Here is a 115,343-nt window from a genome sequence, read left to right on the forward strand (position 1 = left end):
TACGCGACTTTGATGAAAATTTTGCGAAGCGCTACCAAGGATTACGCCATGATTCGGGCGATCCGATTGAATGGGGTAAAAAAGCCATTGCCCACTATGAAAAATTAGGTATAGATCCGCTAAGCAAAACATTGGTCTTTTCTGATAGCCTTGATTTGCAAAAAGCCCTTGAGCTTTATCGCTACTTCCATCAGCGAATTAATTTAGTTTTCGGTATTGGCACACGACTGACCTGCAATATTCCTAATGTCGTGCCGCTGAATATTGTGATTAAATTAGTTGAATGTAATGGAAAGCCCGTCGCGAAATTATCCGACAGTCCAGGCAAAACGATGTGTGAAGACGATGAATTCGTCAACCAACTCAGAAAAGCCTTTGACCTACCTAAAATGGAAAAAGCCAGCTAGTCCTCACCCCCTATTTTTAGCCTCTCCGCATAAGAATTTACATTTTTCTTATGCGGCGCTTTAAAAGCGCTTTTGCTTTCGCCCGCTTACTATTACTATAGCTTTTGAGCCCTATCTCTATCGTTTATATTCAAATAGAAAGGTTTGTAGCGATTTTTTACTTGTTTCCTACTAAATGGCAAGTAACATAGAGCTTTGGCCCCTGAAATATGGGATTTCGTTAATATATCCCTACTTTACTATTTTATTCGTTATACATTGATTGCTATACCTTAAATAAGAAATATCTAGCAATTCAATTTATTAAATGATTTTAATACGATTTGAGTTATATCCTAAATAATTCGAGTTGTAGGAAGGCGGCAAACAAATTGAGACCTAGGAGCATACATAAGTATGTGACTAGGTTCGATTTGCGAAGCCAACGCATCTACAGCTTGAAGTATGACGGATTGAGATAGTTAAAGTAGATATCGTTAAATTAAAAGAGAGTAAATTTTATGATAGTAGCGCCTGTAGTCGACGTACTGCAAGGCCGAGTGGCGGTAGGCTCAGAAGTCACCGTTCAAGGCTGGGTACGTACAAGGAGAGATTCAAATGCTGGTTTTTCTTTCCTCGCCGTTTATGACGGTTCTTGCTTTAACCCATTACAGGCTATCATCAATAATAATTTATCTAATTATAATGACGAAGTCCTTCATCTAACAACCGGTTGCTCAGTTGAAGTCACAGGCACCGTTAAAGAATCGCCAGGTCAAGGACAATCCTTTGAACTTGAAGCAACAGCCGTGAAAGTTGTCGGTTGGATTGATGATCCTGACACCTACCCTATGGCAGCAAAACGCCATAGCGTTGAGTTTTTACGCGAAGCGGCTCACTTGCGCCCACGTACTAACTTAATTGGTGCGGTTGCACGAGTTCGCCATACATTGGCACAAGCACTTCATCGCTTCTTTGATGAACAAGGTTATTTCTGGGTATCAACCCCATTAATCACCGCATCAGATACCGAAGGTGCCGGTGAAATGTTCCGTGTTTCCACACTGGACTACAACAACTTACCGCGCAATGACAAAGGCGAAGTTGATTTTAGCGAAGACTTTTTTGGTCGCGAAGCGTTCCTAACGGTTTCAGGTCAGCTTAATGGCGAAGCTTATGCTACTGCTATTAGCAAAATCTACACTTTCGGACCCACTTTCCGTGCTGAAAATTCAAATACTAGCCGTCACTTGGCTGAATTTTGGATGTTGGAACCTGAAGTGGCTTTTGCAAACCTAGACGATATTGCAGGCCTTGCAGAGCAAATGCTCAAATATGCTTTTAAAGCCGCATTAGATGAACGCCGTGACGACTTAGAGTTCTTTGCTCAGCGTGTTGATAAAGAAGTAATCAATCGCCTTGAAAGCTTTGTTAATTCAGATTTCGCACAAGTGGATTACACCGATGCGATAAAAATCCTCGAAAATTGTGGTCAGAAATTTGAAAACCCAGTTTATTGGGGTGTTGATATGTCATCTGAACATGAGCGTTATTTAGCAGAACAACACTTTAAAGCACCTGTTGTGGTTAAAAATTACCCAAAAGATATTAAAGCTTTCTATATGCGCCTCAACGAAGACGGTAAAACCGTTGCCGCAATGGACGTATTAGCACCGGGTATTGGTGAGATCATCGGTGGCTCACAACGTGAAGAACGTCTTGATATGCTAGATGCGCGTCTTGAAGAGATGGGTATGAATAAAGAAGATTACTGGTGGTATCGCGATCTGCGTCGTTACGGCACAGTGCCACATTCAGGATTCGGCTTAGGCTTCGAACGTTTAGTGGCGTATGTCACAGGTGTTGGCAACGTGCGTGAAGTTATTGCATTCCCACGTACCCCAAGAAATGCTTCATTCTAGTGTCACAAATTAGCTAAGTATTTTTTACTTTCTGTTTCTACTGAGTTAATTTGCTAAATATTGGGTCAATCATCAGATTGGCCCAATACTTTTTGTAGAAATCTTAATTATTATTCTGTTTTTATACCTCAGCATAAATTCTGTATAGTTGTTAACTCAATCACAAATTTTCTGTTATCGCCTTATAAGTGACCTGTTATTCAATCTTATAAGGAATAGCTAAGAATTATCTGCTTTTGCGATCCAATTACTGACTTCTTTTAGCACAAAACAGCATTCGAGTTTCCCTAAGTCGCTCAAAAAAAGCTCAATTCGCCTTGTGAAAAAGTTCACTTATTTTTGTAATATTTTTTAAACTGGTACGATGTGCGGTTATTATTTGATCTATTTTTTACATTTAGAAACACATTATTACCATTTGTTACAGAAACTTCGTTTTTGTAGCACTTTGAGGGTGGATTAATTTATTTAGCAATGGAACACTGGTCGCCGACATAGACGACACTAATCTCTCATAAATAGTTCCAAATAAATTTGAGAATTATTTTTGGCAGTGGCAGGTGTCCGAAAATAACACCAATGAGGGTAATAATAATGATGAAGCGCAATATTCTTGCAATAGTTATTCCAGCTCTGTTGTCTGCAGGCGCAGCAAACGCAGCTGAAGTTTATAACAAAGACGGCAACAAATTAGACGTTTACGGTAAAGTTGACGTTCGTCACTACTTCGCATCTGCTGATAAAAAAGACAGCAATGGTAATGCTAAATCAAGCCAAGACGGTGATGATTCACGTGTTCGTGTTGGTCTGAAAGGTGATACTCAAATCACTGATCAACTGACTGGTTTTGGTCGTTTCGAGTGGGAAACTAAAACTAACAAAACTGAAACTAACAACGAAAACAAAAACCGTTTAGCTTACGCTGGTTTGAAATTCGCTGATTTCGGTTCAATCGACTACGGCCGTAACTACGGCGTTAACTATGACACGAACGCATGGACCGACGTTATGCCTTTATGGGGCGGCGACACTATGGCTCAGTCTGACACATTCATGACTAGCCGTAACCGTAACCTATTAACTTACCGTAACAACAACGCGTTCGGTTATGTTGATGGCCTAAGCTTTGCTCTGCAATACCAAGGCAAAAATGGCGACAACAACAAATCTGGTGGCAAAAAAGTCAACGAAAACAACGGTGATGGCTACGGTCTATCAACTGCTTATGACTTAGGTTGGGGCGTAACACTGGGTGGTAGCTATGCTAGCTCTTCACGTACACCTGCTCAACAATCTGGTAAAATTAATGGTAGCCCAATAGTTAATAGTGCAACTGGCGACCGCGCTCAAGTATGGAACGTTGGTGGTAAATTCGACGCTAACAACGTTTACTTAGCGGCAATGTATGGTCAAGCACTGAACACGACTTACTTTGGTAAATTCGATACTATCGCTAACAAAACTGAAAACGTTGAGTTAGTAGCACAGTACCTGTTCGATTTCGGTCTGAAACCATCTTTAGGTTATAACCAATCTAAAGGTAAAAATGTTAATGGTGAAAACGGCGATATCGTTAAATACATCTCTGTAGGTTCTTACTACTACTTCAACAAAAACATGTCTGCAGTTGTTGATTACAAAATCAACCTGCTAAAAGACAACGACTTCAGCAAAGAATACGGTCTGATGACAGACAACGTAGTTGGCTTAGGTCTAGTTTACCAATTCTAATTATCAGTTAACTGATAATTTAGAAACAGTAAATATGTTTTTGAAAGCAGCACTTCGGTGCTGCTTTTTTATTGGTAATTATACACATAGCGTTCTCTCTCTATCTTGTAATTACGATGCCTATTATCGCCCACGACTTTGGCTCATCTAAGCTAAGCGCTAAACAATACATTCCCTCTAAAAATGCAATCAACACTCTCATCACCACACTCATTATCTTGCTTTAAAAACTAATAATTAGACAATATCACTGTATTACTGGCGATTACTGGTCGTATTGCAGGCAATATCTATCTAGTTCACAAGATCTCACCAATTATCGGTAAAACAGTTGGCAAATCCCCTCGCTCACGTTACCCTGAGAACTCGACATTTTCGGCTAAACCACCTTTCAGCTAACAACAGAGCTTTGGAATCGATAACATGTTTGAAAAAATCACTGCTGCCCCTGCGGACCCTATTCTCGGTCTTGCTGATAGTTTCCGTGCGGATCCTCGCGATAACAAAATTAACTTAGGTATTGGCGTCTACAAAGACGAATCAGGTAAAACACCTGTGCTTGATACTGTTAAAAAAGCAGAAAAATTTCTGCTTGATAACGAAAATACTAAAAACTATCTTGCTATCAGTGGAATGCCTGAATTTGGTCGAGTCACCCAAATATTACTATTTGGTGAAAACCATGAAATCGTCACCTCTAAACGTGCATGCACTGCACAAGCGCCGGGCGGTACAGGTGCATTACGTATCGCAGCTGATTTCATTGCAAAACAAACCAATGCAAAACGGGTTTGGATAAGCGGCCCAACTTGGCCTAACCATAACAATATTTTTGAAGCCGCTGGTTTAGAAGTTAAAACTTATAGCTATTACAGTGCCGCTAAACATGATATCGATTTTGAAGGTATGATAAGCAGCCTAGCAGACGCTACAGCGGGTGATGCAATTGTACTGCATGGTTGTTGCCATAACCCAACAGGTATCGACCCAACAGCCGAGCAGTGGTCTATTCTCGCAGACTTATGTGCAGAAAAAGGTTTACTGCCTATTTTTGACTTTGCTTACCAAGGCTTTGCCAAAGGCTTAGATGAAGATGCTGAAGGCCTGCGTATTTTCACCAAAAACAATCCAGAAATGATTGTCGCGAGCTCTTTCTCGAAAAACTTCGGCTTATACAACGAACGTGTGGGCGCTTGCACCATTATCGCCAAAGACAGCGATAACGCAGAGCGTGCATTTAGCCAAGCGAAAGCCGTTATTCGTGCTAACTACTCAAATCCACCCGCTCATGGCGCTGCTGTTGTCACAACCATTTTGTCTGATGAAAATTTAAAAGCAGAATGGATCCAAGAACTAACAGCAATGCGTGAACGTATTAAACGTATGCGCCAGCTGCTCGTAAAAACGTTGGAAGAGAAAGGCGCTAAACAAGACTTTAGCTTCATCATCAACCAAAACGGTATGTTCTCATTCAGTGGCTTAACCAAAGAGCAAGTAGAGCGTCTACGTAGCGAATTTGGTATTTATGCAGTGAGCTCTGGTCGTATTAACGTCGCAGGCTTAACACTTGAGAACATGGTTCCATTGTGTGATGCGATCGTTAAGGTGCTATAACGCCCTTTAAACGTTTATCGATGTTAATTGATGTAATCACTCAATGAATAACAAAAAACGCTTCTCAGCAATGTGAAGCGTTTTTTATTGCCATAAAAATAATATACATTCACCATTACTATTACTGACAATAGATAAAAACAATAATGCCTCAATCAGCAAATTGAGGCATTAAATCAAAATATCGAATAACTCACATTTACCAAACAGGCTGTTCATCCTGCAAAAACGGATTGGTCTGACGCTCATGTCCTAAATTAGACATTGGGCCGTGACCCGGAATGAATTGATAATCATCACCGAGCGGCAATACCTTGTTTTTAATCGAGGAAATTAGATCTTGATGGTTGCCGCGAGGAAAATCACTGCGTCCAACGCCGCCTTTAAATAAGACATCACCCATGGATATCAGTTTATCTGCGTGATTGACAAAAATAATGTGTCCTGGTGTATGCCCCGGACAGTGCAACACATCAAAGCTGATATCACCACAGGTTATCTTATCACCTTCTTCTAACCAATAATCTGGTGTGAAGTCTGGGCAATCGCCAATATAAAACATCGCATTTTGTTCGGCTAAGTTTTCAATCCAGAAAGCATCTTCTTTCTGTGGCCCATGAATGGGAACTGAGAAATGTTTTGAAAGTGTAGCTGAAGCACCGATGTGATCGGAATGACCGTGGGTTAATAGAATTTTAGTCAACTTCAATCCACGGCTTTCAATTGCAGAAATTAATTTTTCTGCCTCACCGCCCGGATCGACAATGACAGCTTCCATTGAATTTTCATCCCAAATAACATGGCAATTTTGCATAAAGGGTGTTACTGGGATAATAGTATATTTCATCAAGCAATTACTCCGTAATCTGTGTCACCTATGCACAGATTACCATGTTCTTGCCGGTCCTGTATCGATATGTACGAAATTGCTTCTTGGATAATAACCTACACCGCCAGCTTTCATTTTTAACGCTGCTTTACGGATGTTACTTAGCTGTAAACCTTCAATATGAAAATCCATTGCTTGACCACGGGTATGATAGCTTTTTTTCGCCACACCAGAGCCTTTTTTACGTAATGAATTATTGGTTTCCAATGAGCGATATCCAGAAATTAACTGAACCGGTTTATTAGTTCCCATCAACATCTGTAATAAATAAATTTGATCGAACAGCTTAGGGTCGATAGTTTTCACTTTATCGCAACGGTAATCACGAAACATGTGATTCAAACGCGCAAGCTCAGATTTGTTATAACTGCGGCCATTGAAAAATTCAGTTTTTAAAAATTCGCCAGTATTGAGATTTTCAAATCGTAGAATTCTTGGTCGTGGTGTCGTCATGGCAGCAAATACATGGCTAGGTAATAAGCTGAGGCCGATAGTAGCCGCACCAATACCCAACCACTTCCTGCGGTTTTGGTCAATTATATCCATAGGTGATAACTCGGGTCTTCGTTATTTAAAAAGAAACATCAGAACTGATTCAGTTTAGCAAATGATATTTAGCTTTAATGTATAATTATGTAAATTAATGCATAAAATAAACAAATTTTATGTCATTTACGCTAAAAGGTGAGTTTTATCACTAAAAATCATTCAATGATAATTTAGCTGCACGTCTCAACTTGTGAACTTAGCTTAAATAATAAAAAATATTGAGCAATGGAATTGATGTGAATAGTTATGAATCGCGATGAATATTCAGGGAAGTTACCTTCCCTGAATAAAAAGAAATGGATTAGCGCAGAATACTTTTTATAGCTGGCAAATATTTTTCCGTACCATCAATGCTCTTATCATATTGATAAATATCAGCACGATATTGCGCTTGTTGATCTTTATCCACCCAAGCCGTTTGATAATACAAATAGACCGGGATTCTATCCGGTATATTCACATAACGCGTTGAGCCTTCTTTTAACGCACCATCAATACGCTTTTGCTCCCAACCCGCATCACCAAGCAGAATTGTCGCTAATTCACTGGCTTTATTCACGCGCACACAACCTGAACTTATTGCCCTCGCATTACGATTAAATAAGCTGTGGTTTGGCGTATCATGTAAATAAATCGCATCCGAGCTTGGCATATTAAATTTATAGCGGCCTAAAGAGTTTGTTGGTCCCGGTGCTTGTCTGACTCGATATGGAAAATTCGCGGGTGTAATATTTTCCCAATCAATAGAGTAAGGGTCGATTTCAAATGAATCCTGTCCCCATCCTGAGTAGACCGTATAACCTCTGCGGCTAAAATAGCTAGGATCTTGCTTCCCTTTTGGCGCGATATCTTTACGTGCCATACTAGTTGGCACACTCCAAGGCGGGTTAATCACCACATTATTTAAAGCGCTGCTCATAATCGGTGTTTTACGATCCGCGCGTCCGACAATCACTTTAGAGTCTAAAATGACCTCATCGTTTAAATAAAAATCTAGCGAGTAGCCAGGAATATTGACTAAAATACCAGTGCCATTACTTGCTGGTATAATACGTAAGCGTTGAATATTTAATGCCATCAAGGCGGCTTTTTGTTTTGGTTTCATATTCAACCAAACTTTAGAGCCTTTACCCACCACACCATCAGCATCTAAGCCATATTGTAATTGAAATTTTTTTACGGCTTCAACAAGATCATTGCTATATAAACGAGCTGCTGCCGTCGCTTTGGCGATTTCCTCTGGCGAAGCCGACGCATCAACTTCTGTGGAAATAGCACTGCTATCGAGCAATCCATCACGATATAAGATTTCTCTCAAGGTAATAACATCATCACTTGATTGCCCAGGCTTTAATGATGTCGTGCTGGTAATTTCGAGCGCATCTTCAGTCATGGCGAGCTGTTTAAGCATTTCTTCGCGCATCGGCTGATACAGCGGATGATTAATTGCTTGGGACTTAACCCATGCTCCTAACCTATTTTCTGAAGCCGCATCGAGCCAAGGTTTCATTTGCGGTGCTGTTGGCGCTATTATTTTATATGGACGACTGGTATATAACCAATATTGGCCACTTGCCTCAACAGAAGATAGGTATTGTATATAGCCCATCATGGCATCAGATAAAATGACATCTCGGCCTAATTCACTTAATTGGCTATCTTCAAGTAACAACAACCACTCACTAAACTGAGGTTGCACCCCTGAAAGTGAAAGTTCAGCTAATTGTCGTTGAAATTGTTCGATAGCCGTTTCATCTTGCCACAACAACTTCATTTGCCGATCGGCATATATTTTAGCCAGTTGTGTGGTAAAAATAGGTCTAACATCAGCCGGTAATGACGATGTTATCTTTACCAAACTTTCTGCTGGTGTAACCGTGACCACTTGATTCAATTCAACAACTTGTGGCTGCTGCATTTCCGTCGTATTTAACTGCATATTTTCTTGTTCTGAAAATGCAGGAAATTGTAATGTCATCAGCCCACAGATTATCGAGACTTGCAGAGCTTTCACTCTTCTCTTTGCCATACATCCACCTTAAGTTACTACATGGATAACAATAGTTTTTATTATAGTTGCAAATTTATTGTATTTAATTTGAAAACGAATGTTATAGGAATAGACTAATTTTGTCTTTATTGAAAGACAAAATAGCATTAAGAATGGAAATAAATAAGAATTTAACTAATGAATAAGATCATTTTCAGTTTAAATCGACTAAAAATATCTGAATACTGAATATTGATGACTTTTATTATTTAATTTTCGGTATTTAATATAAAAATAGCTAAAGGCAATAAATACCTTTAGCTATTGATATTAAACAATTTTAATATTCTGAGTTGATAACAACTTCTTCACCAAACTGACCTGCTTTTGGCAATGGCTGGTAAGATGAGTTTGCCGCTCTTAACACACGAATTCCACGGATATTTAATTCTTTTGCTGCTGCGATATCTGCATCCGCATCACCATAATAAATAGTCAGCTTGTGATCACGCATCCAGCTGACTTTATTATTTTGTCCTGGTTCATCACCGGCAAAAATAACAGGTTGCATTTTATCTGCAGGGATAGCTAAACCTTCTTGTACGTATTTAGTCACAGTTTCGGTTTTAGTTTTTGTACGACCCGTAATGAAGTAAACAGTATCGCCTCTCGCTAGGTGCATTTTAACTAAATCTACACCTACTTGTTTAGGCATACTGAATTGATCCCACTCGTTATTCATTTTTTCCCAGAACTGAGGATTTTTCAGATAGCTATAATCATTTGGTGAAAATTCAATTTTTCCGCGATAAAAACCTGGACTTGAAAATAAAACAGTATCGTCGATATCAAATCCGACCGCCATTGGCGCTTTACCATCTAAACTTTTTTTAATTTGTTCAATTGAAACCCAATTTACTGGCTGCTGTTGCGCTAATTCAATAACAGTAACACCGGGACTAACCGTTGCTGGCATTGGGATCTTAGCTTGAGATGCAGCTGAAAAGCTGAACGCTAAAGCAATGGCGCTCAACGTTAGGGTAATTTTTTTCATCTTTAATCCTTGTTTAAGTTTATCCCGCCAATTAACCATTCTTTACTTTTATGGATAAACGAGTTGGTATCAATACAAACAAATACTGCATATCACTTATATTTATGAGGGTAATAAATAAATAGAGCAGCAAATACTGTGAAGTTAAATCACAAGTGCAATGATGATATGAGTTTTTATTACATTAAAATGAGACTAATATCTCATTAACGCTATCTATTATCGACTGGTATGATAATTATGTGACCCATGCAATTATTTTGTGCCACAAAACATTCATCGTCTTCATCGACATAATTTTTAAATAATAATAAAAAACCGACACGGTTTTACCCTATGTCGGTTAGTTTCAAACTGACGGCTGATATAAATGCGTCGTTATTGAGGCAATGCTGCCTGCGTAGTTGGTGTATCTTGACCAAATCCTTTCAGCCCAACCACATGCACATGTTCATTATTACCAAACACTTTACGCACTAACTTATACGTTGTGCCTTTTTCAGGACTGATATTTTCAGGCGCTGCAATAATTAACTGCATCTCTAGCCTATCGCACAATTCAAAGAGTGTGGCAATAGACTTCGCATCAAGACGTGCAGCTTCATCCAAGAAAAGCAAACGGCAAGGAATAATATCTTTAGCTCGTAATCTACGTGCTTCTTCTTCCCAGCTTTGTACAACCATGACCAATATTGACATACCGGTACCTATCGCTTCACCTGTTGATAAAGCACCACTTTCCGCTTTAAGCCAACCGTCTGAACCTCGATTAACTTCTACATCAAGCTCTAAATAATTACGATAATCCAACAACTCTTCACCAATGGTTTGCGGTAAACGCTGCCCCATATCAACTTGTGGATTTAAACGCTGATACAGCTTCGCCATCGCTTCCGAGAAGGTCAAACGTTGGCTAGTAAATAGATCTTGATGCGATTCGCTCTCCTCAGACAATACGCTAAGTAGTAAAGCATGGCTTTCACGTATATTAACGTTAAGTCTAACCCCTTTAACTTGACCAAAGGAGACTGCTTGTAATCCTTGGTTTAACATACGGATGCGGTTTTGTTCACGTTGAATAGTTTTACGAATAATATTCGCCACACTTTTCGAGCTAATCGCCAATTTTTGTTCACGAGCTGTTAACTCTTCGGTTAAACGTCCTAACTCAATCTCCATTTGCTCAATTGCATCAATGGGATCATCAGTACGAATAATATCTTGGCGAATACGTTCACGCAGATGCTGATAAACAGCAATAAAGAATTTAATTTTACGATCTGGGAATTTTGGATCTTCAGATAAACGTAAAACATCACGCAGATGTTCATTATCAGCGACAGCTAAACGCAGTGCACCCAACGCTTTATCCGACATAGAACGTAGACTGTCACCATCGGTATAGGCTAATTCGCGACGGTTTAAACGGCGTTCAACGCCATTATCTTTAACCAATCGCATTACTGCACACCAGCCCGCTTTAGCAGAAACAACTTGTTCACGTATTTGGAAGTAGTCTTTTTCTAACTTACGCAGTCGTTTTTGCAAATTGTCCATTTCAGCTTCACAAAGTGTGAGCTGTTTTTCTAACTGATTAATACGACTACGATTTGCCATTACTGACTGATGAAGTTCATCACGGCGAATACGCGCTCGTTCTTGTGCATCAGGATCGGCCTTAACACCAATCTCTTGCATCTCAACCTCAAGCTCTTTGAGCATTTCTTGCTTAGTATCAAAGGAGCTACGAAGAGAAGCAAAAACTTGATGATATTGCGCTGTCTGTGACTGATGTTGGCGTAACTGTTCCCTTGCACGACTACGTTCAGTTTCAGCTTGTTCCAAGCGTTGACGTAATTTTTCGTTCAGGTCAGCATTTTCATTAACCATACCCGTTGAGTCACTGTAACTAAAATGAGCTCTACGCTGTACAATTTCAACTAATGCAAAAGCTTGTTGTTTCGCATTTTGTTGGCTGTGTTTCGCCTGTTCGTAATCTTTACGCAATTGGTCATGTTGCTCAGGATCGCTCAGTAGCACTGTCACCATCGGCTCAAGTTTTGCCAACGCATTACCATATTTATTTAGGAAATGTGCAGCTTCCTCAGCTTCTGATAACTCTTCATTAATTTCTTCAACCCGATCAACTAAAGTCTCATCCATTAATAAACCCACAAGCGGTAACAAGCGGTTCAGGGTAGATAAGCTTTCTTTACCTTGGGTAAATTGCTGACGCTGTTGTTGAGTCTGCTCTTCGAATTGAGATAATGCGCGCTCAAGTTCATTACGTTTTTGATTTAACGTTTTAATTTCAGCTTCAGGGTCATCTTCAAATGCAACTGAAATATGCTGACCAATAAAACGGCTAAACGCTTGATGTGAACGCTGAATTTTCTGTACATCAAATGACAGCGTCGCATAACGCTCTGATAATCCATCACGCTCTAAAGTCAGCGACTCTAAATGGCTCTCACGCGCAGCGCGACCGAATAACGGTAATTCAGGATAGCGAGAATAGCGCCATTGGCGCTCGGAAGAGCGTACAAGTACTGCATTCTCAAATTCCTGTGCATCAAAAACACTATCGTCAAAACCTTGTGGGTCCCCTTCGATGAAATAAACATCATCAGGACAATCTTGTAATGTTTCCAGTTGGCTACGAACAAGGGCTAAGTCTTGAACCACAATACCGTGACGAGCAGGACCATAAAGTGCAGAGAAATAAGCCGCATCTTCAATCGTTATATCATCATATATTTCTGATAATAATACGCCGTTAAAACGTTCCGCTAATGCCAACATGCGGCTATCTTCCGCACCACTAGGTTGGCTAAGACGTTCAATTTGCTTTTCTAGCTCGCGTCGCTGCGCAGCAACTTCATCGCGTTCAACCGTAATTTCACGTTCCTGCTCAAGCAATTGCTGCATGTATTCAGTCACTTCACTACTGGTATTAAACGTCTCATTAGCTTGTTCATTGAGCTGTGTTAACGCTTCTTGCGCCATGATCCAAGCGGGCGCTTTAGCTGACAACTGTTGAATACGTAAACGAATTTGTTCAAGTTCTTGACGCATTTGCATACGTCTTTCACCACTTTCATTCACGCCAATACTTAGCTCTTCTTGTTGCGCTTCAAGCTCTGCCATCAACACATCTAGCTCATCAGGCTCGTAACTTTGCCCATGGCGCTTACAAAATTCACTCAGTAATCTTTCTGCATTTTGCTGACTATCCAAACGCTGACGCAACTCAGATAGTTGCATACGCAATGGCTGGACTCGTTCAGCTAGATGCGACTGTGATGACCAGTCACGTAATAACGTGCGTGCCTGTTGGTATGCGTCACTACGACTGACTTCGCCAACCATGGTTTTAACTAACTGATAAGCTTGTTCAAACTGGCTATGAGCGGCATCTGCCACACTCATCTTCTGTTCTAATGATAATAATATTTCGGTAGCTTGCTGCTCACGCGCTTCGAAAGTATCAAGCCATTCGTCGGCATTTTCTATTGTTAGCTCAGGTAACTGGCACAATTCACGAGCGCGCGTCAACGCTTGTAAAGCCTGTTGATATTGAATAGCGCGAGTTTGCTGAACATCCAGAGCTTGCTGATAATCCGCTAATTGATTTTTTAATTCATCGACTTCAACTTCAGCCGCTTCTGAACGCGCTTCATATTCTTCTTGGCTTTCTGTCGCGACAGCAACAACTTCAGTTTGTTCTTCTAGACGATAAGTTAGCTCTTCAATATCAGCTTGGTAGCGATCTATTTTTTCTTGTTGGCGTAATGCCGCCTGCACAAGACTCAAATGATCACTCGCCGCTTGGTAATCAGTTTCAAACACCAATGACGATTCATTTTGTTCGTTAAGCTCACGAGCCATATCGACGCTGCGAACTTGCTCAACTTTAAGCTGCTTGCGATTTGCATTTAATTCATTACGCGCAGCTAAGGCAGTATCTAAATGAATACGTCTTTCATTTGAATGACGCATATAATCAGCAGATACATAATCCGTCGCTTGGCTAATTAGATGTTTAAATAAGTCACGATCTGACTGTGTCACACGGATAGCTTCAAGGGTCAGACGGTTTTCACGTAATGCCGCTTCCATGTCTTGGAATGCTTTACGAACCCCGCTATTTTCAGGCAATAAATAATCACGTAATGAACGTGTAATCGCACTGGAAATACCCCCGTAGAGAGATGCTTCAATCAAACGGTAGTATTTACTACGGTCGCCAGCTGAACGTAAACGTTTTGGTAATACGCCGAGCTCAAATAATACTGAATGGTAATCAGTAATTGAGTTGAATTGCTTAAACTGTATACCTTCTTGCGCTTCAAGCCGTTCTTTTAACTCATTTAAAGGAATAACTTTAGCTTGACGACCATCAATAATTTCCGTCAAAATTTCAGTAGGCACTGTCGCAATTGGCACGCCTTGAACCATAAAAGGTTTGATATCAACTTTCTTATCACGACCCGCGACTTGTTGAAGGCGAACACCAACCATAACACGCTGATGTTTAGAGTTTAAAACATCTAAAATCGCGTAGCAGACCCCAGGACGTAACTTCCCGTGTAAGCCTTTGTCACGAGAACCAGAGGTGGCCCCAGCTTCCGTTGTATTACGAAAGTGTAATAAGGTTAAATCTGGGATCATGGCGGTAATAAAAGCGGCCATGGTAGTTGATTTACCCGCTCCGTTTCCGCCTGAAAGCGTGGTAACGAGTTCATCAAGGTCAAAGGTTCGAGCAAAAAAACCGTTCCAATTCACCAGCGTCAGTGAGCGAAATTTTCCGCGTTCAATCATTGTTGTCCATCCTCATCACTTTCTGCCGCTTCTTGATTTTCTTCAGGCTCATCTTCATCGCTATCTTGTAATGATAACTCCCCTTCAAGAGAGATAGCTTCGCCATCACGGATCATTCTTAATTGAGCATCTTGAGGGCTATCACCACTACGTACATCAGCGCCAAAACGAAATACAGACTCTGAAATGACGAATTTATTCGGATCATTTTGCAAGAAGTGCACCATACCCAAGCGGCGTAATCGATTTAACGAAGTTCTGAGTTTTTCTTGCAGTTTTTGTTTGTCTAAGTCAGAACCTGTCGAGCGCTGATTCACAAATTTCATTAATTTGCTTTCATCAGCAAGCGATAATAGCTCTTCGAACAATTCTTGAGAGGTAAAAATACCTTGATTGGTTAATCGTTCCGGACTGAGATAAAGATAACAAAGAATTTTACCCACCATCATATCCAGCTCAGAGAGTACCGAGCGTGGGATCAATGTCGTTGAACGGGGGCGCAAATAGAAAAAACCTTCTGGCGCACGAATCAATTCAACATTATAACGTGAGTAAAATTGTTCTAAATCTTCCTGAAAATCCATCAGAAATGCGTGATTATCAAGATCATCAATACTAATATGGCGACCCGAACGTAACTGACTGTCAAGCTCAGGGAAAATAGGATTAACGAGTGCTTGAGCCAGTTTAACTGGCATAAATTGTTCAATATTTGTCGATGACATGTGCCTGCACCTTGGCTCCGTGATCATTAATAGCACGCCATTTTGACGGTAATCCCGCCAAATCAGCCTCTGCGATACCTAGTTTTACAGCCTGATCGATAATAATACGCGCAACATCAAAATGGCGACTCTGCGGATATTGTTTCAAGTAATCTTCTAATACTTGCCCGACATCTAGCGGCTGTTTATCCGCTTTATAAAATGCCAGCTCAGCTTCCATTAACTCTGCAAGTCGATCATTTATTTCACTAAATTCTTCGAATTCAAGCTCTGGTGGTAATTCACCAGTGACCTCTTCATCATGCAACGCAAGCTCTTCATCACGCATATCAAATAGTCTATCTGCATTGGTATAAGTTAATGCCCACGGACTATCGAGGTACTGCTGTACCGATTGGCGTAATCGTTGAGAAAATATCCGATTTTTATCCATATCAATCGCTGTACGAATAAATTTATGCACATGGCGGTCATAACCAATCCATAAATCAATGGATTGCTGTCCCCAGCTAACAATTCGATCCAGTTTATTCTGCAAATCAAAAATTAGTCTATCAACCATATCAGAAAATTGAGGTGCGTTCAGATTCGCCTCTTGAATACGCATCAAGTTAGCTTGCAGTTTATCACCAGTGGCTTCCAGCGTATCTTGCAGCTCTCTTAATGTTCCTGATGTTTCAGACAATAATTGCTCACAATTGGCGATCGCCGCTTGCCAGTCTTGGCTCAATAATGCGGCAATATCTTCTTTCACTGAGCTTTGCTGCTCATCCATAATACGCTGGGATAAATCAATGCTGTCGAATATTTCTGCTACTGAATATTTTAATGGGGCAAAAACATAGCGATGCCAATAAAACTCATCGCCACCTTCCTCCGCTGCCTCTGCCGCACGAAGTAATTCACTCGCCACGATAGAAAGCTGCATTGACAGCCTTAATGTTGAAAATTCACGCTGGCGAATATAATAATCACTAATACCAATGCCTAAAGGCGTCAAACGATAAATGGCATTACCTTCAATGATATCACTGGCAAAGCGGTTAAATATCTTTTGACGCACCATATCATTGATGGCGTTATTTGCTCTGACAGAGAGTGACTCTGTTGTCTGTTCAAACCCTTTACAAACTTCACGAAAGGCATCAATTAGCTCCCCTTCGGTCATTTCACCATTAACTCTCTCACTGTTCAAAACAGCAACCGATAGCAAAAAAGCTAAGCGCTCTGCGGGAAGTGAAATCGAAAAATCATTTTTTCGTGCCCAAGACACCAGTTCAGGGACGGTCTGGGAAAACTCACTCATAAATCGTCCTTTTGTATTTGTTTTCGCGCCATGACATGAATATAGCGTCCCATGCTGATATAAGGTTCTTCACGACAATATTGCTGTTCTAGCGCCAGCAATGCTGGAAAATCTTTTTGTTGTAACTGTCTACTTTGCAAATAATCATGAAATACTCTTACGCCGCTTTTGCCTAAGATTTCCATATCACATGCCAAAAGCCATTCATCAACCTGTTGTGGGAAGAGTGGATTTTGTGGCGACAACGAACGCTTGCGTCTACGTTGGATGTGAGGGGTCGCGAGATGAAAATTGCCTAAAATCGCATTGCGCATCACTAAGCCATTTGCATTATAGAACATGACAGAAAATATGCCTTCAGGTCTGATTATATCTGCCAACTGCTCAATTGCATATTTTTGATCGCTAATCCATTCCAGTACTGCATGAAAAATAACGAGATCAACCGACTCCGTTAAATGTTGTGCAATATCCTGTACCGCACTGTTAACAAAGCGGATATTTTCACTAATTCCTTCTTCCTGCGCAAGCTCACTCGCCCTTTCTAGCATTTCTTCGGATAAATCGCAAAGTATGACTTGATGTCCCATCGCCGCAAGCTTGCGCGAAAAATGGCCTTCACCGCCTCCGGCATCAAGTATACGTAATGTTTGACCTTTAAAATGGCTTTCTAATAACTGGCTAAGATCTTGCCAAACGACCGCTTCACGTATTTTACCTTTTGTCGTTCCATAGATATTTTTTGCAAATTTATCGACAATATCATCAAAGTTGCGGTCTGCCATGTGCTATCTGGTTACCTATAATTCATTATTCAAAACATGTTTGTTGGTCAATCAGCCTAGCAACGCACCTGAAATTTATCAGTTTTTATTCTGTAATTCATGAATATGGCGTCGCTTATCATATAAAATGCAGGCAATGACTGAATCCTGAATTATAACAGATAATAGCTATATTTTTGCATAGTACTTTATTTTGCTCACTGAATTTCATTTTGGCATCATGACTTTCATTTTTATGCGCAAAATTTATTATTTCATCAAAGCTGGTTGAATTGAGCTCAATGAACAATAATGCGTTATAAACCTCTAAAATAGGCTTTGTTATGTTATTTCTGCTAAAAAAATATATTGGTGCATTATTGATGCCATTACCGCTCCTGCTGATTATCGGATTTATCGGTTTAATTCTATTGTGGTGTACCCGATGGCAAAAAAGTGGCAAAACACTGGTCAGTGCCAGTTTGCTCTTCATCTTACTGTTAGGCCTACAACCAGTATCGGATAATTTGCTCGCCCCCATTGAAGGCAAATATAACCAACGTTATGAATTAACTACCCCCAATCCACCAGAAAATGTGCATTATATCGTTGTTTTAGGTGGTGGATTTACCTATAACCCCGATTGGAGCCCAAGCTCTAATTTATTGAATAATAGCCTTCCTCGGGTAACCGAAGGTGTGAGACTTTATCTGAAATACCCTGGCAGCAAACTTATTTTTACTGGCGGAAAGGCCAATAATCCCATAAGCAGTGCAGAAGTCGCCGCACAAGTTGCTCAATCGTTAGGAGTTCCCGCTGAAGATACTATTGCACTCACTGAGCCCAAAGATACGCAAGAAGAAGCATTTGAAGTCGAAAAAATTATAGGTAAAGAGCCTTTTTTATTAGTGACATCGGCAAACCATCTGCCTCGGGCAATAACCATGTTTACGAGTAGAGGAATGCAACCATTACCAGCCCCCGCAAATCAACTGGTTATTACTAGTGCAATCAATCCATGGGAAAAATACATCCCATCTTCTTATTACTTTGGTCATAGTGAACGCGCTTGGTATGAGCTAATTGGCACAATATGGTGGCATTTAAAACCGGATAACACTCAAGTGTTAGAGCAACCGTTACTCACCCCTGAAAGTATTGATGCAGAATAATGCGTCATTACAACGCACAAAAAAAGGTGTAATCCATTGAATTTACACCTTTTATTTTTAGCTAGATTAGCCGTTCAATATCAGTCGCTATTGTGATGCAAATTGCTTTCTGACAATTTCAAGATCTTGCGGGGTATCGACACCAGCTCCAGGTGTTTTTTCGGCAACCGCAACATGAATTTTTTCGCCATACCATAGCACTCTAAGCTGCTCTAGCATTTCGATTTTTTCTAATGGGCTCGCTTCCCACGTAATATAACGACGAATAAAACCTGCACGATATGCATAAATACCAATATGTCGAAGAAAATAATCGCCAATGGTATTTTGACCAGTTGAAAAATTGTCTCTATCCCAAGGGATGGTGGCGCGTGAAAAATAAAGTGCATAGCCTTCATTATCAGTAACAACCTTAACTGCATTAGGATTAAAAGCTTCTTTAGCATCATGAATAGGCACAGCAAGTGTGCCCATATTAGCTTTGCTTCCTTGAAGATTACTAGCAACTTGGCTAATAATTTCAGGTGGGATTAAAGGTTCATCACCTTGAACATTAACAATGATTTCGTCATCTGAAAAACCGTAAAGGTCGATAACTTCCGCAAGTCTTTCTGTGCCAGATTGATGATCAGGATTTGTCATACAAGCTTCGCCACCCGCTTGGATTACCGCCGCGGCGACATCAGGATGATCAGTCGCCACAATAACTCGGCCTGCACCTGATTTAATCGCTTGCTCCATCACCCGCACAACCATAGGCTTGCCATGAATATCAGCGAGAGGCTTACCCGGTAATCGAGTTGATGCGAAACGCGCAGGAATAATTACAGTAAACATAATAGTTACTGTCCTTCATCTAAAGATACTTGGCGAGCTTCGGTTTCTAGTAATACGGGGATACCATCGCGAATTGGATACGCTAGATGGTCAAATTTGCAGATTAATTCGAGGTTGTCTTTGTTGTAACTTAATTTACCGTAACAAACTGGACAAGCGATGATTTCAAGTAAACGGTGATCCATGTTTTCTCCCAAATGGAATTAACTCACTTGGCGTCAGGATATCACATGCAGATATCACCGTTAACTTTAATCTTTCTAGATACAATCTCCTGCAAGAGATAAGAGGATAGTCAGCAGGAGAAAAAGCGCTTTTAATTATTTAATTAGTACGCAATAACGTCGGTTGCCATAATACCATTTGAATTGCGAGTTACTGAAAACTCGACGTTTTGGCCTTCAGCTAATGATTTCATTTTAGTGCTAGCAATTGATTTTCTTGTTACAAATACATCATCACCACCATGGAATGGTGAAATAAAACCGTAACCTTCTTTTGCATCAAACCATTTAACTCGACCCATATGTAATTGAAAATTCATATTAAAACTCCTTTTGTTCTAAGAACAATATTTCTTTTTATCGTTTTATTATTACTCTTTAGCGTTTTCCCATTATAAATTGCCGATCTATTAACACGTTTAAGAGTAATTAAACTTTTACCAATATATGCACTTAATAATTGTGCGTTATTTATTACGATCCCAATAGTGAATTTCAGACACCGCGCATCTACTGTGAATTTAACAGTGTATTTTGACATTTTGATGACAAAACTGATTAAAAATGTAGTTGTTGCGAGGATATGAAGACTAACTAAAGAACGGATCGTGAAATTTAAGCTAGTATAAAATCCAGTTATTAATGTATTGCATCCATATACATAATAAGTGGAGCTATATCACAGTGCGGCTATTATTACCATAATCAAACTTCATAGGCAAGTTTTTTTATCGTTTGAGATAATGTTTTTTATTTCACTTAGAATAGTTTTAGCACCAATTTCATCAAGCTGAGCTTGCACAGGTAAGTACCACCAGTTAGCTTGTGCAAAAGACTGGCATTTAACTGCATCTTTTTCTGTCATTAATAAACATTCATTTAAGTTAGTTAATGAGGCTAGCTGTTGTTGGTCATAAGGTTGATGATCAGAAAAAGCGTAGGTTTTTATTACGTTTAATCCTTTGCTTTGCAAAGAATTAAAAAATCGAGGAGGATGTCCAATACCCGCCATCGCAATAACCGATTGCAATTGATTAACTGGACATCTCTTGCCACTCACAAGATTAACAGCAATATCCCCTTCAAGAGACATTAAGACTTCATTACCTTTCGGGCTCCCGCCATTAACAATCTGTGCGTTAACACTTTTTAAGCGTCCTGCGCGTTCACGCATAGGACCTGCTGGTAGCCACCATCCATTTCCAAAACGGCGTTGACCATCAATAACCACAATTTCATAATCTCGTTTTAAAGCATAATGCTGTAATCCATCATCTGTGATAATCACATCTAACGAATTATTAGCTAATAAAGCTTTAATCGCATCACTACGTTTAGGTGCAACGGCCACCGGTGATTTGGTTCTGTGCCAAATTAGCACAGGCTCATCACCCGCCGATGCCGTGGTCGTTTGATCATCGAGTAATAATGGATAATGCTCAGATTTACCACCATAGCCCCTAGAAACAACCCCAACACGATAACCTTCTTTGGTTAATGATTCTACTAACCAAATCACAACAGGCGTCTTACCGTTACCACCCGCCGTTAAATTGCCAACGATAACGACAGGGATCGGCGCTTGCCAAGAACGAAATAATCCAGTTTTGTAACCAAGATGCCTTACTGCCGTTATCAATCCATACAATATGGATAACGGCAGTAATAAAATGTACAGCCAAGATCTACCGGACCAAATACGTTCAATCATTGCTTAAACTGTATACTATGTAATTGAGCATATGCGCCATCTTCAGCTAACAGCTTCGCATGATTCCCACGTTCAATAATATGTCCATCCTGAACGACTAGAATTTCATCCGCATTTTCAATTGTAGACAGTCGATGAGCGATAACCAATGAAGTACGATTTTTCTGTAATTCATCAAGAGCAGCTTGGATAGCACGTTCAGACTCGGTATCTAGTGCTGATGTTGCTTCATCAAGGATCAAAATAGGAGAATCACGTAAAAGCGCACGTGCAATAGCGATACGCTGGCGCTGCCCACCAGAAAGCATCACGCCATTTTCACCTATTATGGTATCTAAGCCTTTATCCAATTTATCGATGAAGTCCATTGCATAAGCCATTTTAGCTGCTTTTTCAATCTGTTCGCGGCTATAGCTACCATCTGTTGCATAAGCAATATTATTTGCAATGGTATCGTTAAATAAATATACATGTTGCGATACTAATGCGACTTGGCTACGTAATGATTCCAGCGTGTATTCACGAATATCATGACCATCAATGCGAATACTACCCTCATCAATGTCATAGAATCGAGTAATCAAATTTGCAATCGTTGATTTGCCAGAACCTGAACGACCGACTAAAGCAACTGATTTGCCTGCGGGTAAGGTAAATGAGATGTTATCTAACGCAGGATGATCTTTCGTTGCATAGGTAAAAGTGACATTTTCGAATTCAATATCACCTTTTACTTCTTTTAGCACTTTGGTGCCTTCATCTTTTTCTTGCTCGCTATCTAAAATAGCAAACAACGTCTGACAAGCAGCCATACCGCGTTGGAATTGTGCGTTAACATTTGTGAGTGATTTTAAAGGGCGCATCAAGGCAAACATTGATGAAAAAACAACAGCGATAGTCCCTGACGTTAATTGCTCACGAATTTCAGGAAAGCTGGCGGCATAAAGAACAAAAGCCAATGCAAAAGACGCAATCAATTGAACAATTGGGTCTGATATAGCAGAAGCGGTCACCATTTTCATATTTTGGCGACGCATATTATTACTGACTTTACCAAAACGTTCAGTTTCAACTTTTTGCCCACCAAAAATTAAAACTTCTTTGTGCCCTTTCAACATTTGTTCAGCACTAGCAGTTACATGTCCCATACCCGTTTGCATATTTTTACTAATTGAGCGAAAACGTTTAGAAACAATACGAATAGTGATTGAAACAACTGGTGCGATTACAATCAAAATAAGCGATAACTGCCAGCTATAATAGAACATCATCGCAAACAAACCGATGATATAAGCACTTTCACGGATAATCGTGATTAAAGCGCCTGATGACGATGAAGCAACCTGTTCAGAGTCATAGGTAATCCGAGACAATAAAGTCCCTGTTGATTGCTGATCAAAAAAACTAACTGGCATTCCCATCATATGACCAAAAAGTTTTCGGCGCATATTCATTACAACTTTGCCAGATACCCACGAGACACAATAGGTAGAAACGAAGCTAGACAAGCCACGAATAATAACCAACCCTAACACAGCTATAGGTAGCCATTTTAAAACGTCGTTATCAGCTTTATCAAAGCCTTCATCAAGTAAAGGTTTTAACAAGGAAATCATGAACGCATCGCCAGCGGCGTTGATGACAAGCGCTATCGCTGCAACGATTAAACCCGCTTTAAACGGCGCGATAATCGGCCATAAGCGACGAAATGTTTGTTTTGTAGAAAGATCTATATCATTCATGCTTTTATTACCAGACTTAATGTAAGCGCACTATTCTACTAGGGAAATAGCAGATCACCAAACCACAGATGGTACCACCGAGGATTAATTTCATTTCGATAGCGTAAAATATTTATTTTTTCTTTTTTAAACCATAGAGTTAACTGCCCTGTCTCAGACGTATTCAACCATTTAATATTATTCTGTTTATACCTAAAATGCACTTTATCAGCAGGTATTTTCCATGGGCTATACCGCGCAGAAGAGACTATCGCTGTCGATGGGCTAACAGTTCTTAAAAATAATGCCGTTGAAGAAGTACTACTTCCATGATGAGGTGCAAATAAAATATCTGAACGTAATTTATTTCGATACATTGCCACCATCATTTTTTCACCTTGTTTTTCTAAATCACCAGTGAGCAAAATTTTATGATAACCATCCGTCAATTGAATAACGCACGAATCATTATTATGTGAAATTTCAGATAACTTTTCAGGCCAAAGTACTTCAAAACTAAGTTTTCCCCATTGCCACTGTTGCCCTTTATAGCAAGGAAGATGCTTATGTTTAAATAAGTGATTACTCACAACAACCCGTTTATCTCTTACGAAGCGACTATTTTTATTTGAATGACTTTTGCGTCCAGAATTATTATAGCGTCCAAAGCTACTACGTACACTGAGCCATGGGTAATAATTAATGAGGTCAGTCACTCCTCCAGTATGATCTAAATGATTGTGGCTAAGAATCAGCCCCATTGGAGTAATGCTGTGATGTTTTAGAAAAGGAATAATTTGCCGTTTTGCATTACTCTCTCCCTGCCATCGATTCCCCGTATCATAGAGTAGCGCTAAATTGTTTTGCTCAATCACCACAGCTAAGCCATGACCTATATCCAATACAGTTAAGCTCCACTCACCTCTAGGTTCTATTTCTCGCATTCTATCCGTTAATACTAAAACAATTACACACCCCAATAAGCCAATATAATTTTTATACCAACTAAATAGGATGACTAAGGCAACTACCCAACATATTAGTAAAAAATAATAAGGAAACGTATTTAATTCAAACCAAAAACCACTTAAAAACCCCAATGGCTTCATACCAAAGCCAATAACTTCGTCAATAAAAACAAAGAGCCAATTTTGTACGTAAGTAACGGGTAGCAAAAAAATACAAAAAATAATAGGTACGACAATCCACGAGATAAGAGGAACAAACCAAAGATTGGCGAAAAAACTCATCACGTTGATGCCTTTAAACAAAATGACTTGTATGGGAATTAATAAAATGAGCAACCCAATCTGCAAATGAATTAACGGTAAAATTTTACTCATAATTTTTCGTTGATTCATGCTTGAAGATAGGGGAAATACAGTAAACCAATATAATATTGCCAGTACCGCAAAACTCGACAACCAAAAACTGTCTGAAAGGATAGATAATGGATCAAAAAATAAGATACAACCGATACTCCATATCGCCCATCGCCATGAAAAGCAGTAAAACGGTTGCTTACGAATATACACCCATAACAACAATGCCAGTAATGCTCGAGTTGCAGGAATAGCAAAATTAGACACCCAAGCGTAAAGAAAGGCAAAAATTAATCCCAGTATAATCGGTATGTTTTGACTCACTAACCTGACAGGAAACAAATACTGTAATAATCGAGCAAATAAATATCCTAAAAGATAGGACATACCGATATGCAAACCAGATATTGCAATCAGATGAGTAAGACCTGTATTTTGTAGCAGTACTGAATGCTCTGGAGACAATAAATTGCGCTCACCAAACATTAAAGCGTAAATAATACCTGAATATTTAAGTGGGCTTATTCCATCAACAAATTGGTTAATTACCTGCTGCCTGAAGGAACAATGCTCGTTTAATATTACACTTTTCTTATTTTTTAAAGTTCCGATAACACGCTGAGCCAATTGATAACGTTGTTGATTAAATCCCCCTTCATTTAATGATGAATGTAATGGGTTCAATTTTGCTTGTAGTTGCCATTTCTGTCCCGCACAAATTTTTATTTTAGAATGTCTCTTCCTTTTCCATGTCGCATACAGCGGTGGAAATACCGCTATTGAATTTATATAATCGATTCGGACTTTAAGTTTTTGTTCTATGTCATCCCTTAGTGGAATGCTAACAACGGTGATATCCAATTGGTGGTGCTGCTTAGAAAGTAAGTTTATTTTTTGTTTTAAATCGATACCGTGCCAACAGCCCCATAAAAAAATCATCATGACCAAAGTGATAAACTTACCGATTCTATTAATTTTACAAAAAAGCAGAAACAAAAACAGGATTGCAAAAATAACTAACGTACTATTTATATTGGGTAATTTTGGTAAAAAAAGAAGGGGTAACACACCGATAATTACTGCAATCGCAGCCTCTGTATATGAAAGGGAAATCGTTTTTTTATTCTGATATTCCCCCCCATTCATATTCTATGCCTCGTTAAGTTAATAAGATAAACGACAACATAAATTATACTTTTCTACATTTTTACTTATCTTAATTTGAAATACAAAGCCGTTCGCAAATATTGTGTTGGCTCGTATTACACCATAAATTAATTGCGAAGCGCTTCGCAAAACACTCAATATTTATAAAAATCCACTTGATATATACGGAGTTTGCGGAGTTTGCGGAGTTTGCGGAGTTTGCGGAGTTTGCGGAGTTTGCGGAGTTTGCGGAGTTTGCGGAGTTTGCGGAGTTTGCGGAGTTTGCGGAGTTTGCGGAGTTTGCGGAGTTTATCTAGTAATAAAAAACAGCGCCGTGTTAAACACAAGCGCTGTTTTGCTGTAATAATTAAGATTTATAGTCTGTTATTGACCATAAATATTTACACGGTCACGCAACTCTTTACCTGGCTTAAAGTGTGGAACATATTTGCCTTCCAACTCCACTTTATCTCCAGTTTTTGGATTACGACCAACACGTGGAGCACGGTAGTGAAGAGAAAAACTGCCGAATCCACGGACTTCAATACGCTCGCCATCAGCTAACGTATCCGCCATATGCTCAAGTATTTCTTTTACAGCTTCTTCGACGGTTTTCGCTGAAAGATGAGATTGCTGGCTAGCCAGTTTTTCAATTAACTCAGACTTGGTCATAGTACCTCCCTAAACTACCGTTACAAAGGGGTAATGAATTACCCCCACTTAATTATTCGCCTTTAGCTGCTTTGAAAGCTTCAGCCATAGCACTGTTGCTGAAAGTCGTTTCTTCTTGCTTGTTCACGGTAGCGATAGCATCTTTTTCATCAGCTTCGTCTTTCGCACGAACAGACAGGTTGATTACACGATTTTTACGATCAACGCCTGTGTATTTAGCTTCAACATCATCACCAACATTCAGAACCAATGTTGCATCTTCAACACGGTCACGTGAAGCTTCTGATGCACGCAGGTAACCTTCAACGCCAAGAGTCAGCTCTACAGTTGCACCTTTAGCATCAACTGCGATCACTTTACCATTAACGATTGCGCCTTTCTTGATTGATGCTAAGTAGTTATTGAATGGATCTTCAGCTAACTGTTTAACACCTAGAGAAATACGCTCACGCTCAGCGTCGACTTGCAGAACAACAGCTGCGATTTCGTCACCTTTTTTGTATTCACGAACTGCTTCTTCGCCTGTAACGTTCCAGGAGATGTCAGACAGGTGAACAAGGCCATCGATGCCGCCGTCCAGTCCGATGAAGATACCGAAGTCAGTGATAGACTTGATTTTACCTTCAACACGGTCGCCTTTGTTATGAGTTTCTGCAAATTGCTGCCATGGGTTAGATTTGCACTGTTTCAGGCCTAGAGAGATACGACGACGTTCTTCATCGATATCCAGAACCATAACTTCAACAACATCACCAACGTTAACAACTTTAGATGGGTGAATGTTTTTGTTAGTCCAATCCATTTCTGAAACGTGAACCAGACCTTCAACGCCTTCTTCAATTTCAACGAAGCAGCCGTAGTCAGTTAGGTTAGTAACGCGACCAGTCAGTTTAGTACCTTCTGGATAACGTTTAGCGATTGCGACCCAAGGATCTTCGCCCAGTTGTTTCAGACCCAGAGAAACACGAGTGCGCTCACGGTCAAATTTCAGAACTTTAACATTGATTTCATCACCAACGTTGACGATTTCGCTTGGGTGTTTAACACGTTTCCAAGCCATGTCAGTGATATGCAGCAAGCCATCAACACCGCCAAGATCAACGAATGCACCGTAGTCAGTAAGGTTCTTAACGATACCTTTAACTTCCATGCCTTCTTGCAGATTTTCTAGCAGTTGATCACGCTCAGCGCTGCTTTCTGATTCAATTACAGCACGACGAGAAACAACAACGTTGTTGCGTTTCTGATCTAACTTGATTACTTTGAATTCAAGCTCTTTGCCTTCAAGGTGAGTAGTATCACGAACAGGACGTACATCTACCAGTGAACCTGGTAAGAACGCACGAATACCGTTCAGTTCTACAGTGAAGCCACCTTTTACTTTACCGTTGATAACACCAATTACAGTTTCAGCTTCTTCGTAAGCTTTTTCCAACGTCAACCATGCTTCATGACGTTTAGCTTTCTCACGAGAAAGGATAGTTTCACCGAAACCATCTTCTACTGCATCCAGCGCTACATCGACTTCGTCGCCAACCTGGATTTCAAGCTCACCCTGAGCATTTTTGAATTGTTCTACTGGGATAGCAGATTCTGATTTAAGGCCTGCGTCTACCAGGACTACATCTTTATCAATAGCAACAACAGTACCACGGACAATAGAACCAGGACGTGTTTCAATATTCTGCAGGGATTCTTCAAATAGTTGGGCAAAAGATTCAGTCATATTAATGATCTTCAAGGGTTTCTTATTAACGTCCATCTAGCGTCCCGCCAAATGGGGTTGTTTCACATACCCCACAACATTCCTTGTCGTAAGGTGGATACCATACAAATAATATAATCAGTATGGTAGTAAGTGCGTATATTATCTAATTATAAGCTAAAATAAAGCCTATTATCACGATAATTGTAGAATATTTTTAGCATAGGTGCGTGCTTTTTCAATAACTTCCTCAATTGACATACTTGTGGAATCCAGCACTAATGCATCTTTCGCGGCGATAAGAGGCGCTACCGAGCGATTACGATCACGATAATCACGCTCTTCAATTTCGGTTAGAAGTCGTTCAAAGTTAACATCAAACCCCTTTTCCTGCAACTGCTTCATACGCCGATGAGCTCGTTCTTGTGCTGATGCGTCAAGAAAAATCTTAACGGGGGCATCAGGAAACACTACCGTTCCCATATCTCGACCATCGGCTATTAGCCCGGGCATTGTTCTAAATGCACGTTGGCGACGGAGCAATGCTTCTCTTACTCGAGGAAAAGTGGCGGTTTGCGAGGCGGTATTTCCGACAGTTTCTTGTCTAATTTGATTAGAAACATCTTCCCCTTCAAGAATCACTTTTAGCGTATTTTCTTCAGGTACAAAACGCACATCTAAATTTGCGGCCAAAGGTACTAATGCATCTTCTGATTGAATATCAACATGATGATGTAGAGCCGCTAGCGCTAATACGCGATAAATTGCACCAGAGTCTAAAAGTTGCCATCCAAATTCATTTGCTAACGCTTGGCAAAGAGTGCCTTTACCAGCTCCGCTTGGTCCATCAACGGTAATTACAGGGGCAATTGCCGCCATAAAAATCTCCTTTGTGCAAATAGTCTTCGCTACCCGCAATAAAAATCTGTGTAGGTATTATACCTACTCATCAATTTTGTGAAATAAGCAGGTGACAATCAATGAGGTAAAAATGCGTAAACCATGATGAATTAAGTAGCATTAAAATGAAGGAAAAGTGTAGATAAAATAGACGTAAAATTTAGTAGGCTGATATTAAACAAAATAATATCAGCCCTACAGAGCCGTTCAATGGCTCTTTAAAAACGAAAATATCTAACTTCTAATACTGGCTTAAGCTTAATAACGGCTCAAACTAGATAATTGCTCAAAATAGTCAGGAAACGTCTTCGCTGTACAACCTGGATCTAAGATAGTGACCGGAGTGTCAGATAAAGCAACTAACGAAAAGCACATTGCGATTCGGTGATCGTTATAAGTTTCAATCTGTGCATGATTTAATTTTTTTGGTGGAACAATACGAATGTAATCATGACCTTCATCAACTTCAGCACCAACTTTACGCAGTTCAGTTGCCATTGCATATAAACGGTCTGTTTCTTTAACGCGCCAGTTATAGATATTGCGAATAACTGTTTCCCCTTCTGCAAAAAGTGCCACGGTTCCTATTGTCATCGCTGCATCAGGAATCGCATTCATATCCATGTCGATGCCGTTAAGTGTACCGCGTTCACACTCAACATAATCATCACCCCAACGGATGATCGCTCCCATTTTTTCTAACACATTGGCGAACTTAGTATCACCTTGCAAACTATTACGACCAATACCCGTTACTCGCACCACACCACCTTTTATTGCCGCCGCCGCTAAGAAATAAGATGCTGAAGATGCATCACCTTCAACGAGGTATTCACCAGGTGATTGGTATTGTTGTTGCCCCTTAATTACAAACTGTTGATATTGTTTGTTTTCTACTTGTACACCAAAACTTTGCATTAAAGCTAAAGTAATATCAATGTAAGGCTTAGAAACTAAGTCTCCAATAATTGAAATTATCGTGTCTTGTCGTGCCAATGGGGCCGCCATCAATAAAGCGGTTAAAAACTGACTAGAAACTGAGCCATCAACCGAAATAGCGCCACCAACAAATCCCCCTTTCAAACGAATAGGTGGATAGTTTTCTTGCTCTAAATAATCAATTACTGCACCGCCTTCTCTTAATGCATCAACTAAGTGCCCAATTGGACGCTCTTTCATGCGCGGCTCACCAGTTAATACAATATTATTGTCACTTAAAGAAAGTGCGGCTGTGAGCGGACGCATTGCGGTACCCGCATTGCCAAGGAATATTTCTAATTCACCATGATTGGATAAACAGCCGTCTATACCTTCTACACTACAACGCGTTTTATCATCTGATAATTGGTATTTAATACCTAACTGACTTAATGCATTCAGCATATGGCGAATATCATCACTATCTAATAAGTTAGTAAGTACAGTCGTACCTTTTGCCATTGCCGCTAATAAAAGTGCGCGATTTGATACACTTTTAGACCCTGGCAAATTAATAATGCCGTTAACTGAAGATATAGGTTGTAATGTCAGGGATTGCATAAAAAGCAGTTTCTCCAATGTTATTTAATACTATTTTTATCACTATAAGAAAAATAAAACATAGCGGGTCAGGCATCCTATCCTGACCAAAACCATATTTAAATTAAATAGTTAATATTAGGCGTGGCGGCGTTCAAAATCAGCCATAAAATCAACAAGAGCTTGAACTCCCGCTAATGGCATTGCGTTATAAATAGAAGCGCGCATACCGCCAGCAACTTTATGCCCTTTCAGAGACAGTAAGCCAAGCTCTTTCGCTTCATCAATAAATTTCGCATCCAGACTAGGATCTTGCATTTGGAATGGCACATTCATCCAAGAACGATTTTCAACCGCAACACGATTAATATAGAACTCGCTGTTATCGATAGCGCTATAAAGCAATTGTGATTTTTCGTAATTGCGATTAGCCATTTCTTGCAAACCGCCTTGTTCTTTTAACCATTTGAAAACCATGCCAGATAAATACCAAGCAAAAGTCGGAGGGGTATTAAACATTGACTCATATTCTGCCAATACAGAATAATCAAACACCGACGGAGTCTGAACAGCAGCGTGTCCAAGTAAATCTTCACGAATAATAACGATGGTTAATCCCGCCGGACCAATATTTTTCTGTGCGCCTGCATAAATTACACCATAACGGCTAACATCAATTGGCTTAGATAGGATTGACGATGAATAGTCAGCAATCACTATTTTATCTTTAGGAAAATCAGGGTCTTCATGAAGCGACAAACCACCAATCGTTTCATTTGGACAATAATGAATGTAAGCCGCATCTTGACTTAATGGCCATTCGCTCATTGGTTTTAGACCAACAACACCGTCTTTTTCTTGTTCTATATGAATAATATTAGGTTTACAGTATTTTTGAGCTTCTTTTGCCGCAGACTCAGACCAATAGCCGCTAACGATATAGTCCGCTGTAGTTTTATCACCAAGTAAATTCATTGGAATGGTGGCGAAATGAGCTCGAGCACCACCGTGACAGAATAGAATTTTATAGTTGCTTGGAACGTTGAGTAAATCACGTAAATTTTGTTCTGCTTCTTTTGCAACTTCAATGAAATCTTTTCCGCGATGACTCACTTCCATTACTGAAACGCCTAAACCTTTCCAATTACAAAATTCTTGTTCAGCGCGACGCATGACTTCAACAGGTAGCATTGCTGGACCTGCACTGAAATTATAAACCTGACTCATTGACCTCACCCTATCTTCAATAATGTTAGTTAAACTCACTCAGATACTTAAAGTTGTATCATCCCACGCCTTTAGCTGCAACGGTTATTGTGAGCTAGCTTTAAAAATCTCGGAGGTTATTTTTTAGCAAAAAAGTAAACAGTTTTGTTAATGCCGTCACATTATCAACAGCCACAATATTATGAAGTGATTAACAATAAATAAGGGATAAAATCCCGATTATAGTGATTTATCTATAATCGGGATAAAAGAGGTAGGATGATACTTTAAACCAACAATCAGCGAATAACTTTACTCACAATTTCGATAGCTTCTTTTTCAATGAGACGAAGATGCTCCTCACCTCTGAAGCTTTCACAGTAAATTTTATAGGCCTCTTCAGTTCCAGAAGGTCTTGCCGCAAACCATCCGTAATCGGTCATAATTTTAAGACCGCCAATTGCAGCACCATTACCAGGAGCAGCAGTTAAACGTTGAGTAATTTTATCCCCCGCTAAAGTATCTGCGGCGACCATTTCAGGCGATAATTTACTTAATTTGGCTTTTTCTTCGTGAGAAGCTTTCGCTTGAATGCGATTATAAATAGGTGCACCAAACTTTTTAGCTAGCTTATTATAACGTTGCTGTGGATTTTCGCCGGTTACTGCGGTAATTTCAGCGGCCAGCAAACACATGATTATGCCGTCTTTATCCGTTGACCATGGCGTGCCATCAAACTTAAGAAATGAAGCGCCTGCGCTTTCTTCACCGCCAAACCCGAGTTTTCCACTAAACAAGCCATCAACAAACCATTTAAATCCAACAGGAACTTCAATTAACTCGCGGCCGATATCATTGACGACACGGTCAATCATTGCACTGGAAACTAATGTTTTACCCACCGCAACATCTTTCCCCCACTGAGGGCGATGTTGGAAAAGGTAATCAATTGCAACAGCAAGATAATGATTAGGATTCATTAAACCATCAGGCGTCACGATTCCATGGCGATCATAATCTGGGTCATTGGCGAATGCTAAATCGAACTTTTCTTTCATACCAAGCAGACCAGCCATTGCCCACTTAGATGAACAATCCATCCGAATCACACCATCATGATCAAGAGGCATAAAACGGAATGTTTGGTCTAATTGATCGTTTACAATCTCAATATCTAATTGATAATAATCTGCAATTTTCTTCCAATACTCAATACCAGAACCACCAAGAGGATCAACGCCAATCTTTAATCCTGATTTCTGAATAGCCTTCATATCGACCACTTCACCAAGTGATGACACATAAGGCATAATTAAATCTTGCTCAACAATATAACCACTAGTCATCGCATCTGTGAAATTCAGACGTTTTACACCCACAAGGTTGCTAGCGAGTAACTGATTTGCGTGTTTTTCAATGACAGAAGTTAAATCTGTATCGGCAGGTCCACCATTAGCGGGGTTATATTTAATCCCACCATCTTCAGGGGGATTATGCGATGGCGTAATAACGATTCCATCGGCAACATCTTGATTTAATTTGTTATAACTTAATATAGCATGGGAGATAGCGGGAGTTGGCGTAAATCCATTCGCCTCTTGAATAACAACTTTAACTTGATTTGCCGCTAAAACTTCAATCACAGTAATGAACGCTGCTTCAGACAATGCATGAGTATCTTTACCGACAAAGCAAGGTCCTGTAATACCTTGTTGTTTACGTAAATCTGCGATTCCTTGTGCAATAGCTAAGATGTGATTTTCATTAAAGTTTTTGCGTACAGAACTACCACGATGCCCTGATGTACCAAATTTTACCGCTTGAGAAAGGTTATCTGACTGTGGTTGTTGCGTATAATATTGAGCGGTCAATTGCGCAACATTTATCAAGTCATTTTGAAACGGAAGCTGCCCTGCACGTTCATGTATTGTCACTTGTACTCTCCCAAAGCACTGATGCTTCGTTATCAACACCAGTGATATCTCAATTTTTAGATGGTATTACTGACCTTTTCAATCACATTTGCAGGGAATTGCATTTCCTGCATGATGGCATCAACCATACTCCGTTTGCGATTGGTATTTGTGTTAGTAATCACCCAGTAAGGCGTACCTGGAATATGACGAGGTTTCGATTGCTTACCTGCCGCGAGCAAAGTTTGCTCATCACCTGCAAAATAAATACGTGTACGGCCATGCATAGATTCTGTCGCACTTGCAAAACAGTTGTTATCTAAGCCATATAACGTGGACAAAATTAACATAAAGCGGTCGATTGCTTTGCTTTTTTCTGCATAAGCATCCGACAATAAAAGTTCTCGAATAACCCTAACAGGATTTTGTGCAACCACTGGCGTACTAATGACCTGAGCGGCTTGCTGTTCTAGCGGCTCATGGTTTAATTTTTTTGCTTGTACTGGCTGCCCGGGTTTGAAATTTAACATACGGCGCAAAATATCCGATGCACTTTCACCGATATGCTGTGTATGACTCGCAATATAGCGGTAAAGTTCTTCATCAACGTCTATTGTTTTCATTTTTTCCCAGTACTTTTTTAACTAAAATTTGCGTAACGATTATAAGACAGATTTAAAAAAAACAAAACAATTAAAATTTCAACAACTTAAAGCAAACATTGTTTCAATCTTCAATGATAATTCAGTAAGTTATCATACCCAAACTCAGTTTAGTTTACCTTTGTTTGCTTTTACTCAAAACAATAAAATAGTAACATCCATTTTAGTTACCATAAAATTGACAAAGCAAGTAAACTAAATTTTGCAATTTGGTTTTGCTTTATTGATATGCCATGATAACGCACCTGCACTACTAATAAGTTGATAATTCAAATATGACTGAGCAACTAAATTACACCATTCACCGACCTGAAAATCCTATTTCGAATACACCAGTCATACTCATTCATGGGTTATTCGGCGATCTTAATAATTTAGGTATTTTAGGTCGAGATTTACAACATTACGTTGATACTATTCAAATTGATGTTCGTAATCATGGTGATTCCTTCCGCGCACCACAAATGGAATACCAAGAGATGGCGCAAGACGTCATTACACTCATTAAATCATTAGGTTATCAATCAGCCATCCTAATTGGTCATTCTATGGGTGGTAAAATTGCCATGGCGGCTACTGAAATTGCGCCTGATTTTATTGAAAAAATTGTTGTTATCGATATTGCTCCAGTGGCTTACCAAGTTCGCCGTCATGATGAAATATTCGCTGCACTCGAAGCTGTCATCCAAGGAAAAGCGAAAACGCGCCAAGAAGCGACGGTCATCATGCGCCACGATATAAAAGAAGATGGTGTTATCCAATTTTTACTAAAATCATTTCGCCAAGGTGAGTGGAAATTTAATCTACCTTCGTTGAAGGATAATTATGAAAAAATTATTGGTTGGAAAACTGTTCCTGCGTGGGATAAACCGGTTTTACTAATCCCGGGTGGACGTTCACCTTATGTACAAGCTGAATATAAAGAACAAATTGTCGCACAATTTCCAAAAGCAAAAGCTTGGATTGTGGCTGATGCAGGACATTGGGTTCATGCAGAAAAACCAGAACATGTATTAAGAGCCATTCACCGATTCTTAAATTTACCCGAATAAATTTATCTAATTTCGTAATATTAGATATTGAAGAGCCTAAATGACTTCTTCAATATCTAAATAAGTATCGTTAATGTCATTAGTCCCTATCAAAAAGTAATATAATAAGACTAACTTCAATACACATCTAATTATTATTTCTGTATTATCTCATTTATAAAAAAAACAATTAAATATTATCATTAAATATGAATACTTCGATGCTATTCACTAGAATATTTTAATTAAAAATCATGCTTTACTTAATTTAATCACTGAGCGATATATTTTAAATTGAAATACAAAAGGATTATTAATACAAAAAATGAAAAGTGATCACTCACAATCAACATTACATTTCATTAGCATTATAATAAAATTATCAAGCGAAATTGATCCTGATAATTTTAAAGAAACAATAGCTGAATCTAAAAACCACCATGAGGCCATTAATTTAATTAGAAGAAAATATAATGTTATTTGTAAATACAAGAATCAAAAAAAGAAAGATATAAAAAAAATTGATACCCCATCAATTATTTATGACACGAATGGTAATGCTCTATTACTTGCCAACTACAATCAAGACCAAGTTCTTATCCAAAAATTTGGAAATAATCCTCCTGAGATATGGAGTCTTAATGAGTTTAATCAGCAATGGAGCGGACGCTGGTTACAAGTGAATGTGAAACAAAGTAAATTCGATATCGTTTGGTTTCAAACTGAATTTATGAAATACAAAAAAATCATTGCAGGCGTATTAGTCTTTTCTTTTATTTTACAAATACTCGCGCTAGTTTCGCCCATTGTAATGCAAGTTATTATGGATAAGGTTTTGATTCACAATAGCTTAACAACCCTTGATGTTTTAATTTTCGGATTGATTATAGCGGCTTGCATTGAAGTCATATTAAAAGGACTAAGAGAATATATTTATCACCATACTGTTAATCGAATTGATATTACTTTAGGATTAAAACTAGTTAATCATTTACTACACTTACCTATTCCCTTTTTTAAAAACAGACAAATAGGCGCAATTGTTACTCGAGTAAAAGAATTAGAAACTATTCGAGAGTTTTTGACGAGTAGCTTTTTTACATTATGCGTTGATGTATTATTTTTATTTGTTTTCATTTACGTTATGAATTTACTGTCAACAACCCTTACGCTACTCTTTTTATGCTCAATTCCATGTTATCTATTAGTCGCTTGGTGGCTAACGCCTAAGATTGAAGCCGCAACTCAACAACAATTTGCCAATATTGCAATTAACACCTCTTTTCTTACCGAAAGTATTAATGGTATCGAAACAGCAAAAAGCTTGTCTATTGAACCCAATTTTACTCGACGTTGGGATAACCAAACTTCTGATATGAGCCAAACTAACTTTGTTTCAGGTCAAATAAGCTCACGCTCTGAACATATTGTTATGGTAATAGAAAAAGTGACCAGCGCTATTATTCTATGGGTTGGTGCATCTGAAGTTCTCGCCTTACAAATGACGATAGGCCAATTTATTGCTTTTTATATGATGGTCAATCATGCAAATCAACCTTTAGTGAAATTAGTCAAGTTATGGGGAGATTATATTCGCACTAAAGTTGCAATAGAAAAGCTTGCGCAAATTATTAATTTGCCTATAGAGCAAAACAATTCAACCAACAAAGATATTCTAAACGGAAACATTTATCTTAAAAATATTTCATTCCGCTACCAACCAAATACACCTTATATACTGAAAAATTTTAATTTAGCAATAAAAGAAGGCGAAACGTTAGGTATTGTCGGGACGTCCGGTTCGGGTAAAAGTACATTGGCTCGATTAATGTTACGGCTCTATACCCCTGAGTCCGGCGGTATTTATATTGATGGCTCACCCTTATCATCAATTAATCTTAAATCATTGAGAAAACAAGTCGGCATTGTCCTGCAAGAAAACTTTTTATTTAACCAAACTGTGTTCAAAAATATTGCCCAAACATTACCAAATGCCTCAATGGATGAAGTTGTTAATTCAGCCAAAATGGCAGGTGCTCATGATTTTATTTTAAAATTACCCATGGGCTATGACACGATATTATCCGAAGGTGGCTCTTCTTTATCCGGTGGGCAACGTCAAAGAATAGCCATTGCACGAACCTTATTAGCTAACCCTAAAATCATTATATTTGATGAGGCCACCAGTGCTCTAGATGATGAGTCCCAAGCTATTATTCAGGAAAATATGCAAATTATTGCTAAAGGTCGAACCATCATCACTATTGCTCATCGTTTATCGACCATTCGTAACCATCAGCGCATTATTGTTATGCAAAATGGTGAGATTATTGAACAAGGTAATCATCAACAATTAATTGAAAAAAATATGTTTTATAAGCACTTATGGACGCTACAACAATCTCTTAAGTCATAACATGGATGTAATTTATGAAAGATAAATCAGTAGAAAATCGTTATAACAGTTTTTTGCCCTCCCATTTGGCAATATTAAAAACACCACCGTCCTATTTATCAACTAGTATTGCGATTACAATAAGTATTGGAATACTCATTGCCATTATTTGGTCTTTCATTGGCAAATTAGATATTCAGGCAACAACTCAAGGCAAATTAATTGTTTCTGGTCGCACTCAGTTAATTCAAGCCTTCGAATTAAGTCGATTACAAAATATTCACGTCTCAGATGGTCAATTAGTTAAACAAGGTGATGCACTACTAACAGTTAAAGTATTAGGTGTCGATCAAGATATTCTCAGTTTAAATTATCAACGAAATTTCCAGACTAGCGAAAAAATAATTCATCATGCATTGCTCAATGAACAATCGGTTGACGCATCCCCACTTTTTTCTCAACTCTTACCTAGCGAACAAGATAGAGCCATACTCAGTTATCAAAGCCTGAAAAATGAATTCGACTCATTAATCAATGAAATAGATAATGAAATTAAATTAAATAGAGTTAATTATCGTACCAAGCAAGTTGAGTTAAAAGATATCGATGCGCTAATCACTAATATCAAAAAGAGACTCACTGCCCATCATGAATTGAATCAAAAACAAATTATTAGTCAGAAAGAGTTTCTAGAACAAGAGCGTGAACTTTTGATCACTAAAAAAGAAAAAACCACCAAAAAATCTGAGTTATCTATCTTGGATAGTCAGCACCATTCACTGAAAGATAAATTAGTTAGGATTAAAACGCAAAAATATCAAGAATGGGATGAAAAACACAAACAAGCTGAATTTAAGCATGTTTCTCTAGAGCAAGAACTATTCAAAAATCAAGAACGTAACCGACTTGAAATTATTCGCGCTCCTGTTGATGGTACTGTGCAGCAACTTGCTACTCATACGCTTGGCGCCGTATTGCAACCTGCACAACAATTAATGGTCATCGTCCCGAATAATGATGTTCAATTGGCAGAAGTTAAAATTTTAAATAAAGATATTGGCTTTATCCAAGAAGGCCAAAAAGCCATGATCAAAGTTGATGCTTTCCCTTATACCCGCTATGGCACGATAGAGGGAGAAGTTTTATCTATTTCAAGGGATAGCACCCATGATGAAACTTTAGGTTTAGTTTTTTTAGGACAAATTGGTCTAAATAAAAAAGATTTACTCGTAGACGGAAATAACCTTGAACTAACGCCAGGTTTATCAATTGTCGCTGAAATTAAAACCGAAAAACGACGGATTATTGATTATTTGCTCAGCCCGATTAATGAATATACTTCAAACGCAATGAGAGAAAAGTAATCAATGGAACAAATTAATAATAATGGGCTGGAAGCCCTTGTTTGGATTGCTAATCACTTTCAAAAGAATGTCACGGTTGATCAGCTAACCCATGCTATTGGTATGCAATCTTATTCACCAACTGATTGGGAACTAAAGCAATGTGCCCATACTCTTGGTTATGAAACTCAATCCGTTTTATTAACACAGCTCCAACTAGCAGATATCCCACTCCCCGCACTGATTTGTATTGATAGCACTTGGTTTATTTTAACGCACAATCAAGAACTGAATTTGGTTAATCCAAAAACCTTTGAAAGCGCACAATGGCAAAATACAGATATCACACCAGAAACTCAATTCAATGTTTTATTAATCAAAGAACAATTAGAAATTGAACAAAAAAGAGCATTTGGTTTTAGCTGGTTTATTCCTTCCATTTTTCGCCAACGTTTCAAATTAAAAAATGTTTTTATTCTTGCGGCTATCGTTCAACTGTTTGCTTTAATTAGTCCATTATTATTCCAAAATTTAATCGATAAAGTCCTTGTCGGACGTAGCTTAGCTAATTTACACATTTTAGCATTAGGCATCCTTGCTATTGCCATTGCGGAACCTGTTTATAGTTTTATTCGTAATAAAATATTTAGTCACTCAAGCACTCAAATTAGTGCTGAGCTCTCAGGTAAAATTTATCGGCATTTAATGGCATTACCACTGAATTATTTTAAATTAAGACCAACAGGAAAAATCATTGCCCGAATCAGAGAATTAGCACATATCCGTCAATTTTTGACGGGTTCAACATTGATGCTATTTGTTGATTTTATCTTTGTTATTTTATTTATTGCCGTTTTGTTCTCCTATAGTAGCGTCATGACATGGATGCTTGTCGGTTCAATGGGGATCTTTTTTGTCCTTTGGCTAATTCTTGGGCCTATTATTCGTCAACAAACCGAAAAAGCCTATCAGGCTGATGAAAACGGACTAACCTTTCTCACGGAGACAATTACTGGTATTGAAACCGTTAAAACAACAGCAACAGAAAAATATTTCTATCAGCGTTGGCAAAAACTGCTCAGTAAACAGTTGATGCAAAATTTTAAAGTTTCTATTCGTAGCGTTGTCGCGACGCAATTAATGACATTAGTGAGTAAAATAACCACTGCACTATTATTATGGGTTGGAGTAAAAGAAGTCTTAAACGGCGGAATAACGGCAGGAGAGTTAGTTGCTTTTAATATGTTAAGTGCACATGTCACTCAACCCGTACTAAGATTTGCTCAAATTTGGCAGGATTTTCAACATACAATTATTTCATTACGTCGTGTTGGCGATATTTTAGATAGCCCGATTGAAAATGAGCGCAAAGGAATTGCAAGCTCTGCAACTATTCAAGGCCAAATTGATTTTCAAAATATTCGCTTTCGTTATCAACCCGAAACGCCAGAGGTACTTAATAATCTATCTTTATCCATTAAAGCTGGAGAGTTTATTGGTATTACCGGCCCTTCTGGCTCAGGTAAAAGTACCTTAACCAAATTACTACAGAGACTTTATATTCCGCAACATGGGCAAGTAATTGTTGATGGTATGGATTTGGCTGTAGCCGATACAATTGCATTACGTAGACGAATGAGCGTGGTCTTACAAGAAAGTATGCTATTTGTAGGAACAATTGCAGAAAATATTCGATTAAGCCATCCGCAAGCAAATGACGAACAACTCATTCATGCCGCTAAATTAGCAGGGGCTTATGATTTTATTATGTCGTTGCCCGATAACTTTAATTATCACTTGTCAGAACGAGGACTAAATTTGTCAGGTGGCCAGCGTCAACGTATCGCTCTGGCTAGAGCCTTATTAACAGAACCTGATATTTTAATTCTTGATGAGGCAACCTCTGCTCTGGATTATGAATCAGAAGCCGCTATTATGGCAAATATGCCTTCGATCGCTAAAGGTAGAACAGTAATTAGCATTGCACACCGGCTCAATACAATTATGCATGCAGATAAAATTTGTGTCATTCATGATGGTGAAATCACCGAAATGGATACGCATGATAATTTGCTTAAACAAAATGGGTTATATGCAAGTTTGTGGCAACAACAAACTCAATAACAGTACAAAAAAGCATCACTAATATAGCAAGTGATGCTTTTTTATTAAAAGTGCCTTTTTTTTAATCTATCAAGTCCTTTGAGCATGTATGCAACTATGGCACTACAGAATCAGCTAGGGTATCATTGCGCGCTGAATTACTGGCACACCCCTCCTTTAGCAATAATAGATATGGCAAAAGAACAAACTGATCGCACTACACTGGATTTGTTCGCCGAGGAACGTAGGCCTGGGCGACCTAAAACTAGCCCGCTATCGCGGGATGAACAATTAAGAATCAACAAACGTAATCAACTTAAACGCGATAAAGTCAATGGATTACGCAGAGTTGAACTAAAACTAAATGAAGAAGCTGTCGCGGTATTGAATCAGTTAGCTGAAGAAAAAAATATAAGCCGTAGTGAATTAATTGAAGAAATATTGATGTCTCAACTAGAGCAAACCTCTGAGGCAACAAACAAATAATTTCATCTTGATGAATCACACAAATTTGACAGACTTATCAACGTTTTTTCGCCAAAATAGGGCGTAAAATTATACTTACTTTCGTTCTAATTTAGTTCTAGCAGGCGATAAATGTTAAAGCTGCTAGAAAAACAAGAGGTTAATCACTTTATGGCAGTCATCGGCATTTTCTTCGGAAGTGATACAGGTAACACAGAAAATATTGCCAAAATGATCCAAGAAAGATTAGGCAAGGACGTTGCAGAAATCCACGATATTGCTAAATGTAGCAAAGAAGACATCGAGGCTTTTGATATCCTACTTCTTGGTATCCCGACTTGGTATTACGGTGAAGCTCAATGTGATTGGGATGATTTTTTCCCAACGCTCGAAGAAATTAATTTTGAAGGCAAACTTGTCGCACTATTTGGTTGTGGTGACCAAGAAGATTATGCGGAATACTTCTGCGATGCGATGGGAACTATCCGCGATATTATCGAGCCAAGAGGCGCTGTTATCGTAGGTCATTGGCCGACTCAAGGTTATAACTTTGAAGTATCTAAAGGTATGGCTGATGATAACCATTTTATCGGCCTAGCAATTGATGAAGATCGCCAGCCAGAGCTGACTGATGAACGTGTTGATGCATGGGTAAAACAGATCTCTGAAGAAATGTCTCTTGCTGAAATTATTGGCTAATGCTCAATTAAGAGCTTAATCAGTAAGCTCTTAGAATATAATTATAATAATGAGACAATACATGGTTTCTATTTTTGTTTTCCATGCCTATAATTGTAAATCAGTTTAGAAGACAACTGGATTTATGTTAAAAATGTCTCATTATTGTTAAATTCATGATTCAAGATACAGGACAAACCCGCATGACAGACAACAATAAAGCATTGAAAAATGCTGGACTCAAAGTCACTCTTCCTAGATTAAAAATTCTGGAAGTACTTCAGGAGCCTGAGTGCCATCACGTCAGTGCGGAAGATCTCTATAAAAAGCTAATTGATATTGGTGAAGAGATCGGGTTGGCTACGGTATACCGTGTATTAAACCAATTTGATGATGCAGGTATTGTCACCCGTCATAATTTCGAGGGTGGAAAATCTGTATTCGAATTAACTCAGCAGCATCACCATGACCACTTAATCTGTTTGGATTGTGGAAAAGTGATTGAGTTTACTGATGAATCAATTGAAACTCGTCAGAGAAATATCGCTGCACGCCACGGAATTAAGCTATCTAACCATAGCTTGTACCTCTATGGCCACTGCACCGATGGTAATGACTGCCGTAGTAATGCTGATGCACATGAAGCAAAAGAATAACTTAGTACACTTATCGTGATGTCGATGACGTTACAGTAATGTTACGATTAAATCTTAAAATACCTGATAGCCTAATGTTATCAGGTATTTTTTTTATATAGTTCATCTAACTGCCATCATTATTTATCACAACAACGCTTAAATTTATTTATTTAGCGCCATAAAAAAACATCTAACGCACCTTTTAAGAATCTCATATATTTAATCTATCTCTAACAGTAAAAAACACTAATAGTTGACTTAAGTACTTAATTTATAACTTTTATTATCTGCTTTAATGTTAAACATAAAGCTAAGCTATAATGTGTTGCAATTCAGTTTAAATCCTTTATATTAATTGGCTAATTATCTTATCCTTACTAATACATAAGACACAGGATAATACGTTAAAGGCACTTTATTTTGTTTACTTCATATACACAAAATTAATACCAATAAAGTCTTACACGCAATACGCTAAATTAGAGTTAAATTATCTTAGCGTTATGAAATCCTACACTCAAAAAATTAAAATAAATACGCGTTTTAATTGTAACAATAGAATTAAGTTAACTTTCTGTAACCTAATTACCTTATGTTTTATTCAGTCGTTATAATAATTTGTAAGAGATTAAGTAATGAGAAAATCATATCTTTTTATTAATACTAGTTTTTTCTTCTGGTTTCTTACTTTGATAGCATGGATTTTTAGTCGCTCTACCCTGAGCCTATTTTCATTTGTATTATCAATTCTGTTCTTGGTCTTATACTTTAATCAGAAAAAGGTAAGTAACATGTTCACCAGAAAACAAAATAAATCAGCACCAGAAAATGCCATATCAACGACTCAACCAGAGATCATACCAATGAGAGAAGAACAAACTGGCGTGTCAACACCGACAGTAAGTGAAGAAAAAACCAATACTATAATTGCTAGAGACGTTGTATTTGAAGGCAATATTACGGCAAATGAACTCGTTCATATCTATGGTAAAGTGATTGGAAATATCACAGGAAAAGATAATACTGTTAAAGTAATGTTAAATGGTCAAGTCACCGGAAATATAACCAGCAAAGAACTCGTTGTTAATGGCAAAGTTGAAGGTGAATGCTTATCTGATTCAATTAGTATCGAGAACAATGGTGAGATTCACGGCGTTATCCAATATACCAGTTTGTCGATTAAAAAAGGTGGCATATTATCAGGGCAGGCAAAAGTAAAAAATGTAGCAATACAGGCAGAAAAAGTAACTGTACTAAAAGATAAAATTAAACAAGAAGTACCTGAAAAAAACATTGCATCATTATAACAAATGGCTCCTTTATCTATATCCATAATGAGCGTTATAAACATAATATTATAAATAAAAAACAAGATGACAAACATTCATCTTGTTTTTTTATGCTTAATTAACTATTAGTTAGCCCACAATTAATCGATATAAGTGCATTTTTTTATTATGCTCATTAAATTGATTATTAATATATATGCTAATCGTTTTTGTATCACTTATTTTGGTAAGTTACTGCCATAATTACTTTATGACAGTGACTCAAACCAAATAGGCTAATTTTAGAAAATAGTAAATGGCATCATAACCATAAACTTAATATCTTTTTCATCTTGGAAGATATTACCATATCCACCACCCCAGCTAGGAATATCGGTATGATTATCATACTTGGTAAAATGTAATTTAAATGAAGTGTCTTTTGCTCGTCCAGTTTGAACGGTATACAGTATATCAAAATTCCAAGCACTCTCTTTTAGGCGTACATCTTGTGCATACTGCGTGTTAGTACTAGGTTTCGCATCCCAGCCATAGATATATGAGGTTCCTACTTTCCAACCCGCTAAATCCCAATTTTTCAAATCATACATAACACCTGCATATAATGCCTTTTCATTATTCGCATTCCAATCTGAACGGCCATCCCACCAAATGTCCATGCGTCCATTTGAAGTCGCCCAACCTGGGGTCATACGTTGTAAGAAATACCCTTGATTTCCTTCTGCTTTAACGTAAGTTCCTTCCACTTTAAAGTCGAATTGCTCATAGGTATAACCTAAGGTCATCGCTTGTAACCAAGCTAATCCATCATAAACATCATTCACACCACCATCAGTGACCTTATCTTCAGAACCGTAGAACTGATAAGACATACGTAAATCTCGGTCAGCAATTGGAACCGCATAAGATGCTTTAGCAAAATACTGATCCATATAACCCTTAGCTTGACCATAAGAACCCTCAAGCACTAATGAGTTTTTGAAATCATATTTAAAGCCAATTGCATGTAAATAACTGATCCCTGTTTGTCCATCCGCCTCTCTAAAATTATACATTTCAGTATACCAAGGCGCTTTATAGCGGTCAGTCCACATATAAGATGCGCTGAGCTCACCATTTTGCTCAAAATCAAAAACAGCACCAACTTCTAGCCCTCGATATGTTCCAGGCATGTAACTCCAGTGGGATGCTAATAACGTTTGTCCTGTCGGTTGAATATAACCCCCTCTCCCCCAGAAAGGACCATATTTCATTTTGGCAGCCGCTTTATAAATACTGACACCACTTCTATCACCAGTATATTTTTCATCCCAACGCGATCTTGCATCACTAAAACCGATTTCATTTGGTGCTGCCGGACCACTATTTGATAGTTCGATTGCTGTGAACGCAGCGAGATCCAACCCAATTACATCTTGAAAATAGCCAGACGAAAAATCAAGATTGGCATTAAATGTTGAGTGCTTAAGGTTATCTGCATATTTATTATATTTATCACTGCTTGGATTTAAATCTTTACGCGAACGATCTCGCTGCCAATAATACAATCCACCTGTTAGCTTTGAATCATCAAGAAATTGTTCTGCGTACATTATAGGTTGGTAACCAATAGGAAGCATTGCTATCGCTATTTTTAAGACGAGCAACTTCCTGCCAGGATTGACAAATTTATTAACCATTCTGTATTTCCTCTAATATTTTTTTAGAATTATTGTTCGGCCAAAATACGACTTAATTTTCAATTTTAATCTAATTACTCACAATAACTGATGTCATTTGTGATGCTATTAGCCTATTTTTCGCGACACGAATTATCAACATCGATATTAGTTTTATTGCCAAAACATGATCGATGACACATTAATATTATTTAGCAATACAAATTGCCAGTAACAAAATCATGCCAAAACAAACCTTAATAAATTGAAATATAAGAATAATAAAGAGAAAACTAATAGAGAAAATACAGAATAAAACAATATTCAATCATCAGAAATAAAGCTTAAAAATTGCTATTTAGCCATCTTATTTGTTAAGTATTAGTATAATTGCTTAAATACTATCACCACATTGACCTAATTGAGTCAAAATCTATTAGTGCTACAAGTATATTTAGATATTTTTTTTTGTTTTTTTTGATAAAAAATAATAAGCAATAATAGATATTTGTTTAAAAAAAATCCGCAACAATATTGTTACGGATCTTCATATATAAAAAACCAGTTAGAAATTAGTACTTCTCAAATAAGGCTTGAATTTGTTTCGGATCTTTAGTTTGTGTTAGAGCTAATTGCAATAATACACGTGCTTTTTGTGGATTAAGTCTTTCTGATGCCACAAAACCATATAAATTATCATCCACTTCCGCATTACGCGTGGTATAACCTGTTGGTACACGGCTTGAGCGCACAACCACGACATCTTGTTTTGCCGCATTAGCTAAAGCTTCAAAAATAGTTTTATACATATTACCATTACCAACACCTGCACTCACAATACCTTCAACACCCTCTTCTCTCAGTGCTTTGATAGGCGCTGCGGATGCATTGGCATAATTATAAACAATACCAACCGCAGGGAGTTTTTCGAGTTTATTGACGTCAAATGCCGCTTTATCACTACGTGGTTGCGCTGCTTGATAAAAAGTCACTTTTCCATCATGAATAAAACCTTCTGCCCCTGCATTAACCGCATCAAATGCCTGCACTTGTGTTGTATTCATTTTAACCACATTTCGACCTTGAATGACTTTATCATTCATCACCATCAATACTCCACGATCTCCTGCGGACTTGTCAGATGCTAATACGACCGCATTGTAGAGATTTAAAGGCCCATCGGCACCCAACGCAGTAGAAGGACGCATTGCTCCAACCAATACAATCGGCTTTTTACAATTTGTCGTTAGATCCAAAAAGAATGCCGTTTCTTCTAAGGTATCTGTACCATGTGTAACAACAAAACCATCCGTTTTATCACAATCTTGATTAATTTTTTTAGCAAGTGTCAGCCACACTTGGTCATTCATATCCTGAGAGCCAATATTCACTAATTGCTCACCACTGAGATTGGCAATTTTTTTTGTTTCAGGAACCGCATTAATTAAAGCATCAATACCAACTTTACCCGCTTGATAGCTTGATGAAGTGGCAGAATCTCCACCGCCTGCAATAGTACCGCCCGTTGCAAGCACCATAATATTTGGCTGTGCTAATGCTGAAGCGGCAAACAGTGAAATCAGCGTAGCAAGTAGTGTTTTATTTCTGTGTTTCATCCTATTTTCCTTTAATTAAATAACCTGCTGTTATTATGTGGTTTTAGCGTACTGTTGTTGTGAGCTATATAATTATTTTAGGAAAAATATTTAGCTTTCAGATGATTTTTAATGAAATGAATAAAAAGCGTGAGCGCAGCGGTAAAAATCCGTATCATAGACCGCCTGAAACACTCTATTTACAAGTGACTGACAATGAGCCAAACATTTATACCCGGCAAAGATGCCGCTCTTGAAGATTCCATTGATGCATTTCAAACCAAATTAAAAAAATTGGGATTTGATATTGAAGAAGCGTCTTGGTTAAACCCTGTACCAAACGTTTGGTCAGTGCATATTCGCGATAAAGAGTGTCCTCTTTGTTTTACCAATGGCAAAGGTGCTAGCAAAAAAGCCGCATTAGCCTCTGCCCTTGGCGAATACTTTGAACGTTTATCAACAAACTACTTTTTTGCTGATTTTTATTTAGGTAAATCTATTGCAGAAGGTGACTTTGTTCATTATCCAAATGAAAAATGGTTCCCATTAACTGACGATGATAGCCTGCCAGAAGGTATCCTTGACCCACGTTTGCTTAAGTTTTATGACCCTGATAATATCCTAGCTGCGAGTCAGCTCATTGACCTACAATCAGGTAATGATGAACGTGGTATTTGTGCACTGCCGTTTACGCGTCAATCTGATAACACCACGGTTTATATCCCAATGAATATTATTGGGAACCTGTATGTGTCTAATGGCATGTCAGCAGGAAATACTGCTAATGAAGCCCGTGTACAAGGGCTATCTGAGGTTTTTGAACGTTTCGTGAAAAACCGAATCATTGCAGAAAGTATTAGTTTACCCGCGATCCCAGCAGATGTGATGGCTCGTTATCCAGGTATCGTCGAATCAATTGAGACCCTTGAAAAAGAAGGTTTCCCTATCTTTTGTTATGACGCATCACTCGGCGGGCAATTCCCTGTTATTTGTGTCGTCTTATTTAATCCACAAAATGGTAGCTGTTTCGCTTCTTTCGGTGCACACCCTGACTTTGGTGTCGCCCTTGAGCGTACCGTTACTGAGCTATTACAAGGCCGCGGGCTAAAAGATCTTGATGTCTTTAATGCACCAACATTTGATGATGAAGAAGTTGCTGAACATACTAATTTAGAAACTCACTTTATTGATTCAAGTGGTCTAATTAGCTGGGATCTATTTAAAGAAGATGCAGATTATGAATTTGCTGACTGGAGCTTTAAAGGAACTACCCAAGAAGAATTTGCAACACTAATTAGTATTTTCAATACATTAGATGCTGAAGTTTACATCGCAGATTATAACCATTTAGGTGTATACGCCTGTCGTATACTTGTCCCTAGCATGTCAGATATTTATCCAGTTGAAGATCTTCATTTAGCCAATAATGCGATGGGAGCTTATTTGCGCGATACCATTATGGCATTGCCTGAGAGCCAATGGAAAAAAGAGGATTATCTCGCACTGATTGAGCAATTAGATGATGACGGTCTAGATGATTTCACTCGTGTACGTGAGCTACTGGGCTTGGCTGTCGGTAAAGATAATGGCTGGAGTAATCTGCGCATTGGTGAATTAAAATCAATGCTAGCACTTGCTGGCGGAGATCTTGAGCAAGCACTCGCATGGGTAGAATGGACCCAAGACTTCAATAGCTCAGTATTAACAACGCAACGCGCTAATTACTATCGTTGTTTGCAGACGTTATTGCTGCTATCTCAAGAAGATGAGCGAAACCCTGCGCAATATTACCCTGCGTTCGTACGTATGTATGGTGAAGAAGCCGTCGATGCGGCATCTGCGGCAATTGCAGGTGAATCTTGCTTCTATGGGTTATGGGCTATTGATGATGAATTAAAAGCGTTACCAGCACATCAAGCTCTACTTGCAGCCTATGAAAAACTGCAAAAAGCAAAACGCAACAATGCATGATATTCCAAATTAGATGAAGGCCTTAGGGCCTTTATCTTTCTATAAGTTAAATTAATGATCAAAATCGCGACATTCACTGTAATTAATTAACATTTAAGTGCATATATTTACCTAACTGAACTCTTTTTATCCAGTTTTTAAAAAATATTTATAAATTTTAAACTTTATTTTTATGTTAAATATCATTGAGTTAACATGGTTTTTAACATTTATATCACTATTTTGGACGTTTTCTTGATGAAGTTTATGATCCATATCAAATTTCTCACTTATCCCGTTTGTTACTATAATTGCGTGCTATAATTAATCAACTTTGTAAGAGAGTGTTGGTATGAAAGCTGACAATCCTTTTAATTTATTACCACCTGCTATAATGGCCCAGGTCGCAGATGATTCTGGTGTTTATAAAACAAATAAACATCCTGCAATTACCTACTTGTCAGCATTTACTGCCGGTATGTTTATCTCTATCGCTTTTGTATTCTATATCACTGCAACAACAGGTGCAGCTGAGGCTCCCTTCGGTTTTACCAAACTGATTGGTGGGATTTGCTTCTCCCTTGGGTTAATGTTAGTTGTTGTGTGTGGTGCCGATCTCTTCACTTCTACTGTACTTACTATTGTTTCTAAAGCATCAGGCAAGATCACTTGGGGGCAAATGCTGCTAAACTGGTTTAATGTCTATATCGGTAACTTAATTGGCGCATTATTTTTTGTGGCACTGATTTGGTTTGCGGGTCAATACACAGCGGCTAATGGTCAATGGGGATTGAATGTACTACAAACAACTAGTCATAAACTCCATCACACTTTTGTTGAAGCTGTTGCTTTAGGAATTTTAGCAAACTTAATGGTTTGTTTAGCAGTTTGGATGAGCTATGCAGGTCGTAGTTTGACAGATAAACTGTTAGTTTTAATTATGCCAATCGCAATGTTTGTTGCTAGTGGATTTGAACACAGTATCGCTAACATGTTTATGATACCGCTTGGTATCATGATTAAAGAATTTGCTCCTGCTGAGTATTGGACTCAGATCAATATGTCTCCTGATCAGTTTTCACATCTTACGGTAGGAAACTTTATTACAGAAAATCTCATTCCAGTAACTATCGGAAATATTATTGGCGGCGCTTTATTAGTCGGCCTAGTTTATTGGTTAATGCATTTACGTAGTAGCCAAAAACATTAATCGCTACTAACACACAAAAGATTCATTAAGATCTCACAAAGATCCATTGTTAAAAGGTAAAAGTATCATGTCCGAGTTAAATGAAAAATTCGCTTTAGCATGGCAAGGTTTTAATCAAGGTGACTGGCAGAATAACGTGAACGTACGTGACTTCATCCAGAAAAACTACACTCCATATGAAGGTGATGAATCTTTCTTAGCAGGCTCTACCCCAGCAACAGATGCATTATGGGATAAAGTCATGGAAGGGATCAAAATCGAAAACCGTACTCACGCTCCGGTTGATTTTGATACAGATGTTGCTTCAACTATCACTTCCCATGATGCTGGTTATATCACAAAAGAATTAGAACAAATTGTTGGCCTTCAAACCGATGCACCTCTGAAACGTGGTCTTATCCCGTTCGGTGGTATCAAAATGGTTGACAGTTCATGTAAAGCTTACGATCGTACATTAGATCCAAGCCTGAAAAAAATCTTCACTGACTACCGTAAAACACATAACCAAGGTGTTTTCGATGTCTATACTCCAGACATTTTAAAATGTCGTAAATCAGGTGTCTTAACAGGCTTACCTGATGCATATGGCCGTGGCCGTATCATTGGTGACTACCGTCGCGTTGCGCTATACGGTATTGATTTCCTGATGAAAGACAAATTCAGTCAATTCACTTCGTTGCAAGCTAAATTAGAGCAAGGCGACGATTTGGAAATGACTATCCAATTGCGCGAAGAAATTGCTGAACAACATCGTGCATTGGGTCAAATGAAAGAGATGGCTGCTAAATATGGCTACGACATCTCAGCTCCTGCAACTAACGCACAAGAAGCTGTTCAGTGGACTTACTTCGGTTACTTAGCCGCAGTTAAATCACAAAATGGCGCAGCAATGTCATTTGGTCGTGTATCGACTTTCTTAGACACTTATATTCAACGTGACCTTGCAGCAGGCAAAATCACAGAAGAACAAGCTCAAGAATTGATTGACCATTTGGTCATGAAATTACGTATGGTACGTTTCTTACGTACTCCTGAGTATGATGAACTGTTCTCTGGTGACCCAATTTGGGCAACTGAATCATTAGGTGGTATGGGTCTTGATGGTCGTACTTTAGTGACCAAAAGTACCTTCCGCTTCCTGAACACACTGTATACCATGGGCCCATCTCCTGAGCCGAACATGACTATCCTGTGGTCAGAAAAACTGCCTATGAACTTTAAAAAATATGCAGCGAAAGTTTCTATCGATACTTCATCAGTTCAGTATGAAAACGATGACCTGATGCGTCCAGATTTCGACAATGATGACTATGCTATCGCATGTTGCGTAAGCCCAATGATTGTTGGTAAACAAATGCAGTTCTTCGGTGCTCGCGCTAACTTAGCGAAAACCATGCTGTATACCATCAATGGTGGTATTGACGAAAAACTGAAAATGCAAGTTGGTCCTAAGCATGCACCTATCTTAGATGCAGTCCTTGATTTCGATACTGTAATGGATCGCATGGACCACTTTATGGATTGGTTAGCCACTCAGTATGTCACTGCACTAAATATCATTCACTATATGCATGATAAATATAGCTATGAAGCATCTCTGATGGCACTACACGACCGTGATGTATATCGTACAATGGCATGTGGTATCGCTGGCCTATCTGTTGCAGCTGACTCATTGTCTGCAATTAAATATGCAAAAGTTAAACCTATCCGTGACGAAGACGGTATCGCTGTAGATTTCGAAATTGAAGGCGAATATCCACAGTTCGGTAACAATGACTCACGCGTTGATGATATTGCTTGTGACCTAGTTGAACGTTTCATGAAGAAAATTCAGAAACTACATACTTACCGTAATGCGGTACCAACTCAGTCAATCCTAACTATCACATCTAACGTTGTGTATGGTAAGAAAACAGGTAATACACCAGATGGACGTCGTGCTGGCGCACCATTTGGACCAGGTGCTAACCCAATGCATGGTCGTGACCAGAAAGGTGCTGTCGCATCACTGACATCTGTTGCTAAACTACCATTTGCTTACGCAAAAGACGGTATATCTTATACTTTCTCTATCGTACCAAATGCGTTAGGTAAAGATGATGATGTTCGTAAAACCAACTTAGCGGGTCTGATGGATGGTTATTTCCATCACGAATCATCTATCGAAGGCGGTCAGCATTTAAACGTCAACGTAATGAATCGTGAAATGCTGTTAGAAGCGATGGAAGATCCTGAAAAATACCCACAATTGACTATCCGTGTTTCTGGTTATGCAGTGCGTTTTAACTCACTAACTAAAGAACAACAGCAAGACGTTATTACTCGTACTTTCACAAGTTCAATGTAATAATTAGCTTAAGAAGTTAAAATAAATTAAAAGCCCCTGATTTTTGGGGCTTTTTTAGCTATACCGAAATAATTTAATTGTAGTTAGTGGTAAACAAGAATAGCTTGAAAAAACATACATCAGTATGTAAGCCAAGTAACTTAATTGAGCACAGCTAATCATCCAACAATTTAAATTATGACGGATATTTTGGAGTTCCTGCTATGTCGACAAAAAATATAATACCAACTGCTGACACTATCCCGACAACGAGTCTTTCAATAACAGCCCCTCCTGCGACGTTTGGCCGCATCCACTCTTTTGAGTCCTGCGGTACGGTCGATGGTCCTGGTATACGATTCATCGTTTTCTTTCAAGGGTGCTTAATGCGCTGTCTGTATTGCCATAATCGCGATACTTGGGACACTCATACCGGCCAAATTGTGACGGTTGAAGAACTGATGAAAGAAGCTGTCACCTATCGCCATTTTATGAATGCAACTGGCGGTGGTGTTACGGCATCTGGTGGTGAGGCTATTTTACAAGCAGAATTTGTTCGTGATTGGTTCCGCGCCTGCAAACAAGAAAATATTCATACTTGCTTAGATACCAATGGCTTTGTACGTCGTTACGATCCGGTTATCGATGAGCTGATGGATGTAACCGATTTAGTCATGCTTGACTTAAAGCAAATTAACGATGATATTCACCAAAAATTAGTCGGCGTATCGAACCATCGTACCCTTGAGTTTGCCCGCTATCTCACAAAACGTAATCAAAAAACTTGGGTGCGTTATGTGGTTGTGCCAGGCTGGAGCGATGATGACCATTCGGTGCATTTATTAGGTGAATTTACCAAAGATATGACTAATATCGAAAAATTTGAGTTATTGCCTTACCATGAGCTCGGCAAACATAAATGGGAAACCATGGGTGAAGAGTACAAGCTAGATGGCGTAAAACCTCCATCCAAAGAAGTCATGGAACGCGTAAAAAATATCCTTGAAAGTTATGGCCATAAGGTTATTTATTAAAATTATTTCTAGGCTCTGTATAGGGCCTAGAACACTTTTACACCCTGAAGATAAACAACACACTACTCACTAAATATATCGGCTGCAATAAAGAATCCGTTTGCATGACTGCCATTTCCCTCTTCCAATTCGGATAGCAATTAACCCATTACATCAAAAATAATACTAACAATGATAATTAATAGCTCTTTTAATGAGTTTTAATCTCATTGAATAAGAATTTATAACTTAAAGTTCCCCATTAATTACAACTAAACTTTATAAAATTCTGTGCTAACTTTATATAAACTATTAATATAGTTTATATAGGAAAATTTTAATCAATCATACCTTACCAGAATAGTCTGCTTTATAATGCTGCCGCATATCGACATACTAGTGTTGATGACTTTTAGTATTAATAGCATCGATTTTACACAGAATAATTTCTAAATTTCATTTAAAATTAATAATATTGCTTTCACACTACTACTTTTATACTACTAATAGGTTCCTTCTTTATCATGAATAATGACAATTTTAATGCAGGCAACTCCCCTGCACCAACAAATACGCCTTCCGTTGATACGTTGGTTTTTCTTAACCAACCACGTGCAGTTGATGCAGGTGAAGGTGTTAACTGGATCAGTCAATCCTGGTCTCTCGTTAAAGAAAAATTGGGAATGTGGGTCTTAATCAACATCGTATTATTTGCCCTTATCTTCATCGTATCCATGATCCCATTTTTAAATTTACTGATCACTTTCATTACCCCAATTTTTCTTGGTGGTATCATTGCGATTTGTGAAAATCAACGTAAAACAGGTCAAGCAGAAATTGGTTTACTATTTGCTGGGTTCCAACAAAAATTCGGTGCACTATTTGCTGTTGGTGCAATTAACTTCGCCGCTAATCTTGTTGGAATGATAATCGCCTTTATTATTGGTGGTTCTGCTATTTTTAGTCTCATGATGGAAGCTGATCAATACGGTGGCCCTTCAGATGCGGCTATTTTTGCCTCTTCTGGCACATTCGCTATTGCAGCTATCGTTATGGGTATTGCTGCATTAGTGGGTACGGCATTAACTTGGTTTGCACCTGCTCTGATCATGAACCACGAATTCAAAGTAGGCGAGGCAATTTCTGCAAGCTTACAGGCTGTTAAGAAAAATATCTTACCGGGTATCCTATTCTTTATCGTGCTGGCCATTTTGGTTATTATTTCTGTTATTCCTTTAGGCTTAGGTTTATTAATCTCTATGCCTATTATGTATGTGGCTTATTACAGCAGCTACCGCAGCTTATTCTTTGCGGAAACAGCAAAAATGAACACTCAAGCACCACAGAATAATTCTATTATTCAATAAGATAAAATTAATCTAAAGTACGAAATTAGATTAATAAAAGATACACCAAAGCGGGAATATTAAATTATTACCGCTTTTTCTTATCATACTTTCCCTCTCTTGATACACTAAACCTTGTTAACTAAACCAATAATATTCTTTCATTAGAAATGGAGTATTCATTGTTATGCGTTTTGATATGACTGACCTTCGTTTATTTTTAAATGTGATAGAAGCAGGGAGTATTACTGGCGGCGCTTCGTTATCTAATTTAACGTTACAATCAGCAAGTGAGCGTATCCGTGGAATGGAAAATGAGTTAGGTGTATTGCTGTTCACTCGTTCAACGAAAGGTATTTCATTGTCAAACGCAGGGTATTCATTATCTGAACATGCGCATGTTATCTTGCAAAAATTCGAACATATGCGCAGTGAATTAAGGCAATATAACCAAGGCTTACGAGGTCATATTAATATTTTATGCAATTCATCCGCCCAAATGGAATTTTTACCTAAACGAGTTGGCGCTTATTTACAACAACAGCCAAACATGTCAATTTCTGTTAAAGAAATGTCGAGTTCAGATATAGTGAGCACAATTAAAAATCGCCTTGCCAATTTAGGTATTGTGGCCGACTCTACTGACTTAAGAGGATTAGAAACTTACCCACTTTGTGACGATGAACTAATTGTTTTCGCTCATAAAAATAGCCAATGGGCACAATACAAAAATATCTCTTTTGCTGATATTGCTGAAGCCGAGTTTGTAGGCTTAACTGAAGGTATCACTTTACAGAAACATATCGATGCACATGCCCAACAACTCGGTAAGCGCCTAAGCTACAGAGTCAGAATGCCAACCATCGATGCTATTATGCAAATAGTCAGTAATGGTGTAGGTGTTGCCATTATTCCAAAATATGCCGCTAACCGGTTTTCCGATTCTCAAACAACTAAAGCTATCCCTCTCACGGATAATTGGGCACAACGTAAATTAGTCATCTGTGCCCGAAATTTCAACGAACTCCCCGAATACACCAATGAGTTTATTCAGTTTATTGCTAACTAAAAGTATTTTTTACTCTAATGTCATGTAACTACCTAATAAGATCAATCCAGCAAAAAAACATCGGCGAAACATAATTTCACTGATTCTACTTCGTAAATATTGTCCTATATACATTCCAATAATCGCAGGTATTAACGCGATAGCCGATAATAAATAATTGATACCACCAAGTTGTTGGCTCAATAAAAGCTGTATAGCCAATGCAATTGTAGAACCAGTAAATGCTAAACCAAGAGTCTGAATTAATTCATCTTTATTTAATTGAAGTGACTGTAAATAAGGAACAGCTGGGATCACAAAAACTCCCGTAGCGGTAGTTATTACACCAGTAAGATAACCAATAATAGGCGAAAGTTTTTTTTCAGAATGACGATTAATAACAGGTAACCTTTTTGCAGTAATTCCCCATATTCCATAAATAGACAACATGACTCCCAATGAGGGTAGTGTCCATGAAGAGTCTGACGTCAATGGTGGTAAAAAACTAAAAAAAGTCCCGATAAAAACGCCCACAATAAAAGGCCAAAATCGCTTGATTAACACCCCAAATTTAGGCCCAATGCAAAGTTGCCAGATATTAGTCACAAATGAAGGAATAATAAGTAAACTTGCTGCGATTATCGGTTCCATGGTTATACTCAGCAACCCCATGGCTATGGTTGGTAACCCTAAGCCAATCACCCCTTTAATGAACCCTGCTAATAAAAAAACACCGATTACTATTTCCATTATATTCTCTACAAGCTATTAATTTATCACGCAAGCGTAATCGTACTTATAATAAATACCTATATGGAAAATAGTTAGGAGGAGTCAGGAAAAAACTGAGAAGGATAACGTTTGTTGATAAATAAAAAACCGCCACTTAAAAAGTGACGGTTTGATTTGAAATATGGGTTATTAATACGTTGCTGATAAGCAAATAACGATATTAACCAATATATTCTAAGCCTTTCATATATGGACGTAATACTTCTGGTACTTCTATACGACCATCGGCTAATTGGTAGTTTTCAAGTACTGCGACTAGAGTACGACCAACAGCAAGTCCTGAACCATTCAGCGTATGAACCAGTTGAGGTTTCTTATCGTTTTTACCACGGAAACGAGCTTGCATACGACGCGCTTGGAAATCCCACATATTTGAACAAGATGAGATTTCGCGATACGTATCTTGTGCTGGCAACCAGACTTCAAGATCGTAAGTCTTACGTGAACCAAAGCCAATATCACCTGTGCACAAGAGCACTTTACGATAAGGCAAGTTCAGTAGTTGTAAAACTTTCTCTGCATGGCCAGTTAGCTCTTCCAATGCATCCATAGATTTTTCTGGATGAACAATTTGTACAAGCTCAACTTTATCAAACTGATGCATACGAATAAGACCGCGAGTATCGCGACCATATGAGCCAGCTTCAGAACGGAAACAAGGTGTATGTGCTGTCATTTTTAGAGGAAGTGATTCTTCATCCAAAATTTCATCACGAACCAAGTTAGTTACCGGAACTTCTGCCGTTGGGATCAATGCATAAGTGCTGCTATCCGCTTCTTCTTCAAGAGGCTTAGTATGGAAAAGATCTTCGCCAAATTTAGGTAATTGACCAGTACCATACAGAGTATCGTGATTAACAAGATACGGAACATAAAGTTCAAGATAACCATGTTGTTCTGTGTGCAAATCAAGCATAAACTGAGCCAGTGCACGGTGCATGCGAGCAATTTGCCCTTTCATCACCACAAAACGAGCACCAGTTAATTTAACCGCAGCCGCAAAATCTAAGCCACCCGATAATTCGCCTAAACTAACATGATCTTTAACTTTAAAGTCATACTTACGAGGTTCACCCCAACGTGCAACTTCAAGGTTCTCTGAGTCGTCTTTACCATCAGGAACTTGGTCATCAGGAATATTCGGAATACTTAATGTAATATCACGAATTTCTTGCTGCAGTTTGTCTAACTCCACCTTAGCGGAATCCAATCTCTCACCTAGCTGGTTAACTTCCTGACGTAATGGCTCAATATCTTCACCACGTGCCTTAGCTGCACCAATAGTTTTCGATCGAGAGTTACGGTCTGCTTGCAGTGTTTCAGTTTCAACTTGTAAAACTTTGCGGCGTTCTTCTAATTCACGCAGCTTTTCCACATCGAGGGTAAAACCCCTGCGAGCCAGTTTTTCAGCAACCGCGTCTAGCTCCGTACGCAGTAAATTGGGATCGAGCATGCTTATCCTGTGATCATTGTTAGTTATTGATAGTACTTAATAATATAGTGCCTTCTAGCACTATACGTAAAAGTAATGTGTTTTACATTATAACCTTACCGCATTGCCCACATTAGCGATAGCGTTTTGTGGCGCTAATTTGATCCTGTTGGGTTAACCAGTCTAGTTTTTCTGCGATTTTAGTTTCTAGCCCACGTTTGGTTGGATAATAATAACGCGTTGCTTTCATTGCTTCTGGAAAATAATTTTCTCCCGCGGCATAAGCATTTAATTCATCATGAGCATAGCGATACTCTTTTCCAGCTCCCAGCTCTTTTAATAGTTTTGTCGGAGCATTTCTTAAATGCTCCGGTACATCATAATCCGGCTGCATTTGCGCATCTTTAATCGCCGCTTTATAAGCGGTATAAACTGCATTGCTTTTCGGGGCACAAGCTAAATAAACGATAGCTTGAGCAATGGCTCGCTCGCCTTCCGCAGGGCCAACACGCGTAAAGCAATCCCAAGCAGAAATTGCCACTTGCATTGCTCTAGGATCTGCATTCCCCACATCTTCAGAGGCAATCGCCAACAAACGGCGAGCAACATATAATGGGTCACCGCCTGCGGTAATAATTCTTGCATACCAATATAATGCCGCATCAGGCGCTGAGCCTCTCACGGATTTATGCAAAGCCGAAATTAAATCATAATAACGGTCACCATTTTTATCGAAACGCGCCGTGCGCTCACCGCTAACTTCTTTGAGCAGATCAGCTGTGAGAATACGCTGACCATGGCTATCCGATTCTGCCATATCAGCCATCATTTCAAGTAAGTTAAGAGAACGTCGAGCATCCCCATTAACCAGCTGAGCAATCATTTTTCTTGTGCTATCCGGTAGAATAATATTTTGTCCACCAAAGCCTCGGGAAGCATCTCCCATGGCCTGTAAAAGCACTTCTTCAATATCGTTCTCATCCAATGACTTCAATAAATAAACTCTAGCACGTGATAAGAGGGCTGAATTTAATTCAAAGGAAGGATTTTCTGTGGTGGCACCAATAAACGTAATCGTACCATCTTCAATATGAGGCAAAAAAGCGTCTTGCTGGCTTTTATTAAAGCGATGGACTTCATCAACAAAGAGAATTGTTCTACGCCCTGCACTTCGATTTTGGCGTGCTTTTTCTATTGATTCTCGGATTTCTTTAATACCCGACGTTACCGCAGAAATACGTTCAATATCAGCTTGTGCATAGTGACCGATAATCTCGGCCAATGTCGTTTTACCTGTTCCCGGAGGTCCCCACAAGATCATTGAATGTAAGTGACCGGATTTTATTGCACGAGGTAAAGGTTTACCTTCGGCGAATAAATGTTTTTGTCCGATATATTGTTCAAGTGACTCTGGCCGCATACGCGCAGCCAAAGGTTGAAATTCGTTCTGTGAAAAATCGAGAGACAGGTTGCCCACTATTTCCTCTTACTACTATTTAGTTCCTGAGCGTTGGTCATCTAGCGTAACGCCTTTTGGCACTGTAAATTTAAATTTGCTTGGATCTACATGACCATTTTTTTGTTCTTTTAACTGATAAGCACTGGTTTGACCGTCTTGTTCAACAGCTGCAAATTTTTCGATAGTACCCTGAGGTGAAACGGTAATCGAAAAGCCTTTTAAGGTGCCATTGGTTTGCTTTGGTTTTAAATCAAACGTATTACCCCGCTGAATAATGGAATACTGCTTCCAATCTCTTGGGTCATTACGTGTAATTAATAAAAATGGCGTATCTTGCGTAGCATCAGATAAGTTGGTAACAGTCACTTGTTCAACAAATGGGTTATAAAACCAAAGATTTTTACCATCAGAGACTAAAACGCTTTCATCTGGTGATGTCATATTCCAATTAAATAGGTTTGGTCGCTCAAGCCATAGTTCACCCACACCTTCTTGGATAAGATCACCTTCAGGACTGGTGACTTTTTGTGAAAAGCTAGCTTGAAAACTATTGACCTTATTCAGTCGTTCCTGAAGGTCTTGACTCGCATCAGCCAGTACTTGGCCAATATTTAAACTAAAGGCTAATGCGCCTAATAACATCATTTTTTTCATCGAAAAAAGACCTTAAATTTATACCTCAAGAGGCGTTATATCTTTATACACCCCTTGAGTTAAACCAACAATTGAAGGGGTAAATTATTCACACTCAATAAAACGATTAATGCCCCATTGAAGGTCGAGACAATACTTCACGATTACCATTATGCCCCGGTTCGCTGACAATTTGCTGAGCTTCCATTTGCTCTACAATGCGCGCTGCGCGGTTATAACCAATACGGAATTGACGCTGAACACCAGAGATTGAAACTCTTTGTTTTTCAACTACAAATTCTACTGCTTGATCAAATAATGGGTCGAGTTCTTCTTCACCATTATCATAACCACTACCGCCTTCGCTATCATCGCTACAGGTTGTAATATTATCGATATATTGTGGCTTACCACGTGCTTTCCAATCGTTAACGACCGCATGGACTTCTTGGTCTCGCACAAATGCACCATGAACTCGCACAGGAATTGATGAGTTTGGTGGCAAATAGAGCATATCCCCCATCCCCAACAAAGATTCAGCGCCACTTTGGTCTAAAATAGTACGTGAATCAATTTTACTTGAAACCGTAAAAGCGATACGCGTTGGGATATTAGCCTTAATTAAACCAGTAATTATATCCACTGAAGGTCGCTGTGTTGCAAGGACAAGGTGAATACCCGCAGCACGTGCTTTTTGCGCTAATCTAGCGATCAGTTCTTCAACTTTCTTGCCCGCAGTCATCATCAGATCTGCAAATTCATCCACCATCACCACAATATATGGCTCTTTTTTCAGCATTGGATGTTCGATTTCCATGCTGTCACTTGGTTTCCAATGTGGATCCGGTATTGGGCGTCCCATATCCGCAGCAGCTTTAATTTTATCATTATAACCTGCAAGGTTACGTACCCCGAGCGCAGACATGAGTTTATAGCGACGTTCCATTTCATTGACACACCAACGCAATGCATTTGCTGCATCTTTCATATCGGTTACAACTTCTGTCAATAAATGTGGGATACCTTCATAAATAGAAAGCTCCAACATTTTTGGATCTATCATAATAAAACGAACATCTTCAGGTTTAGATTTATATAAGATACTGAGGATCATCGCATTGACCCCAACAGATTTACCCGAACCGGTTGTCCCTGCTACTAATAAGTGTGGCATTTTAGCCAAGTCAGCAACAACTGGCTCACCTTCAATATCTTTACCTAAGACAATAGTGAGTGGCGATGGGTCTTTTCTAAAGTCATCACAATCTAATACTTCACTTAAATAAACGGTTTGACGTTTTTCATTCGGTAATTCAAGGCCAACGTAAGGTTTACCCGGTATGACCTCAACCACCCTGACTGCGGTTGTTGACAATGAACGTGCGAGGTCTCTTGATAATGTCGAAATTCGAGCAGCTTTAACCCCAGGTGCCAAATCAAGTTCAAAGCGAGTAATAACAGGACCTGGAGAGAAACCTACGACCTCAGCCTTAACTCGATAATCGTTTAATCGTGCTTCAATCAATCTCGCAGTTTGTTCTAATTTGAACATATCCACCGGCTCTTCTTGCGCTGGCGGACGAGCTAATAAATCCAAAGAAGGCATCGGTGTTGTTGGTTTCGGTAATGGCTGGTCATTACGTACCAAGAATGGGTGAAATAAGCTATCTTGTCTTGGCTGCTGTGGCTGCTGTGGCTGCTGTGGCTGCTGTGGCTGCTGTGGCTGCTGTGGCTGCTGTGGCTGCTGTGGCTGCTGTGGCTGCTGTGGCTGCGCAAAAGTATGTGCCTGAGTTGACTGATTGCCAATCCCAAAATCAACATTATTTTGACTATTCACTTGAGGTTCATCTGCCATTACGGCACTAAACGACGGCATAAATAACGGATCGACGGGTTCATCGTTAACCAAATCTTCAACCGGTGAAAAACTATCAAGCACAGAGAATGATTTACTCAAATCGATTCTTGGCTCTATGTCGTGATCTTCATCTTCGAGTTGAGCAGAAAACACATTATTATCGATTGTGTTTGCATCTTTGATTGCCATTGTATCTATCAATGTTTCTGCGGCAGGAATTGTATGTGTCAATGTTTCTGCGGCAGGAATTGTATGTGTCAATGTTTCTGCGGCAGGAATTGTATGTGTCACGGTTGAAAACGCAGAAGATGAAGATGCCCAACGATGTTCAATCTCAGGTTGAGTAAACGGTGTTACTGATATTTCAGCAGCTGAAGTATCGATTGTAGGTTCATTTTGATTTACTGCGTCAGAGACCAGAGGTTGTGCTTCATAATCGGTTTCATTTATCTCACCATAGCGATCGCGTTGCTGCTGCAAAAATTGCGCTCGCAATAAATCTTCTGATTCACTCTCATCATTCAATGCTTGTGTGTCTTCGTCACTTGAAGACCATTGCTGATATATTTGCTCACGTTGTAAAGCCTCTTCTTGACGTCGTTGAAGTTCAGCGTCACGTTGCGACGGAATGTTTATCCCATATAGTTCACGTCGAGTTGGCAATCGCACTGGATTTGGGCGAGGCAATTCAGGCTCAGCGTTTTGCTTAATTTGCGCGTGACGGTCAAGGGCTGAAATAGAAATGCCTGCTGCGGCTAATGCAGCTGGATTCGCTAAGCGGTCTGTCACCGATTGCATGTTTATCTCTGGCACGACATCACTCACAACAGGCGCAGATGCAAAGGCAGAATATGATGCTAGCGAAGCAAAAGTATTTGAATTCGTTATCTCATTGGCAAAATGATTTTTTTCTGGTGTCGTTGTAGGCTCTGGCACCGCTATTGGATCAGTACTTGTTTGCGGTTGAAATTGATTATATGGCTGATTAAATTCATCAGCGGCTGCAAATAATGGCGGCTCAGTATTATCAATAGGCTGCTCGTCATGATTTGAGAACGATGAGTACCTATTTTCAGCTTGCTGCGGGCTTTGCTGTGACTGATATGATTGTGGCTGATGTGTTTGCGATTGAAATACCTGAGGTGAATAGTCATCAGGCACTTCAAACTGATAAGTATTATGTTCTTCCACCGCAGAGAACGAAGGGATTTGGCCTTGAGCCTCGTTTTCTTTTGAAGACACAATTTCATCAGCCGCGGAGCTAGGCTCAGCATTAACAATAGGTTCAAGCGTAACTTGTGATATTCCCTCTTCACTCACCAATTCAGCAACGGTCGGTGCCGAAAATAGTACGTCATCGTCATCGATAAGGCCCGCGTCATAATTAGCTTGCAGTTCAGCTTCTTGAGCACGTTGCAACGCATCTTCCGTAACTTCGACATTATAATCTTCTAAATCATCGCCTCGAGCACGATTCGTTATTAGCGTAATTGGCAGTAAAATGGCTGCACCTATTTTTTCGGCAATAGTCAGCCATGACCAACCAGTAAACAACGTAAAGCTAATCGACCATAAAAATAATAATGCTAATGTGGCACCTAAAGAATTAAACCATGGCTTTATTGCGGTACTAAATACGCTACCAATCACGCCTCCAGAGGCAAAATTAGGTAAATCATCAAAATTAAGAGCAGCAAGACCACAAGAAGATAAAATAAGTGCCAATCCGCCAATTAAGCGTAATGACAAAGAAAAAAAGTCAACATAACGACGCTGGCTTTCGTAATGAAAAATGGCCCAGCAACCAAGTAATAATAACGGTGGGATTGCGAAAGCAAGAATACCAAAGGCCGAAAATAGAATATCAGCACTCCAAGAACCAACACTGCCCCCTAAATTTTTTACGGGTGCATTCCATGTTGTCTGAGACCAACTCGGATCTGAGGGACTAAAACTCAGTAAAGCGACCATGAGAAAAATAGCGCTTAGGCAAATTGCAAGCAAAATGACCTCTAATAGCCGTCTTCCGCTACTGAGTTTTTTGAATTTAATGTATTTATCTTCTGTATATTCTTGGCTCATTATTATTTCTTTACTGACTGATGTTCTTTGCTTAATTATGGTTATTCTAGCATTAATCACCGTCATATGCGTGCTTTGCAGCAATTCAGGTAAATTAGCCCACCATAGATACGATTGGATTCAGTATTTCATCTTACGAATAATGATTCAATTTCTATTTAGCATCAAAACTCCTAAAAATTTATAGCTTTAAAATCAACAAATTGAAATCAATACTTACTATTTATTTAAAGAGAGATGTAAAAAAATGTCAGCAAAATTTAGTTTGATACCCAAATGCAGAATTTAAATACAAAATAATGGGGATTTAGAACGGAACAACGCTGAGTAAACTCAGCGTTGAAACTGCGGGTGACAACAAAGCTGATTGCTGTGCTGAAATGAGTCTATCAAAATCACTATTAGCGAGTTTTAATCACTAAACGGTTACTTTGTTTAACTTCTTCCATAACCACATAGGTACGAGTATCGTTTACGCCTGGCAGACGTAACAATGTTTCACCTAGTAGTTTACGATATGCTGACATATCGGGCACACGCGTTTTCAACAAGTAGTCAAAATCACCTGAAACAAGGTGACATTCTTGAATTTCTTCAAGTTTCTGAACCGCTGTATTGAATTGTTCAAAAACATCAGGTGCGCCACGATTCAGTGTAATTTCTACAAACACTAACAGTGAAGCATCTAAGTAGTGTGGATTCAGTAACGCAGTGTATCCAGAAATAAACCCTTGTCTTTCTAAACGACGCACACGTTCCAAACATGGAGTTGGAGATAGCCCTACGCGTTTAGATAATTCTACGTTAGAGATACGTCCGTCTTTTTGTAATTCGTTTAATATATTCCTGTCGATACGGTCAAGGTCTTTGCCAGGACGCTTTTTATTATCAATCATCTCTTTAATCTCTCTTTCTCTAATTGTTATTTTCTATATCTATAAAACAGCACCATCCGCGGCATACTTTTCAACGTAGGTATTCGTGTTCAGGCACAAATTTTATTCATAATGCTGAAACTCACGTGAATATAATTAGCGTTCACAATCATTACTTGGTATTCAAAATTTATCATTCGTAAGTAGTGTAAAGTTAATTTTCCAGCAAGGACAAAAAGGTGCTATTTCCATTGACCCACTAGATAATTAACTCTTACATAGATGTTTTCGCAAATGCGCAGCCGATTGTCAAAGAAAATGAATAAAAATCAGTACAAGATTTCGCTTTTTTATCTGGGAAAACGTTTCGCGGCAACAATTCAAGATAATTCCTAAAAATTCTGTTCCGTGATGCCCCCTACTTTTTGACACACTTTTTTACATTTATTCGGCATTACCTATCAGAGAAATAAGTGCTATGGAACTGACGAGGCATTTAAATCACTTTTGTTAATTATCCATTTCTCCTACAATCGCAGTTATGCTTTTTTTAGAATAAAAGAGGAATTCATGAGCACAACAACACATCGCAAGTTGATCATTTTAGGTTCAGGTCCCGCAGGCTATACGGCAGCCGTTTACGCCGCACGAGCGAATTTAAGCCCAGCGCTAATCACGGGAGTCGAAAAAGGCGGTCAATTGACCACCACAACCGAAGTTGAAAACTGGCCGGGTGACCCAGAAGGCCTAACAGGTCCGGGACTCATGGAGCGTATGCACGAACACGCGGCTAAATTCGAAACTGAAATTATTTCTGATCACATCAACAAAGTTGATTTTCAACAACGTCCGTTCCGCTTATTCGGTGATGAAAACGAATATACCTGTGACGCATTAATTATTGCGACAGGAGCATCGGCTCGTTACATCGGCTTACCTTCAGAAGAAGCGTTTAAAGGTCGAGGCGTTTCCGCTTGTGCAACTTGTGATGGTTTCTTTTACCGTAACCAAAAAGTCGCCGTTGTCGGTGGTGGTAACACTGCGGTCGAAGAAGCTTTATACCTTGCGAATATCGCATCAGAAGTTCACCTGATTCACCGCCGTGACAGCTTCCGTGCAGAGAAAATTTTGATTAGCCGTTTAATGGATAAAGTTCAAAACGGGAATATCGTCCTACACACTGACCGTACTCTTGATGAAGTTCTTGGAGACGATATGGGTGTAACTGGCGTGCGCTTACGCTGCACCAAAACCAATAAAACAGAAGATATTGATGTTATGGGTGCCTTTATTGCTATTGGTCATAGCCCAAACACGGGTATTTTTGATGGTCAACTTGATTTATCTAATGGCTATATCAATGTACAGTCAGGCACCCAAGGCAATGCGACTCAGACGTCCGTAGAGGGTATTTTCGCAGCAGGTGATGTCATGGATCATATTTATCGTCAGGCCATTACCTCGGCCGGTACAGGCTGTATGGCGGCACTTGATGCAGAACGTTACCTTGATGGACTTGCCGACAAAAAATAATCACTAATTTAATTTGTGTCATGAAATTGGCACATTTGATTTTAAAGCTTCAAACTCAATTGAGAAAATCTTGCTCAATTAGGTTGAAGCTTTTTTTATGCCTTACCTTAATAGAAATTTAGTCTCACAATATTCATATTGCCTATTATAAATATTGTGAACAGCCATTTTTAAGAGAAAGTTTATATAGTTCAGTCAACTAACATCCTATGCTTTTTCTAATAACAATTTTATATCAAACAAGGAAATTATATGGTTCAGCAGTTACAACGGGAATCTATCCGTATCTATTCCTATCTAATTGTTGCGATTCTTTCCATCGTACAAGGCATTGTTATTTATGCCTCAATGGATTACTCCATCCGCGTAACGAGTGAATTCGGCCCAGCTTTTGTCTATTTACCCATGATGTTGGCCATATATGTTCCATCAATAGTCAGTTATCTCATCACTAACGCAAAATCTGTTGCTTTTTATATCAATGTTTTTATTGCGATTGCGCTGACTTCATGGATAACCATATGGAATGCGCAAGGTATTGACAGTGCCTCTGACGCAACACCACTAGTCGCCTTTATCACCTTAACAATTTTATTTTTCTTTTTACTGCCATGGATGCAAATGCGTCAAATGACAGGTTCTTGGAAAATTGATTACAGCTGTTTGATGAGTTTTTACATTAAAAATACTTTTTTAGGTATTTTAGCGTCGTTTATTGGCGGGCTCCCTACTGCCATAATCAAACTCGCCAGTTTTCTATTTGGTATTGTGAACCTAAGCTATCTAAGCAATTTACTTGATGGTGAAATAATTTATTGGGTAGGATTCACACTCGGCTTTAATATTAGTTTGGTCTTTTTACGTTCAGTTTTAGACGTACAACTGAGCAATTTTGCCAGCTATATTGCGCGTTTTTTCTTACCCCTTTTAAATATCGTCACAATTGTTTTTTTAGTGGGCTTAGTGATTTCTATTGTTTCCGGAATGCCTTCGACAGGTCTTGGCTCTGGAACGATGCTTTGTTTTATTGCTCTTAATATTGTTTTTATTAACTTTGTTTATGGCGATGGGAGCAATCAATACAAATTCCCTGTAGGGCTAAATGGTTTTGTTTTAACCAGCATTCTTTTGTTAAATGTTTTTTCCGTACTTTCGCTATACGGCATTTTTACCCGTATAAACCAATACAGCTGGAGCGTTGATCGTCTCTACGCCTTTACTATCGCATTATTCTTAGCCCTCATAATACTGGCTTATAGCATTGCTATTATGCGTAAAAGGCAACAATGGATGCTGTCATTAGGTGCTATCAACAAGGTTGGACTCCTTGGCTTAATTACCATTATTTTAGCAATTAACAGCCCACTCGTTGATTTTAAAGCTATTACAGTCAACAGCCTTATTGCGGGTATTGAAAATGGAAAAATTAAAATTGATAGTTCCCTTGCTTATGATTTCAAAAACTTAGGTACCAAAGGAAAAGAAGCATTTAATCAACTGAATAAAAATCCTGAATATAAAAAATTATTTGATACAAACCCTTATTCAGAAGAAAAGCAAAAATCCTTACAAGAAGTATTAATCATAGCAAAAGGCAGCCCTGAGCTACCAACTAGTTGGTTTGAGATGGGAAATGATATTAGTAGCGCATGGTTTTGTACATCCTATTACAGCCCATATATGTGCCTTGGTTTCATGGCTGATGTAAATCAAGATAATAAAGACGATATTGTCATGTGCCAAGCATATCCGTCGGGCACCTCATTTGAATGTAATGTCTGGCAAGAAACGACGGATACATGGACGCTAGTGGATACGCAAACAAATTCGTTTGATAGTACGCAAGAACGTGATGAGGTATGGAATAAGCTCTTAGAAGGGCAATTCAAGCTAACCACAAAACCATGGCAACAGATCGGTGTTAAATAACAATTTTTAAACAGCTTTTTGAATTGTAAATTTAAATGGCTTAACTAAACGTTATCACTAACTATATGTTAAGCCATTTTGATAGCGTCTTTTCGATAACCACAACCTCTGCTCTCATTCCTGATTATGTTCTCACATTGAATTTATGTTTTGATAACGATAATAAGATACTAAGATCCTTAACTATCTTTACCCTATCATTAAATAAAGCCATTACTGGATTTTACCTTTATAAAACAAGTTAATAACAAACAATTGACGATTTAAATAACCTGCTTTTATTATGTAACATATCGTTAGGAAGCTGCTATGATATAAGAAAACTCTGTTAGGTTTAGCCCTACGAGCGCTGAATCTGGCAGTACTCAATTACTCTAAAATGACACCTGCAAACTAAATCATTATGGATAAATCAAGACAGATTGAATTGGTACGTTGGTTAAAGCAGCACAGCGTCCCTGCTAAACGTTGGTTACGTATTTCGATGCTCTTAGGCGTTGTGAGTGGCTTACTTATTATCGCTCAAGCTTGGATTTTAGCCGTTATATTACAAGCTTTGATTATGGTACATACCCCACGGGAACAACTATTAACGCCCTTTATTCTATTAATCACTGTTTTTGTTCTGCGTGCTATTCTCACTTATGTTCGAGAACGCGCCGGCTTTCGCTGTGGTCAAATTGTACGCCAAGAAATTCGCACCCTAGTGCTTGATAAACTGCAAGAACTTGGGCCTGTTTGGGTAAAAGGTAAGCCCGCAGGTAGCTGGGCAACCATTATTCTTGAGCAGATAGAAGATATGCAAGATTACTATTCTCGCTACCTTCCGCAGATGTATTTATCCGGGATCGTTCCCATTATGATCCTAATTGCTATTTTTCCTTTTAACTGGGCCGCCGCACTGATCCTATTTGTTACCGCGCCATTGATCCCTATCTTTATGGCATTAGTTGGTCTTGGTGCAGCAGATGCAAACCGCCGCAACTTTATTGCGCTTAGCCGCCTAAGTGGTAGCTTTCTGGATAGACTACGAGGGTTAGATACTTTACGTCTGTTTTTCCGTGAAAAAGCAGAAATCAAACAAATTCAGCAATCAACAGAAGACTTCCGTTCAAGAACCATGGAAGTCTTGCGCATGGCATTCTTGTCATCCGGTGTGCTTGAGTTTTTCGCTTCAATATCGATAGCCGTTGTCGCGGTTTATTTTGGTTTTTCCTATCTCGGTGAAATAAATTTTGGTAGCTATGGTCTGCCAGTTACTTTATTTGCAGGTTTTCTTGCCTTAATTTTATCTCCTGAATTTTTTCAACCCTTACGTGATCTTGGTACTTACTATCATGCGAAAGCACAAGCCGTTGGCGCCGCTGAAACGTTAGTCACTTTACTTAATAGTGAAGGAGAAGAAAGACCACCACAGGGAGATAAAATTTTAAATAATGAGCCCATTCAAATTGAGGCGAATCAACTCGAAATTTACTCTCATGATAGCGTTCTTCTTGCTGGGCCTTTAGACTTTAATATTAAACCTCAACAACGTATCGCTCTGGTTGGTCAAAGTGGCGCAGGTAAAAGCTCATTGCTTAACTTATTACTTGGCTTTTTACCGTATAAGGGCTCGATTACCGTTAACGGAATTGAATTAAATCAACTTTGCCCCGATAAATGGAGAGCATTGCTCGGTTGGGTTGGACAAAATCCTCATTTACCCGAACAAACCTTAATCGAAAATATTTGTTTAGGTAAACCTGATGCAACTGAATCAGAAGTTCAGCAGGCGATTGATAAGGCTTATGTTTCTGAATTTATCCCAATGTTACCTGATGGGCTAAATACGCGACTCGGTGACTATGCAGCAAGGCTTTCAGTCGGTCAGGCGCAACGTGTTGCAGTAGCTCGTGTATTACTGAAACCTTCACATTTATTGCTACTTGATGAGCCCGCAGCCAGCCTTGACGCTCACAGTGAACAACGTGTTATGCAAACACTGAATCAGCTATCAGCACATCAAACCACGATTTTAGTGACACATTTATTGGAAGAAACCGTCGATTACGACCAAATTTGGGTGATGGCTAATGGCCAAATCATTCAACGTGGTGATTACAAACAGCTAAGCCAATCTGAAGGTGTTTTTGCCCAATTACTTGCCCATCGTAGTGAGGAGCTTTGATAATGAGAGTTTTATTCCCCTTCTTAGCCCTCTACCGCCGCCATTGGTTTTTAATTACCTTAGGGATCATACTTGCGATCGTAACTCTGCTTGCCAGTATCGGACTCTTAACCCTTTCCGGCTGGTTTTTAGCGGGTACAGCAATCGCAGGGTTTCCAGGTCTCTACTATTTTAACTATATGCTTCCTGCTGCTGGAGTTCGAGGTGCTGCAATTTTTCGCACCGCGGGTCGTTATGGTGAGCGTTTAGTCAGTCATGATGCCACTTTCAAAGTATTGGCACATTTACGCGTTTTTGCATTTAGTAAGGTATTACCGCTTTCCCCGGGTGGTATCAGTCGTTTTCGCCAAGGCGAGCTACTTAATCGATTAGTGGCTGATGTTGAAACCTTAGATCACCTCTATTTACGCGTATTATCCCCCATTATTACTGCCTTTTTCGTTACCTTTGTCCTTATTTTTGGATTGAGTTATCTTGATCCTCGCCTTGCGTGGACTTTGGGTGGCGTGATGCTATTTTTATTATTCACGATGCCTTTTGTGTTTTATCTTGCAGGAAAGCCTATTGGCCGGGAATTAACAGAATTACGCGGTAATTATCGTGCTATTTTAACATCGGCCCTGCAAGGACAAGCCGAGTTAACCCTATTTGGTGCAACAGCACGCTTTCGTCAAAGTTTATCGAAAATTGAACATAAATGGCAAGCACGCCAACAGCAGCAAGCAAGCCTAACTGGATTATCACAAGCCATTATTTTGTTCGCATCAGGCTTAACTGCCACTGTATTGCTGTGGATGGCCGCTGAACATGTCGGCGGTAACACACAGCCCGGTGCGTTGATTGCCTTGTTTGTGTTTTGTGCCCTCGCCGCTTTTGAAGCGCTAGGCCCAGTTGCCGTTGCGTTCCAACATATGGGACAAGTTATTGCGTCCGCGACTAGAGTCTCGCAATTAATGAAAGCCAAGCCTGAAGTGACGTTCCCGACTAATGGTAAACAAATCACTCAACTTGAACGCCTTGTTATTGATAATATTTCGTTTACTTATCCACAGCAGCCTTTTGCGGTACTGAAAAACGTTTCGCTCTCATTAGAAAAAGGCCAACATCTCGCGCTACTAGGTAAAACCGGCTGTGGTAAATCCACTTTGCTGCAACTCATTACTCGTGCGTGGGATGTAGATAGTGGAACCATCACCTTGAATGACCAACCAATTAGCGAATTTAGTGAAGAAGCACTACGCTCGGTGATGTCGGTAGTTCCACAACGCGTCCATGTGTTTAGTGATACTTTGCGTAATAATTTATTGTTGGCCAATGAGCAAGCCTCTGATGCACAACTCAATGAAGTATTAACACAAGTTGGATTAGAGAATTTATTAGATAACACATTGAAATTAAATGCTTGGATGGGTGAAGGCGGACGCCAGCTCTCCGGTGGTGAACAGAGGCGCTTAGGCATTGCCCGCGCATTATTGCATAATACTCCACTGGTATTAATGGATGAGCCAACGGAAGGATTAGACGCAAATACTGAGCAACAAATTTTAGCATTGCTAAAAGAGAAATGTGCCGATAAAACGCTGATTGTCATCACGCATCGAATGCAAGGACTAGAACAAATGGACAGCATCTGCGTTATGGATAACGGTGAAATCGTTGAGCAAGGCAATCATCAACAGCTGCTTGAAATGCAAGGTCGTTATTATCAATTTCGCCAGCGTCATGTGCTTCAACAAGCGCACTGAGGCACATCATGTATCAGTTAGATGATGATTCATACCTGTTCCCTGCCGTGTCTGAAGCGATGCGGGAACCCAATGGATTATTAGCCATTGGTGGCGATCTTTCATCGAAAAGACTGCAAGCGGCTTATTATGATGGTATCTTTCCGTGGTTCAATCCAGAAGAGATGCCTTTATGGTGGTCTCCTGACCCAAGAGCTGTTCTAATGGTTGGCGATTTGCACATCAGTCGCTCGATGAAAAAAAGTTTAAAAAAGCAGACTTATCGAATTACCCTGAATCATGCTTTTAAAGAAGTGATTGAAGCCTGCGCTGTCCGTGAAGAAGGCACATGGATTGTACCTGAAGTACGCGCGGGTTATCTGGCTTTACACAAAGAAGGATTAGCACATTCGGTCGAGGCGTGGTACGGCGATAAACTAGTCGGAGGCCTGTATGGCGTAAGCATGGGCCACCTATTTTGTGGTGAATCAATGTTCAGTAGAATGAATGATGCATCCAAATTTGCTTTTATTACATTCTATTTTCATTTTTTGCGCTATAATGGGCAACTTTTTGATTGTCAGGTACTTAACCACCATACCGCCTCAATGGGTGCAAAAGAAATATCCCGTCGGGATTTTTTACATATTCTTTATCGGTGGCGAGACAAAGCAATTGACACTGACTGTTGGTTACCACAATCGTTAGTTACCGCAATCGATTGAAATACTGCCATTTTTCAAATAATGAATTTTGGTTTTACAATAATTTCATTACTTCACTACCAAAGAAAGATCGCCTTAAAATGCGACATTTCTTTACTTAGTGCGAGTTTTTGGGCATTATCTTGCCCGATAAAAACCACGGTTATTATACTTTAGAGGATTAGATGGCCAAAGAAGACAATATTGAAATGCAGGGCACAGTTTTAGATACCCTGCCAAACACAATGTTCCGTGTTGAACTAGAAAACGGTCACGTCGTGACTGCCCATATTTCTGGAAAAATGCGTAAAAACTATATCCGCATCCTGACAGGCGACAAGGTGACTGTAGAGTTAACACCATATGACCTGAGCAAAGGCCGTATCATTTTCCGTAGCCGTTAATTATTTATCGCCAAGCAAGGCCTGAAATTGCCACAGGTGGTGTGCAAAATGCACCACACACCTGTGGTCTATTCGTCAGAATACCGCGTCTTCCGGAAAGGCCTTGTTTACGCTACTGAAACTGAATGTCAGTGTGTTACTTTTTTCATCAAGCCCGATACTTACAGAGCCACCATTAGTTAACGAACCAAATAGTAATTCATTTGCTAACGGTTTCTTCAGGTTATCCTGAATAATGCGTGCCATAGGTCGGGCTCCCATCGCTTTGTCATAACCCTTCTCACATAACCACGCACGAGCACCTTTGCTAACTTCAATAGACACACCTTTATCATCTAACTGCGCTTGCAGCTCAACAATAAATTTATCAACTACTTGCGTAATCACATCCTGAGTCAATGTATTAAACCAGATAATGCCATCAAGGCGGTTACGGAATTCAGGTGAAAACGTTTTTTTGATTTCAGCCATAGCATCGGTACTGTTGTCTTGATCAGCAAAGCCAATAGCACGACGTTGCGTTTCTTGAACCCCTGCGTTAGTTGTCATCACAACAACCACATTACGGAAATCCGCTTTGCGCCCGTTGTTATCCGTCAATGTTCCGTGATCCATCACTTGTAATAAAATATTAAACACATCAGGATGCGCTTTTTCTATTTCATCCAGTAAAACAACTGAATGTGGATGCTTAATCACGGCATCAGTGAGTAGTCCACCTTGATCAAAGCCAACATAACCTGGAGGTGCACCAATTAAGCGGCTCACCGTATGACGTTCCATGTACTCAGACATATCAAAGCGCAATAATTTAATATCTAACGCTTTTGCTAACTGAACTGTAACCTCAGTTTTACCCACCCCAGTTGGCCCTGCAAAAAGAAATGAGCCGACAGGCTTATGTTCCAACCCTAAACCGGCACGATTCATTTTGATTGCTTCAGATAAAGCATCTATGGCTTTATCTTGCCCAAAAACGAGCATTTTCAAACGTGAATCTAAGGTCTTTAACTTATCTTTATCACTTGATGACACTGTTTTTTCAGGAATACGGGCAATACGCGCCACAATAGTCTCAATTTCAGGTACACCGATGGTTTTCTTGCGCTTGCTTGGCGCCACTAAACGTGTGCGAGCGCCTGCTTCATCGATAACATCAATCGCTTTATCAGGAAGATGCCTATCCGTAATATATTTAATGGAGAGATCCACTGCCGCTTGAATTGCTTTAGCGGTATAACGCACGTCATGGTGCGCTTCATATTTAGGTTTTAATCCAGTAATAATTCGAACTGTTTCTTCTGGGGTTGGCTCAACAATATCTATTTTTTGGAAGCGACGCGCTAATGCTCGGTCTTTTTCAAAAATATTACTAAACTCTTGATATGTGGTTGAACCAATAACACGAATACGTCCACCAGACAGCAGCGGTTTAATTAAGTTTGCTGCATCCACCTGACCGCCTGAAGCTGCACCTGCACCGATGATAGTGTGGATCTCATCAATGAATAAAATGCTTTTAGGATCTTTTTCTAGCATTTTTAGTAGCGCTTTGAAGCGTTTTTCAAAATCACCACGATATTTGGTACCCGCAAGTAATGAACCGATATCCAATGAATAAATTGTACAGTCTTTCATGACTTCTGGGACATCGTTTTGCTCAATGCGCCATGCAAGCCCTTCTGCTATTGCCGTTTTACCCACGCCAGACTCACCGACCAACAGCGGGTTATTTTTACGACGACGGCATAGAATCTGAATTGTTCGCTCTAATTCAGCCTGACGTCCCACCAGCGGGTCGATATTACCTTTCTTAGCCTGTTGGTTAAGATTAGACGTAAAGTTGTCCATATGGTCTTCTGAGACCATCTGTTCTTCATTTGGGGCACTGTTATTAGATAAGTCTTGATCTGACGCCTGAGACTCATCGCCTTTCACTGAACCATGAGAAATATAATTCACCACATCTAGCCGGCTCACATCGTGTTTACGCAGTAAGTAAGCAGCTTGAGATTCTTGTTCACTGAAAATAGCAACAAGCACGTTTGCCCCAGTCACTTCATTACGACCCGATGACTGAACATGAAAAACGGCTCTTTGCAGTACACGCTGAAAACTAAGTGTTGGCTGGGTATCGCGGTTATCATTTTCAGGTAACAGTGGCGTAGTTTGCGCGATGAAGTGTTCTAGTTCTTGCCTAAGTGCGACAAGATCAACCTTACAAGCTTCTAATGCTTCACGTGCAGAGACATTACTCAATAAAGCCAGCAATAGGTGCTCTACAGTCATAAATTCATGTCGACTGTCTTTCGCTTTAGTAAAAGCGACATTTAGACTAAGCTCTAGTTCTTGATTGAGCATAAGCGCCTCCCAAAATTGATATTAGCGGAATCAGACCTTTTCTATAGTGCAAAGCAAAGGGTATTCATGTTCGCGAGCAAATGTGTTCACTTGCGCCGCTTTCATTTCAGCAACCTCTGCGGTAAATACTCCACAAATTCCTTTTCCTTGAAAATGTACATCTAACATTATCTGTGTAGCGCGTTCTTCATCAAAAGAAAAGTATTTTTGTAACACTTCGACAACAAAATCCATCGGAGTGTAATCATCATTATTTAATAGAACCTTATACATTGATGGTGGTTGCAGCGTTTGCTTGACTTCATCTTTAAAAATGACGTCCGTTTTAAATGTTCCTAAAAAATCGCTCATTACTTTATTGCTCAGTCGTCTTACTCAGTGTTGAATTTCAATTTAAGCATAGTCTTTATTATCAATGATTTCTATCAAACAAATGATTTGTTCAATAAAGCCTAGGCGAATAGATTTAGCAGCTACTTTTTTTTGTTATAGCTAGTGTAGCATGCAAATGGAATCAACTCACACGCCAAATAATATATCATTTTATGACATATTACCTCGTATAACATTTGCCATTTAAGCTAATTTTACTCATTTTTAATTATTATCTACTTTCGTCACTTGACCTTAAAAGGCAATTTACGGCAGTATGATTTGCAATCAATAAGCATCTGTAATTATACTTAGTGACTGAGTGTATTTTATACATATCCGTAAAACAATCATTTGCAATTGAAAGGATAAAATATGGAAACAGGCATCGTTAAGTGGTTCAATAACGCTAAAGGTTTTGGTTTTATTTGTGCAGCTGAAGGTGGCGAAGATATTTTTGCTCATTATTCTTGTATCCAAATGGACGGTTACAGAACACTAAAAGCAGGTCAAAAAGTTAATTTTAGCGTTAATATTGGTCCAAAAGGTAATCACGCAAACCTTATTATTCCTATTGAAGACAATAATGAAAACAGTTTTGAAGAAAATAATTCTGAAACGAACTAATAACTTATGGTAATAAAGCACAGTTAATTATACCTATACTATTAATAAAGATTTTAATTAACTGTGACTATTATTTTATGATGGCGGGCTAAAATTTATTTATTGGAAGAAGAACAACCTGAAGCCTGAAAGTGAGTCATATTGCCATATAACGACGTCAACAACTTAAATTGTTCCACATCATAAAAGGTACATGCCCCTTCACCAAATTCTTTAGCAACTTCAATCATAAACTTTACCGTTGTAGCAATATCAACTTCATGGCTCGCACCCGTTGAGCATCCCGGTACTACAGTTTCTGAGCAGATAGCTACACCAACAACCGGTGCCGATGTTGAAACTGATGGCTGCATAATACTATTGATGTGATGAAGCCCATTACCGTATGGCGTTATATCCTGAATAGATAACGGAAAAGTGACGGCTTTTTGCCCACTACTCCATTCCATCAAACGGATCAGATCTTCTGAAACAGGCAATATATAGCCCTCTTTCACCGTTGGTGATAACGCATAGCCTTTATGATTAATGAGTCGATTACCTTTAGTGGTATCCACGGATAAAATTGCATCGGCTTCAACTATCGCTTCATTTATATTCATAGTCTCATCTTCAAGAGGTGAGTCCATAAAATCAACGGGAGAGTGAGGGCGAGTTGGCGCATTAGGGCAAATATGCGTGGTAATAATCACGTCACCCTTTAGCACATCACCTTTCTCATGCATTTTAGCTAATTTTAACGCGGTTGTAATCGCGGCGATTGCACCATCAGCATCAGAAACAACACCAATACGCGACGGCCTTGCGCCTATTCCACCTAAGCGGCCAATAATTCCCATCGTAGGTGCATTTTTGCCTTGAGATTTCCCTTGAGAACCGGGAATAACAATACGGATAAAATCACTTTGACCTTTGGCATCTTTAACCGTTGTTGAAGTAGCTTGGATCGCGGGGAATGACTGAAATAATGCAACAATGTCCTCTCCCTTGACATCAGCGCAATCGATTAGCTCGTATACGCAAAGGGTTTGCTTTAGACTCATTGTACTTCCTTTAATTCTAATTATTTTTTTAGATAAATGTTGGGCTACTCAGACTCTTGTATTGAATTCAAAAATTCATACCTAAATCCTTTCGCCCTGAATAAACCTTAATTCCAAAAAACTAAGGTTTACTTTTCCTGGTGAAGGCGTAATTCACGCACTTTGAAATTTAATTTTAATTATAGGTACTGCTAGAACAACAACGATATTGATAACAACGAATTGCATTACTGATGAAAACAACTACTTGATACTACGTTTTAACCAATAAGGGTCTCCTACCATGCAGCCTAAATAGGAGGCTTTATAGCAAAGATTAACCGCTAATTGGTTCATAATTTGTTGATCCATCTGTGATTCAGGTAAGCTCAAACAAAGGGCATATAGCGTATCCTGTGAAGGATCAAATACCGTACTGGAGACAGAAGCGACGCCAGCAACAGATTCATTGACTGAAAACTCCCAGCCACGCTCTTCAATTAAAGCCAATTGTGAGATTAACTTCGCTTGTGCATCTACCGGCTGCTGGCTGATAATTTCAGCTCTTTTATCGGCAGGTAGTCGTGATAATAATGCACGGCCTGTCGATGTTCCGATAATTGGTAACCGTGTGCCTGGCTGCGTAATGACTTGCAGCATACTATTACCAATACGTGCATGTACGACTCTGACTTTGTCGTCATCAAGCGCTGAAACATAACTGGTAAATCCACTATCTTTAGTCAACTCATCAAGTGCTTCTAATGTCATGTCAATAAGTGGATTCATGCCTCGAGCGCGATGTGCTAGCTCCATGATTAATAAGCCCGGTCGATAAATTGGGGCATTACTCTTCTTTTCTAACAAACCCAGCTCTGCCATTTGCTTTAACAAACGTGAAGCTGAACTTTTTGGCATACCCAATTCATTCACGAGTGTTGTAACTGTTAGCTCATTACCTGAACGCAGAAACAACTGATAGACATCAACTACACTCGATAAAATGCTCATAATTTAATGTCCTGAGCCAATAAGCCATAACTTTGCGGCTTTCTATCTCTAAGATAAGGCACGTTTAAACGAGTATGCGCTTGAGAACGAAAATCAATTTCACCAATCAATAGCGCTTCACCATCACGACTCGCCTCACAAAGCACTTGTCCTCTTGGCCCTAGAACTTTACTGCCGCCAAAAAGGTGTAAATCCCCTTCATGGCCCCAGCGATTAACGGCAAGCAAATGCGTGCCATTTTCTAAGGCACGACAGGCACTATTAATATCCCAGACATCGCTATCTTGAACACACCAAGCAGAAGGCGCTAATAAGAGTTCAGCCCCCTGCAAGGTTAGAATGCGGGCAACTTCAGGAAAACCCATGTCATAGCAAATCATGACACCAATTTTACCAATCGGCGTCTCAAATACTGGGAAGCTATTACCACCGCTAAACCACTGCTTTTCCATGCCAAAAGCATGAACTTTACGAAATACGCCACTTACCCCATCACAACCTGGATTCCATACACCAACTGAATTGTAAACTTCACCTAAATAGTCGCCACGCTCAACAAATCCACTCACAATAGTGATGTTTAAACGTGTCGCGAGGGTACTAAACAAAGTGTAAGTTTCGCTTCCAGCGCTATCACTGAGATCCCACAGTTTAGTTGACAGTAAATCACCGCGATAACCCGTAGTCGCAAGTTCAGGAAAACAAATAAGTTTTGCTCCCTGCTCTGCGGCTTGCTGACAAAATTCAACCATACGCTGTAAGTTACTCTGCTTGTTACCTAATTCAGAGTTAAACTGAGCAAGAGCAACTTTAACTGTATTATCTTTCATCGCTCTACCCTTCAGTATTCGTCACTTTACGAAAATGAACAGAATCTACACCCTTCATTTTGGCCTGCCAACGCATTGCTAACCAATAAACAATGGCACCCGTCAGTAATGAGTTCAATGCAGGTACGCCAAAGTCGGTATTAAACGGACCCAGTGCAGAAGTCACCCAACCGACGATGACAGCAAGTAACCACACAAACAACGTTATTGGGTTATAGGCTTCACAAGTTTGCGGTAAAATTCCTTGCTCTCGGGTTATATCTAGTTCTTTTCTATCGCGTTTTAATAGGTAATAATCAACCACCATAATGCCTGCAACAGGTGGGATCGCGATTCCTAAGTAAATTAGAAAACCGATAAAGTTATCTAAAATCCCTAACATTGAAGCAATGGTACCGAAAATACCGATAACCCATGTCAGATAGCGACGATCAAAACGTTTGTTAAAAATGGCATTTAAGAGTGTTGAAAAACCTAAAGATGATGAGTAAAGATTGATATCATTCATTTTTATTGTAGAAAAGATAACAATTGATGCGCCTAATAAGCCTGTTAGCGCCATCATTAAGTCAAAGACTTCACTCGTGCGTAGTGCCAGTGCCATTAAAACAGAAATCATGTTGACTAAAAGTTCACCAAAAAATGTGCCGATGAGCGTCATCCAAAACACATCTTTAGGCCCTTTCATAAAGCGGCTAATATCTGGTGTTGTAACAGCCGCTATGATAAACCCACCTGCAACCATCGTGATTGCGGCAGGCATAGTCATAAGTGGTCCGGCAGGTTCAGTGGCATTAATTAAAGTGCTAATGTCATGACCCGATAATAAATTATAGGTTGCCCAACCGAGTGCAAATAAAAATAGCGGCGTTGAAATATTGGCAGTAATAGATAAAAATTTGTATCCATATACTGTGATAATCGTCACCGCAATACCTGTAATAAGTGACCAAGTCCCTGGTGTTAGCACATTAGTCGCTTTATACATTCCGTCCGCAAAGAAGCCATTTTGCACGCCGAACCATCCCATTAAGGAGATTGCAATTGCACCTCCAATTAATGCTGAGCCCAACTTACCAAATCCAGACCACCTAGAAAGTAGACTGATTGACATTCCTTCGCGGCATGCAGCCGCCCCGAGTCCCCAGCTTACGACTTGTAAAATAACCGAGCCTAGCATGGTTGCCCAAAACGCCTGCCAAAAAGTTAATCCGTAACCGAGAGCTGCACCTAACATCACTTGTGAAACACAAGCTAGTGCGCCAATTCGTAGAATCAACACTTCATAAAATGGTCTACGAGCACTTTGTGGTACTCGAGCCAAAGAATAATCTTCACCTACTTTATTCGCCATATATTGCACCTGCTGTGTGGTTGTCTTTGCTTTATTTTAACTTGGCTAAGTATAAGTTCCATTATATGGAACTAGGTTTCATTTATTCTACATGCAAATAATATCCATGATCGATACCTAATCGCAAGTAGAATTTATCTTTTCAGATAACTTTTTTATTATGGGATATTTAAGTGACCGTGGAAATACGTAGTAACGAAAAAAATAAGATTAAAAATGAATAGGTTGAATTTCGTGCATTTGATTAGCGCAATTTTACAAAAAATGAAGAAGTTCAAAAATAGGACTATTCCTTAAGCCAAATATCATCAATAGTAATAGGGTTTACTCATAATACGCACAAATTGTGAGATTTCGATGACTGGATGAACTTGAGGGAAATGTTTTTTGAAAGAGGATTAATTAGCTAATTGTTAACCTTATATACATTAACAATTTGCGGAAATAAGAATATGTCAATTGAACTCAACTATCCCACAAAATTTCACCAAACAAATTTACTCCGTTTTGCTTGTAGTAACAAAAAAACAACAGAAAAATTCACAGATCAAATAATTAGCACTGGTAATATTAATCTTTCAATTGAAGGTATTTGTGTTGGTCTCTCACATACTTATATTGCTTATGAAAATAAAGGGCTGGGCTTAGAATTTATAAAGCATCTTAATAACGTTCTCAATCTTGCCAAGCTTGATATACCTAGTGATAACCCTATCATAAATTATAATAATATGGCTTATCGAGAATTAGCTTTTGAGGCGACTAAAAAATATTATTTAGATGCATTAAAACTACAGATAAATGAAACTAAAGCAATTTACTATCACCAGATGTGCGCTAATCTAAAAAAGAAAACACTTCCACCAAAACTTCCTAATGAAACAAACCAAGAGTACATAAATTACTGCTTAGACATCAATAGAAATGAAAAAAAGATGATTGAATATCATTATATTAATGCAGATATTGAAAGAGAGATAATTAATCAATTATATGAAAAAATAGAAAAAAACATTGACGTTAAAGCGCCTGAATTACGCAAAAGTTGCGCTACTATTTATGATAAAATTCGCCATAAAAAAAACTTAACTGCCGATGATACAAAACTGTTTCTTTTAGATGCTTATCACCATTGTGCTGCATTCCATGAGTTTAAGACCACATTATTTAATATCAATTCAGGGCTCACATATGACAATAACAAGCCTTATGATGCTTATGAAAACACAGTTCACAAATGGAAAAGCATCACAAAATTCAACCTAATAAATTCGATTAATATTGCAAAAAGACAAAATAAAGATTTTTTTGCCATTTATGGAACGCACAATCATGCAATGGCAATTACGGCGAAATATGACACTAAGCAAAAGAAGCATAAATTTAGCTTTTTCGAACCTAATAAAGGCATTATAGAAACTAATGATCTAAATAAGATAATCGAGGTCATTAATCGAATTCCAACGACCATTTCTAACAACATAATTAAATTCACGAATCTCACTGAACAAGAACAAGAAAAAATACAAATCATTGGTGAAGTACAATTATTCGAACAATCCACTCATAATAACAACAGATTAGACTTACACACCATCACACAAAAAAGTGAGCACTCGGCAACTAAAAAATTGCTCGCAAAAAATAAAATAACTATTTCCATGCGAAATAACGCAAAACTGACCTTTGAACATTACTATCCAGAAAATGATGAACTTACACTCAAACTTAAGATAGGTAGAAAGGTTTATAGGCTCTATTCAGAGCTTAATAACGTCAATATAACTATTGATTTAATCAATGCATCAATGAATGAATATCAAAAATATAAAAGTAACGATGTTTATATTGACTGGAGAGGTCAGATATTAAATCGACTCAAAACCACTTAAATCAACCTCCTCTGCATTGAATTGTTTAACGCAGAGGAGAGTATTGATTAGCCCATTATTCTCTAGCTAAAGCATCAATCGGATTCAATCTTGCCGCACTTCTCGCAGGTAAAAATCCAAAAATAATGCCAATAGCAGTAGAACACAGAAAAGCGCTTAATAAGGCAATTGGGTCAAAAGAGAATGTCCAGCCAGGTAAAGCCATCTGCGCGAGCAAGCTAATACCATAAGACAAACCGATCCCCATCAAACCACCCATCAAGCAAACTAAAACAGCTTCAATTAAAAATTGCTGCATTACATCACTTGTTCGAGCGCCTACCGCCATCCGTATACCAATTTCACGCGTTCTTTCTGTGACCGATACGAGCATGATATTCATCACACCAATACCACCGACTACCAGCGAAATAACGGCAACTAACGTAAGAAACAGCTGCATTGTTTGCGTGGTTTTTTCTGCAGTTTTTACAAAAGTATCAAGATTATAAGTAAAAATATCTTTCTTACCATGGCGTAATGTTAACAACCGCGTCAGTTGCTGCTCAACCATTTGCGCATCAAAACCATCTTTCACTCGCACCACAATGCTATCGTAATAAGGGCGATTTAAAATTTTACTGTTCACTGTGGTATCGGGCAACCAAATAGATAACGTTTTATTTGAGCCAAAAACTGATTTTTGCTCTTCCAATACCCCGATAACGGTTGCTGGCATATTACCAATTAATAACGTTTCCCCAATAACACGTTCTTGTTTAGGAAAAAATCGACGCTTAGTATTCGCATCAATAACCACAACTTGGGCCCGTCTATCAACCATATCCTGCGTAAAATTCATACCTTCAGTAAACTTAGCGGCATGAACACTAAAATAGTCTCGACCAATACCTGAAAGCTGAGCAGAAGCGTCTAAATTACCTTTTCGTAGTCTTGTTGAGCTATCTAGCGTACCAGAAACCGCATGAACATAGGGCTGTTGAGCAATCGCCGTAATATCCGACGCTTTAAGTGATTGCCGATTTTGTGCATCATCACTGCCAAAATCGGTACCGGGATAAATAGAGATAGTATTAGTACCAATAGATTTAATATCATTAAGTACCATGCCTTGGGCTGCATCACCGATAACCATGATAGAGACCACTGAGGCAATACCAATAATAATCCCTAACATCGTTAACAAAGTGCGCATTTTATTGACTACCATTGCGCGCCATGCCATCAAAAGCGCTTCATTAAAGCGCCCAAAAACTTGCCCAAAAGTAAGCTTTCTTACCGGTGGTTTTGGCAATGGCTCAACCACATGAGTTGATGCCATCCCTGAATCACTAATAATTTCACCATCTTTTATCTCCACAATCCGCTCGGCTTGTTGTGCCACTTTAGGATCATGGGTAACGATAATCACAGTATGTCCCTGAGCGCAGAGGTCTTTTAGGATTTTCATCACCTCCTCACCCGAGTGGCTATCTAACGCGCCCGTTGGTTCATCTGCCAATATCACTTGCCCACCGTTCATTAAGGCTCTGGCAATACTCACGCGTTGCTGTTGCCCGCCTGAAAGTTGGCTAGGTCGATAATGAATACGCTCCTCAAGCCCTAAGCGTGCTAATAATTGTTCTGCACGCTCACGCCGTTGCGCTTTTCCCGCACCTGCATAAACCGCGGGAATTTCAACATTCTGTTCGGCAGTTAGGTGGCTAAGTAAGTGATAACGTTGAAAAATAAATCCAAAGTATTCTCGACGAAGCTCTGCAAGGCTATCATTGTCTAAAACTGCCGTATTTTGTTCGGCAACATAGTACTCACCCGAAGAGGGTTTATCTAAACAACCAATAATATTCATTAAGGTTGATTTGCCCGAGCCAGATGCACCAATGATTGCAACCATTTCGCCCGCACTAATTTTTAGCGAAACATTTTTAAGTACGGTGACTTCGCTATCGCCTGCGGGATAACGGCGGGTAATAGCGTTTAGCTCAAGTAATGCAGACATAATTAATTCTCCGCACCACTACGCCCAACAACCACTTTTTCACCTTCGGTTAGCCCTTTGACCACTTCGACATACACATTATTACGATTACCAATTTCTACCTGCTTTTTCTCAGTTTTATCACCATTAAGCACTTCGACTTCATAAAGTTGCGCTGAAATCTCGTCACCTAACGCTGAAAGAGGCAATAAAAGAACGTTTTTATGTGAGTCCAGCTCAATAGTAACTTGGGCAGTCATTTGTAATTTTAATAAGTGCTGAGGATTCGGTACTTCGAAACGGGCATAGTAAAAAATTGCATCGTTAATTTTTTCAGGAGTTGGAAGAATATCTTTCAATTCGCCAGTAAATTTTTTATCCGGCGCACCGAGTACCGTAAAAGATGCGGGTTGCCCAGGCTCTAAATAAATCACATCGGCTTCAGAAACTTCCGCTTTCACTAACATCGTATTAAGATCAGCGAGTGTTAAAATCGTTGGTGCTTCTTGCGCTGCAATAACGGTTTGCCCTTGTAAGGTTTTAATAAAAGTGACAATACCATCCATTGGCGCCGTAATTTGGGTGTAATTTAGATTTGTTTTCGACGTATCTAATGTGGCTTGATTACGTTTAATTTGCGCTTGATAAGTCGCTACTTGGGCTTTTTTAACTTCAACATCGGTTTTAGCTTTATCTAAATCTTGTTTGGAAACCACCTGCAATTTAGCAAGGCTAAGTTGACGTTGGTAAGTCACTTGTGCCAGTTTTAATTCGGCTTGAACCAGTGCTAAATTAGCTTCTAATTCATGAATAGTTTCTTGCGCTTCAGTGACGTCGTTTTGCGCTTTTTTCGGATCGATTACCGCTAGCAAATCGCCTTTTTTAACCTGATCCCCTTCTTTAACGTATAGTGTTTGTAGCTGACCGCTGACTTGAGCCCCGACATCAACTTTACGCACGGCATCCAATTTGCCCGTTGCCAATACCTGTTTATCCAGATTACCTCGTGTTACATCAACAGTTTGAAAAACTTCTTTTTGATCATTGCTAAAAAAGAACCCCATTGCTCCGAGTACAATCAAAATAACCAATATATAAATTGGCCATTTTTTCCTTGCTTTCACCTTCATTAAAAAATTATTCCTATAACAAAAAGAGAGAGCGGCGCCCTCTCTTAAAAAAACGATGATATATCAGACAGTTTATCGATTAGTTAAACGTACTATTGATTAATAATTAGTCTTTATCTGAAAAGTTATAATTATCAACCATATGACTTGAATTCATCATACTCAAAATAATTCAAGTCACATGTAAGCGACAAGCGAAGCTATCCCGAATCACATACACAAGTATGTGATTCGGGTAGCTGAACGCACGTCAACAACCATGTGTTATCGATTACGTTCAATTCAACACACCATATAATTTGAAACAGTCATACTCAAAATAATTCAAGTCACATGTAGGCGACAAGCGAAGCTATCCCGATGAGCATACACAAGTATGTGATTCGGGTAGCTGAACGCACGTCAACAACCATGTGGCTTGAAGTATGAAGAGTATATGAAGAGCATAAGCTAATAAGCTTTACCCCGTGCCAACCAAGCCACCCTAGAAAACATACTTTTTAGCTGTAATGGAATCGAATCTGGTCCCAATTCTGCTGAGCGATTTACTGTTGCTAATGCCATATCTGGTTTTGATGTGCGAGATATCGCTTTGATAATCACACGCCGAGGTGAGACTTTGGCATTTTCAGGGATTTCAGCTATCTCATGATATAGGCTTTTAAACCCTTCACGATATAGGAAATGTTCCATATCGGGTGCCTGTAACATCGTCAGTCGGTCTCTGTCGGGATCATTCATTTGACTTGCATAGTGCATCGCTGTTGCTGCATATTTTCGACCTGCTTCATCACCGTCCGTGAGTACATGCCACTCAATTCCCATTTTATTTGCAAATTTTAATAACGGCTTCAAACCACTTTGTGCGAAAGCAATCACTTTGATACCTTCTGTTTCAAAATAGTAGTTACATTGCCTTGCAAATTCACTCATCAACCAAATTTCAGTTTCACCTTCAACTAATAACCAACAACGGGCAAAAAGTGATGATGGGCGATTGAAACGAACGTGAAATGATATTTTACGCAGATCTTCCGGACTCAAATCGTTTTCACTTAAACGATAAGCCGAGACTTTATTGGAATTACGTACCAGACGACAAAGATTCTCAACGGGAACTTGAGATAAAAGCTCACCTGAATTGGTTGTTGTTATTCTTTGTAGTGAGAACAGATTTAATAAGCCCCAAGCAATTGACAGCATAATCGGGTGTAATCGTGTTTCCGGATCTTCGATAATAATTAAAGGACGCGCGTACTTATCGAGTACGATATTTCCTTTTGCCTGTAATAACGAAGAAAACATCCCGAGTATTATCAATCGAATATTACGTTGGTTTGGTTTAGCAACGAGGCGGTTAATATTATCTAGCGCTTTCCAACCGCGCTTACGAGGTTCAATATTAATAAGTGTGTTATCAGGTTTAAACATGTGGGTGCTTTGACCTGAAAAATAATGACTCAGTAATTGTTGCATCGCATCAATACCATCACTGAGATCTTCATCACTCAAACGCTCAGGGTTATCCACCAGTGCGTGGGTTAACTCTTTTATTTGGTTGTTAACCACATCGCGTACTTCTTTTTGCCCTGTAACAATCGTTTCTGGATTCAAACTAGGTAAAAAACGTGCATCTCGTAAGCGGATCACCGGATATAAACGCACAATCTCTTTAATGTATTTGCCAACATTATCTAATGATAATTTATTGCCACCTGAATTTAGAAAACTACGCTCAATCGTGACGCTATTGTCATCTTTTAATTCAGCGCTAACACGGAAAAATATATGTTTTAAACCATCGCTATTATCAACCCAAACAGATGATAAATTTTTAAATCTAAAGGATTGGTGACGGCCTTGGTGTCTTTCACAAAATTTGAGTACAATTTGAAATGAGCGAAAACGCGTATCGTTTTCATCATTGCCCGTAGGTTGATGAAAATCATGTTGATTAAATTGATAATCTTTATGTTCAGGGGAAAGCAGAATATCAAGTGCATCAAGCAAACTTGATTTACCCCACGAGTTTTCACCAATAAGCACAGTATTGTTATTCAATACTAAAGAGAGTCGATTAATCCCTCTAAATCCATATATCTCTACTCGCTCCAGATACATATCCCTCTCCTTGCTATTTTAGTCTTCAATACAGCGTACTCATTAACCTTATCTATTACTATAAGCACACACACAAAATAAAAAATCTTCACAACACTATAGCGAACTAAGTTGAGCATATTTTTGTAGTGTTATAAAATGGTTAAACTTTATTTTTTAGTGTTTTTGTCCTATTTTATGTTAGCAAGCGGATAAAAAAACGTTTATAACAAAAAAATGCTTTAGCACCATACGTTAAATTATATCCGTCATTAAAGACTTGTGATCAATAACATTGAAGCCACAACCCCTTGTTAATAGGATAGATTATAAGGACGCGACCATGTACTCAGGATTACTCATTATTCTTCTACCGTTAACACTCGGTTACTTTATTTCTATTAAAAATAAAAAAATACTTCATGTTGTTCATCGTTCTCTTAACTCGATGGTGTATGTGATTTTATTTTTAATGGGAATTACCCTCGCATTACTTGAAAACTTAAGCGTTCATCTGATATCTATCTTACTTTATGCCATTACATTTTTTGGTTGTATTTTTTCACTTAATCTTATTGCTTTGTTGATACTAGATAAACTCGACCCGTGGAAAATACCGCAACACAAACAAGAAAAACCACCATCTCGTCTCAAGATGGTACTGGAATCCTTACAATTATGTGTTGTGTTACTGGTTGGTTTTTTAGTCGGTTTAACTGGTTTTAAATTTCTACATTACGCCGATAAAGGGAGCCAAATAGCCCTTATGCTCCTATTGTTACTTGTGGGTATTCAATTGCGTAATAGTGGTATGAGTATTAAACAAATTTTAATCAATCGTCGTGGCACAACTATCGCTCTCGTGATGGGTGTCAGCGCACTTGCTGGTGGTGTTATTGCAGCATTAATACTGGGAATTCCGATTAAAATGGGGCTCGCACTAGCTTCTGGTTTTGGTTGGTATTCATTAACGGGCATTGTACTGACGGATGCATACGGCCCAGTAATGGGAAGTGCGGCATTTTTTAATGACCTTGCTCGAGAACTCGCTGCAATTATGCTTATTCCACTTATTATTAACCGTTATCGGTCCACTGCCCTTGGTATTTGTGGGTCAACTTCGATGGATTTCACTCTGCCTGTATTACAGCGCAGTGGCGGTGTTTCAATCGTGCCTGCCGCTATCGTTCATGGCTTCGTTCTCAGTCTTATTACGCCAATTCTTATGGCATTCTTTACATAAGTAGAATTTCAGTCACAATAGCCGTTAATTTATATGAAACAGGAAATTAACATGGTTAACCAACAACGTGTTTTAGTGTTAGGCGCTAGCGGCTATATTGGGCAAAACCTTATCCCTAAATTGATTAATGAAGGGCATGAAGTGACTGCGGCTGCTAGGCGCATTGACTGGATGCTATCTCAAGGATGGCAAGATGCGCGTTGTGTCTATGTTGATTTACATGATCCTGAAACCCTTAAAGATGTGATGAATGAAATAGACATAGTCTACTTTCTTGTTCATAGCATGGCAGACCAAGCAAACCTGATTGAACGTGAACGCACCGCGGCACGTAATGTTCAGCAAGCACTCGATAGCTCAAATGTTAAGCAGGTTATTTACCTCAGTGCTTTGCAGCATGGACACAGCTATTCTCCTCATCTTATTGCCAGAAAACTGACTGGTGATATCCTAAGAGAAAGCAAAGTTCCAGTAACCGAAATTCGTACCTCTATTATTGTTGGCTCCGGCTCAGCGGCTTTCGAAATTATGCGGGATATGGTGTACAACCTAGCCATTTTGACACCACCACGCTGGGTGCGTTCCAAATCATCCCCTATCGCACTCGAAAACATTCTTCATTACTTAACTCAAATAGCTAAAGTTGAGCCAACAGACAGCAAAATTTATGACGCAGCTGGTCCTGAGTACATTAGCTATCAAGAACTCTTTAAACGTTTTATCAAAGTCAGTGGTAAACGCCGTTTGTTGATCCCGCTTCCTATCCCTGTCAGCATGATCTCAGTACATTTCATTAGCCTGATTACGTCGGTACCTCCTTCTATTGCGAAAGAACTTATTCAAGGACTACAGCACGATCTTCCCGCTGATGACAAAGCCTTGCGTGAACTCATCCCACAAAATTTAGTTTCTTTTGATGATGCGGTGAGAACCACATTAGCCGAAGAAGCAGCCGCGATTGATAACGCAGATTGGGGTTACGATCCTGAAGTTAAAAAACGCTGGCGTCCGGGCTATGGTTTTTATCCAAAACAAGCCGGAGCAACACTCGGCACAACAGCAACACCTGAATCTTTATGGCATGTCATACAACAAATTGGTGGAAAAGAAGGTTATTTTTACGCTAATGGACTGTGGAAGACCCGTGCGATTATGGATGACATGATGTTGAATAAAGTCAAATATGGCCGTCCTGACCGTGAAAACTTACAATTAGGTGATGAGGTTGATGGTTGGCGAGTGATCCACCTCGAGCCAAATAAGCAGTTAAGTCTCTTATTTGGTATGAAAGCCCCCGGATTAGGTCGTCTAACTTTTACAATTCATGATAGCGGAAGTCGACGCTCTATTGATGTCAGAGCATGGTGGCACCCTGCTGGATTCTGTGGCCTATTATATTGGTTTGCCATGATGCCAGCCCATTTATTTATTTTTAAAGGAATGGCTCAACGTATTAGTGAACTTGCCTACGAACGGGACAAACAACTTGCAGCGCAGCAACAAATAGAGAATTTAACCGCAAAGCAAGACTAATTTCAGCGTAAAAATTAAATTTTTATGCATAAAATATTGCATAAATATGCTTACAGGATTAATATCTCAACTAGTTTAAAAGGATATTATTGGTAAGCATGAGCATTCAATTAAAAAACATAAACTGTTTCTATGGTTCACATCAGGCACTCTTTGATATTAATCTTGAGTGCTCAGCAGGTGAAACCATGGTATTACTCGGACCCAGTGGCGCTGGTAAAAGCTCCTTGCTGCGCGTATTGAATTTATTAGAAATGCCACGTTCAGGTAACTTGAACATTGTGGGGCAACATTTCGACTTTACATCCGCGCCAGATGCAAAAGCTATCCGCGAACTACGTCAAAATGTCGGCATGGTTTTTCAGCAATACAACCTGTGGCCGCACCTAAGCGTAATGGATAACCTAATTGAAGCGCCATGTCGTGTATTGAAACTATCCAAACAAGAAGCACAAGCTAAAGCAAATAAATTGCTAGAGCGCCTACGTTTGACCCAATTTTCTGAGCGATTCCCACTTCATTTATCGGGCGGTCAACAACAACGTGTTGCGATTGCTAGAGCCTTGATGATGGAACCTCAAGTATTATTGTTTGATGAACCAACTGCGGCGCTTGACCCGGAAATTACAGCGCAAGTCGTTGATATTATACGTGAATTGTCTGCAACAGGTATTACACAGGTTATCGTCACTCATGAAGTGGAGATTGCCCGTAAAACCGCTAGCCGTGTGGTGTATATGGAAAACGGCCATATCGTTGAACAAGGGGATGCAAGCCATTTTACGGCACCTCAAACTCAAGCATTTGCAAACTATCTGTCTCACTAATAGATTTAGGATTAAGCGATGAAAAAAATTATATTAGCTGCGCTGCTAGGCGCTGTAACCCTATCTGCAACTGCTGCGGAAAAAGAAACTATCCGCTTTGCAACTGAAGCAACTTATGCACCTTTTGAAATGTTTAATGACAAAAATCAAATCGTTGGCTTTGATGTTGACCTTGCAAATGCCGTATGTGCAAAAATGAATGCCAACTGTACCTTCACACACCAAGCTTTTGATAGTTTGATCCCAAGCTTGAAATTCCGTCGTTTTGAAGCGTTAATGGCAGGTATCGATATTACACCAGAGCGTCAACAACAAGTTGATTTTACTGATACTTACTACCCTAACTCTGCGGAATTTATTGCCGTAAAAGAAAAGATCTCAACCGTTGATCAGCTTAAAGATAAGAAAATTGGTGTGCAAAATGGGACTACCCATCAAAAATACATCATGGAACAACACAAAGGCATGACGACAGTTCCTTATGATAACTACCAATCTGCAGTTTCTGACCTACAAAATGGTCGTATTGATGCTGTATTTGGTGATACTGCTGTTGCTGATGAATGGCTTAAAACAAAAGGCAATGAGAACTTAGCAGCTGTGGGCGATAAAGTAACAGATCCACAATACTTTGGTATTGGCTTAGGTATTGCCGTCCGTAAGGGCAACAAAGAGCTACTAGACAAAATGAATAAGGCATTAGCAGAAGTGAAAGCTGATGGCACTTATGACGTTATTTATAAAAAATGGTTTGAGCAATAATCGATAATTATTAATGAGCAACTTTCTATTTTTAACAAGCGCCGCCGGAATAACCGTCGGCCTTGCTGTTTCTGCCTTGGTACTTGGATTAATCCTAGCCATGCTATTTACTGCATGGGAATCTGTACGATTTAAGCCTGTTGCATTTTTAGGCACTTGTACAGTCACCTTGATCCGTGGTTTACCTGAATTATTAGTCGTGCTATTTGTGTATTTCGGTACCTTACAGCTAATCAACTTATTAGGCGATGGCATCGCGATTAACCTCGGCTTTTGGCAAACAACTCTGCAAGTTGATCCCAGTATTTTCTTTGCTGATAGTGGTAACTTCGACTATACCCCATTTGCTTGTGGCGTTATTGCTCTAGCCTTGCTATATGCGTCATATGCTTCACAAACGCTAAGGGGGGCTTTAAAAGCAGTTCCTTATGGTCAATGGGAAGCGGGGCTTGCACTTGGTCTCAATAAACGCACCATATTTTTCCGCTTTATTATGCCGCAAATGTGGCGTCATGCCCTTCCGGGACTTGGTAACCAATGGCTTGTATTGCTTAAAGATACCGCTTTAGTTTCACTGATTAGTGTTAACGATTTAATGTTACAAACCAAAACTATCGTTAATCGTACCAATGAACCTTTTACTTGGTATGCGATTGTTGGGCTTATTTATCTTGCAATTACTATTGTTAGCCAGTTAGTCCTAAAACGTATTGAACTGCGCACAACTCGTTTTGAGCGGAGTGAATCGAAATGATAGATTTGATTATTAAAATTCTACCGGGATTGCCGACGAGTTTATCACTAACATTTAGTGCGCTATTTGTCGCATTTTTATTGGCAATACTGTTCACATTAATTTTATCCCTTAAAACACCCGTTGTTTCCCAAGCTGTTAAAGTGTATATCACCTTATTTACGGGAACACCGTTACTGGTTCAATTCTTCTTAATTTATAATGGCCCAAGCCAATTTAAATCTTTGCAGAATTACCCAATGTTATGGGACTTTATTTCAACCCCTTGGGTTTGTGCGATGGTTGCACTTGCCTTAAACAGTGCGGCTTATTCCACATTACTGTTTCATGGTGCGGTTAAAGCTATCCCTTCAGGACAATGGCAATCTTGCCAAGCCCTAGGGATGAGTAAACTGCAAACAATGCGTATTATCCTACCTTATGCATTTAAGCGTTCGCTATCATCCTATTCAAATGAAGTGGTACTGATATTCAAGAGCACGTCATTAGCCAGTACGATTACCATGCTTGATATCATGGGCTACAGTAGCCAAGTATTTGGTCAAACGTGGGATGTCACCGCTTTTGTAGCCGCCGGTATTATTTATCTGGTGGTGAATGCACTCTTAACTATTGTAATGCGTATTATTGAACGCAAAGCCCTCGCCTTTGAACAGCGTAATTAGCCGCTAACATAGTGTATTAAATTAACAGAAAGCTTGGTGTAAAAACTGAGCTTTTTGTATTAATCGATTGATATACTAGCTTATTAAACATTATCATTGGTTTTTACAAGAATTACAAAACAACAGATATAATAATCTAGCTCATTACTTATAAATAACTATAGAGCTAATTTATGCCAATTATAGAATTTAATATCAAATTTGATCAAGAAAAGTTATGTCAATATATCACAAAAAAATCTTATTCCAATGTAGTTAAAAAATTAACTCAAGTAAATAACATATCATCTGCTTATGATGGAATTTGTCGTGGCTTATCTAATAGTTATTTACTTCATGAAAATAGTAATCAAGGTGATGCATTTATAAATGGAATTAATGATTCATTAATGAATATAAAAAAAACAAAAGGTAAGCTAAATACAATAGAAAGAAATAAACATAAGTCGCTTAAAGTATTTAGCAAGGCGCTATTAAACGAAACAATAGCCGATAGTTTAAATAGTCAAATAAATTATGATCGAGCTTTTAATTTAGCTAAGCTTTCACATTTCCCATCCTCTTTAGAATTCTCTGAAAATGATAAAAATAGCAATAACCTAAATTTCATTGAAACCATTCTTAATAAAAACAAAACACAAATAAATAAAAAATTTAATTATTTATCTCATGAAAATGAGATTATTGAACTTATAAAAATTTATTATAACATAGCTAAATTATCTGAAAGTAATTTAATGAAAAATACATACCCAGACTTAAGATTAAGTACTGAACTAAAAAACAAAATAATTAATGAACAAATATTAACTACCGATGAAACAAAAGAATTTTTAAAAAATGCCTTTATTTTCAACTCACAACTTACCATGCAAAAAATGACTGGAAAAAAACTTAATGCCGGTACAATTAACAATAAAAACTTCCCTATTAACCACTCTGAAAATATATTTAATTTTCCTTATGAAATAAATTTGAAGAAATTAAAAGAAAATATTGAAAATAAATTAACGATTAGCAACAGTTATTTAAGCTTAGTAGCAACAAAGACACATTGCATGGCAATTTCAGTAAGTTTCGACACCACTACAAAAAACTATATTTATAAATTTTTCGATCCAAATTATGGAATAAAAAAATATAAAGATAAGGATGATTTTTTTAATTCACTAGAAGAATTGTTAGAATACAGCACTAACAAAAATAGTAAAAATAGTAAAAATAGAAATGAATTTAACGAATTAATCATTGAATGTACTCCAATGGAAAAGACTAACAATAATAAATTAAAATCACCTGAAATAGACCAACAAGTTTTTCATAATTATTTAAAAAACGCCTTGATAAATAAAAAGATAAAATTATCAAAAACACATTCAATTATTTTAAAAAATCATGATAGTGATAAAAATAAAACAAGTGTTAATATTTTTAATAAAAATAAATCTACAAATATAGAAATACAAGAAAATAATACAGAAAAATTAATTAAATTAATCAGTGATAATTTATCTAAAATTAATTTTGATATAAATAAAACATGGGAGTTTGATGAGAAAAACCTATCTTTTAGAGAAAAAATCAGCCCAATAAATATATAGAATTTATCTACTGAACTTCTTTAATAACGTCAGCACTTCATAATGTGCCGTGTGTGGAAACATATCAAATAATTGTACTTTACATACCTGATAGCCCGTAAGATGTTCGAGATCTTGAGCCATCGTTTGTGGATTGCAGCTTGAATAAAGAATATATTCAGGCTGCATATGGGATAGATAATCACATAACGCTTTACCAATTCCTCGCCTTGGGGGATTAACTAAAACTAATTTCGGGATATCTTGACGATTCGTTGCAAAATTAGTCGAATCAAGTGCCTGAAATTCAACATGTTGTAAACCTAATTCAGCAGCTGATTGGCGCGCACAAGCAATGGCTGGCGCACTAATTTCAATCCCTGTTAATTTAGTTTCTTTGTCTGCACAATGCAGACCAAAACCGCCCACACCACAAAATAGATCCCATAAGCTGGTAATTTTTAATTCCCTAACCCACTCTCTTGCCGTTTGATAAAGCTTTGCAGCAACAACAGGATTGGTTTGGAAAAAACTTTGTGGGCGAATAAACAATGGAACTTGATTGAATTCTTCACGTAGAACATGTTGTTCGGTGAGCATAATTTCTTGCTCACCTTCCAGTATCGCCATATGAACAGGTTGAACATTAACGGTGATCACCGATAATTCAGGGAGTTGTTCCTGCAACCAAGGCAACGCATTTTTAAGTTGGGCTAATTTTTTTTCTGACCGTAAAACAAAACGCAACATAAATTGACCCGTATGCCAACTTTGCGTAAGAAGAAGATATTTTAATTCTCCACGCTTACGCTCAATATTATAGGGCGTCAAACCCGCACGAAGAATAAAAGACGTGAGCAATGAAAAAATAGCCGTGAATTCTTTCGGATACAAAGGGCAGTCAATTAGACTTACCGCTTTACCTTCTCGATTAACAATACCTAAAATTGGTTTTTCAACGCTACCACTCACCACCATTTTAGCTTTATTACGAAATCGTTCTTGTAAGCCTACAACTGGAGGTAGAAAAATAGATGGCCCGAGGTACGGCAGTAAATTCTGCAGATTATCTTGTTTTTGGGCAATTTGTTGTTCCGGCGATAACTCGAGCCATTGGCATGAACGACATTCTCTTGCCATGTATTTTTCACAGTACATATTTTTCACAATGTATAATATTAATGGTGCAAATTATTTGTAGGTGCAAAAATTTACAAGGTTTAGTTTTCAGCAAAATGGCAGCATTATAAACAAGCGGTCATAAACAAGCCGTATCAAAAATAACACAATCACACTTAGTGAATAATAACCGAAGGTTTATCGTCAAGATCAGGTTCTAAGCTTTCATTTTCCCCATTATCTTCTTCTTCAAATTCATCATGGTTTGAATACAACAGATTATTGCTGAAAATTTCAAAGACAATCGCAGCAATTTGATCTTCCGCTTGTTGTAAGAAATGACAAAATTGACGGTAAGTCATACCAGGCTCAAGAGAAAATGATTGGCTAACAACTAATTTTGGTAGGTTTTCGTTGTTAATTTCAAGAAAAACTTTAGCAGTCAGCGAACTTGCGTTAATTTGGCTAATATTAGCCACTAACGTGATGATAGCAGTAGGTTTTAATTCCGCTAAAGCTGATAAAATAAGAACATTATTTAAAATATCTAGCTTCGCATCAAATATACCTTCGATATTTTGCATGTGCGGTAAATGTAACGCAGAACACGAATCACACTCAAAATAAGACGTTTTGAGCTCGTCTAGCCATGCACGAAGCTGTGAGATGTCTGGGTAACAAATAGAATCCATGGGAAATAACCTTCTTCAACTCAAAGTAAAAACTGATGTAATATTTATCTGCTAACTATGATACCGCAAGTGCCAACAGAAAAGCGGATAATTTTCACACATCCCCCCTTTAAACGCTAGCAAAACGAGCACTACTTACCGTTTTCATCCTTTTTTTCATCATTTATCATTGTATTTTTCAAATGAGTCTTTGAAGATGACTGATTATCAATGCCAAGAAAGCTTAATCCATGCACAGCGCGCCAAATTATATTAATCATTGCCGGAATTAAACAACCAACACCAACCATAATCAAAGTCACAATAGCCCCTTGTTGCATCATCGGCTCAGGCAAAGTGATATAATCATTGGTCACCAATAAAACAATAATTAACAAAATAATCCCCACAGCCTCTAGCACAATAACGGGTTTTGGCATGTCAGCTAACGAGCGCATCATATTTTGGGGCTTCTTACTCATTTCCCCTCCTTTTTAGACTTTACAGGGCGTTTTTTTCAATAATCCTCAGTTTACTCTTGAATTATATGTAATCCCTATCGGTATGAAAGGAAAATTCGACTTTTATTTCTTAACTGATGTAGGCATAGTATTAGTCGTTACGATTAAAATCTGAGTCCAAAATACAAAGGAGATATTATGTACACTGTCATTTTTGGTCGCCCTGGCTGCCCATATTGTGTTCGTGCGAAAGAACTGGCTGAAAAACTCAAAAATGAGCGCGAAGATTTTGATTACCGCTATGTGGATATTCAAGCTGAAGGTATTTCTAAAGAAGACTTGTCTAAAAGCGTCGGTAAACCAGTAGAAACCGTTCCGCAAATTTTCATCGATGAAACACCTATCGGTGGCTACACAGATTTCGAAGCTTATGCAAAAGAACATCTCGATCTGTACAAATAATTATCACGACTAATCGCTTAATTTTCTACTCAACAAAAAAAGTCATACTCGCTATTTGATAGCTACGGTGACTTTTTTTGTTCTTTTTGTGCTATTTATCCTATTTCAATAACTAATTTCATTTTTATTTCACTTTGGTGAGAACTTTCCTTTTTAGATGGAGTCCTAATTTATGCCACTGCTTTTCTTTAATGTCCCCATATTGACGAGCCCGATAGCCAACTCTATGTTTAATGCTATCGGGTTTTTTATTTCTATTAATAAATTTCCCCTTCTACTCTCCTTGCAACGTAACTATTAACCTTCGTTTTCCCCCAAAATTACGATGTTCACACAAGTATATTCCTTGCCAAGTTCCCATGTTTAACTGGCCTTGAGTAATCGGGATTATCAAACTAGCCCCTAACAGACTACTTTTTAAGTGAGCAGGCATATCATCACTGCCTTCATAGTCGTGTTTGTAATAAGGTTCATTTTCAGGCACCGCTTGATTAAAAAAACACTCAAAATCTTGCCTAACGGTATGATCTGCATTTTCATTAATGGTTAACGATGCGGATGTGTGCTGAATAAAAATATGAAGAAGCCCAATGTTGACCGATTTGAGCTCAGATAGCTGAGCTAGAATTTCATCGGTTATCAAATGAAATCCTCTTTCTTTTGCACTTAATTGTATTGATTTTTGCCACCACACAGGCTTTTCCTTGTAAATTGAGGATATTGAATAAATATTAATTGAGTAGATCCTGAACAAAACATCAATGTATTGCCATTAATTGCTAATATTAGGATAAAGGTGCTTTACCTAGCATGTCAGAATCTTTAATCTTTCGCACCTATACTGTACATCACACCAATGTCTTACTATCTATTTATAGCCCGAGGTACTGAACCGTGCTAGAACAAATAAATCTGGATCTTTTTAATCTGATCAATGCCACACCAGAGGCAGCAAGCGGCACGATTGCCATCGCTACGGTTATCGCTAAACGCTTAATCCTCATATTCCCACTCTTTACTGCCGCCTGCTGGTTTTGGGGTGCCCAACAAAATATGACTCGCCAGCGGGCTTTTGCTTGTAAAGCCGCTTTTGCTATCGTCATTGGCTTGGTAGTTTCTTGGATTGCCGGCTTTATCGCTCCCCATGATCGTCCATTTGTCATGGGATTTGGCACTAACTTCTTAGCTCATGACTCAACCCCTTCTTTTCCGAGTAATCACGGTACCATTGTGTTTACTTTCGCTTTAGCCTTCTTATTTTGGCTAAGAACATGGGTCGGACTCGTCATGCTTATTCCTGCAATCGTAATTGCGTGGGCAAGGATCTACTTAGGTGTTCACTGGCCACTTGATATGGTTGGCGCGTTTATTCTAGCTATTATTGCATGCGGATTAGCTCAAATTGTTTGGTCAATTGGCGGCTATAAAATCCAAGCACCACTGACAAATCTCTACCGTCTAATATTTAGCGCATTAATACGTAAAGGTTGGTTCCAACCTTAATGATTAAATTGAAGGAACTGGTAGCTATTTGTTACCAGTACTTTCAATGTTTTTAATATTGCGCTAAATCAAACTTTTCTTTTCTTTTTATTCTTCATTTGAAAAAAAAATCAATTCATTAAATAAATTATTGAAACATTTTTTTAACAAATGTTTTGTTACTCTTTTTAATTATTTTTTTCGACGCGAAGAAAGTCATCTTTATTGTTATCCCAAGACGAGTAAATAATTAACATATACTAATGACAGCATAATGTACTGAACTAATTAATCACTCACTAAATCATTATTTAAACACTATTATTTTACTTTTAAATCAATATGTTAATTTTAATTTAAAATTAAATTTAATCGTTTTTGGTAAGTAAAAATAAGTATTTCCATATAAATAGATGATAATTTAAACACTATAACTAAAGTCATTAATATAAGAACATTTCTCAAACAGAATTTAATTCTATTAATAAACATCCAATTTCCTAACTACTAACTAAATATAAAAATGTCTTAAAAAAACACATAAGTTAAATTTTATTAACATTTTTATAAAATATAATGTAAGTCTGTAAACATGGGGTATATTTCTCTTTTGAGATAGTGATCACGGCATTTTATTCTGGTAAAATGTAGATTCACACCCTCAAAAACCAGATTTAAACTTTACTGATAAAATTACAAAACTGATTGAAAATGAATTTAGTTTCTTTTTCAGTTTTATTTTCAATCAGATTGTTATGTAGAAAAATCTACTTTTAATTTGGCGATTAATTGTTCGAACCAAAAGATTAAAACATTCTTGCGATGATACATCGTTAGACATAAAAACTATTTTTGACTTTTATTTTGGAGACTATAATGGATACAACTAAAGTTGGTTCCATCGATACAAAAGCTTCTGGAGATCCTCGCGCTTGGCGTAAAACGGATACTGTATGGATGCTTGGTTTATACGGTACAGCTATCGGTGCTGGTGTACTGTTCCTGCCTATCAATGCGGGTATGAGTGGATTAATCCCTGTTTTGGTTATGTTAGTTTTAGCTTTCCCAATGACTTTCTTTGCTCACCGTGGTTTAACCCGTTTTGTTCTTTCTGGCTCAAAACCAGACGGCGATATTACTGAAGTTGTTGAAGAGCACTTTGGCCGTACTGCTGGTAACTGGATTACCTTACTTTACTTCTTCGCTATTTATCCTATTTTGCTTGTTTATGGTGTATCAATTACCAATAACGTGCACAAATTCCTAACTGAATTATTAGGTGTTACCGCACCACCACGTTGGTTATTAGCATTAGTTTTAGTTGGTGGGATCATGGCTATCGTGTCCTTTGGCGAAAAATATATCGTTAAAGTCATGAGCATGTTAGTTTTCCCATTCATTGCTGTTTTAGTTGCCTTCTCTTTGTATATGATCCCATATTGGAATGGCGCGGTACTTGATACCCTGACATTTGAAGGTATTGCAGAAGCAGCTAAACATACGGGCGCCCAAAGTATTTGGATCACTATCTGGCTGACAATCCCTGTCATGGTATTCGCATTTAACCATTCACCAATTATCTCTGCATTCTCTGTAGCTAAACGTGAAGAATACGGTGATTACGCTGAACAAAAAAGCTCACGCATTCTTGCTTCTGCGCACATACTTATGGTGATGACAGTCATGTTCTTCGTCATCAGTTGCGTATTTACGTTATCTTCAGCGGACCTTGCACAAGCAAAAGCACAAAACATTAGTATTCTTGACTACTTGTCAGGCTACTTTGATCAACCATTCATTAAATTTGCCGCTGCGATTATTGCATTCATCGCTATCATTAAATCATTCCTTGGCCATTATTTAGGTGCTAGAGAAGGTTTTAATGGCTTAGTTGAACGCGCTTTTCGTGCAAAAGGTAAAACCATTGATATCCGTAAATTAAACCGCGGCACAGCAATCTTCATGCTCGTGACTACATGGATAGTGGCAACACTGAATCCTGGCGTACTTGATATCATCGAAAGCCTTGGTGGCCCTGTTATCGCAATCCTACTGTTCCTAATGCCGATGTATGCTATCCATAAAATACCTGCAATGCGTAAATATGCAGGCAAAATTAGTAATGTATTTATCGTCATCATGGGTTGTGTGGCTATCTCAGCTGCGATTTACAAACTGTTTTTCTAATTAAAGAATTTAGCAGTATTTGAACCAAACCTGCCGCCTACATCTTAAGCATCTAATAGCAATTAGATAATTGAAGTGTAGGCCGGCACGGCAGGCAGAGCTAATCTAAGCCACAAATATTCTCACATTTCTTATCTAGCTTTGCTAAGCCGCCCCTGTAACTCAAGTATCACGGGGATACTTAACTACAGATTCACAGCATAGGAATACGTACCATGATCAGCGTATTTGACATTTTCAAAATCGGTATCGGCCCTTCAAGCTCCCATACTGTTGGCCCAATGAAAGCGGGCAAACAATTTGTAGAAGATTTAATTCAACAAAACTTACTCACAAAAACTTCTCGTGTTGCTGTCGATGTTTATGGCTCTTTATCTTTAACAGGTCGAGGTCATGCCACGGATATGGCAATTATTATGGGCCTTGCTGGCAACCTACCTGACACCGTTGATATTGATGCCATACCTGCATTTATGCGTAATGTAGAACAAACCGGTAAACTTCAACTCGCCCAAGGGCAACATGAAGTTGATTTTCCAATTTCCGGCGGAATGAATTTTCATTCAACTAACTTACCATTACACGAAAACGCGATGACAATTACCGCGTTTAGTGGTGATAACGTTTTATATACAAAGAACTACTACTCTATAGGGGGTGGTTTTATTGTAGATGAAGATCACTTTGGTAAAACAGATGATAATGCCGTACAGGTTCCCTATCCCTACCAATATGCGGCTGACCTACAAAAACACTGTAAAGAAACGGGTTTATCACTATCAGCTCTTGTGATGCAAAATGAGCTCGCATTGCATAGTAAAGACGACATTCATCAATATTTATCTGCTGTTTGGGATGTAATGAAAGCAGGCATAGAGCGTGGCGTGACGACTGAAGGTTTACTACCCGGTCCTCTTCGTGTTCCTCGCCGCGCAGCTGCTTTGCGTCGCCAATTAGTAACTAGCGATAGCACTAACACCGACCCAATGGCTGTTATTGATTGGATCAACATGTACGCTCTCGCCGTCAATGAAGAAAATGCGGCAGGGGGGCGAGTTGTCACCGCGCCAACCAATGGCGCTTGCGGAATTGTTCCTGCCGTACTGGCTTACTACGACAAATTTATCCGTCCAGTAAATGAAAATTCATTGACGCGTTACTTTTTAGTCACTGGGGTGATTGGTTCACTATATAAAATGAATGCGTCAATTTCAGGTGCTGAAGTGGGCTGCCAAGGCGAAGTAGGTGTCGCTTGTTCAATGGCCGCTGCGGGTCTTGCAGAATTGATGGGGGGAAGCCCTGAACAAGTTTGTATTGCCGCAGAAATTGGTATGGAACATAACCTAGGTTTAACTTGTGACCCTGTTGGCGGGCAAGTACAAGTGCCTTGTATTGAACGCAATGCAATTGCAGCGGTTAAAGCGGTGAATGCAGCACGTATGGCGATACGTCGTGTCAGCGACCCGCGTGTTTGCCTCGATAAAGTTATCGAAACCATGTATGAAACAGGTAAAGATATTAATGCTAAATATCGTGAAACATCACAAGGTGGCTTAGCTATCAAGTTAGCATTCTGCGAGTAATAAGATATTCAGTTATCTAACAATAAAATGCCTATAACAATTTGAATTCATTTCAATATTATAGGCATTTTTTATTCGCTTTACTGAGCTAAAACTCAAAATCAGTCATTACCCAAAAATAGCACTCCACCAGCCACTAATGGTTTTCATCACAAAATCCCACATACGACCGAAGAAACCGGCTTCTTCAACGGCTTCTTTAGCCACTAAAGGATGCTGCTCAACAATTTCATCATTTAAAATAAAATTAATTGTTCCCACCGCTTGGTTTTTAGCCAATGGCGCCTCTAAAGAATCATTGTTAAGTTTGATATCAACTTTAAGGTTTTGTAACTGCCCTTTAGGAATAGTGATGGACACATCACTTTCAACACCAAGTTCCACTTCAGATTTATCACCAAACCAAACTCTTTGTGTTTTTAGTGTGGCGTCAGCTTTAATTGGTGTGACCGTTTCAAAGAAGCGAAAACCCCATGTCAGTAACTTTTCACTTTCGGAAAAACGAACTCGGTCACTCGGTGCGCCAAGTACAACGGAAATCAAACGCATCGGTCCATCCGTCGCCGAAGCCACTAAATTGTGACCAGCCCCACTAGTATGGCCTGTTTTTACACCATCAACATTTAAGTTTTGGTTCCATAACAAACGGTTACGATTTGGTTGCTTAATTTTATTAAAGGTAAACTCTTTTTCTTTATGCAGGATATATTCGTCTGGCACATCACGGATCATCGCTTGGGTTAGCAACGCCATATCACGCGCAGTACTGTATTGTCCTTCAGAATCAAGGCCATGTACTGTTTTAAAGTGTGTGTTTTTTAATCCTATTTGCTGAACATATTGATTCATCAAACTCACAAATGAATCTTGGCTACCTGCAACATAATCTGCCAGTGCAATACTCGCGTCATTACCCGACTGAATAACAATACCTTTGTTCAAATCAAGTACTGAAACACGGTCTTTTGGCTTAAGAAACATCAAAGAGGAACCTTTTAGCACAGGATTACCCGTCGCCCATGCATCTTCCCCTACTGTTACCATATCTTGAGGTGTGATTTTCCCAGCTTTAACCGCCTGACCAATGACGTAACTAGTCATTATCTTCGTCAAACTTGCCGGATCTAAACGTTGATCAGGATTACTAGACGCTAAAATTTTACCGCTATTGTAGTCCATCAATACAAACGCTTTTACATCAACTTGTGGAGCAACCGGAGCCTGAGCCGCATATACACTGCCACTCACAGCAACTAAAAGACCAAACCCAACCCTCGCATAACGGGTTTTAAGGGACAATATTTCTCTACTCATCGGTTATTCCTTTACGAATTTTAATCAGTTAAACACTATTGCTGGAAATCACTAAACGATAAAAACTTCGCTGCGATAAAATAAGCTTACTAAATCAAATTATTCCAACAATTATAAATTTCTTTCTAATAGTAAAGCTTTCCGCATTCTCTGACCATCAGCAACAAATAAAGATTGTTCCTATAATGGAATTTCATCTATCTTAGGTAAGGTAAATGACAAAATAAAATTAAGGGAGAATGACATGTTAACTGTATGGGGTCGCACTAACTCTTCAAACGTCAAAAAAGTACTTTGGTGTTTAGAAGAGCTAAATATTGCTTATAATCAAAAAGATGTAGGTGGCCCATTTGGCGGGCTAGAGACACCTGAATATAAAAAAATGAATCCAAACAGCACTATTCCGACTCTACAGGATGATGGCTTTACGCTGTGGGAATCCAATGCAATTTTACGTTATCTTACGGAAAAGTTTGATCGCGCTCACTTATTGTTGTCTCAGGATATACAAGAAAAAGCAGCAGCTGATCAGTGGATGGATTGGGCTGGTGTGAATTTATTTGATCATATCAAACAGATGATGAATAAAATTGTGCGCGTCCCAGAGGCAGATAGAGACCCTGAGCAAGCAAAAATCATTCATGCAAACATTAATCGATTATTACAAATAGCAGATGATGCGTTAGCTACTCAACCTTATTTCAGCGGCCAAAAATTTGGTATTGCGGATATTGCTATCGCGCCACTGTTTTATCCGTGGCACGAAATTGTCACTGAGCGTCCTGCCTTCAACAATTTGGAACGTTGGTATCAGCAGTTGACCACTCGCCCACTATTCCAAAAAATTGTCATGGTACCGATTAAGTAATTAATTATAGCGTCATATTCATCGTGCTTGGGTTTTGATATTGATACTCAAAACCCAGTTCCTCGCAAATTCGATGACCATTAATAACCTTACCTTCTGGCTCATTATCTTCCATAATAAATTCAGGTGATTCTAATCCAAGTGACTGAGCTGCTTGGGAATAAAAATCAGACCGACTTGGATGAACTGGCGCACAAAGATTATAAATATGTCCACCTGTCGGCTGCTGAAGCAACAACAAAATTGCCGCAATCACATCATCTTGATGAACGATATTCACAGGTTGGTTTGCGCCTTTTAACCCTTTTTTACCCGCTAAAAAACGCCCTGCATGACGATTTTCCCCCACAAGCCCCGCTAAACGCAAAATATCAACAGAAATATGAGGTAAATCATGCAGCCATTGCTCCACACCTGCTAATGCCTTTGCCGACTCAGTTTCGCCTTCAAGTGGTGTATCTTCATCAATTAGCCCTTGTACATCTCCATAAACGGAAGTCGATGAGGTAAAAATAATACGGGGCACATGAAACGCAATTGCACTATCAACAAGCTGTTCTATTGCCTCAATATAGGTTGCAGTATTCACCTTAGAAGGGGGCAATAAAATAACAACAGCATCACTTTGTGCCATCAATTGTTCTAAATCTTCAGTATCACATTCTAAGTTAGGCGTTAATTTTAAAGCATAACAATCAACACCGACAGCACGCGCCGCATCAACCCCATCTGAGGTTGTTTTGGTTCCTGAAACGCAAACACCTTGTGCTAATAATGCATTTGCCAAAGGTAAACCTAACCAACCTAAACCAATTATCGTTACTTTTTTCATTTAGTTGCCCCTAAATCGGCTAATAATGACACTACGTTTATTTACTAGGTTAGCTGAAAATCATTAAACTTCCGAACCTATTTTCTATGAGATTAATCACTATAAAAGTACTTTATATAACTATTATTGGTTATTTTAAAAAAAAGAGTTGCATTCATAGGCTAAAATCGGATAGGTTGAATACCAATGAGCATTTAACTCGACTGAATTTTTAAGCAGTTAACTAATTATATAACGGAAGCTATTATGACTCGTATTTCACGCAACCACCATCATCACCATCATCCTGATTAGTCTTTTAGGCGATGTGTGCTGGAAGACGATCAACGACTCTTCCGGTGGCTGAAATGCGAAAATAGAAAACCCTCGGAAGATAATCTTCCGAGGGTTTTTTTATTATTAATCAAAAAGATATTTAAGGGATTTAGGGTGTAATTATGTTGGATAAAACACGTTTAAGAATTGCAATTCAAAAATCAGGCCGTCTTAGTGAAGAATCAAGAGAGTTATTGTCACGCTGCGGGATCAAAATTAATTTACAACAACAACGTTTGATTGCTTATGCAGAAAATATGCCTATTGATTTACTACGTGTTCGTGATGATGATATCCCAGGCTTAGTCATGGATGGTGTTGTTGACCTCGGTATTATCGGTGAAAACGTACTTGAAGAAGAATTACTCAACCGCCGTGCACAGGGTGATAACCCACAGTATAAAACATTACGCCGTCTTGATTTTGGCGCTTGCCGCTTATCATTAGCCGCTCCATTAGATTTCAACTATACCGGAGCTGAATGTTTAAACGGTTCTCGCGTAGCTACCTCTTATCCACACCTGTTAAAACGTTACTTTGACGGAAAAGGAATTCAATTTAAATCTTGCCTACTCAACGGCTCAGTGGAAGTTGCACCTCGTGCAGGCCTTTCAGATGCTATCTGTGACCTTGTTTCCACAGGGGCGACTCTTGAAGCAAACGGTTTAAAAGAAGTTGAAGTGATTTATCGTTCAAAAGCCTGCTTAATCCAGCGTGATGGTGAAATGTCAGCAGATAAACAACAGCTTATCGACCGCATGATGACACGTATTCAAGGTGTTATCCAAGCACGTGAATCTAAATACATTATGTTGCACGCGCCAAGTGAAACACTCGATGACATCATTGCTTTACTACCTGGCGCTGAACGCCCAACTATTTTGCCGCTGGCGGGTGACAAAAATCGTGTTGCTATGCACATGGTTAGCTCGGAAACTTTGTTCTGGGAAACAATGGAAAAACTCAAATCATTAGGGGCAAGCTCGATTCTTGTGTTACCAATTGAAAAGATGATGGAGTAAACACGCCATGGAACTGGGATTCAATCAACCAATCCGCTGGTCAACTTGCAGCGAAAAACAGCAAAGCACCCTACTAATGCGCCCAGCTATTGCAGCATCAAGCAACATCAGTGCGGCAGTTAGCCAGATAATTGACCAAGTACGCAAAGAGGGTGATATCGCCCTACAAGAACTTAGCCGACGCTTTGATAAAACAGATATTTCGACTGTTCGTGTGACGCAAGAAGCCGTTGACGAAGCCCAAACACGCCTTGGTGATGAAATTAAAGTCGCTATGAAAACGGCAATCAATAATATTCGCCGTTTTCATGAAGCGCAAATACCGTCCCCAATTACGGTTGAAACGCAACCAGGAGTCGTTTGCCAACAAGTCACTCGTCCTATTGATTCTGTTGGATTATACATTCCCGGTGGTTCTGCCCCCTTATTATCTACCGTTATGATGCTTGGTACACCCGCCAATATTGCAGGATGCCGTAAAATTATTCTTTGCTCGCCGCCACCAATTGCCGATGAAATTTTATATGCTGCAAAATTGTGTGGCATCACCGAAATTTTCCAAGTGGGTGGCGCGCAGGCCATTGCTGCAATGGCGTTCGGAACCCAAAGCATTCCAGCCGTGGATAAAATTTTCGGTCCAGGAAATGCTTATGTGACTGAAGCAAAACGCCAAGTTAGCCAAAGCCATGACGGCGCTGCCATTGATATGCCAGCAGGTCCTTCAGAGGTCTTAGTTATCGCAGATAGCCAAGCGAATCCAGCCTTTACCGCATCGGATTTATTATCACAAGCGGAACATGGCCCTGATTCACAAGTGATATTACTTACCGATGATGAAAATTTCGCGCAACGTGTTATCGACGAAACAGAAAAACAATTAGCTCAGCTTTCTCGCGCTGCGATTGCCAGAGAAGCTCTTAGCGCTAGTCGAGTGATTATTGCGGATTCAATTGAGCAATGTGTTGAAATCAGCAATCGTTATGGTCCTGAACATTTGATATTACAAACACGTAATGCTGATGACTTAGTCGATTCTATCACTAATGCAGGGTCAGTTTTCGTGGGTGATTGGTCGCCTGAATCCGCCGGAGATTATGCGTCAGGCACAAACCACGTACTGCCAACTTATGGTTATACCTCAACCTACTCAAGCCTTGGATTGGCTGATTTCATGAAGCGAATGACAGTACAAAAACTTTCAGCTCAAGGATTATTAGGGTTAGCAACAACGATAGAAACATTAGCACAAGCGGAGCAACTCACGGCTCACAAAAATGCCGTTACCTTACGAGTCACCGAACTAAAAAAACAAAATAAGGAATAAGTGATGAGCCAAAATTTTAATGCCGCCAGCCTTGCTCGCGAAAATGTCAAAGTCATGACGCCATACATGTCGGCCCGCCGTCTTGGGGGAAATGGTGATGTGTGGCTCAATGCTAACGAATATCCAACCGCGCCTGATTTTCAATTTAATGAGCGTAATCTGAACCGCTATCCAGAATGCCAACCTGCTGCGGTGATCCAGAACTATGCGGCTTACACCGGTTTAACCCCAGAGCAAGTTTTGGTCTGCCGTGGAGCCGATGAATCTATCGAATTACTCATTCGTGCATTTTGCGAGCCGGGTAAAGATGCCATGATGTATTGCCCTCCGACCTACGGCATGTACAGCGTAAGTGCAGAAACATTTGGCGTTGAGCAAAAGAAAATAATGGCGCTGCCCGATTGGTCTTTAAATGTGGATGCCATCCGTGAAAATTTACCCAATACTAAATTAATTTATATTTGTAGCCCAAATAACCCGACGGGCAATATCATCGATAATAAAGCGCTACTCGAAGTATTAGAAATGACAGCAGGACGCGCTTTAGTGGTCGTTGATGAGGCTTATATCGAATTTTGTCCTCAATACAGTGTGACTAGCTGGTTAGCTAATTATCCAAATTTAGTGATTTTAAGAACTTTATCAAAAGCATTTGCCTTAGCAGGCTTACGCTGTGGCTTCACCTTAGCCGCTCCAGAAGTAATCGAGATCTTACTCAAAGTGATAGCCCCGTACCCATTATCAACGCCTGTAGCGATGATAGCAGCGAAAGCTTTAGATAGTGATGGTATCAATACCATGAAAAGTCGCGTAGCCATTATCTCACAAAATCGAATCGCGCTATCTGAAGCCCTACGCGATTTACCAGTCGTTGAAAAAGTCTATCCAAGCGAAACCAACTATATTCTGGTGCGCTTTATCGATGGCGCGAAAGTGTTTAAAGCGCTTTGGGATAAAGGCATTATTTTACGCGATCAAAGTAAACAGCCAGGGCTAGTTAATTGCCTGCGTATTACTATCGGGACAGAGACAGAAAATGTCCGTGTTATTGAAGCTATTGAAGCACTTTGTTAATTAGGAATAACTCATGAACCAGAAAATTCTTTTTATCGACCGTGATGGGACATTAATTACTGAGCCACCTACCGATTTTCAAGTCGATAGCCTCAGTAAACTGGCCTTTGAAAAAGCAGTTATTCCAAGTTTACTCGCGCTACAAAAAGCCAATTACCGCTTGGTGATGATCACCAATCAAGACGGACTAGGAACTGAAAGTTTTCCAACTGCTGACTTCGAGCCGCCTCATAACTTAATGATGCAGGTTTTTGAATCACAAGGTATTCAATTTGATGAAGTGCTGATTTGCCCACATAAACCTGCGGATAATTGCGCGTGTCGCAAACCTAAACTGCAACTTGTTGAGAAGTATTTAGCCGAAGCCATTTTAGATACCGAAAATAGTTATGTGATTGGCGATCGCGAAACAGATATTCAACTTGCTAAAAATATGGGGATCAAAGGGCTACGTTATAATGCAACTGAACTTGATTGGACAGCCATCGCGAATCAGCTGACTAAACCTAACCGCTATGCACGCGTTGAGCGTACCACGAAAGAAACCAATATCGTGGTTGAAGTATGGTTAGATCAAGAAGGTGGCAGCGAAATCAGTACTGGCGTTGGCTTCTTTGACCACATGCTAGATCAAATCGCTACCCACGGCGGTTTTCGCTTAAATGTTAAGGTTAATGGTGACTTATTTATCGATGACCACCACAGTGTAGAAGATACGGGCCTTGCTTTAGGTGAAGCATTAAGAGTAGCGCTTGGTGATAAACGTGGTATCGCTCGCTTTGGTTTTGTCTTACCTATGGATGAATGCCAAGCACGCTGCGCATTAGACATTTCAGGTCGCCCACACCTCGAATATAAAGCCGAATTTAAATATCAACGTGTGGGTGATTTAAGCACTGAAATGATTGAACATTTCTTTAGTTCACTCTCTTATGCGATGGGCTGCACCTTACACTTGAAAACCAAGGGTAAAAACGATCACCACAAAGCAGAAAGCCTATTCAAAGTGTTTGGCCGTACCTTACGCCAAGCTATCCGTGTTGAAGGGAATACCTTACCAAGCTCTAAAGGGGTGCTTTAATGAACGTGGTCATCCTTGATACGGGTTGTGCCAATTTAGCCTCTGTCGCTTATGCGGTAAAACGCTTAGGCTACAATCCTATTGTCAGCCGTGATACCAACACGATTTTACAAGCCGATAAAGTCTTTTTACCGGGCGTTGGCACCGCAAGTGCCGCAATGGAAAAACTCGTCGAACGTGAATTAATTCCATTAATCAGGGCACTCACTCAACCGGTTTTAGGCATTTGCTTAGGGATGCAATTAATGGGTAGTGTCAGTGAAGAAGGAAAAACGGAGATCCCGTTACTCGGTTTAATTGATAGCCCAGTACAAAAAATGGATGCCAATGGCTTACCCGTCCCCCATAGCGGCTGGAACCAAGTAAAAGCATTAGCAGGTCATCCTTTGTTTAAAGGCATCAATGACGATGCGTATTTTTATTTTGTACACAGTTATTCGATGCCTATTTCAACGAATACTATTGCGCAAACCTTATATGGCAACCCGTTTAGCAGTGCTGTAAATCAAGATAATTTCTATGGTGTGCAATTTCACCCAGAACGTTCAGGTGCCGCTGGCTCACGCTTGATTCAAAACTTTTTGGAGATGTAATTTTCATGATCATACCTGCATTAGATTTAATTGATGGCACTGTCGTTCGATTGCATCAGGGGGATTACGCCAAACAAACCGATTATGGCACTGACCCACTGCCTCGCTTGCAGCAATATGAAAAAGAAGGCGCAAAACTACTGCATTTGGTTGATTTAACTGGTGCTAAAGATCCGCAAAAACGCCAAATTTCATTATTAAAGAAATTATTAGCCGGTGTTTCCGTACCTGTGCAAGTCGGCGGCGGTATTCGTACTGAAGATGACGTAAAAGCATTACTAAACGCAGGAGCAACACGTGTCGTCATTGGTTCGACCGCAGTAACTCAACCCGAACTGGTCAAAACATGGTTTGAACGTTATGGCGGGGAAGCTATCGTTTTGGCGCTGGATGTCCGCATAAATGATAAGGGCATAAAAGAAATTGCGATTAGCGGCTGGCAGGAAAACTCAAATTTAACCCTTGAAGACGCCATTGAAATATATCGTCCTTATGGATTAAAACATGTCCTGTGTACCGATATTTCTAAAGATGGCACCTTAAGTGGTTCTAACGTGGATTTATACCAAGAAATTAGCCAAAAGTTTCCAGATATCCAAATTCAAGCTTCAGGTGGTATTGGTAATTTAGCTGATATCGCAGCAATCCCTCCATCGGGTGCAGCAGGCGTGATTGTTGGACGAGCCTTACTTGAAGGTAAATTTACTGTTGCGGAGGCAATCGAATGTTGGCAAAACGCATAATTCCTTGTTTGGATGTCCGCGATGGACAAGTCGTCAAAGGTGTTCAGTTTCGCAATCACGAAATCATAGGTGATATCGTTCCCCTTGCCCAGCGTTATGCAAAGGAAGGTGCGGATGAACTAGTATTTTATGATATTACAGCATCCTCTGATGGCCGAGTCGTTGATAAAAGCTGGGTCGCTAAAGTGTCAGAAGTGATTGATATTCCATTCTGTGTTGCAGGTGGTATTAAAAGTGTTGAAGATGCCGCACAAATTCTCTCCTTTGGTGCGGATAAAATTTCTATCAACTCTCCTGCGCTTTCTGACCCCACATTGATCACTCGCTTAGCCGATCGCTTTGGCGTGCAGTGCATTGTTGTCGGTATCGACACCTGGTTTGATGAAGCCACTAACGAATACCTCGTTTACCAATTCACTGGTGATGAAAAACGCACAGCACAGACCCGTTGGAAAACGTTAGATTGGGTAAAAGAAGCACAACAACGTGGCGCGGGTGAAATTGTTTTAAATATGATGAACCAAGACGGTGTACGCCAAGGTTATGATCTGGTACAACTGAAAAAAGTTCGTGAAGTTTGCCAAGTACCATTAATCGCCTCTGGGGGCGCAGGGGAAAAAGTGCATTTCCTTGATGCCTTTACCAATGCAGGTGTCGATGGCGCTTTAGCCGCTTCCGTTTTCCACAAACAGATCATCAATATCGGTGACTTAAAACAATACCTAGCCGAAAATGGAGTTCAAATTAGAGTATGTTAACTACAGAACAATGCAGCCAACTAGCTTGGCAAAAAGTCAATGAATTGATGCCTGTTGTCGTACAACACGCAACATCTGGTGATGTATTGATGTTGGGCTATATGACCCGTGAAGCGCTACAAGTCACCTTAGACAGTCGCAAAGTGACATTTTTTTCCAGAAGCAAGCAGCGCTTATGGACAAAAGGTGAAACCTCGAATAATTTCCTCAATTTAGTCGATATTGTCGCCGATTGTGACAGCGACACATTGCTAGCGTTGGCGCTACCCGATGGTCCTACTTGTCACAATGGAACCCAAAGCTGCTTCGCTCCAGCGCAAAGTGACTGGGGATTTCTCTTTGAGCTTGAAAATATACTCAAAGAGCGTAAAACGGCTGATCCTGAGAGCTCTTACACTGCCCGTCTTTACGCTAGTGGAACTAAACGTATCGCCCAAAAAGTCGGTGAAGAAGGTGTGGAAACCGCATTGGCTGCTACCGTTAATGACCGCGCAGAGTTAACTAATGAAGCCGCAGATTTGATGTATCACTTAATGGTTTTATTACAAGATCAAGATCTTGATTTAAGCGCAATTATTAAACGCTTAAAAGAGCGCCATCAATAATCACTCGGCTGCCTAATATTGGTAGCCTAAGCTTATTGACTCAGTGGGATGACGCTAATGTTTCCCACTTTGAGTTTTATTTTGACTATTTCAATGAACGTATACACCAATCTACCGCATTCATTTATTTTGCAAATACCTGCTAATTCATTGTCATTATTTTTATCTTCTACTTTTTAATTTTCAAGTCTCACTTACTCAACCTTTGCCATCACTTTCTATCAAGTTGTATATCAAATTGAAATTGGTATCATTCCAATTATAGGATGTCGATTTCAAAGGAAATAGTCGTGTCAGAAAATTCAATTTTTATGCAATTAACTCAGTTACTCGATAAAAATAGTGCTCGATATCGTGTGATGGAACACCCGACGGCAGGCAAATCAGAAGAAGTGGCTAAAATTCGTGGTACACAACTAGGACAAGGTGCAAAAGGATTGGTTTGTCATGTAAAAGGTAATGGCATACGTCAGCACGTTCTAGCCGTTTTACCCGCAGATAAGCAGGCGGACCTAAGTAAGATCGCGATAGCAATCGGTGGAACAAGAGCGTCATTAGCCAGCCCCAAAGAAGTGGATGAGTTAACACAATGTGTTTTCGGCGCAATACCGCCGTTTAGCTTCCACCCTTCTTTGTTACTTATTGCAGACCCGCATTTATTT

At 39.1% G+C, this 115,343-nt stretch carries 91 protein-coding genes, 2 pseudogenes and 1 other annotated feature (2 of these 94 cut by a window edge); of the genes and pseudogenes, 48 read left to right on the plus strand and 45 right to left on the minus strand.

Annotated elements, in window-relative coordinates:
• The 4 genes from pncB to AAZR93_RS12910 form a co-directional block, all read left to right on the plus strand.
• Positions 1 to 407 carry the end of a nicotinate phosphoribosyltransferase gene (pncB, locus tag AAZR93_RS12895; protein ID WP_434720029.1) on the plus strand. The gene continues 808 nt to the left of window position 1, outside the view, so the window shows 407 of its 1,215 coding nt (coding positions 809-1,215); its start codon lies off the left edge, out of view; the stop codon is at positions 405 to 407.
• A 500-nt stretch (positions 408 to 907) separates the two neighbouring features.
• Positions 908 to 2,308 (plus strand): asparagine--tRNA ligase, encoded by a 1,401-nt coding sequence (asnS, locus tag AAZR93_RS12900; protein ID WP_434720030.1) that lies wholly within the window; start codon positions 908 to 910, stop codon positions 2,306 to 2,308.
• A gap of 594 nt (positions 2,309 to 2,902) precedes the next feature.
• The gene (locus tag AAZR93_RS12905) at positions 2,903 to 4,039 is read left to right on the plus strand and encodes a porin (RefSeq protein ID WP_434720031.1); all 1,137 of its coding nucleotides are present in this window, start codon (positions 2,903 to 2,905) and stop codon (positions 4,037 to 4,039) included.
• Positions 4,040 to 4,462: 423 nt separating this feature from the next.
• Entirely contained in the window at positions 4,463 to 5,653 is a 1,191-nt protein-coding gene (locus AAZR93_RS12910; protein WP_434720032.1) for an amino acid aminotransferase, read from the plus strand.
• Positions 5,654 to 5,852: 199 nt separating this feature from the next.
• On the opposite strand, the gene AAZR93_RS12915 is transcribed toward AAZR93_RS12910, so the two are convergent.
• The 8 genes from AAZR93_RS12915 to cmoM form a co-directional block, all read right to left on the minus strand.
• Positions 5,853 to 6,500, minus strand: coding sequence for an MBL fold metallo-hydrolase (locus AAZR93_RS12915; protein ID WP_294107314.1), 648 nt, complete (start codon positions 6,498 to 6,500; stop codon positions 5,853 to 5,855).
• Between the two features lie 39 nt (positions 6,501 to 6,539).
• Complete coding sequence (locus AAZR93_RS12920) at positions 6,540 to 7,088, minus strand: YcbK family protein (RefSeq protein WP_294107315.1); 549 nt, start codon at positions 7,086 to 7,088, stop codon at positions 6,540 to 6,542.
• A gap of 304 nt (positions 7,089 to 7,392) precedes the next feature.
• Entirely contained in the window at positions 7,393 to 9,120 is a 1,728-nt protein-coding gene (gene ldtD, locus AAZR93_RS12925; RefSeq protein ID WP_434720033.1) for a L,D-transpeptidase, read from the minus strand.
• Positions 9,121 to 9,421: 301 nt separating this feature from the next.
• Complete coding sequence (aphA, locus tag AAZR93_RS12930) at positions 9,422 to 10,135, minus strand: acid phosphatase AphA (protein WP_294107317.1); 714 nt, start codon at positions 10,133 to 10,135, stop codon at positions 9,422 to 9,424.
• A 378-nt stretch (positions 10,136 to 10,513) separates the two neighbouring features.
• The gene (gene mukB, locus AAZR93_RS12935; protein WP_434720034.1) at positions 10,514 to 14,956 is read right to left on the minus strand and encodes a chromosome partition protein MukB; all 4,443 of its coding nucleotides are present in this window, start codon (positions 14,954 to 14,956) and stop codon (positions 10,514 to 10,516) included.
• The gene (gene mukE, locus AAZR93_RS12940) at positions 14,953 to 15,681 is read right to left on the minus strand and encodes a chromosome partition protein MukE (protein WP_336430811.1); all 729 of its coding nucleotides are present in this window, start codon (positions 15,679 to 15,681) and stop codon (positions 14,953 to 14,955) included. The genes mukB and mukE overlap by 4 nt, the downstream gene beginning before the upstream one ends.
• Positions 15,662 to 16,987 (minus strand): chromosome partition protein MukF, encoded by a 1,326-nt coding sequence (mukF, locus tag AAZR93_RS12945; protein WP_336430812.1) that lies wholly within the window; start codon positions 16,985 to 16,987, stop codon positions 15,662 to 15,664. The genes mukE and mukF overlap by 20 nt, the downstream gene beginning before the upstream one ends.
• The gene (gene cmoM / locus AAZR93_RS12950) at positions 16,984 to 17,772 is read right to left on the minus strand and encodes a tRNA uridine 5-oxyacetic acid(34) methyltransferase CmoM (protein ID WP_434720035.1); all 789 of its coding nucleotides are present in this window, start codon (positions 17,770 to 17,772) and stop codon (positions 16,984 to 16,986) included. Before cmoM ends, mukF begins: the two co-directional genes overlap by 4 nt.
• Positions 17,773 to 18,095: 323 nt before the next feature.
• On the opposite strand from cmoM, the gene elyC reads away from it, so the two are divergent.
• The gene (gene elyC, locus AAZR93_RS12955; protein ID WP_434720036.1) at positions 18,096 to 18,923 is read left to right on the plus strand and encodes an envelope biogenesis factor ElyC; all 828 of its coding nucleotides are present in this window, start codon (positions 18,096 to 18,098) and stop codon (positions 18,921 to 18,923) included.
• Positions 18,924 to 19,010: 87 nt separating this feature from the next.
• Here elyC and kdsB read toward each other — a convergent pair whose 3' ends face one another.
• The 13 genes from kdsB to seqA form a co-directional block, all read right to left on the minus strand.
• Complete coding sequence (kdsB, locus tag AAZR93_RS12960; protein WP_294107322.1) at positions 19,011 to 19,760, minus strand: 3-deoxy-manno-octulosonate cytidylyltransferase; 750 nt, start codon at positions 19,758 to 19,760, stop codon at positions 19,011 to 19,013.
• Between the two features lie 5 nt (positions 19,761 to 19,765).
• On the minus strand, positions 19,766 to 19,945 hold the full coding sequence (locus AAZR93_RS12965) for a Trm112 family protein (RefSeq protein WP_294107323.1): 180 nt from the start codon (positions 19,943 to 19,945) through the stop codon (positions 19,766 to 19,768).
• A gap of 143 nt (positions 19,946 to 20,088) precedes the next feature.
• On the minus strand, positions 20,089 to 20,304 hold the full coding sequence (locus AAZR93_RS12970) for a cold-shock protein (RefSeq protein ID WP_434720037.1): 216 nt from the start codon (positions 20,302 to 20,304) through the stop codon (positions 20,089 to 20,091).
• A 392-nt stretch (positions 20,305 to 20,696) separates the two neighbouring features.
• A complete protein-coding gene (gene lpxK / locus AAZR93_RS12975) occupies positions 20,697 to 21,695 on the minus strand; it encodes a tetraacyldisaccharide 4'-kinase (protein WP_434720038.1) in 999 nt (332 codons plus the stop codon).
• Complete coding sequence (msbA, locus tag AAZR93_RS12980) at positions 21,692 to 23,437, minus strand: lipid A ABC transporter ATP-binding protein/permease MsbA (RefSeq protein WP_336430815.1); 1,746 nt, start codon at positions 23,435 to 23,437, stop codon at positions 21,692 to 21,694. Before msbA ends, lpxK begins: the two co-directional genes overlap by 4 nt.
• 38 nt (positions 23,438 to 23,475) lie before the next feature.
• Positions 23,476 to 25,884, minus strand: coding sequence for a DNA internalization-related competence protein ComEC/Rec2 (locus AAZR93_RS12985; RefSeq protein WP_434720039.1), 2,409 nt, complete (start codon positions 25,882 to 25,884; stop codon positions 23,476 to 23,478).
• A 384-nt stretch (positions 25,885 to 26,268) separates the two neighbouring features.
• Positions 26,269 to 26,556 (minus strand): integration host factor subunit beta, encoded by a 288-nt coding sequence (ihfB, locus tag AAZR93_RS12990; RefSeq protein ID WP_294100205.1) that lies wholly within the window; start codon positions 26,554 to 26,556, stop codon positions 26,269 to 26,271.
• Between the two features lie 52 nt (positions 26,557 to 26,608).
• The gene (gene rpsA, locus AAZR93_RS12995; RefSeq protein WP_294101314.1) at positions 26,609 to 28,282 is read right to left on the minus strand and encodes a 30S ribosomal protein S1; all 1,674 of its coding nucleotides are present in this window, start codon (positions 28,280 to 28,282) and stop codon (positions 26,609 to 26,611) included.
• Positions 28,283 to 28,456: 174 nt separating this feature from the next.
• A complete protein-coding gene (gene cmk, locus AAZR93_RS13000) occupies positions 28,457 to 29,140 on the minus strand; it encodes a (d)CMP kinase (RefSeq protein WP_336428478.1) in 684 nt (227 codons plus the stop codon).
• A 279-nt stretch (positions 29,141 to 29,419) separates the two neighbouring features.
• Complete coding sequence (gene aroA / locus AAZR93_RS13005) at positions 29,420 to 30,700, minus strand: 3-phosphoshikimate 1-carboxyvinyltransferase (protein ID WP_434720040.1); 1,281 nt, start codon at positions 30,698 to 30,700, stop codon at positions 29,420 to 29,422.
• 117 nt (positions 30,701 to 30,817) lie between these two features.
• The gene (gene serC / locus AAZR93_RS13010; protein ID WP_294100209.1) at positions 30,818 to 31,906 is read right to left on the minus strand and encodes a 3-phosphoserine/phosphohydroxythreonine transaminase; all 1,089 of its coding nucleotides are present in this window, start codon (positions 31,904 to 31,906) and stop codon (positions 30,818 to 30,820) included.
• A 278-nt stretch (positions 31,907 to 32,184) separates the two neighbouring features.
• Positions 32,185 to 33,819 carry a phosphoglucomutase (alpha-D-glucose-1,6-bisphosphate-dependent) gene (pgm, locus tag AAZR93_RS13015; protein WP_336428481.1) on the minus strand — a complete coding sequence of 545 codons (1,635 nt, stop codon included), beginning with the start codon at positions 33,817 to 33,819 and terminating at the stop codon, positions 32,185 to 32,187.
• 56 nt (positions 33,820 to 33,875) lie between these two features.
• On the minus strand, positions 33,876 to 34,421 hold the full coding sequence (seqA, locus tag AAZR93_RS13020) for a replication initiation negative regulator SeqA (protein WP_294100211.1): 546 nt from the start codon (positions 34,419 to 34,421) through the stop codon (positions 33,876 to 33,878).
• Positions 34,422 to 34,735: 314 nt separating this feature from the next.
• Between seqA and ybfF the strand changes: the two genes are divergently transcribed.
• The 8 genes from ybfF (at position 34,736) to AAZR93_RS13060 (ending at position 44,420) form a co-directional block, all read left to right on the plus strand.
• Positions 34,736 to 35,512 carry an esterase gene (gene ybfF / locus AAZR93_RS13025; protein ID WP_434720041.1) on the plus strand — a complete coding sequence of 259 codons (777 nt, stop codon included), beginning with the start codon at positions 34,736 to 34,738 and terminating at the stop codon, positions 35,510 to 35,512.
• Positions 35,513 to 35,816: 304 nt separating this feature from the next.
• Positions 35,817 to 37,907, plus strand: coding sequence for a peptidase domain-containing ABC transporter (locus AAZR93_RS13030; RefSeq protein ID WP_434720042.1), 2,091 nt, complete (start codon positions 35,817 to 35,819; stop codon positions 37,905 to 37,907).
• Positions 37,908 to 37,921: 14 nt separating this feature from the next.
• Entirely contained in the window at positions 37,922 to 39,250 is a 1,329-nt protein-coding gene (locus AAZR93_RS13035; protein WP_294100216.1) for an HlyD family type I secretion periplasmic adaptor subunit, read from the plus strand.
• A 3-nt stretch (positions 39,251 to 39,253) separates the two neighbouring features.
• The gene (locus AAZR93_RS13040) at positions 39,254 to 41,353 is read left to right on the plus strand and encodes a type I secretion system permease/ATPase (protein WP_434720043.1); all 2,100 of its coding nucleotides are present in this window, start codon (positions 39,254 to 39,256) and stop codon (positions 41,351 to 41,353) included.
• A 171-nt stretch (positions 41,354 to 41,524) separates the two neighbouring features.
• Entirely contained in the window at positions 41,525 to 41,818 is a 294-nt protein-coding gene (gene ybfE / locus AAZR93_RS13045) for a LexA regulated protein (RefSeq protein ID WP_294101318.1), read from the plus strand.
• 150 nt (positions 41,819 to 41,968) lie between these two features.
• Positions 41,969 to 42,496, plus strand: coding sequence for a flavodoxin FldA (fldA, locus tag AAZR93_RS13050; RefSeq protein WP_294101320.1), 528 nt, complete (start codon positions 41,969 to 41,971; stop codon positions 42,494 to 42,496).
• A gap of 182 nt (positions 42,497 to 42,678) precedes the next feature.
• Positions 42,679 to 43,131 carry a ferric iron uptake transcriptional regulator gene (fur, locus tag AAZR93_RS13055; protein WP_294100219.1) on the plus strand — a complete coding sequence of 151 codons (453 nt, stop codon included), beginning with the start codon at positions 42,679 to 42,681 and terminating at the stop codon, positions 43,129 to 43,131.
• A gap of 773 nt (positions 43,132 to 43,904) precedes the next feature.
• Positions 43,905 to 44,420, plus strand: a complete 516-nt coding sequence (locus AAZR93_RS13060; protein WP_434720044.1) for a bactofilin family protein — start codon at positions 43,905 to 43,907, stop codon at positions 44,418 to 44,420.
• A gap of 263 nt (positions 44,421 to 44,683) precedes the next feature.
• Here the strand turns inward: AAZR93_RS13060 and chiP are convergent, their stop codons facing one another.
• Together chiP and ansB are read right to left on the minus strand one after the other, a co-directional pair.
• Positions 44,684 to 46,081, minus strand: a complete 1,398-nt coding sequence (chiP, locus tag AAZR93_RS13065; protein WP_434720045.1) for a chitoporin ChiP — start codon at positions 46,079 to 46,081, stop codon at positions 44,684 to 44,686.
• A 551-nt stretch (positions 46,082 to 46,632) separates the two neighbouring features.
• Positions 46,633 to 47,676 carry an L-asparaginase 2 gene (gene ansB, locus AAZR93_RS13070; protein WP_294100222.1) on the minus strand — a complete coding sequence of 348 codons (1,044 nt, stop codon included), beginning with the start codon at positions 47,674 to 47,676 and terminating at the stop codon, positions 46,633 to 46,635.
• 195 nt (positions 47,677 to 47,871) lie between these two features.
• On the opposite strand from ansB, the gene ycaO reads away from it, so the two are divergent.
• From ycaO to AAZR93_RS13100, 6 genes are all read left to right on the plus strand, one after another.
• Positions 47,872 to 49,626, plus strand: a complete 1,755-nt coding sequence (ycaO, locus tag AAZR93_RS13075; RefSeq protein WP_434720046.1) for a 30S ribosomal protein S12 methylthiotransferase accessory factor YcaO — start codon at positions 47,872 to 47,874, stop codon at positions 49,624 to 49,626.
• Between the two features lie 331 nt (positions 49,627 to 49,957).
• Positions 49,958 to 50,815, plus strand: a complete 858-nt coding sequence (gene focA / locus AAZR93_RS13080) for a formate transporter FocA (RefSeq protein ID WP_294100226.1) — start codon at positions 49,958 to 49,960, stop codon at positions 50,813 to 50,815.
• Between the two features lie 67 nt (positions 50,816 to 50,882).
• Positions 50,883 to 53,165: a formate C-acetyltransferase gene (pflB, locus tag AAZR93_RS13085; RefSeq protein WP_434720047.1), complete on the plus strand. Its 2,283-nt coding sequence runs from the start codon at positions 50,883 to 50,885 to the stop codon at positions 53,163 to 53,165.
• A 203-nt stretch (positions 53,166 to 53,368) separates the two neighbouring features.
• Positions 53,369 to 54,178 (plus strand): pyruvate formate lyase 1-activating protein, encoded by an 810-nt coding sequence (gene pflA, locus AAZR93_RS13090; protein WP_294100231.1) that lies wholly within the window; start codon positions 53,369 to 53,371, stop codon positions 54,176 to 54,178.
• Between the two features lie 503 nt (positions 54,179 to 54,681).
• Positions 54,682 to 55,524 (plus strand): BPSS1780 family membrane protein, encoded by an 843-nt coding sequence (locus AAZR93_RS13095; RefSeq protein WP_434720048.1) that lies wholly within the window; start codon positions 54,682 to 54,684, stop codon positions 55,522 to 55,524.
• Positions 55,525 to 55,690: 166 nt separating this feature from the next.
• A complete protein-coding gene (locus AAZR93_RS13100) occupies positions 55,691 to 56,572 on the plus strand; it encodes a LysR substrate-binding domain-containing protein (protein ID WP_434720049.1) in 882 nt (293 codons plus the stop codon).
• 9 nt (positions 56,573 to 56,581) lie between these two features.
• Here AAZR93_RS13100 and AAZR93_RS13105 read toward each other — a convergent pair whose 3' ends face one another.
• The 7 genes and pseudogenes from AAZR93_RS13105 to lrp form a co-directional block, all read right to left on the minus strand.
• Positions 56,582 to 57,301, minus strand: coding sequence for a sulfite exporter TauE/SafE family protein (locus AAZR93_RS13105; RefSeq protein WP_294100235.1), 720 nt, complete (start codon positions 57,299 to 57,301; stop codon positions 56,582 to 56,584).
• 202 nt (positions 57,302 to 57,503) lie between these two features.
• On the minus strand, positions 57,504 to 58,796 hold the full coding sequence (gene serS, locus AAZR93_RS13110; protein ID WP_294100236.1) for a serine--tRNA ligase: 1,293 nt from the start codon (positions 58,794 to 58,796) through the stop codon (positions 57,504 to 57,506).
• Between the two features lie 112 nt (positions 58,797 to 58,908).
• Positions 58,909 to 60,252: a replication-associated recombination protein A gene (locus AAZR93_RS13115; RefSeq protein WP_434720050.1), complete on the minus strand. Its 1,344-nt coding sequence runs from the start codon at positions 60,250 to 60,252 to the stop codon at positions 58,909 to 58,911.
• A 15-nt stretch (positions 60,253 to 60,267) separates the two neighbouring features.
• Positions 60,268 to 60,888: an outer membrane lipoprotein chaperone LolA gene (gene lolA, locus AAZR93_RS13120; RefSeq protein WP_434720051.1), complete on the minus strand. Its 621-nt coding sequence runs from the start codon at positions 60,886 to 60,888 to the stop codon at positions 60,268 to 60,270.
• A 106-nt stretch (positions 60,889 to 60,994) separates the two neighbouring features.
• A pseudogene (locus AAZR93_RS13125) lies at positions 60,995 to 62,641 on the minus strand (DNA translocase FtsK); the annotation flags it as partial.
• A gap of 89 nt (positions 62,642 to 62,730) precedes the next feature.
• Positions 62,731 to 64,807, minus strand: a pseudogene (locus tag AAZR93_RS13130) (DNA translocase FtsK 4TM domain-containing protein); the annotation flags it as partial.
• 401 nt (positions 64,808 to 65,208) lie between these two features.
• Positions 65,209 to 65,703: a leucine-responsive transcriptional regulator Lrp gene (lrp, locus tag AAZR93_RS13135; RefSeq protein WP_004918089.1), complete on the minus strand. Its 495-nt coding sequence runs from the start codon at positions 65,701 to 65,703 to the stop codon at positions 65,209 to 65,211.
• Positions 65,704 to 66,252: 549 nt separating this feature from the next.
• On the opposite strand from lrp, the gene trxB reads away from it, so the two are divergent.
• From trxB to infA, 6 genes are all read left to right on the plus strand, one after another.
• Positions 66,253 to 67,215 carry a thioredoxin-disulfide reductase gene (gene trxB / locus AAZR93_RS13140; RefSeq protein WP_434720052.1) on the plus strand — a complete coding sequence of 321 codons (963 nt, stop codon included), beginning with the start codon at positions 66,253 to 66,255 and terminating at the stop codon, positions 67,213 to 67,215.
• A 252-nt stretch (positions 67,216 to 67,467) separates the two neighbouring features.
• Entirely contained in the window at positions 67,468 to 69,144 is a 1,677-nt protein-coding gene (locus tag AAZR93_RS13145) for a DUF7057 domain-containing protein (protein ID WP_434720053.1), read from the plus strand.
• A 403-nt stretch (positions 69,145 to 69,547) separates the two neighbouring features.
• The gene (gene cydD / locus AAZR93_RS13150) at positions 69,548 to 71,314 is read left to right on the plus strand and encodes a heme ABC transporter permease/ATP-binding protein CydD (protein ID WP_434720054.1); all 1,767 of its coding nucleotides are present in this window, start codon (positions 69,548 to 69,550) and stop codon (positions 71,312 to 71,314) included.
• A 2-nt stretch (positions 71,315 to 71,316) separates the two neighbouring features.
• Entirely contained in the window at positions 71,317 to 73,059 is a 1,743-nt protein-coding gene (gene cydC, locus AAZR93_RS13155) for a heme ABC transporter ATP-binding protein/permease CydC (protein ID WP_434720055.1), read from the plus strand.
• An 8-nt stretch (positions 73,060 to 73,067) separates the two neighbouring features.
• Positions 73,068 to 73,763, plus strand: a complete 696-nt coding sequence (gene aat / locus AAZR93_RS13160) for a leucyl/phenylalanyl-tRNA--protein transferase (RefSeq protein WP_434720056.1) — start codon at positions 73,068 to 73,070, stop codon at positions 73,761 to 73,763.
• A gap of 164 nt (positions 73,764 to 73,927) precedes the next feature.
• Positions 73,928 to 74,146, plus strand: a complete 219-nt coding sequence (infA, locus tag AAZR93_RS13165) for a translation initiation factor IF-1 (protein ID WP_004244560.1) — start codon at positions 73,928 to 73,930, stop codon at positions 74,144 to 74,146.
• A gap of 75 nt (positions 74,147 to 74,221) precedes the next feature.
• Here the strand turns inward: infA and clpA are convergent, their stop codons facing one another.
• The gene (gene clpA, locus AAZR93_RS13170) at positions 74,222 to 76,507 is read right to left on the minus strand and encodes an ATP-dependent Clp protease ATP-binding subunit ClpA (RefSeq protein WP_336428506.1); all 2,286 of its coding nucleotides are present in this window, start codon (positions 76,505 to 76,507) and stop codon (positions 74,222 to 74,224) included.
• 30 nt (positions 76,508 to 76,537) lie between these two features.
• The gene (clpS, locus tag AAZR93_RS13175) at positions 76,538 to 76,858 is read right to left on the minus strand and encodes an ATP-dependent Clp protease adapter ClpS (protein ID WP_336428508.1); all 321 of its coding nucleotides are present in this window, start codon (positions 76,856 to 76,858) and stop codon (positions 76,538 to 76,540) included.
• A 396-nt stretch (positions 76,859 to 77,254) separates the two neighbouring features.
• Here clpS and cspD point away from each other — a divergent pair, with 396 nt between their 5' ends.
• Complete coding sequence (gene cspD / locus AAZR93_RS13180) at positions 77,255 to 77,506, plus strand: cold shock domain-containing protein CspD (RefSeq protein WP_434720057.1); 252 nt, start codon at positions 77,255 to 77,257, stop codon at positions 77,504 to 77,506.
• 95 nt (positions 77,507 to 77,601) lie between these two features.
• Here the strand turns inward: cspD and AAZR93_RS13185 are convergent, their stop codons facing one another.
• The 4 genes from AAZR93_RS13185 to AAZR93_RS13200 form a co-directional block, all read right to left on the minus strand.
• Positions 77,602 to 78,549: a DUF1177 domain-containing protein gene (locus AAZR93_RS13185; RefSeq protein WP_434720058.1), complete on the minus strand. Its 948-nt coding sequence runs from the start codon at positions 78,547 to 78,549 to the stop codon at positions 77,602 to 77,604.
• 243 nt (positions 78,550 to 78,792) lie between these two features.
• Complete coding sequence (locus tag AAZR93_RS13190) at positions 78,793 to 79,539, minus strand: IclR family transcriptional regulator (RefSeq protein ID WP_294101147.1); 747 nt, start codon at positions 79,537 to 79,539, stop codon at positions 78,793 to 78,795.
• A complete protein-coding gene (locus AAZR93_RS13195; protein ID WP_434720059.1) occupies positions 79,536 to 80,369 on the minus strand; it encodes a nitrilase-related carbon-nitrogen hydrolase in 834 nt (277 codons plus the stop codon). Before AAZR93_RS13195 ends, AAZR93_RS13190 begins: the two co-directional genes overlap by 4 nt.
• A 4-nt stretch (positions 80,370 to 80,373) precedes the next feature.
• Positions 80,374 to 81,723, minus strand: a complete 1,350-nt coding sequence (locus tag AAZR93_RS13200; protein WP_294101153.1) for a purine-cytosine permease family protein — start codon at positions 81,721 to 81,723, stop codon at positions 80,374 to 80,376.
• Between the two features lie 452 nt (positions 81,724 to 82,175).
• On the opposite strand from AAZR93_RS13200, the gene AAZR93_RS13205 reads away from it, so the two are divergent.
• Entirely contained in the window at positions 82,176 to 83,615 is a 1,440-nt protein-coding gene (locus AAZR93_RS13205) for a hypothetical protein (RefSeq protein WP_434720060.1), read from the plus strand.
• Between the two features lie 55 nt (positions 83,616 to 83,670).
• On the opposite strand, the gene macB is transcribed toward AAZR93_RS13205, so the two are convergent.
• The 3 genes from macB to AAZR93_RS13220 form a co-directional block, all read right to left on the minus strand.
• Positions 83,671 to 85,614 carry a macrolide ABC transporter ATP-binding protein/permease MacB gene (gene macB / locus AAZR93_RS13210; RefSeq protein WP_434720061.1) on the minus strand — a complete coding sequence of 648 codons (1,944 nt, stop codon included), beginning with the start codon at positions 85,612 to 85,614 and terminating at the stop codon, positions 83,671 to 83,673.
• Between the two features lie 2 nt (positions 85,615 to 85,616).
• A complete protein-coding gene (gene macA / locus AAZR93_RS13215) occupies positions 85,617 to 86,723 on the minus strand; it encodes a macrolide transporter subunit MacA (RefSeq protein ID WP_294101162.1) in 1,107 nt (368 codons plus the stop codon).
• Between the two features lie 450 nt (positions 86,724 to 87,173).
• Positions 87,174 to 88,844, minus strand: coding sequence for a DUF2813 domain-containing protein (locus AAZR93_RS13220; RefSeq protein WP_294101164.1), 1,671 nt, complete (start codon positions 88,842 to 88,844; stop codon positions 87,174 to 87,176).
• Between the two features lie 322 nt (positions 88,845 to 89,166).
• On the opposite strand from AAZR93_RS13220, the gene AAZR93_RS13225 reads away from it, so the two are divergent.
• From AAZR93_RS13225 to AAZR93_RS13255, 7 genes are all read left to right on the plus strand, one after another.
• Positions 89,167 to 90,066, plus strand: a complete 900-nt coding sequence (locus AAZR93_RS13225) for a lysine exporter LysO family protein (RefSeq protein ID WP_294101173.1) — start codon at positions 89,167 to 89,169, stop codon at positions 90,064 to 90,066.
• 51 nt (positions 90,067 to 90,117) lie between these two features.
• Complete coding sequence (locus AAZR93_RS13230; RefSeq protein ID WP_434720062.1) at positions 90,118 to 91,599, plus strand: DUF2867 domain-containing protein; 1,482 nt, start codon at positions 90,118 to 90,120, stop codon at positions 91,597 to 91,599.
• Between the two features lie 98 nt (positions 91,600 to 91,697).
• A complete protein-coding gene (gene artP / locus AAZR93_RS13235) occupies positions 91,698 to 92,426 on the plus strand; it encodes an arginine ABC transporter ATP-binding protein ArtP (RefSeq protein ID WP_294101175.1) in 729 nt (242 codons plus the stop codon).
• A gap of 18 nt (positions 92,427 to 92,444) precedes the next feature.
• Positions 92,445 to 93,188 carry an arginine ABC transporter substrate-binding protein gene (artJ, locus tag AAZR93_RS13240; RefSeq protein WP_294101177.1) on the plus strand — a complete coding sequence of 248 codons (744 nt, stop codon included), beginning with the start codon at positions 92,445 to 92,447 and terminating at the stop codon, positions 93,186 to 93,188.
• Positions 93,189 to 93,201: 13 nt separating this feature from the next.
• Complete coding sequence (gene artQ, locus AAZR93_RS13245; protein ID WP_336428523.1) at positions 93,202 to 93,942, plus strand: arginine ABC transporter permease ArtQ; 741 nt, start codon at positions 93,202 to 93,204, stop codon at positions 93,940 to 93,942.
• Positions 93,939 to 94,607 carry an arginine ABC transporter permease ArtM gene (gene artM / locus AAZR93_RS13250; RefSeq protein WP_294101182.1) on the plus strand — a complete coding sequence of 223 codons (669 nt, stop codon included), beginning with the start codon at positions 93,939 to 93,941 and terminating at the stop codon, positions 94,605 to 94,607. Before artQ ends, artM begins: the two co-directional genes overlap by 4 nt.
• 173 nt (positions 94,608 to 94,780) lie before the next feature.
• Complete coding sequence (locus AAZR93_RS13255) at positions 94,781 to 96,208, plus strand: hypothetical protein (RefSeq protein ID WP_434720063.1); 1,428 nt, start codon at positions 94,781 to 94,783, stop codon at positions 96,206 to 96,208.
• Between the two features lie 3 nt (positions 96,209 to 96,211).
• Here AAZR93_RS13255 and rlmC read toward each other — a convergent pair whose 3' ends face one another.
• The 3 genes from rlmC to AAZR93_RS13270 form a co-directional block, all read right to left on the minus strand.
• Positions 96,212 to 97,345 (minus strand): 23S rRNA (uracil(747)-C(5))-methyltransferase RlmC, encoded by a 1,134-nt coding sequence (gene rlmC / locus AAZR93_RS13260; RefSeq protein ID WP_434720064.1) that lies wholly within the window; start codon positions 97,343 to 97,345, stop codon positions 96,212 to 96,214.
• A 137-nt stretch (positions 97,346 to 97,482) separates the two neighbouring features.
• Positions 97,483 to 97,998, minus strand: a complete 516-nt coding sequence (locus AAZR93_RS13265; protein ID WP_294101189.1) for a YbjN domain-containing protein — start codon at positions 97,996 to 97,998, stop codon at positions 97,483 to 97,485.
• Positions 97,999 to 98,129: 131 nt separating this feature from the next.
• Positions 98,130 to 98,459 (minus strand): YbjC family protein, encoded by a 330-nt coding sequence (locus AAZR93_RS13270; protein WP_294101199.1) that lies wholly within the window; start codon positions 98,457 to 98,459, stop codon positions 98,130 to 98,132.
• 177 nt (positions 98,460 to 98,636) lie between these two features.
• Between AAZR93_RS13270 and AAZR93_RS13275 the strand changes: the two genes are divergently transcribed.
• Positions 98,637 to 98,900: a GrxA family glutaredoxin gene (locus AAZR93_RS13275; protein WP_294101202.1), complete on the plus strand. Its 264-nt coding sequence runs from the start codon at positions 98,637 to 98,639 to the stop codon at positions 98,898 to 98,900.
• A 274-nt stretch (positions 98,901 to 99,174) separates the two neighbouring features.
• Here the strand turns inward: AAZR93_RS13275 and AAZR93_RS13280 are convergent, their stop codons facing one another.
• Positions 99,175 to 99,594: a secondary thiamine-phosphate synthase enzyme YjbQ gene (locus AAZR93_RS13280; protein ID WP_434720065.1), complete on the minus strand. Its 420-nt coding sequence runs from the start codon at positions 99,592 to 99,594 to the stop codon at positions 99,175 to 99,177.
• A 200-nt stretch (positions 99,595 to 99,794) separates the two neighbouring features.
• Here AAZR93_RS13280 and ybjG point away from each other — a divergent pair, with 200 nt between their 5' ends.
• The 3 genes from ybjG to AAZR93_RS13295 all read left to right on the plus strand — a co-directional run bounded on the left by ybjG (position 99,795) and on the right by AAZR93_RS13295 (position 104,152).
• On the plus strand, positions 99,795 to 100,403 hold the full coding sequence (ybjG, locus tag AAZR93_RS13285; protein WP_434720066.1) for an undecaprenyl-diphosphate phosphatase: 609 nt from the start codon (positions 99,795 to 99,797) through the stop codon (positions 100,401 to 100,403).
• Positions 100,404 to 101,258: 855 nt separating this feature from the next.
• Positions 101,259 to 102,569, plus strand: coding sequence for a serine/threonine transporter (locus tag AAZR93_RS13290; protein WP_434720067.1), 1,311 nt, complete (start codon positions 101,259 to 101,261; stop codon positions 102,567 to 102,569).
• A 215-nt stretch (positions 102,570 to 102,784) separates the two neighbouring features.
• The gene (locus AAZR93_RS13295) at positions 102,785 to 104,152 is read left to right on the plus strand and encodes an L-serine ammonia-lyase (RefSeq protein WP_434720068.1); all 1,368 of its coding nucleotides are present in this window, start codon (positions 102,785 to 102,787) and stop codon (positions 104,150 to 104,152) included.
• Between the two features lie 108 nt (positions 104,153 to 104,260).
• On the opposite strand, the gene AAZR93_RS13300 is transcribed toward AAZR93_RS13295, so the two are convergent.
• The gene (locus tag AAZR93_RS13300) at positions 104,261 to 105,466 is read right to left on the minus strand and encodes a serine hydrolase (RefSeq protein ID WP_434720069.1); all 1,206 of its coding nucleotides are present in this window, start codon (positions 105,464 to 105,466) and stop codon (positions 104,261 to 104,263) included.
• A gap of 244 nt (positions 105,467 to 105,710) precedes the next feature.
• Here AAZR93_RS13300 and AAZR93_RS13305 point away from each other — a divergent pair, with 244 nt between their 5' ends.
• Positions 105,711 to 106,334, plus strand: a complete 624-nt coding sequence (locus tag AAZR93_RS13305; protein ID WP_294101219.1) for a glutathione S-transferase family protein — start codon at positions 105,711 to 105,713, stop codon at positions 106,332 to 106,334.
• A gap of 4 nt (positions 106,335 to 106,338) precedes the next feature.
• Here the strand turns inward: AAZR93_RS13305 and AAZR93_RS13310 are convergent, their stop codons facing one another.
• A complete protein-coding gene (locus AAZR93_RS13310) occupies positions 106,339 to 107,166 on the minus strand; it encodes an SDR family oxidoreductase (protein ID WP_434720070.1) in 828 nt (275 codons plus the stop codon).
• A gap of 269 nt (positions 107,167 to 107,435) precedes the next feature.
• Positions 107,436 to 107,563, plus strand: a sequence feature (His leader region).
• Positions 107,564 to 107,603: 40 nt separating this feature from the next.
• Here AAZR93_RS13310 and hisG point away from each other — a divergent pair.
• The 9 genes from hisG to AAZR93_RS13355 form a co-directional block, all read left to right on the plus strand.
• Positions 107,604 to 108,503, plus strand: coding sequence for an ATP phosphoribosyltransferase (gene hisG / locus AAZR93_RS13315; RefSeq protein WP_294101224.1), 900 nt, complete (start codon positions 107,604 to 107,606; stop codon positions 108,501 to 108,503).
• Between the two features lie 7 nt (positions 108,504 to 108,510).
• Positions 108,511 to 109,827 (plus strand): histidinol dehydrogenase, encoded by a 1,317-nt coding sequence (hisD, locus tag AAZR93_RS13320; RefSeq protein ID WP_434720071.1) that lies wholly within the window; start codon positions 108,511 to 108,513, stop codon positions 109,825 to 109,827.
• A gap of 3 nt (positions 109,828 to 109,830) precedes the next feature.
• The gene (gene hisC / locus AAZR93_RS13325) at positions 109,831 to 110,901 is read left to right on the plus strand and encodes a histidinol-phosphate transaminase (protein WP_294101229.1); all 1,071 of its coding nucleotides are present in this window, start codon (positions 109,831 to 109,833) and stop codon (positions 110,899 to 110,901) included.
• Positions 110,902 to 110,914: 13 nt separating this feature from the next.
• Complete coding sequence (gene hisB / locus AAZR93_RS13330) at positions 110,915 to 111,982, plus strand: bifunctional histidinol-phosphatase/imidazoleglycerol-phosphate dehydratase HisB (protein WP_434720072.1); 1,068 nt, start codon at positions 110,915 to 110,917, stop codon at positions 111,980 to 111,982.
• Positions 111,982 to 112,575 (plus strand): imidazole glycerol phosphate synthase subunit HisH, encoded by a 594-nt coding sequence (hisH, locus tag AAZR93_RS13335; RefSeq protein ID WP_434720073.1) that lies wholly within the window; start codon positions 111,982 to 111,984, stop codon positions 112,573 to 112,575. Before hisB ends, hisH begins: the two co-directional genes overlap by 1 nt.
• 5 nt (positions 112,576 to 112,580) lie before the next feature.
• Positions 112,581 to 113,318: a 1-(5-phosphoribosyl)-5-[(5-phosphoribosylamino)methylideneamino]imidazole-4-carboxamide isomerase gene (gene hisA, locus AAZR93_RS13340; RefSeq protein ID WP_434720074.1), complete on the plus strand. Its 738-nt coding sequence runs from the start codon at positions 112,581 to 112,583 to the stop codon at positions 113,316 to 113,318.
• Positions 113,300 to 114,076: an imidazole glycerol phosphate synthase subunit HisF gene (gene hisF / locus AAZR93_RS13345; RefSeq protein WP_294101240.1), complete on the plus strand. Its 777-nt coding sequence runs from the start codon at positions 113,300 to 113,302 to the stop codon at positions 114,074 to 114,076. Before hisA ends, hisF begins: the two co-directional genes overlap by 19 nt.
• Positions 114,070 to 114,681 carry a bifunctional phosphoribosyl-AMP cyclohydrolase/phosphoribosyl-ATP diphosphatase HisIE gene (gene hisIE / locus AAZR93_RS13350; RefSeq protein ID WP_434720075.1) on the plus strand — a complete coding sequence of 204 codons (612 nt, stop codon included), beginning with the start codon at positions 114,070 to 114,072 and terminating at the stop codon, positions 114,679 to 114,681. The genes hisF and hisIE overlap by 7 nt, the downstream gene beginning before the upstream one ends.
• Before the next feature lie 311 nt (positions 114,682 to 114,992).
• Positions 114,993 to 115,343, plus strand: the 5' portion of a protein-coding gene (locus tag AAZR93_RS13355; protein WP_434720246.1) for a YbaK/prolyl-tRNA synthetase associated domain-containing protein. It continues 126 nt past the right edge of the window; 351 of the gene's 477 nt are visible here — the first part of the coding sequence; its start codon is at positions 114,993 to 114,995; its stop codon lies beyond the right edge, outside the window.

It is taken from the genome of Providencia sp. Je.9.19, from assembly GCF_051129765.1.
Classification (GTDB): Bacteria; Pseudomonadota; Gammaproteobacteria; order Enterobacterales; family Enterobacteriaceae; genus Providencia.

Bases quoted from the DNA above. Each gene is read 5' to 3' on its own strand.
- asnS (WP_434720030.1), top strand. From the start codon at position 908: ATGATAGTAGCGCCTGTAGTCGACGTACTGCAAGGCCGAGTGGCGGTA.
- AAZR93_RS12905 (WP_434720031.1), top strand. From the start codon at position 2,903: ATGATGAAGCGCAATATTCTTGCAATAGTTATTCCAGCTCTGTTGTCT.
- AAZR93_RS12910 (WP_434720032.1), top strand. From the start codon at position 4,463: ATGTTTGAAAAAATCACTGCTGCCCCTGCGGACCCTATTCTCGGTCTT.
- AAZR93_RS12915 (WP_294107314.1), bottom strand. From the start codon at position 6,500: ATGAAATATACTATTATCCCAGTAACACCCTTTATGCAAAATTGCCAT.
- AAZR93_RS12920 (WP_294107315.1), bottom strand. From the start codon at position 7,088: ATGGATATAATTGACCAAAACCGCAGGAAGTGGTTGGGTATTGGTGCG.
- ldtD (WP_434720033.1), bottom strand. From the start codon at position 9,120: ATGGCAAAGAGAAGAGTGAAAGCTCTGCAAGTCTCGATAATCTGTGGG.
- aphA (WP_294107317.1), bottom strand. From the start codon at position 10,135: ATGAAAAAAATTACCCTAACGTTGAGCGCCATTGCTTTAGCGTTCAGC.
- mukB (WP_434720034.1), bottom strand. From the start codon at position 14,956: ATGATTGAACGCGGAAAATTTCGCTCACTGACGCTGGTGAATTGGAAC.
- mukE (WP_336430811.1), bottom strand. From the start codon at position 15,681: ATGTCATCGACAAATATTGAACAATTTATGCCAGTTAAACTGGCTCAA.
- mukF (WP_336430812.1), bottom strand. From the start codon at position 16,987: ATGAGTGAGTTTTCCCAGACCGTCCCTGAACTGGTGTCTTGGGCACGA.
- cmoM (WP_434720035.1), bottom strand. From the start codon at position 17,772: ATGGCAGACCGCAACTTTGATGATATTGTCGATAAATTTGCAAAAAAT.
- elyC (WP_434720036.1), top strand. From the start codon at position 18,096: ATGTTATTTCTGCTAAAAAAATATATTGGTGCATTATTGATGCCATTA.
- kdsB (WP_294107322.1), bottom strand. From the start codon at position 19,760: ATGTTTACTGTAATTATTCCTGCGCGTTTCGCATCAACTCGATTACCG.
- AAZR93_RS12965 (WP_294107323.1), bottom strand. From the start codon at position 19,945: ATGGATCACCGTTTACTTGAAATCATCGCTTGTCCAGTTTGTTACGGT.
- AAZR93_RS12970 (WP_434720037.1), bottom strand. From the start codon at position 20,304: ATGAATTTTCAATTACATATGGGTCGAGTTAAATGGTTTGATGCAAAA.
- lpxK (WP_434720038.1), bottom strand. From the start codon at position 21,695: ATGATTGAACGTATTTGGTCCGGTAGATCTTGGCTGTACATTTTATTA.
- msbA (WP_336430815.1), bottom strand. From the start codon at position 23,437: ATGAATGATATAGATCTTTCTACAAAACAAACATTTCGTCGCTTATGG.
- AAZR93_RS12985 (WP_434720039.1), bottom strand. From the start codon at position 25,884: ATGAATGGGGGGGAATATCAGAATAAAAAAACGATTTCCCTTTCATAT.
- ihfB (WP_294100205.1), bottom strand. From the start codon at position 26,556: ATGACCAAGTCTGAGTTAATTGAAAAACTGGCTAGCCAGCAATCTCAT.
- rpsA (WP_294101314.1), bottom strand. From the start codon at position 28,282: ATGACTGAATCTTTTGCCCAACTATTTGAAGAATCCCTGCAGAATATT.
- cmk (WP_336428478.1), bottom strand. From the start codon at position 29,140: ATGGCGGCAATTGCCCCTGTAATTACCGTTGATGGACCAAGCGGAGCT.
- aroA (WP_434720040.1), bottom strand. From the start codon at position 30,700: ATGCAATCCCTGACATTACAACCTATATCTTCAGTTAACGGCATTATT.
- serC (WP_294100209.1), bottom strand. From the start codon at position 31,906: ATGAGTCAGGTTTATAATTTCAGTGCAGGTCCAGCAATGCTACCTGTT.
- seqA (WP_294100211.1), bottom strand. From the start codon at position 34,421: ATGAAAACAATAGACGTTGATGAAGAACTTTACCGCTATATTGCGAGT.
- ybfF (WP_434720041.1), top strand. From the start codon at position 34,736: ATGACTGAGCAACTAAATTACACCATTCACCGACCTGAAAATCCTATT.
- AAZR93_RS13030 (WP_434720042.1), top strand. From the start codon at position 35,817: ATGAAAAGTGATCACTCACAATCAACATTACATTTCATTAGCATTATA.
- AAZR93_RS13035 (WP_294100216.1), top strand. From the start codon at position 37,922: ATGAAAGATAAATCAGTAGAAAATCGTTATAACAGTTTTTTGCCCTCC.
- AAZR93_RS13040 (WP_434720043.1), top strand. From the start codon at position 39,254: ATGGAACAAATTAATAATAATGGGCTGGAAGCCCTTGTTTGGATTGCT.
- ybfE (WP_294101318.1), top strand. From the start codon at position 41,525: ATGGCAAAAGAACAAACTGATCGCACTACACTGGATTTGTTCGCCGAG.
- fldA (WP_294101320.1), top strand. From the start codon at position 41,969: ATGGCAGTCATCGGCATTTTCTTCGGAAGTGATACAGGTAACACAGAA.
- fur (WP_294100219.1), top strand. From the start codon at position 42,679: ATGACAGACAACAATAAAGCATTGAAAAATGCTGGACTCAAAGTCACT.
- AAZR93_RS13060 (WP_434720044.1), top strand. From the start codon at position 43,905: ATGTTCACCAGAAAACAAAATAAATCAGCACCAGAAAATGCCATATCA.
- chiP (WP_434720045.1), bottom strand. From the start codon at position 46,081: ATGGTTAATAAATTTGTCAATCCTGGCAGGAAGTTGCTCGTCTTAAAA.
- ansB (WP_294100222.1), bottom strand. From the start codon at position 47,676: ATGAAACACAGAAATAAAACACTACTTGCTACGCTGATTTCACTGTTT.
- ycaO (WP_434720046.1), top strand. From the start codon at position 47,872: ATGAGCCAAACATTTATACCCGGCAAAGATGCCGCTCTTGAAGATTCC.
- focA (WP_294100226.1), top strand. From the start codon at position 49,958: ATGAAAGCTGACAATCCTTTTAATTTATTACCACCTGCTATAATGGCC.
- pflB (WP_434720047.1), top strand. From the start codon at position 50,883: ATGTCCGAGTTAAATGAAAAATTCGCTTTAGCATGGCAAGGTTTTAAT.
- pflA (WP_294100231.1), top strand. From the start codon at position 53,369: ATGTCGACAAAAAATATAATACCAACTGCTGACACTATCCCGACAACG.
- AAZR93_RS13095 (WP_434720048.1), top strand. From the start codon at position 54,682: ATGAATAATGACAATTTTAATGCAGGCAACTCCCCTGCACCAACAAAT.
- AAZR93_RS13100 (WP_434720049.1), top strand. From the start codon at position 55,691: ATGCGTTTTGATATGACTGACCTTCGTTTATTTTTAAATGTGATAGAA.
- AAZR93_RS13105 (WP_294100235.1), bottom strand. From the start codon at position 57,301: ATGGAAATAGTAATCGGTGTTTTTTTATTAGCAGGGTTCATTAAAGGG.
- serS (WP_294100236.1), bottom strand. From the start codon at position 58,796: ATGCTCGATCCCAATTTACTGCGTACGGAGCTAGACGCGGTTGCTGAA.
- lolA (WP_434720051.1), bottom strand. From the start codon at position 60,888: ATGAAAAAAATGATGTTATTAGGCGCATTAGCCTTTAGTTTAAATATT.
- lrp (WP_004918089.1), bottom strand. From the start codon at position 65,703: ATGATTGATAATAAAAAGCGTCCTGGCAAAGACCTTGACCGTATCGAC.
- trxB (WP_434720052.1), top strand. From the start codon at position 66,253: ATGAGCACAACAACACATCGCAAGTTGATCATTTTAGGTTCAGGTCCC.
- AAZR93_RS13145 (WP_434720053.1), top strand. From the start codon at position 67,468: ATGGTTCAGCAGTTACAACGGGAATCTATCCGTATCTATTCCTATCTA.
- cydD (WP_434720054.1), top strand. From the start codon at position 69,548: ATGGATAAATCAAGACAGATTGAATTGGTACGTTGGTTAAAGCAGCAC.
- cydC (WP_434720055.1), top strand. From the start codon at position 71,317: ATGAGAGTTTTATTCCCCTTCTTAGCCCTCTACCGCCGCCATTGGTTT.
- aat (WP_434720056.1), top strand. From the start codon at position 73,068: ATGTATCAGTTAGATGATGATTCATACCTGTTCCCTGCCGTGTCTGAA.
- infA (WP_004244560.1), top strand. From the start codon at position 73,928: ATGGCCAAAGAAGACAATATTGAAATGCAGGGCACAGTTTTAGATACC.
- clpA (WP_336428506.1), bottom strand. From the start codon at position 76,507: ATGCTCAATCAAGAACTAGAGCTTAGTCTAAATGTCGCTTTTACTAAA.
- clpS (WP_336428508.1), bottom strand. From the start codon at position 76,858: ATGAGCGATTTTTTAGGAACATTTAAAACGGACGTCATTTTTAAAGAT.
- cspD (WP_434720057.1), top strand. From the start codon at position 77,255: ATGGAAACAGGCATCGTTAAGTGGTTCAATAACGCTAAAGGTTTTGGT.
- AAZR93_RS13185 (WP_434720058.1), bottom strand. From the start codon at position 78,549: ATGAGTCTAAAGCAAACCCTTTGCGTATACGAGCTAATCGATTGCGCT.
- AAZR93_RS13190 (WP_294101147.1), bottom strand. From the start codon at position 79,539: ATGAGCATTTTATCGAGTGTAGTTGATGTCTATCAGTTGTTTCTGCGT.
- AAZR93_RS13195 (WP_434720059.1), bottom strand. From the start codon at position 80,369: ATGAAAGATAATACAGTTAAAGTTGCTCTTGCTCAGTTTAACTCTGAA.
- AAZR93_RS13200 (WP_294101153.1), bottom strand. From the start codon at position 81,723: ATGGCGAATAAAGTAGGTGAAGATTATTCTTTGGCTCGAGTACCACAA.
- AAZR93_RS13205 (WP_434720060.1), top strand. From the start codon at position 82,176: ATGTCAATTGAACTCAACTATCCCACAAAATTTCACCAAACAAATTTA.
- macB (WP_434720061.1), bottom strand. From the start codon at position 85,614: ATGTCTGCATTACTTGAGCTAAACGCTATTACCCGCCGTTATCCCGCA.
- macA (WP_294101162.1), bottom strand. From the start codon at position 86,723: ATGAAGGTGAAAGCAAGGAAAAAATGGCCAATTTATATATTGGTTATT.
- AAZR93_RS13220 (WP_294101164.1), bottom strand. From the start codon at position 88,844: ATGTATCTGGAGCGAGTAGAGATATATGGATTTAGAGGGATTAATCGA.
- AAZR93_RS13225 (WP_294101173.1), top strand. From the start codon at position 89,167: ATGTACTCAGGATTACTCATTATTCTTCTACCGTTAACACTCGGTTAC.
- AAZR93_RS13230 (WP_434720062.1), top strand. From the start codon at position 90,118: ATGGTTAACCAACAACGTGTTTTAGTGTTAGGCGCTAGCGGCTATATT.
- artP (WP_294101175.1), top strand. From the start codon at position 91,698: ATGAGCATTCAATTAAAAAACATAAACTGTTTCTATGGTTCACATCAG.
- artJ (WP_294101177.1), top strand. From the start codon at position 92,445: ATGAAAAAAATTATATTAGCTGCGCTGCTAGGCGCTGTAACCCTATCT.
- artQ (WP_336428523.1), top strand. From the start codon at position 93,202: ATGAGCAACTTTCTATTTTTAACAAGCGCCGCCGGAATAACCGTCGGC.
- artM (WP_294101182.1), top strand. From the start codon at position 93,939: ATGATAGATTTGATTATTAAAATTCTACCGGGATTGCCGACGAGTTTA.
- AAZR93_RS13255 (WP_434720063.1), top strand. From the start codon at position 94,781: ATGCCAATTATAGAATTTAATATCAAATTTGATCAAGAAAAGTTATGT.
- rlmC (WP_434720064.1), bottom strand. From the start codon at position 97,345: ATGTACTGTGAAAAATACATGGCAAGAGAATGTCGTTCATGCCAATGG.
- AAZR93_RS13265 (WP_294101189.1), bottom strand. From the start codon at position 97,998: ATGGATTCTATTTGTTACCCAGACATCTCACAGCTTCGTGCATGGCTA.
- AAZR93_RS13270 (WP_294101199.1), bottom strand. From the start codon at position 98,459: ATGAGTAAGAAGCCCCAAAATATGATGCGCTCGTTAGCTGACATGCCA.
- AAZR93_RS13275 (WP_294101202.1), top strand. From the start codon at position 98,637: ATGTACACTGTCATTTTTGGTCGCCCTGGCTGCCCATATTGTGTTCGT.
- AAZR93_RS13290 (WP_434720067.1), top strand. From the start codon at position 101,259: ATGGATACAACTAAAGTTGGTTCCATCGATACAAAAGCTTCTGGAGAT.
- AAZR93_RS13295 (WP_434720068.1), top strand. From the start codon at position 102,785: ATGATCAGCGTATTTGACATTTTCAAAATCGGTATCGGCCCTTCAAGC.
- AAZR93_RS13300 (WP_434720069.1), bottom strand. From the start codon at position 105,466: ATGAGTAGAGAAATATTGTCCCTTAAAACCCGTTATGCGAGGGTTGGG.
- AAZR93_RS13305 (WP_294101219.1), top strand. From the start codon at position 105,711: ATGTTAACTGTATGGGGTCGCACTAACTCTTCAAACGTCAAAAAAGTA.
- AAZR93_RS13310 (WP_434720070.1), bottom strand. From the start codon at position 107,166: ATGAAAAAAGTAACGATAATTGGTTTAGGTTGGTTAGGTTTACCTTTG.
- hisG (WP_294101224.1), top strand. From the start codon at position 107,604: ATGTTGGATAAAACACGTTTAAGAATTGCAATTCAAAAATCAGGCCGT.
- hisD (WP_434720071.1), top strand. From the start codon at position 108,511: ATGGAACTGGGATTCAATCAACCAATCCGCTGGTCAACTTGCAGCGAA.
- hisC (WP_294101229.1), top strand. From the start codon at position 109,831: ATGAGCCAAAATTTTAATGCCGCCAGCCTTGCTCGCGAAAATGTCAAA.
- hisB (WP_434720072.1), top strand. From the start codon at position 110,915: ATGAACCAGAAAATTCTTTTTATCGACCGTGATGGGACATTAATTACT.
- hisH (WP_434720073.1), top strand. From the start codon at position 111,982: ATGAACGTGGTCATCCTTGATACGGGTTGTGCCAATTTAGCCTCTGTC.
- hisA (WP_434720074.1), top strand. From the start codon at position 112,581: ATGATCATACCTGCATTAGATTTAATTGATGGCACTGTCGTTCGATTG.
- hisF (WP_294101240.1), top strand. From the start codon at position 113,300: ATGTTGGCAAAACGCATAATTCCTTGTTTGGATGTCCGCGATGGACAA.
- hisIE (WP_434720075.1), top strand. From the start codon at position 114,070: ATGTTAACTACAGAACAATGCAGCCAACTAGCTTGGCAAAAAGTCAAT.